Raw genomic sequence first — 115343 nt, forward strand, 5'->3', positions numbered from 1 at the left:
AAGCTCGACTGGCTCACGCCAGCCGCCTACGCCGCCCGTTGGGCAAGGAACGAAGAGCTTGAAGGACGCCCATTGGGGGCGTTTGATGAGGATCGGACTCCAGTGGCGGCTGGATGAGAAACGGGGGTCACGTCAGCGGGCAGCTTGTGTTGGCAGGACATGACTGTTTGCCCTCCGGGTCCGTCATGTTCAGCGGATCATTCCGCACGTACGCGTAGAGGTTTAGATCGTCCTCGTACCCGACGGGATCAGTTTGCAGGAACTGTCGGTCCTGACGCGATTTTTCGTAGGCGTAGGTAAAATCTCTATACGCGCCAAATCGATACGCGGCGCTCCGGCCCCTGGAGGCCCTTCGATTCCGAAAAATTTTTCTGGAAGCGGTTTTCGAGGTACGCGCACAACTTGACTCTGACTCCCAACACGCGATGTGACTGAGGAGGCGCGAACGCCGCAGCGTCGAATTTCCGATCAAGGAAAACCGCCCGTGCACTGATCAAGAACGGCGAGGAGAACACATAGCAGCAGAAGTACAGCCGCCACTGATGCCCTCTTTCCAAAGGACCACCTAGTCATCGCGGCCTCTCTTCGTCCGTCCGCCTGACCTCCGGCGTACTTGTGGCCGTCACGGTGTTTCCTTCGGTTCGAGCGGCTCCAACTCCTGGCCCGTATCCACTGACGCGGATGCCAGAGCCGGCTGCTTGGCCATTCTCAGGTCTGAACACTTCTCCACCTGCGGGGCCTACGTCCGCTTGATACGTGGTTGTCCGCCCCTCACGATCTGCGATCGTTCCCAGCGAGACGCCAACTTCGCCGACATCAACATCGACCATCGCGCCCCGCACGTCGGGCGCCTCTGAAAAATCTGTTCCTTGTGCGCCCACGCGATCAATTGATACCGCGGGGGTCGCATTGGAAAAATCACCCACGACGCTGCTCAACAGTGCGGGAATGTTGATTGAGACCTGGACAACGATATCTCCTTCCAGATTCGCACCTTCAGGAACGTTGTTTCCCAAGACGCCAGTCGCTGACGCTCCGACACTAAACGTAAGATTCAGCTCGCCGTCCTCATTGAACACCTGACGACCCGTCGGATCGCTCAAATTCAACGGATCGTTCCTGACATAAGCATAGAGGTTCAGATCATCCTCGTACCCGACGGGGTCAGTTTGCAGGGACTGTCGGTCCCGACGCACATTTTTATAGATGCAGGCATTTTCTCTATACGCGCCAGGGGCGTAAGCGCGATGGCGCCGCCCTGCCCAGCCGCGATTTGAGAAAATTTCCTTAGAAGCACTTTTCGGCCCGCGCAGGGCGCGCGCTTGAGGCGCGTTTCGGGGAGCGGCGGCAGTGCTCACGGACGCGACTATGGCGTGCGCTGCGCCGCACGCAAAGCGCGGCGCGGCAGATGGCGGCGAACAGCTACGAGGGATGGACCGAGTCGGCAGGCCGTCTCATGACGTCGCAGGCCGCGTTGGCGCCGACTACGCCAAATCCTATCAACGCGGTGACGACGATTGCATCCGAGCTTTTCTACTCGGCCTCGGAGTAAAGCGATCGCGGTTAGGCGAGTTCTAGTCTGATCTCTCGGCCAAGTGCTTCGGCCGCGCGCGCCAACGTGGAAAGCGTCACATCGTCGTTGGCGGGGTCAAGCAGCCGGTCGAGCTGGCTGCGGCTCGTGCTCATGCGCTTGGCCATCTCGGCCTTGGTAAGTCCACCCTCGCGCATGGCCTCGCTGATCTGCCAAGCGAGGACGCGCTTGATCGCTTTCGACTTCACCGCCTCGTAGTCGCCGGTCTCGTGAAGAAAATCATCAAAGCTCGACCCCACGCGGCCGCGCGCTCGCGCCGCCACCACGCGACGCACGCGCTTCGCAGGCGCTGCTGCGCGAGCCCTATTGACAACTTTCTTCGCGCTCATCGGTCCAGTTCCTTCTTGCGCTTATGCGCCAAATCCAAATCCGCCTTCGGCGTCTTCTGCGTGGTCTTGATGAACCCATGCAGCAAAACCATCCGCCCGCTGTGGATCGCGAAGATCACCCGGGCGATGCGGCCGCCCGACAGGCTGCTCCGCACCTCCCACAAACCTTCTCCAAGCGGACGGCAGGTCGGCATGCCGATCGGCCAACCAAACTCCACCGTGGAGATATCTGCGCCGATGACACGGCGGTCCTCACGGCCCATCTCCTTCAGCCACTCGCGCACCGGCTCTGCACCGCTGGATGTGGCGTAGAAATGCGCAGGGATGATTGGCGGCTTCGCCATCGACCATCGCTCCGGCTTATGTACCTTATATGGTACGTTCAGTCAAGGCCGGCGTCTTCCTCACCGCATTCGCCGGCCAACGCGGCAGCGAGATGCTCACGCTTGAGCGCCGCGCCAGGATGGGTCGCAGCTTGGACGGCTGCCAACTTGGCGATCCCGACCTGGGTATAGATTTGGGTGGTGTCGAGACTCTCGTGGCCGAGCATCGCCTGGATGAAACGGATGTCGGCGCCGTTTTCCAGCATCAGTGTCGCCGCCGTGTGGCGAAACAGATGACACGAGCCGCTTTTGTTCAGACCAGCAGCGGTGACATACGCGCTCACACGATCGGAAAGCTTCTTAGGATTGAGCGCCGCACCTTTGGCCGTGAGGAAGAGCGCCCCGTCGTCAGCGCCGCTCACCAGCTGCGGACGCGCCTGGTCGCGATAGGCCGCGAGCCAGGAGAGCGCCCGCTCCCCTGTCGGCACGATGCGATCCTTACCGCCCTTACCTTTGCGGATCACGATCAGTTTGCGCGCGTAGTCGACATCAAACACCCGCATCCTCGTAATTTCGAGCCGGCGCGCGCCGGTGGCGTAGAGAACCTCCAAGATGGCGCGATCGCGCAGGCCCTGCGGCGTGGCGATGTCCGGCAAGGCCATCACCGCCTCGACCTCCTCCGGCGCGAGGATTGTCGCTGGCAGCCGCTTTTCGCCGCGCGGCAACTCGAGATCAGCGGCAGGGTTGAAGAGGATCACGCGCTCACGCGCCAGCCATTTGAAGAAAGCGCGAAGCGGCACAAGCCGCACGATCTGGGTGCGAAACGTCAGCGGCTCGCCATCGGCCTTCCGATGATGGAAAAGATGGCGCTGATAGCGCTCCAGGATAGGCAATGTCACATCCTGTGGGCGCTCAACGCCGCGGACCGCCGCCCAGCTGATGAAGGCGCTGATCGCCCGTTCGCGCTGCTCGATGGTGAAGGGCGAATAATTGCGCGCCGCCAGATACTGGCAAAAGCGGGCCAACTCCGCCGACAGCGAGCCCGGCGCCGGTGATGGCTCCGCACTCACCGCCCACGCACCATTGGTTCGACGTACGATGTGACGAGATGCGCAGCTGCGGTGATACGCGTTTGCGCGCCATTTTGCGGCAGTGCTGCGCGCACCATTGATAGAGAAGCAGAATTCTCGGTCTCGCCAGTCCGCGTCCGGCCCGCATCCGCGCCGCCATCGGGGCGACACTGACCCGCCCGCGCTTCGCTCCCACCCGACTCTGCGGCCTCCAGCCCCGACCGCGTGCCATCATACGTCGCGACCAGCGCAGCAGGATCGATGAGCCCCATGACGAAGGCTGCGCCATCCTGACCCTCGCCATTGTAGAGCAGCTCATAGACGAAGCGGCCATCGCGGCGTCGTGCGATCAGAAACTCATGCTCCTCCAGGCGCTTCAAATGCACCTTGAGCTGGGTTAGGCCAAGCCCGTGGCCGCCCGAACGTCGCGGCGCGTGAACCGCAACTCAGCGCGCGCGGTGTGTTCCAACGCACAACGCTCGCGCACCATTGCGTCGATCTGGACGAGCAGATTTCGTGTTTGCGGCGGCAGATCGTCCAATGTGGCGCCCATGATCGCATGCGCCAGCTTGTTGGCCATGAGCACGTCGTCTGCCGTGGCCTCAATGTAGTCGAGCTCCGAACCATCCGGCAGCCTATGGCGGCGTATCTCGCGCTGGTGCTGATGCAGCAGCGCAATAACGCGGATGAGCATGAGGTACTTGCGGTGATTCCGCCGGGTCCGGGTCTTGTCGTCGAGGAACGTCAGCCGCTCCGCGAATGGATTGACCACTTTGAGGGGTTTCAGCAGCCGCTGTGCGTTCTGGTGGAGCTTGATCACGCTGGCGCGGCGTGCGCTGGCCTCAAGGGGACGTGTTGATATGCTGTTCACGGCACCGCTGATGCGCCGCCGTGGCGATGGCATGGTCACGGCTCCTCGCACACTCACACTCCAGCTCAACGACACGGTCCAACAATGGCGCTTTGTGCCGTCAGGAAACGCGGATCAAGATCAACGTGTACGATGTCGCCCAATTGCGCCCCGAGGGCTTGGTAGCGACTTGGTCGTCGACGAGGTGGCTCTGACGGCCTTGATCTCCCTCATACCCACCAGTGATGCCGATAGCCCTACATATTCCACGGATGCGACCTTCACGTTCACTAACGTCGACGGTTGGACTTGGATCGACGATCTTAGTCTCGACGAGATTGAACGAAGCGGTGGCGGCGAGTTCAGGGCTATCTCTGCGGAGCAAAACGTATCATCGCTCGAGGTAGATGGCCGATCGGTTTCTATGGGGTCTTACGACAACCTGTGGGTCTTCGGAGACCTATTAGGCGCTCATGGTGACAATGCGCAAATCGCGGTAAACGGCACCGCGTGGGCGGCGTGGAAAAATGGGGAGCGCCTGATCCCTACCCGTTGGGAGCGCGCCCCCAATTGGCAAATCCCACTGCTCACCACATTCTTCGGCACCATAGCGGCCTTACTCGCACTCGCACGCCTGCAGTCCTCATGGCTGCAAAAAGTGGGCGGAGAGGATCCAAAATCATGGCTCCGACACTGACAATCGCCCGAAACACACTAGGCGCCTGTGCGCCTCGCTTTTTGGCCCAGCGCCTCTTCTCCCCCGTAGCCGCGACACCTAGCGATCTTGCCCTACGGTGCACTCTACGAGTGTCCGCTATCTACCCGCGTAAACTAACCGCTTGCTTCTGAAATTGCCCCAGAACGGAGATCGATTAGGGCAAATCCCGCAAGCGTACGATAGACGTTCGCAACTCTATTTGCCCGCTTCCGAGCTATCTCCCCGCGGCCAACACCCTCCTCGCGCAGCTTTCGCACGCTAGAACGTCGGCCCCGAAATCGTATCTATGGAGAGTTGAGGTTTCCACGCGTGCGATGGGCTTCTTGCCGCCCAGCCTAAATGCGGTTGCTCGGATACGCGGCCTGGAAAACGACATAGTGAGCTCTCTTATCAAGCCCCTTGATCGTGGTTCTGGAGCGCATTGAAACACGCGAGCACGTCGACGGCATAAGTGTTCCTCTCGCGCGTTGGCGCCAGCGCAGTTCCGTCGACTCGCTTGCGCGTCCTTGCGCCGCGGCGCTGAAGCTACCATCGAAGCGGATCTGCGATGCCTGGCAGCGCCGCAGATTGCGCCCAGTGCGCGACAACAGAGTTCATGTCCGCACTGCCGGCGTCACCGACATACATGCCGTTCGTGCCAAGGATTTTCGCTTCGAGGCCCTGATCTACGGACCTATCAAAAATCACAGGACCGCGCACGACTTCCCAAACGCTGCTGTTTCCTGCGTGATGGATTGCGGCGTTGGCGATAAACGCCCCGTAGAACGCAGCAGCATGGTCGACGTCGGGCAAATCTTTGGATTTTACCGCGTCGCTTATGGCGCTCCGAGCTGCGCGCACCGCCTTCTGCAGCCGCGTCCCCTCGTTCAAGGTCGCCAATGTTGTCAGCGATGCTTTGCTGACGGCGTCATCGCTGTCGAGTGTCAAGAATACCGGCGCAAGGCACGCCACCGGCTCCTCATTGAGCGAGGCAACGGATTTGAGGAAAGCGTCGCGTTTGCGTGCGTCCCAGTCGGTGCGCACGGTGAATCGCGCCGCGTGCATGCCACTATCCTGCAGCGCGCGAATGAGCCGGGGACTAACCGGATCGGAACTCGCAGTGATGGCGTCGATCACGATCGCAAGCCCCGGATCGTATGCTGCGGCCGCTGCCGGCGCTTCATCCCAGCTGCCAGCGAAGTCTTCGATCAGCCGCCGCAGCATTTCGCGATAACGCTGCCATGCGGCGCGCGGAGGGCGATGCATTGCCGCTTTCATGCCCGAGTAATGCGCGGCAATCGCCCAAGCGTGCTCTTCTTGTGGCCTGTGCTCGCCCTTGACGAGATCCGCGAGCCGCGCCTGCGCTGTCAGCAGACGCAGTTCGCGCGGCTCGCGCTGCTCCTTGCTCGTCTCGATCAACCGACGCGCAGCGTTCGATTGCAGTGCCGCAAGCTCAAGCACCTGCTTGCGCTCGTCGTCGGACTCCGCTCGACGCCAAGCCTCGGCGGCCTGCTCGACGATCTTAATCGAGCGCTCGATGGGATCGCCGAAGTCCTGCACAGCGGCGCGGCGTTCGATCTCCGGTCGAAACGCGGCGATAAGACGATGATGGTCCTTTCGACGCCCTGGGTGACCGGCAGGCCTATCGTCGGGACGCTTTTCGAACGCACGGTCATTGCGCTGCAGGACAGTGCGCACTGTGCTGTTGTTCACGCCGGTTTCGAGGGCGAGAGCCTCGATCGTCCACCAGCCCCCGTCCAAGAGCGCCCGAAGCACTTTCTGAGTTTCGTTTCCTGTCATGGCGCCTTCTCACGGCGTCTATTTATACGCAGATGAGTGAAAATTCAACAGGTTTACGTAAGACTTAGATTTTATTGACAAAACTTACAGCATCCCTGTCCTTGAGGAAGGTCTCGCAGGCCTTCACTAGATCTTCCGCCCGTGTCAGATCGGTCTCATTGACGCGCGCGGTCAGATTGATGGCGAGCGCAGCCCGCTCGGAATGCGGCCGCGGCAGCGTATTGTAGAGGATCGAAAAACGGCGCCTTAGATCGTCGGCGGCGAGCGCAGTGAGACCCGCAATGGCGGCGACGCGCTCGAACATCGTGAACGCTATGCGCGCTTCGTTCTGCTGCGAGACGTAGAGCGGATTATTCGGCGCCTGACGCGGCGAGCGGGCCATGTGAGCCGCATCGGTCCCGTCAATGCACCCGGACGCTTCCTCATCCATCCAAGCCGGCGCCGTCAGTGCGCGCTGCAACAAGGCATCGCTCAGCGCTTGGGCGGCGACGCAATCCATCCAGCCCTCGCTCCAGGGACAATAGACAGGTCCCTGTGGCCTGGGCGCGCCGCTGAAATTGTGCAGCGCTTGTGCGGCGTGACAGATGATCTCGTGCGCGAACATGTATGGCGCCTTGGAGAGCTCGACATAGTCGAAGCCGAGTTCAGGCAGGAAGAACTCAATATTGTCGCTCGCCGTGGCTGCATCGGTATGCACGCAAGCCCCCGCCACCGTATAGACGCCAGCGTTGAACTTCGTGTGCAGGCGCAGTTCGAGCGCGATCTCCTGACTGAGAGCATCCTCGATCAGCGCTTCGGAGACCGTCTTGGCGAATTTCATCGCCTCGACGAGTTCAGCAAGACATGTTGGACCCGCCGCGACCGTCTCGTCATCTTTGAGACCGTCATTGCAGGTCGGATTGCCGGTCGCGCTGCGACCTACGCAATTGGCGCACTTCGGCGCGCGCAGCGCCGCTTCGCAACGGTGCGCTTCCGCCTTCGCGCCAGCGCTCAGCGCAGGCACGAAGAGGTTTGCGAAAGCGCCCAGCGCGCCTGCTTCTCCAGCGCACAGGCCGTCGAGATCGGCGGGTGCGTTGAGCGCGCTCTGCAGGTGGGTGTGGGCCTGCGCCGCAAGGCCTGAAAGCTGCTGTTTGTCTGTCGGGCTCAGCCTTGAAAGGCGCTTGCTCTCGGCCAAACGGGCGATCGGTATGCTTGCGGCAGCGGCCTTGCGGACCCGCAGGCATACCTGAACGAGTGTCATCTCTTGCGCTTACCGACGGCGTTGTCGCCTTTGCGGCCTTTGATCTTTGGCAGCCAGACTTCGTTCCACAGATCGAGCGCGACCTTCTGAACGATGGGCGACACCGCAACGATGGCGCCCACAATGATCGTCGCCGTGCCCGGCTCAATGCCGGCCGCGCCTTCCCTGATTTCAATGGGGAAGGGCGCGTCCGCTGGCAGCGCCTCGCCTTCCGGAAGGCGCGACTTGATCAGCGCCCATCCATTGGTCTGCGCAAAGACAGCTTCGAACTCGGCGTTCAGAGCGGCCGCGCCGAGCTTGTCGACGGCGTATTCCTCTTCCATGGCGCCCTCCACTGCAGCGCTCCCCTGTTTACCAGGGCGCGGAAGGCTTGCAATCGCAGATTGTCCCGGCGCGACGACCAGCGCTTTGTGGCGCGCGGAGGCGCCAAGCTCTCGGTGCTCCCCGCCCGCTCCGTTCGCGTAACGCGCAGTACGCGGCGCACCGCCCTCCCCTTCATAGCCGAAGTCCCCCGCCAAACCGGACGAGTTGAACTCGCCGATCGCGAACTCAGCGTTGCGCAGGCAATCCCATAGGCGCGCGATCACGATCGCCGACTTCATGTCGCGTCAGAGTGCAGCCGGGCTTAAATTTCTGCACGCCTTCGCGGGACTTGAAGCGGCTCGATATATCGCTTCCGTTCCGACTTGACGGCTTGCAACCAGAGGAGGAAACCTGAACCCGCATTGAGTTGGCTTAAGGGGGCTCCCATGGCCAAACACGCGAGGCGCCGGATGCCGGCCGCATGTGGCGCCTGGCCCGTTCGATCGACCGCAGCCGCGCTCGCCTCTTTTCTCGCAATCGCGCCTTGCCATGGCGAGCAATTGGGCGCCGGCGCATATGGCGAGTTGCAGCAATTGCAGATTGGCGTCGAACGCGGTGACGGCGAGGCCGCACACTGGTCCTCGCTCTCGGAGGCCGGCCTATCCATAAAGTCCGACTCGGTCCGCATCACATCTGATCAGACCCTCGAACATGCGCTGACCAGCCGAGGTCTGAGTTACGATGCGCAAACGCTCTCCCTGGTGCGGCGTCTCAATCCCCAGCTCGATGACGAAACCCTCGGCCTTGAAGGGCAAGAGCTCAGGCTCTTTTCGATCTACGGCGCGCCGGGCGGCGCGCGCTTTACGCTGACGCAGCAGGTCGATCAACGCATCAAACTCGACACTGTCGCGCTCGAGATCGACGCTCTCGGCGAGCACGCCGCAGCCGAGTTAGCCCCGGACGCGCGTGCGGCCTTCACACGCGATCTCGCCCGCCTAAACGCATACTTGGCCGAAACGCCGATCGATCCGCAGACGGTCGGCGAGGTGATGCGATATCGCCAGCAGCTGGCCCAATTCAGCGCGATCTCCAATCCAAGCGAACAGCAACAGCGTGACGTTGTCCGAAGCACTCATGACATCGTGACACTTATTCGGGCTCAGCGCGCGGGCGCCCGGGACGGTCTACTCAACGCCAGCGCGCAACCGTCCTCGTTGGTGCAGGGCACTTGCGTTTTGCGTTGGGCGCTGGCCGATTATGCGGATTATGGCGACACGCCCGACCGCGAAGTTTTCCCGCTGTCGCGTGACATTGCGGTCAACTTGGATGACCTCGTCGTCTGGCTCGAGACAGCGGACGGCCGGCGCCTCTCCGACGCGGCGCCGGTCGGCGTGCCGGAAGCGCAAGTCATCGCCCAACGCCCTGTGATCGTGCCTTTGCCGATTTCGCGCGCCTGCCGATGACGACGCTCAAGGACAGTTTGGGGCTCCAAGAAAGTCCGAGCCTCACTGACGTTCTGGGCAGCCTCGGCGCGGCCTTCGTCGCGGTGATGACGCTTTGGTTTGGATGGTCCGAGCACGTTGCGCCGCCATTTGCGACAAGCGTGGAGTTCTTCCGCGTTCTGTGCCTCAGCCTTGCGGTGATTTTCGGCGGCGCGATGATCTTCTGGCGACGGAGCCGCCGCTTCAGAAAGCGCCATCTCTATATCGCTATCGCCGCCGCGACGCTGATCGGTTCGGTGGGCTGGTTTGCCTACGAGAATGCCCGCACGAGCCGGATAATCACATTCGAAGTCGGCCAAAGCCTGCGCGTAAGAGTGCTCGCCACCAAACTTTCCGAGGCGGGTTTTACGCGGGTGACGCGTCTGGGCCTCTGCCCCGGCGAGGCGATCGACAGGACCGCGCGGCGTGTGTCGCTAGCGTGCGCCGAGACGCTCGCGCGACACGACCACGAAAGGCCGTCTACACTGCTCTTCGATGCGGAGGCGCTTCGCGCCTCTGAAAACATCGTCAGCTGGCTCTACCGCATAACAGGGCTTGGATTCATGCTGGCCATGTTCCTGGTGCTCGACGAAGTTTGGCGATCGCTGTTAAAGCAAGACCAACGCACACGGAGGCGCCAGCGCCCACCAGGGCAAGAGACACCGCAAAAATCATGAGCGGGATCAGATCAACTTCGCCGCGTCAATGACGCGGTCGACCAGCGTCAAAAACCGCGATATCGCTCGCAAAAATCCATTGAGGCGGTCAATCTCCTCAATGGCTTCTCGTAGCGCCGCGCGCCCCTCATCGACCTTCTGAAGCGCGCCGGACAACGCCGCCGTCCTTTGCTTGAAGAGCAATTGCCCAACCAAGGTGGCCCGGTGAGTCACCTCGGTGATCTCACGCGCAAGCGCGATTATGACTTCAGGGTCCTGCGCGCGTTCTTGCTCGCTCGAGAGCTTGTTGACCAACCCGATCAGTTCCCGCTGCAGGGCGGCGAGTTCAGCATTCCTCGCCATCTCAACCTCCCGCGCCTGCCGCGAGGGTTTGGCGGCGGCGTTCGAAATCGCTCACCCAAGCGTCCACCCGGTTCATCCAGAACATCATGTCCCCGCGCGAGCCCCGCGCCGCCGCCGAGTGCGCCTCTCCAAGCGCCAGCAGCGCGGCCCGGAGCTGCGCGAGCTGGGCGAGCTGGGCGTCACGCGCGTCCGCCGCGGCCAAGAAGCGCGCGATCACGGTTTGACGGGCGCTCCGGTTCGCGGCGCTTGCGTAATCGGATCGAAGCTCTGAGAGACGGTTGCTCCAATTGACCGAAACCGTGCCGCGCAGATCGCTCACATCGTCTTCGCCGATGGCGTCCGCCATCGCGGTCATGAGTTCATTGAATGCCGGATCTACGCGCCGCAACACCGCCGTGGCTTCGCGCTCGGCCCGCGCTTGCACTAAGGCCTGGGCAAGCGTCGCGAACGCGGCGCCCACGCCCGCCGGCATTTCCGCTTGGACAGGTTCGCCTCGAAGTTGATTGAGGAGTGTGGTCACCCCATCGCCGGTCATGCGCGCGCGCTCTGGATCGACGAGGGACTGCAGGGCGACGAAATAGGCGTCGAGTTCGGCGAACGCCCGATCCCACTTGGCGGCGTCGTCGATAGCAACGGCGCGCGGAAAGTCATCCTCACTGAGCGAGCGCTGACGTGTCGGCGGCTCCGCCAGATCGAGCTTACGCTCTATCGCATTCTCTCGCGCAATCTGGTTCGCGGCGCTGAAGGCGTTGGCGGCGTGCGCGCGCGCAGCGCCCGCGCCGGCGCGCAACGCGCCCGCCTGCTCCCCCACGGTGACGCTCGTCGTCGCGCACGCGCCGGCTAGCAATAGCGCGAGCGAGACGACAAGATGTTTGGCGAACGCCGCTCCGGCTCGCATGAGCCCCCCGATGCGATGGCGCGCTCATGATTACGAGCCGCGAAGGGGCGACTCAACCACAAATAGCGATACTCAGCGCTTTATGTGTAGGCATCGCTTCGCGTGACTGACGCGATCGCGCTCGACGGCGCCATCGCGCCAATCCGTCCGCATGCCTCGCGTGCGCCTCCGGGGGACGCGATGGCGCGAGCGTTCGACGCATTAGCGTTTCGTCCATTTCGTCCGTTCAATCGCCATCAAACCTGAGGCGATGCCTCACCCTGGATAGACGCGCCCACGGATGGGTCTGGCCAGCCGTTTGCGTAATGGTCGCTTTGTCTCGCCGTGACAACTTTTGGTTGACGCGGCGAGCACATGGCGCGAGTCATTGGCGCGGGAGGCAGAAGCTGATGACCCAATCGCTCGCCGCGCCGAAACTCGCCAAGCCGAAGACCAAGAAAGTCTCGCTGATCGAACTCAACGAGATGATGCGCGACGTCAGCATTCCCGATAGCGCCTTCATTCCCTATCTCACCGCCTACCGCACCCGCTCGGCGCCTATGCGCCCGGCCATTATCCCAAACAGCCGCACCGTGACGATGAGCGAAGCGGAGGAGCGGCGCGTACGCGGCGCCATGGCGATGAATTGGGCAAACGGTGTTGCCCGCTGGCGGCGCGAACAGCGCTTCAATGCGCGCCTTCAGAGCAACGATCCCATCCTCGTGTCGGAGGGTGATTCCTGGTTCCAATTCCCCTTCTTTCTTGATGACGTGATCGATCAGCTCGGATCGAGCTACAACGTGCTGTCCACCTGCGCTGCGGGGGACACTGTCAAACGCATGCTGGGTCCCGCGCCCGACTATCTTCGCTCGCTGCGGCGGCTGCGGGCGGATGGGAAGAAGGTTTGCGCTTTGTTGTTCTCCGGCGCAGGCAACGACTTCATCGATGTTCTGGCCGGAAAAGGCGCTGAACTTCCCATCGTCAACCTCTTCAGCGCGGGCAAGCCAGCGTCGTGGTATCTGCGCAACGCCGCGTTTGACGCCAAGGTCGCCTTTATCGATGCGGCGCTGCGATCGTTCCTTCAGACGGTGCGCCAGGAATTTCCAGGCCTTCCTGTCGTTCTGCACGGCTACGATTATCCGATTCCGGCCATGAAGCAGGGCGACTGGCGCAATCCTCAATGGACCAAGATCGACGCCTGGCTCGCGGGTCCAATGACCAAACGCAGGATTGTCGACCATAAGCTGCAGAGCGAAATCGTGCGCGAGTTGATCGATAGGCACAACGCGATGCTGAAGCAAATCGCGAGCGCATTCTCCAACACCCACTACATCGATCTGCGCGGGGTGGTGACGCCGCACACGATGTGGGCCGACGAAATTCATCCGACGAATAATGGATTTGCGCTGGTGGCGGGGAAATTCCTGGCCACGTTGAAGCAGATAGGCTGCGGGGGCGCGCCATGACAGAGACGCTCGAATTCAGTGCGCCAAGAACCTTCGCCGCCGCCATGAAGAGCGCGCAGGCGAAGCGGTTCGACGCCGGACGCATTCTGAATATCCGCCCGGACCCGCCCGATTTTCGCGATCGCTTCTATGAACCCGGTCTCGTTAAAATCGAGCTAGAGAAGGAACCGCCGCCCTGGACCCCGATCGCCCTGCGCGACCAGGGCGATGAAGGCACCTGCACAGGCCAGGCGCTTGCCGCCGTCATCGATATTCAAAATGCGATGCGCGGGGCCAAGTTGACGTCGAAAGCCCGCGCGAGCGCCCGCATGATCTATGAAATGGCGCGGGCGCACGATGAGTACCCCGACGACGGCCTTGAAGGTTCGTCCGCACGCGGGGCGCTCAAGGGCTTCTTCCACAATGGGGTCTGCACTGAAGCCGAAGCGCCCTATTCTCCCTACGAGCCGGGCTGGCGCCTTACCGTCGCGCACGCCAAGGCGGCGCGCAATCTCAGCCTCGGCGCCTATCTGAGACTCCGCCATGTGCTCTACGACTACCACGCGGCGATCTGCGAAGCGGGCGCGGTTGTCGTGACCTCGATGGTTCATGCGGGCTGGGAGACCGACGCGGTCGCCGCCGCCGGCGGCAGAATCGGATTCAAGGATCCACGGATCACAAAGCCTGACGGCGCGCACGCCTTCGCGATCGTCGGATACGATCGGGACGGCTTTCTCATTCTCAATTCATGGGGAGAAGGCTGGGGCGGCTATAAAGGCGCGCCGGGCCTTGCCCACTGGAGCTATGAAGACTGGCAAGCGCACGTGCTCGACGCCTGGGTGCTGCGCCTTGCGGTGCCTTCTGCAAAGACCTTCCACAAGGTCGGCGGGTTCGATCGCCGTCACGCCGCTGCATCCGCCCGCGCGCCGGCGCGCAGCGATCTGCTTGGGTATTACTGCCATGTCGAGGACGGGCGCTTTGTCTCCTCGGGCGCCTATGTCAATGACCGGCGCACTTTCGCCGAGAGCGCGAACTTGGTTCGCCAGCTCGCCGGCGAAGCGCCGGACGTGCGCTATGACCATGTCCTGCTCTACGCCCATGGCGGGCTGACCGAGCTCGATGCCGCGGCGACACACGCAGCGCTCATGCTGCCCGTGCTGAAAGCGCTACGAATCTATCCCCTCTTCTTCTTCTGGCGCACCGGTGCACTGGGCGCGATCTGCGATTTGCTGTTCGGACAGTCAAACCGGGTCGCCGAACGGGCGGGCGCGCCAGGCGGCGTGGCGGATTGGGTCTGGGAAAGTCTCGCCCGGCAATTGGTCCGGCCAATCTGGGGGGAGATGAAGAACGACGCGGCGCGCAGCGCATTCGTCGCGCCAGCGCCAGGCATCCCGCGCGTAGCGGGGCTCGTCGGCGACGCCGGCGCCGCTTCGCTCGCATTCCTCGACGCGCTGGCGCAGATTCGAGCGGACGGGCAAAGCCCGCCCGAGCTTCACATCGCCGGACACAGCGCGGGCGCCATTCTCCTTTGTTATCTGCTGCAGCGCTGGCGGGTAGACGGGCGGCTCGAGCCGACCACGCTTGCGAGCGCCAGCCTTCTTGCTCCCGCTTGCACGGTGGAGCTGTTCGACCGCGCCTTCTCGCCAGTCATCGCCGCCAGCACTTGCGATGTCGCCATCTATGCGCTCGACGACAAGCGTGAGCAGGCCGATGCAACGGGCCCATATGGAAATTCCATTCTTTATCTCGTCTCGCGCGCGCTGGAGGAAAGACGCAAGGTCCCGATCCTCGGCCTAGAGGCGCATGCGCGCGGCGCGGCCAAATCCGGACGCGTGAAAGCCTACATTACCGGCGAACACGTCACCGAGACGGACAGCGCCGACCATGGCGGCTTCGATAACGATCCGGCGACCCTCAACCATATGCTGACGCGTATTCTCGGCCGACCGATCCACGCCGACAATGGCGGCTTCAGCCGCGTGCATTTTGACTTGGCGGCGCCGAGGCACGGGAGCTGAGGCCGCACGGATACTCCAAATGCAATCGCGGGCGATGCGAGCGCTCGACAACATTTTTTAACGGCGAGGCGAGGCCGTCACCTCCACCCATGCGCTGCTCCTTGCGCGCTGGAGCGCGTTCATGATCGACCATCCAGCTGAAGCCCGCGTTGGGCCATGCGCCACATTGAGCAGCCCCAATGGTTCTCGGCGGCATCACAGTTGAGCGGGCTCAAGCCTAGTGCGGCCTGGGTGAGGCCAAGTCTAGGCCGAAGCGGCGGAAAACGAATCTCACCTCTGGGCGATCAAGCAGAACGTCACAGTATTGCGCTGACGCCTCGTTTCTCAGCCTCTCGAGAATGGCCCGCGCCCGCGCCGCATCCTCCTGACCGGCAAGAAGCGAGCCGAACGCTTCGCCATCGCCCGATGGAGTCTCGTCCTCGCTCGCACCGTCGCCCCGAATGGCGCTGTTATCGACGACCAAGACGTCGCCAAACGCTCCGCGCAATCTGCCGCGCTCGCTAGGATCGAGTTCGGCGAGCGCGCAGAAGACGAGGCCGCGGCAGTTGCGCAGGGTGCGGCGCGCGACGGCGCCCCTTGTGCGCACGCTCGCCACAAGGTCGCCGGCCGACATCCAAACCCCCGCCAAAAGACAATCCTCCAGCAGCGTCTCATCTCCCGCGGAGCTCCAATGCCAGGCGTCGGTCGCGACGGCGCTGCGCGAGATGTGCAGCTGCGAGCCCGCGAGAAACGCGAAACTGGGCGCGAACGCGACGGCCGGGCAGTCCTCGAACGTCACCGCTCGCAATCGTCCCGGCCCCGCCAGGGCGACGCTCGCGCGCTCGAAACGGCAATCGGCGAGCTGCCAGTCGCGCCCTTGCAACCGCACGACGCCGCCCCGCCAGCTCACGCCTTCGAAGACGCTCTCCTCGAGCTGTGCGGAAAAGGCGCCCTCGTTTTGGAAGAAGGAGACCCGTTCGACGAGACTTGAGCTGACGATCGTGTCCTCGACCCGCCAGGCGTGGGCCTCGATGTCGCGGAGCGTCACCCGCTCACAGCGCAGCTTCTTTAGCGCAAGTCCCGCAATGCGCGCCCGCCGCATATCGACGTCGGCGATCTCGATGGCGGACAGCGTCTCGCCATCCAGGCGTGCGCCCGAGGCGAACATGATCCGGGCCGCGAGAGCGCGCACTTCCTTCGATCCGCTGAGCGCGAGCTGCGATTGCCAGAAAAAAGGCTCATGATCGCGCGCATAGCTTCCAAGGAAGTATACGACTTCGCGGCTGTTCGGCCGCCTTGCGTAATCCACGAAGGCGCCAAGGTCCCGCAGGCAATCTATGTAGCAGGACTGCGCCACGAAGAATTCGCAGAAGGATTTGTGGGCAAATCTCAGCGATCGGTCCTCGCTCATGGACAGGAATGAGCACACTCTTATGTCGCTCATGATCCGTTCCAGCAGTTCTTCTCGGGTCTCGTCCGTTGCGGCGCGCATGACATCCAGATCTATCGTCGCGATCGCCTCACGGACCTGCGCCTGGCCAAGCTGCAGCACCCCCTCGCGCGCCATCGCCCTGGCGAGGACCCGGCATACCTGCAAACGCTCCTCGCCCGTCAGCACCTGATCGTCGCGGGACTCCCGGTCTCTCTGCACACTCAACTGGGTGTAAATCTCATAGAGTGTTGAAGGCCCCACCGAGCGATTGCCGCCGGTTATGTCGACCCGCCCGCCGGTGATCGTCGCGACGACCATCTTGAGCAGGAGCGGGCGCCTGCTGAGGTCTTCTAGGTCGTAGATCTTGGCGAGCCCCTGCTGGATTTCGGCAGGTGTCTTTCCGGTGGCGGCGTGGAGCGCCTCGCCGTGCCGCTCCAGATATTCGCGCACCTTCTGATCCGTCAGGCTGTCGATCCAAATGATGTTGCCGAGATCGGCCCGGCTCACGTTGGAATGAGAGCCAATCTTCATCGCGCGCGCTATGCGCTCGACCGGGACCGTCGCGGCGTCGATGCGCTGGTACGCGCGCGGTCCATGGCTCATTTCCCCGAACGCGTCCGCCATTTCGTCGAACGATTCGAAATAGGTCGGACGTGTCGCCAAAATGCAGGGCGAGCGGCTTTCCAGCAGCGGCGCCAGAAGCTGCAGGTACCTGGCCCGATCCGTCGCCGTCGCCGAGGCGTCGATTTCATCGAAGCCGTCGAGAAGCAGCACGAGCCGGCCCGCCCTCAGCTGCTGCTCGAACACGCCTCGGGAAGGCGCTATGTAATGGCGATCGCGAAGCGAAGCGGAGATGAACTGCCACAGATCCTGGTAGTGACGCAGCGCGCGCAGCTGGAGCATGATCGGGTAGCGCTGGCCCTCATCAGCTAGAAAGCGCCTCGTCAATTCATAGCGCACGCGTTCGAGAACGGTCGTTTTGCCGGCGCCGAAATCGCCGGCCACGACCAGCAAGCGCTGATCGGCGTCGAGCCAATCGAGCACATACTGGGCGACGTCCGGATGCGGCGCCGGCGTGCGTCCCGGCACAGCGATGTACTCGCGCGCGATCTCCGAGTTCTGGTAGTCCGCAAGCACGCGCGCCAGAGCGTCGGCCGGATTGAAAAGCTCACTCTCGAGCTGCTCCAGCGTGAGCAGTCTCACCCCGCTCTGCTCGCGCGCCGCGGCTTTGGCTTCGGCGGAAAAATCCTCGAGCGCGATCATCACCGCGCCGCTCGCGGCGGACGCGCCGATCAGGTTTCGGGCGGATGCGATGAAGGCGGCGACGTCGGCCTGTCTGACGCGCTTTGAGCTTGTATGGACGACGATGACGGTGGTGAGCAGCCCATGGCCGCTCACATGCTTGTTCGCCACCAGATCGAGCGACAGCCCATGCATGGAGACATTACGCGCGACCTGGAATCCCAACGCTTCGTAGGCGGCGATGGTGCGGCGGATGATCTGTTCACGGCTGGGCCTGCCCTCGTCCGTGCGCGCCTTGGCGCGCCTCGCCTTCTTCGACAAGGTTTCTCGAACGACCGCATCGAGCCCGAGCGTCGCCATTTCCAGGCGCTCCACGATCGCCTGCGTGCTGCTCGTCGTCTGCGCGATTTCGGAGATTTTCGAGACCACGAACACCGAGCGGAAACGCTCATCGGTTTTCACCGCATCCAAGAGATAAGCGGCGAAGGCGTCGTACCAGGACAACGCACCCTCCCCGCCGTGCGCGAACATGGTTCGGAATTGGACCGGTGTGGCTACGCCCTCGAGCGCCGCCTCGAACTCCGACAGCGCTGCCGCTTCGGTCCTGCGCTTAATTTCGTTGCGACGCTCCTGACTGTCGCCGTCTCTCGGAGCTGACAGCAGCTTTTCCATCGCCGTCGTCAGCTCGCTCATCAATCGCTGATCCGCAGCAGCGCTCTGCGCTGCGGATAGTTCGGCGCTCACCCACGCCCTGCCGCGTTCCAAGAAAATCTGAGCGCGTGGGGGCTCGTAGTCCGCCCATTCGGGATCGGCGCCGCCGGCATAGGCCGACAGGACATGGTCCAACGCCTGCAGCTGGGCGCTTCGGATCGCGCGCACCGCATCGTGATTGGCCGGCAAGCCGCTGCGCCCGGCGATCCGGCGGCCGACCTCGCGCGAGAACGCGCAGAAGACGCCGTCCGCACGATTGCCGATAATGCCCTGCGCCACAGCGGCCGATGCGCCCAACAGAACGGTGCTGAACAGGTCCGCCAAAATCGCCCGCCCCCAGGCCGCTGCGCGAGATTATTGCGCCTTCGGCAGGTTTACAACCTAGGTGCGAGTTGAGCCTTTGCAAATCCCAAGCGGCGCGAGGAGCTTCGCAAAAGTACGCTGCGACTGCGGCTGAGCTAATTCGTCGCCTAATAACCGAGCGCTATTGATCGGCGCTGAGCCAGGCGCGTTGAACTTTCGCCCAGCTGAGAGCCTTGGATTGCAAGGCCGTGCGCACGGCGGCCGCACCACGTCCGTCCCACTCCGCGACGAGCCCCTCGCCATCGTGGAGAAACTGGGTCGGCGCTCGGCTCAGCTGGCGGCCTAGCAAGACCGCGCTAGCGGCAGAGGACGCGCTCGCCCGTCGAGGCAAGCGCCTCGAGCTTTGCCAGCAAGGGCGAGGTCTCGATCTCGCGCCGGATCGCCGCGCCGAGGGCCTCAGCCGCGTGAGCGTAGGCGGGCTCGAGCAGGAGCTTCGAGAGCGCGGCGCGGATTGCTTCAGTATCGGCGTCCCGATCGAGGCGCAGTCCGGCGCCGCGCTCGGTGACGCGCACGGCGTTATCCTCCTGATCGCGCCCGTGCGGCAGGATGATCAGCGGCTTGCCCGCGGCCAGCGCCTTCATCACGGTGCCATGCCCGCCATGCGTCACTGCGATAGCAGCGTCGCTGAGCACGGCGCTGTGCGGGGCGCTCGCCAGCAGCTGAACGTTATCAGCGACGCGCAATTCCTCCGCCCCGATCGAACCGCCAAGCGTCACCACCGCCTTCATCGGCAGCGTCGCGATTGCATCGATCACCCTCTGCAATACGCCGGCATGGTTCTGAAACGTCGTGCTGAAGGAAACGAGCGCGAGGGGGCGGCGATCGCCGGCGGCGTAGGGCGAGCGCCAGACGCCGGCCCAAGCGGGTTCGCCGAGGAGCGGCCCGACATAACAGATCTTCGCCGGGAGCGTCGCCGGGGCAAAATCAAAGGCGCGGGCGGTCGCGATGAATTGGGCGTCGGCGGCGCCATGCTGATCGAGCATGCGCGCGATCGGCGCGAGGTTCAAAGCCGCGCGTGCGGCATTGAGCTCAGGAAGGCTCGCCGCGAGCATGGCCTCGTTCATCGCCGCCGCCTCGGCGTGAAGAGCGCGCTCCGCAACCGTGCGCGCCGGTTTCAACCCCGGCCCCAGCGGAATGAAGCCGGGCAGCGGAAAGAGCGGAATGTTGACGCCGAGCAGCACGTGGCGCTGGCCCAGCGCTTCGCAGCCCATATGCACGCCGAACAGCATTTCGGAGGAGACGACGAGGTCGGCCGGCTCGCGCCGCAACTCCTCGCTGAGATCCTGGGCGAACGCCAGCGCGGGGCCGACGAGCACATTTTGCATCAGGTTGGCGAAGCCTTCGGCGGGATTGGCTTGACTCCAGTCGTCCCAGGTGTCGAACTCGCGCGAACGCTGCGGCTTGCTTGGCGCGCGCGTCCAAGCAATGAAACGCGCGCCCGCGGCTTCGCTTTCCGGACGATTGCACGCATCGCTCATGACGCGCACATGGTGACCGCGCTCGGCCAGGCGCCGCGCGAGGTCGAGCACTGGCGGGACCGATCCCCCGCCTTCCCAAGTGGCGAGCAAAAAAGATCTGGGCGCGTTCATGGCGTCTCTCCGCTGCGCGCGCCGGCGAGGCCGAGCGCGCCGTTCAACAATTGGCGCATGAGGGTGCGCACGTGCTGCGGCGAGCGGCCCATGTCACGGCGCACGAGTTTCCAGGTGTAGAGGTCAGTGGCGGCGACAAGCGCGTCGACGCGCTGGCGGCGCGCGGCCGCGCTCAGCTCGCCGAGCCATGGGGCAAAGCTTTGTTCAATCCAGGCGCGGTGGAAGGCGCGGCCGCGGTCATTGACGCGCTTCAACGCCGCGATGCGCTCTTCCTGCATCAGCGCGCGCATGATGACATCGCCCACGGCTTCGTAGTCGTCGACGATGACGCGCACCGCGCCGTCGAGGTCGCCAGGCGCAACCGTGCGCCGGGCGGTGATTTCCTGGTTGAAGCGGTCCCACGCCGTCTCCAGCAGGCGCTCCTTGCCGCCAAAGCGGCGGATGATGGTCGCCACCGTAACGCCCGCTTCGAGCGCGATCTCCTCCAGCGTGATCACGTCATACCAATCGAGCGCGATGCGGCGGCGAAACGCGGCGATGATCCGCTCTGCCGTCTGTTCGGCGGCGCGGGCGCGGGCGCCGAGACGATAGGCGCGCTTAGGGGCGGCGCTGGATTTCATGACACCATCACTATCATGAAATCTGCCGCATTCAAGAATTCGTTTTAGCCGCGCTTACATTAATTCGTAGCGTGGATTACACGTGCGACAAAGATCAATTGTTCTGAGACGTGCGTTCACGGCGGCGCTCTGGCTCCTCACGCTTCCGGCGCGTCAGATGAGCGGCTGGTCGCTTCCGCCCGCGGCGTCAACGGCGCAGGCGTGTATGGGTTCGACGTCACGTCCCGACCGGGCTAATCCGAGCGGTCTGGCCCGTTCAGCGGAGGCGCGGGCCGGCCCATTTCGCGCGGGCGCCCATATGTGTCGTAGGTGTGGGTGGTCGCGGCGCCGGTTGCGTCCGTCTTGCTATGATCGGGCCCTGACGATCGACAATCAGCCAGTTTGGAGCTGACGTGTTCGCGCCTTCATACCAGATGAGAGGCTCCTTCCGTCCGGCGCTCGCTGAGCGCGACTGCAAATTGTCGTGCGAGTTGGCCAGCGTGCACTCGGGGCGCCTCTTTGCGCTTCGGTTTCGAATTTTGGCGCCGTGCGCCGGCATGCGTTGCGTTAGCTTGTCCCACACCCTCGCCCTACACTCTTGCTTTGTTTTGGCGAAGAACTTGCCGGCGCCTTGGCCTCCACGTGTTCGCGCCCATCCTGATCGACGCCGCATCGGCCGCTTCGGCGCAGCTTACGTGTGAGGCGCATCGCGGCGCTCTTCGCGCGTCAGACGCGAAACCCCTCCTCCTGACAAACGCATCGAGCTTACCGGCCCGTCCCCAAAAGCGAGTCGCATTGACCGTGGGTTTCCCCTCGCATGCACTTCGGACGGGAACTTGCTGGTGGGGGACGGATGGGGGCCGACCGGGCGCTCTTCTTTCTGAATGAGATGGTGTGGACCGCTTTGATCATAGGCGCGCCCATACTCGGCGCGACCTTGCTCGTCGGGCTCATCATCAGCGTCCTGCAGGTGGCGACTCAGATTCAAGAGATCACGCTGAGCTACGTGCCGAAGCTTGTGGCCGCGGCCGTCTTAATCATGGTGCTGGGCGGCTGGATGCTGGGAAAGATGACCCAGTTTGCGACCACGCTCTATCAAACCATACCGACGCTCGCCGAATGACGATCGCGTCCGGATTCGCCGATCAACTCATCGCCACGCTGCTGATCAGCCTGCGTATCGCGCCTGTGTTCGCGTTCGCACCGCCAATCACGCTGACAAAAACGCCCGCCGTCGTTCGCCTGCTCTTGGCTCTGGCGCTCGGATTTTGGATGGCCGTCGCACACGCTGACAGGATCGGCGTCGTCACGGACGAAGCGCTTGTCTCAGTCGCTGCAGGCGAGCTTATGTTCGGCCTGTCCACGGCGCTGGCCCTTCAGCTCGCGTTCGCGGCTCTGCTGACCGCAGGACGAGCCCTCGACATTCAGGTGGGCTTTGGACTCGCCCAAGTCGCAGACCCTACTTTTCGCACGCAAATGCCGTTGGTCGGGAGCTTATTCATCTACGCCGCCGGAGCGGTTTTCTTCGCAACAGACGGTCCCGCCGATCTCGTCGCCATCTGGTCGCAGTCGATCGAGGCGGCCCCTCCGGGCAGCTTGACCGGCCCGACCAGTCTTGGCGGATTGCTCGGCTACGTCAAATCCATTTTCGTGCTGGCGATGGGGCTCGCAGGCGCAGTGTTTTTGACGCTCTTCCTGGTCGATCTCACCATCGCGTTCATGTCGCGGACGCTGCCGCAAATGAACATGCTCGTGCTGGGCTTCCAAGTGAAGACGATCGCCCTCTTGGCGACGCTGCCGTTCGTGTTCGCGTTCTCGGGCGCGCTTTTCCTGCGCATCGTACGCCTTGCGATCGACGCCGTTCCGGAGCTGCTCTGAGGTGCAGGACGGGGCCGAGCAGAACAAGACGGAAGAAGCGACGCCGTTCAAGCTCAACCGCGCCCGCCGCAAAGGCGCCGTCGCCCGCGGCGCAGATCTTGGGTTCTTTTCCGCCATCGCGGCCTTTGCCCTTTACGTCAGCTTCTTGGGCGAGCCGCTGATCGGCGGCCTCGCCGCCGCCATGCGTCGAACCCTGCTGAACGCAGCCGCCGCGAGCCCCGCCGACGCTCTGGCCATGGCGGCGGCGATGGCCGCGCCCGTGCTACAGCCGCTCGCCATTCTCGGCGCCACTCTCGTCGTGCTGGTTGCGCTGATGGAGATCGTCCAAGTTGGCGGCATCGTCTTCACAGCCCATCCGCTCAAGCCCGATTTTGCTCGGCTCAATCCCGCCAAGGGCATAAAGCGGCTTTTTTCGCTGCGCATGCTGAAAGAGACGCTCAAGAATGTCGTCAAACTCACGCTCTATGGCGGCGCCGCGCTCTTTCTCATTGCCCAGGCCTTCGACGCGCGCGCGCTATCCGTGACAGGAGCGCCCTCGCTCGCGCAGGCGCTCGAGGAATACGGGGGACGGCTCGTCTTCGCCTTCACGCTTTTGGCTTTGGTCTTTGCCGCGCTCGACCAGGTTCTTGCGCGCGGCGAATTTCGCAAACAGATGCGCATGAGCCGCAGCGAACTGACGCGCGAACACAAGGAACGCGAAGGCGAGCCACGCCTCAAGCAGCGGCGCAAGCAACTCCACGCCGAGTTCGCCCGCCAAACCCGCGGCTTTGGCGATCTTCCGGGCGCCGATCTCGTCATCGTCAATCCCGATCACTACGCCGTCGCGCTCGCTTATGACGCCAGCAAGATGGCCGCGCCGCACATTGTCGCAAAGGGCCGCAATCATTTCGCGCAAATGCTGAAGCAGCGGGCGCGTGAGTTATCCCTGCCCGTGTTTAGGGTCCCGACGCTCGCGCGCGCTTTGTTCAAGAGCTGCGGGGCGGGCGATGAGGCCCCCGCCCATCTCTATCGCGACATTGCCGAACTCTATCTTGAGCTCGCGCGCCGCCAAGGCATGGAGGCCGGCGCGCATGGGCAAGCTTAACGCGCTTCTCATCCGCGACGGTCGTGAGTTCGCCCTGATCGGCGGGGTCGTGCTCATTTTGATCGTGCTGTTTTCTCCGATCCCGCCGCTGCTGCTCGACCTTGCGCTTCTGATCAATTTCGGTCTCAGCCTCACCATCCTGCTGCTGACGCTGCACGTGGCCAAACCGGTCGAGTTTTCGACCTTCCCGTCCTTGCTGCTAATCTCCACGCTGCTGCGGCTGGCGCTCAACATTGCCGCGACCCGTCTCATCCTGACCAATGCCGAAGCGGGCGAGGTGATTGGCTCGATCGGCAGTTACGCGGTCGGGGGCAATTTCGTCGTCGGTCTGGTCGTGTTCTTCATCCTCGTTGTGGTGCAATACGTCGTCGTCACCTCGGGCGCGCAGCGCGTCTCCGAGGTCGCGGCGCGGTTTACGCTGGATTCGATGCCCGGCCAGCAGATGTCGATCGACGCCGACCTCAATATGGGCCTCATCGATCAGAAAGAGGCCGTGCGCCGGCGCGCCGCACTTGAGAAGGAAGCCGCATTCTACGGGGCCATGGACGGCGCCAGCAAGTTCGTCAAAGGCGACGCCATTGCCGGCGTCATCATCCTGCTCATAGACATCATCGCCGGCTGGATCATCGGCATGGCCCAGATGGGAATGGCGTGGGACGAAGCGCTGGCGCACTTCACGCTGCTGACGATCGGCGACGGGATCGCTACGCAGCTGCCCGCGCTGATCATCTCCACCGCGACCGGCATCATCGTCACGCGATCGTCGGCCGACCGCCAGTTGAGCACCGAAGTGTTTCAACAGCTGTCTTCGGCGCCGCGCATTCCGATCATCGTCGCTGGACTGCTCGTCCTGCTGATGCTGCTTCCGGGCATGCCGAAATGGCCGATCCTGCTTGTGACCGCGCTTGCTTACTTGACCTGGCGGCAGGCGCGGAGGCGCAAAAAGGACGCTCCGGACGAGAACGCTGAGACCAGCTCTGGCGGGGCCGGAACGAGCGCGCCCAATGTTCTTGTGGTCGCGCTCGGTCCCAAGCTCGCGAACGAATGGTCCGGCGCGAAAGCCATGATCATGGACCGGATCAACGCGCTCCGCGAGGCGCAGGAACGGCTCCTTGGGGTCGCATTCCCAGCCCTCTCGCTCATAGATGACAGCCGGATCGGCCCATTCGAATACGAGATCCGATTGTTCGGCGCGCGCTTCGCAGGCGGAGAGACCCGCCCCTCGCAGATGCTCGCCATACGCAGCGACGCGAGCCGGCGAAAGCTGGAAGGCGCCGAGACCTTCGACCCCGCCTTCGGCTTGCCGGCGCTCTGGATCGAGCAAGCACGCTGCGAAGAAGCGCGGGAAGCGGGCTACACCCTCGTCGATCCCACCACCGTCTTCATCACCCATCTGGGCGAAGTGGTGCGCAGCGAGGCGCCGGCTCTGTTGACGCGCGCGGCGGTGGTGAGACTGATCGAGGACGTGCGCCAGCGTCAACCCGGACTGGTTGAGGAGCTCATTCCCCAGCCGCTGGCGCTCTCCGATCTCCAGCGCGTGCTGCAAAATCTGATCGGCGAATCGGTTTCGATCGGCTCGATCGATCTCATCATCGAGCACCTGGTCGATCTCGCCCGCGCCGAACGCGATCCCGGTCAGCTGACCGAACTGCTGCGCCAGCGCCTTAGCCATTCGATCTGCAACACGCTGCGCGACCGCCATCGCGATCTCGCCGTTCTCAGCCTCGATCCGCGACTGGAAAATCAGATCACCGCCGCTGTCGCGGCAAGCGCCAGGCGCGATGCGCTCGCGCTCGATCCGCGCCTCGCCGAACGCCTGCTGCGCAAGCTCGCTGGCGGGGCCAATGAAATGATGCGTCAGGGACGCGAGCCGGTGCTGCTTTGCGGCGGCGAAATTCGCCGTCAGCTGAGGGCGATGACCCGCAGAACGATCCCGAAGCTTTCGGTGCTGGGCACCGGCGAGATACCGGCCAGCATCGATCTGCGTTCACATGCCGTCATCCGGCTGGACGATGCGGAGCCGGGCCGGGAAATGCAGACGCCGGCGCCGCGCCAAACCGCCAAGGAGTATGATGATGCCGCCTTCCGATGATCCGACGGCACGGCTCGCAAGGCTCCAATCCTATCTCACAGCCGACCCCGCCAATACGGCGCTCGTGCTGGAAACGACCGAGGCGGCGCTGGCGGCGCGGGCATTCCCCGTTGCGGCCGATCTGCTGACGCGGCTGCGTCAAGCCGGACCGCTCGACGCGCGCGCACGCTCGCTCGAAGGCCTGGCGGCGATGGGAATGGGCGATTTCGCGTCGGCCGCTGAAGCGTTCGGCGAATTGGCGCGCGAGCGACCGGACGAACCGGCCATCCGGTTCAATCTCGCCTGGTCGCTGGCGATGACGAAAAGGTTCGAAGAGGCGCTGGGCCTCATCAGCCCCGATCTCGCCGCCGCGTTGCCGCAAGCGGCCATGCTCGAGGTGCAATTGCTGCATGAATTGCGCCAGTTCGACGCGGCGCTGGCGCGAGCGAAGGTCCACATCGAGACCCATCCTGGACATCCTGGGTTGATGGCCTCGGTTTCAGTCCTCGCCGTCGACGTCGAGGACTTGGAGCTCGCCGCCGCTTGCGCGGCCCAGGGCGGCGAACTCTCCGACGCCCAGACAACGCTCGGCACGATCGCGCTTGGCGAAGATCGCGCCGACCTCGCCCGCGCCCATTTCGAAAAGGCGCTTTCGGGCAATCCCAATGCGCCGCGAGCGCTCATCGGCATAGGTTTGACCGCGCTCCTCTCCGGCGCCCCGCTCGAAGCGGCGCGGCAGATCGAACGGGGCGCGACTCTGTTCGAGGATCATCTCGGCAGCTGGCTCGCCGCCGGCTGGGCGAGGCTGATCGCCGGCGAATACGCGAACGCGCGGCGCCATTTCGAACATGCGCTCTCGATCGATGACACGTTTGCGGAGAGTCACGGCTCCCTGGGCGTTGTGGCGGCGATCGAAGGCGACGTCGAAGAGGCCAAGCGGCGCACCGACATCTCGTTGAGGCTCGACCGTCATTGCTTTTCCGGCGCGCTCGCGCGCGCCCTTCTGCAGCAGGCGCGCGGCAATGCCGATGTCGCACAAGCCATCATAGAACGGGCGCTGCACACCCCTATCGACGCGAGCGGAAAGACCATCGCACAATCTCTCGCCAAGCAAGGACTCTTCGCGTGAGAAAAGAGTTCCATGCTTCACGCGCTGAGAGAAAGCCTTCGCGAGCGTTCGCCGACGCAACTAGCGTTAATGCGGGGGACGATCGATGCAGGGGCTGCTCGAACTTGGCGAGATTATGTTGTCGGCGTCGCAACGGCGTCTCGACGCCGTCTCCCGAAACGTCGCAAACGTTTCCACTCCGGGCTTCAAGAGAAGCGCGGCGTTCGATGTGCGCCTCGCCGACGCCGCTGGCGGCGCCGCAGCGTCGACTTACGCGGCGACAGACTTCGCGCAAGGGGCTCTGCGCCTCACCGGACGCCCGCTCGACCTCGCCTTGACCGGCGGCGCCTTTTTTCAAGTTCGCGTAGGCGAGCGGATTTACTTCACCCGTTCCGGCGCGTTCGAGCGCGACGCCGACGGCCGCATCGTCGACGCCCAGGGTTTGGCGCTCCAATCCGTCAGCGGGCGCGATATCGTCATCGGCGCCGGGCCGATCGAGATTCTCGCCGATGGCGTCGTGCTTGAGGCCGGCCGCCCGATCGACCGTATCGCGCTTTTCGAGCCCGGCGAGCCAACGCTGCTGCGCAGATCGAGCGGCGCCCTGTTTGAGTCGCCCGACGGCGCGATGCGGCTGAGCGACGCCGAAGAGCTGCGCCAGGGCATGCTGGAGAGCGCCAACGTCGATATGGCCAAGGAGATGCTTGACATGATGAGCGCGGTGCGAGCGGCCGAAGCGGGAGCGCGCATAGTTCAAGCCTACGACACGTTGATAGGACAATCCATTTCAACCTTTGGACGAGGGTCGCGATGAACGGCGCCTACGAGATCTCAGGCATGGCGCTCCTCGCACAGCAGCGCGCGCTCGACGCCGGAGCGAGCAACATCGCCAATATCCATACGCCGGGCTTCAAGCGCTCGGAGGTGCGCTTTTCGGAAGTTCTGTCGAGCAGCGCCCTCGCCGCCGCGCCGCGCGCCGATCTCGGCGCGTCCCCGCCTTTGTCGGGGATCGTCGCCTCGGTTTCGCTCGCGCTCGACGAACAGGGAGAGATCGAGACGACCGGCCGGCCGCTCGACATCGCGTTATCGGGCCGCGGGTTCATCGAACTCATGGGCCCACGCGGCCAATCCATGCTCTGGCGCGGCGGCGCGCTCTCAGTTCAGGAAGACGGTCTGTTGGCGACTGCAGGCGGTCTTGCGCTGCGCGCTTCGATCGAAATTCCCGAGACCGCGACAGCGCTCTCGATCAGCGCCGAGGGCGTCGTCCGGGCCATCGTCGGCGAGGACGGCGCGGAAGTCGAACTCGGGCGCATTCCGCTGGTGGACGCCCCTGCCGCGGGCCTCGAGCGTCTCGATGGCGGCGTCTATCGAATGCGCGACGACGCGCGGACAGAGGATATCGTACCGGGCGAAGGGGCAAACGCCGTGTTCATGCAAGGCGCGGTCGAACGCTCCAATGTCGATCTTAACCAGGAAATGGTGCGCCTCATGATCGTCCAGCGCGCCTATGCCGCCAACGCCCAGGTGGTGCAAGCCGCAGATCAGCTCATGGCGATCGCCAACGGTCTGCGGAAGTAGGCGAGCAATGGGCGGCGCGTCATTCCTCTTCGCTGTCGCAGCCGGCGCGTGTGCGCTGACGGCCGCTGACGAGGTCACGCTGGATGAGCGGGCGATACGCCTTCGCGACGCGGCTTCGCTCGAATGCGTCCCGGAGGAGCGCCGCGAGGAGGTTGGCGCTCTCGTGCTCGCCGCGCCGCGCGCGGGCCGGCAACGCATCGCGCTCAGCGGCGAGACGGTGGCGGCGCTCGTGCGCCGGCGCGTCCCCGCCATCGGAGTGATTGAAGGGGATATGGGCCGCACCATCGCGTTTCATGTCCCGCCGCGACGATCGGAGCTTGAGCGACATTGCCTGCGGGCAAGCCGCGCCATCGCGGCTGGCGAGCCGATCACGGCCGCCGACACTTCGTCCGCGATATGCGAAACTGTCGCGCCGGCGCCGGTCCGCTATGACCGGGTGAACGGCGTCCTCAGCGCCGATGCGCCGCTCTCGGAAGGCGCCTATCTCGGCCCGCTTCTGCCCGGGGCCGGCCCCGCCACGACCGAAGGCGCGCCGATGACGGTCATCGTGCGCGCCGGGCCCGTCACGATCGAACGCAGCGTGCGCGCGGCGCAAGCCGGGCGAGCCGGCGATCGCCTTTTTGTGCGCGCCGAAGACGGGGCCGTGTTCAGCGTCGACTATCCAGCGTCCAATCCCGCGCCATGACCAACCGGGCGCTCGCATTCATCTGCGCTCTCCTCGCCAGCGGCGCCGCCGGCGCGGAGGATCTCTACGCCGGGAGCGAGTTTGCTTCGCTCGCGGGCGACCGCAGCGCCCAGCGCGTCGGCGATATCTTGACCGTCGTCATCTATCAGGCGGCCGAGGCGCGAAACGCGGCGCAGAGCAGCTCGCGCACGCGGCGCTCGTTCGATGGGCGGATCGCGGGCGGCGATCTTGACGAGCGCGGGGCGCTCTCGCTCGACGGCGCTTACTCGGGCGAGGGCGAAGTTCGCCGCAGCGAAAGTTTCGTGACTCGCATGAGCGCGGTTGTGCGGGCGGTCGAAGAGAACGGCGATCTGCGCATTGAAGGCGAGCAGCTCGTCACCATCAATGGCGAAACCTCCACTGTGCGGGTGCGCGGCCTGGTCCGGCCCGACGACATCGGCGCCGGCAACGAAGTGCTCTCCACTCGCATCGCCGAAGCGGAAATCGCTTATGGCGGCAGGGGCTTTGTCTCGCGCAACGCCAGACCCAACCTGATCCATCGCCTGTTCAGCCTGCTGGGACTCGGCGGATGAGACGGCTCTGGCTCGCGCTTCTTTTCATCGCCGCTTGGGCCGCGCCGCCCTGCGCATTTGCTCAGGAAACCGCCCTCAAGGCGCTGGGGCGGCTCGAGGGCTGGCGTGAGAACGCGCTCGTCGGCTATGGCGTCGTCGTCGGCCTGTCCGGCTCGGGCGATTCACCGCGAAGCGCTGTGACTCGCCAGGCCTTGGCCAATGTCTACGGCCGACTGGGCGCTGTCGTCAGCGAAGAGGACATTAACAGCCGCAACGCCGCGGTCGTCGTCGTCATGGCCGCGCTCCCCGCTTCGGCCAATGTCGGCGACCGCATCTCGGTGACGGTGAGCTCCACCGGCGACGCAAGAAGTCTCGCCGGCGGCGTGCTGCTCATGACCCCGCTCTTGGGCCCGGACGGGCAGCCCTACGCCCTTGCACAGGGCAGCCTCGTGGCCGGCGGCGACAGTTTCAGCAGCCAACTCAATCTGAACCAGCGCAATTATCCGACCACGGCGCGGATCGAGGGCGGCGCCACGATAGAACGGCCGGTCAATTCACATCTTGTCGGCGCCGATGGGCGGCTCGGCTTTTTGCTGTTTGAACCCAGCTTCACGACGTCGTCGCGGATCGCCGAGGCGATCAACGCTCATTTCGGCCGCCCGCTCGCGAGCGCTGTCAACGCCGACGAAGTCCGCATCGCCTTCGATCCGACCAGCGGCGAACTCGCGCCTTTCGTGGCGACGCTGGAAAACCTGCGCATCGAACCCGATCGCCTGCAGCGCGTCGTGATCAACGAGCGCTCGGGCACGGTCGTCGCCGGCGGCGACGTCATGATCTCCAGCGTCGTCGTCTCTCAAGGCGACATTCGCGTCACCATCACCTCCGAGCAGACTGCATCGCACCCCGGCTTTCTTTACGGCTTCGCATCCGAGCTCCGCAGTCTCGTCATCACCAATACGGCGCTCGAGGTCGATCGCGGCGGCGACGACATCGTCGTCCGCTTTCCGAGTTCGAGCGTCGCGGACCTGGTGCAGGGCCTTTCCCGCGCCGGCGTCGACACGCGCCGCATCATCTCGATCCTGCAGGCGGTGCGCGCCGCCGGGGCTCTTCACGCCGACATCATCGTTCAATAGGAGCCGCTCGCCAGATGGATCCCGTCTCCGCCGCCCTCATCCAAAAGGCCCTCGAAGGCCTCAACAGGCGCTTTCAGTTCACGGCGCAGAACATCGCCAACGCCAATACCCCCGATTACGCGCCGATCCGCGTGGAGTTCGAGCAGGAACTCGCGCGTGCGGCCGGCCGCGGCGTCGATGCCATCAACGCGGTGGCGCCGCGCGCGGTCGCAGCGGCGGAACCCGAGGGCATGCGGCTCGACCTCGAGCTCGCGACCGCCTCTCAGACGGCGGCGCGCTATCGGGCGCTGATCGACATCATGGGTCGGCAAATGGCGCTGCATCGCGCCGTGGTGACCGGAGGAAGATGACCATGAACGCTGTCGAGATCAGCAAATCGGCGCTCGACGTCGAATGGCGCCGGCTGGAGATCAGCGCCCAGAATCTGGCCAATCTCAATACGACGCGGACAGCCGATGGCGGCGTCTACCTGCCGCAGCGTCTGCTCAGCGGCCCGGCGCTCAGCTTCAGCGCCATGCTTGAAGCCGGCGTCCAGCTTACCCCGCGCGGGGTCGAAGTTCTGGGCGTCGAGGCGATCGGCGAACCGGCGCGGCGGAGCTTCGAACCCGGACACCCGCACGCCGACGAGCACGGCTTCGTCAGCTATCCCGCTATCGACCACAGCGCCGAGATGACGCTGATGATCCGCGCCTCGCGCGCTTATGAGGCCAATCTCGCGGCGATCTCGATCGCGCAGGACATGTACGCCCGCGCGCTCGATATCGGACGCCAATCATGAACCCGATCGAAACCGCAAGCGCGGCCGGCGCGGGCCAGCCGGCGGGCGAAACCTCGCACGCGCTGCCCCCGATGCCAGGCCCGACGGCCGTGGACGGCGAAAGCTTCGCCGACGTGCTGCAAGCGGCGACGGCGCAGCTCGACGCGCGCGTGGCCCATGCCGACGCGATGGTGCGCGCTTTCGTCGTCGACGACACGATTCCCATTCACGAAGTGACGATCGCGCTCGAGCAAGCGCGCATCGCCGTCGAGCTGGCGCTCGAAGTGCGCACGCGCGTGATCGAGTCCTATCGTGAAATCATGAACATGCAGCTCTAGGCGATGAGTGACGACGCACCCTCTGAAAATCCGCCCAGGATTTCGCCGCGCACGATCGCGCTTGTTTTTTCGGTCCTGCTGGCGGCGCTGATCGGCTGGTACGTGCTGGCGCTGCGCCAGGACTATGCCGTGCTCTATAGCGGCTTAAGGCCAGCTCAGGCGGCCGCGATCGTCACGGCGCTGGAGGCGGAAGGGGTAAGCTATCGCCTCGCCGCGGGAGGCGCGGACATCCTGACGCCGGCGGGCGAAACGGACGCGCTGCGCCTTCGTCTCTCCGGATCGGCAGGTCCGGCAGGCGGTCCGGACGGCTTCGAGATCTTCAACCAGAGCGACATGGGTCTCACCGATTTCGCCCAGAAGATCCGCTATCAGCGCGCCATGCAGGGCGAACTCGCCCGCACCATCATGATGATGCAAGGCGTCGCCGAGGCGCGCGTTCATATTTCGATGCCCGAGCGCACGCTCTTCCGCGGCGAACGGCGCAACGCCGAAGCCGCCGTCACCCTGGTCATGCAAGCGGGCGAACCGGCGAGCGGCGAGCGAGTCGAGGGCGTGCAGCGGCTGGTGGCCGCCGCCGTGCCCGACCTCGCCGCGAGCGATGTCGTCGTGCTCAACGCGCGCGGCGAACTCATAAGCGCGCGCATCGCTCTCGTTCAGGCGCAGGGCGCAAATCCAGCGTCCGCCGGGCTTTCGCCCGATCATGTGAGCGAGCTCATCCGGATTGCGATTCCCAATCGACGTTTCGACGTCCGCATCGAGGACTTGCCGCCGGCTCTGGAAGGCGGCGTCGAGGCGGACGCCGCCGGCGCCGGATCGCGCCTGATCACGATCGCCACGGAAAGCTCACTGACCGTCGAAGAACGCGCGCGCGTGCGCGCCCGCTTTGAAGGCGCCGGTCTGATCGATGGCTCGTCGCGTCAGCTGCTGGCGTTCAGGGTCGAGCCGCTCGCGCCAGACGCCTATGCGCCGGCGCCGGCCGGGCAAACGGTCGCCGGCGCCGGGGAAAGCGTTCAAGCGCGCGCGCCCGCGCCCGCATGGCCGTCGCTCGTGGCGATGATCGCAGCGGCGCTCGCGCTCGCCGCCTGCGTCGCCGGCTTGCTGATCTGGCGGCGCATGTCGAGGCCCCGGCTCACGTTCGAAGAGCACCGCCAGATCGCTGAGCGCCTCGCCGCTTCGCTCGACACCGCCGGAGCGCTCGATGGACGCTGAAGCGCTCCGCGCCTATCTCGCCCTCGCCGCCGCCGACCGGCGCGCGATCGAGACGAGACTGCCGCAGGCCGCGCGCGCGGCGCTGAAGGTTCAGCTCAGAAGGCTGGACGAAAAGGCGCGTGAGCCCCGGCTGGCGCCCGCGCCGCGCGCCGACCTTTCGCCCTACTCGCCGTCTTTGCGCAAGCGGCTCGAATATCTCATGAGCGACCGCGGCGCCCAGTCCGCCGCGCCACGCGTGCGCGAGACCTTGCGCACGCTCATCCTGGCGGAGCGCAGGCCATGAGCGCCCTCATACGCCGCGGCGAGGGCTTGAGCGATTCAAATGTTCAGACCCCGCGATGGCGCTCGCTCACGGAGGTGGAGCATGAGACGGCCGAGCCGATCCGCTCGCTCGAGCAAGAGCGGATCGAAGCGCTCGAGCAAACGGTCGCAGATCTGCGGCGGCGTCATGGCGAGGAGATCGCCGCCGCGCGAGAGCACGCCCGGCGGGAGGCCGAAGCCGCGTACGTACGCGATCAGAGCGAGGCGCTCGCGACCCTGGAACGGGCCCTGGAGCAAGCCGCGCTTTCGCTCACCGCTGCGATCGATGGACTCGAAAGATTGGCGCCGGCGCTCTGCGAGGCCGCGCTCGCCCCGATCCTCTCGCCCACTGGGCATTATAGGCGGTTGATTGAGAGCGCCTTGGCGCGAGAACTCGCCGCCCTGCGGTCCGGCTCTGTCGTGAGAGCCGTCGTCAGCGGCGCCGACTTCGACGACGATGAAGCGCTCGCCGCCATCGCCGCGCGGCATCCTTCGGTGTCGATCGTCCGCGATAAGGTGCTGGCGTCCGGGCATTGCCGTATCGAGCTCTGCCTGGGCGAAATCGAAATCGACCTGCCGGCCTACTGGAGCGCGCTCCAGCGCCAGCTTCATGAAATGGCGCGACAGGCATGAACGGCGAACCCCACCGTTACGTGCGCGCTCTCGGTCAGCTACGCGCGGCCAAGCGCGTCGGTTTTGTCGAGGCCGTCGCTCCCGGCCATGTCGAGTCGCGCGGCCCGCTCAGCTGTGTCGGCGACACCTGCGAGATCGAAAGCGCGGACGGCCCCCTGCTCGCCGAAGTCGCAGCGATCGGTCGCGACCGCGTCGTGCTCGTACCGCTGGAGCAGGCGCGGGCGATCGCTCCCAACGCGCGCGTGCTCGCCCGTCCCATTCAGGCGAAAGCGCCAGTTGGCGAGGAGTTCGCCGGCCGCGCGGTGGACGCGATGGGAACGCCGATCGATCACGGTCCGCCCATTCTCGCCCACACTTGGGCGCCGCTGCAGGGACGCGTTCTGGCGCCGCTCGAACGGACGGCGCCGGTCCGCGCGATCGAGACCGGGGTGCGGGCGATCGACGCGCTGCTGACGCTCGGACGGGGCCAACGCGTCGGCCTCTTCGCCGCCGCCGGCGTCGGCAAGACGACATTGATGAGCGAACTGGCGTTCGGCGTCGATTGCGACCGCTGCGTGCTCTGCCTCGTCGGCGAACGCGGACGCGAAGTGGAGTCGATCTGGCGCACCGTCGCCGCGCGCACCGACAAGGCCCGCTACGCCTGCGTCGCCGCCACCTCGGACAAAAGCGCCCCGCTCCGCGCCCGCGCGGTTCATCAGGCCCTGGCGCTCGCCGAATATTGGCGCGACCGCGGTGAGCACGTCCTTCTCATCGTCGACAGCGCGACGCGCTTTGCGATGGCGCTGCGGGAAATCGGCCTGGCCGCGGGCGCCCCGCCGACATTGCGCGCCTATACGCCCAACGTGTTCGCGGCGCTGCCGCGCATCGTCGAGCGCTGCGGCGCAGCGGCCGCCGGCGGAGCGATCACCGCCGTCATGACCGTTTTGTCCGAAACCGATGACGTCGACGACCCCATAACGGAATTGATGAAATCTCTGCTCGATGGCCATATCGTGCTCTCGCGCCAGCTCGCCGAGCAAAGTCACTATCCAGCCATCGACGTGTTGCGCAGCGTATCGCGCCACTCGCACGCGCTTATGTCGCATGAGCACGGCGCGGCGGCAGGGCGGCTCCTGCACCTGCTTTCCGCCTACGAAGAAGCGCGCGTGCTGGTCGAAAGCGGCATTCATAAACCCGGCGCGAGCGCGCGCATCGATGAGGCCGTCGCCGCGCGCGACGCCATCATGCGCTTCCTCCGCCAACGCGGCGGCGAACGCAGCCCGCTTGCCGACACGATCGCTCAGCTCGTCCAAGCAAGCGCGGGGGGCCGCCATGCGTGAACGGGCGCGCCTTGCTCAGATGCGCCATCTCTTGCGGGTTCAGGAGGCCGAGCGGCGCGTGGGCGAGCGCAGCTTCGCGCAGGCGCGCGAAAGCGCCGCCGCCCGGCGCCGCGACGCGGAGGCGGCAGCACAGGCGGGGCAAACTCTGCTCGCCGATTGGCGCGCCGACATGAGGTTGGGTATCGATCCGATGCGCGTGCGCCTCTACGCGCAAGCCTTCGACCGGCGTGAGCGCGAAAGGGCCGCGGCCGAGAGCGCGCTGTCGGAGGCGGAGCTTGGCGCCGAACGCGCGCGCGATGCGCTCGCCCTCAGCGGCGCTAGGCTTAATGGCAATCAGCGGGCCGCCCGTAGGCTCAAGCGCAAGCTCGCGCGCCGCGCCGAGGAGCGCGAGCTGTCGGAACTCGAACTCCTGTTCGCCAATCGGACGCCGCGGCCATGAGGGTTGGCGATGCTTCGCTCCCGCCCTCGCATGCGCCGCGGATGGCGGATGAGCCAACGTCGCCAAACGCGGCGTTCGCGGGCCTTCCGTTTCAAGCGGCTCTTGCCGCGGCGGCGGCGGGCGCAGTTCAATTCGACGCAACGGGGCTGTTCGGCCGCGGCGAAGCCGCGCGCTGCGCAGAGGCGCCGGCGTCCCCGCTCGCGCGCCTCAGCCAACTGCCGCCGGCGCCTCCCGATCCCGCCACGTCCACGACAGCTCATTCCAATCGGATGGAAGCGAGCGCCTCCGCCTTCTCCCCGCCCATCCGCCGGGTTGCGCCGAACGTCAGCGCCCCACGCAAGATCGTCGAGCAGAGCCGGAGCCCCGCGCCCGAAGCGCCGCCGGCGCCGGCCGAGCGCCCCGCGGCCATGCGCCGTCCGCCAAGCAACGCCAGTTCTTCCGAGGTCCGGCCACGGAGCGCGGCGCGAACAGAATTCCTGCGCCAAAATCAGCAGGCGAGCGCCGTTTTCGTGGCCGTCGCGGCCGCCGAGACCGGCCTGCGCGTCAGCGTACGCGCGCCGGCCCTCGACGCGCTTGAGCGCGCGCGGCTCCGCAGCGCCGTGTCGGCTCTGATCTCCAGCCACGGCCGCAGCGGCGAACTCAGTTTGAACGGCGAAATCTTGGATGCGACGGGAGCGCAAAGACATGGCTGAGATCGACTCCATTGCCGCTGTGCGCGCGCTCGGCGATCCGCCCGATGGCGCGGGCTCAACCGCGACCAGCGCGGCCGACGCCTTCGGCATGAACTTCGAAGACTTGCTGCAGATCGTCCTCACCCAGCTCACCTATCAGGACCCTTTGAAGCCGATGGAGAATTTCGAGTTCGTCTCTCAGCTCGCGCAATTCTCGCAAATCCAGCAGACCCAGACCATGAGTGAACGGATCCTGGGTCTGCTGCAGGCGCAAGCCGCGAACCAGGCGACCGGCGTGCTCGGGCGCATTGTCGATATTCCAGCCGGATCGGCGACGATCTCGGGCCGGGTGCAGGCGATCTCATTCCTGACCGGCGATCCCAGACTGACGATCGAGACCTCAGACGGACGCACCATCTCCGGCGTCGCGCTTTCCAGCGTCACCCGCATTGCAGTGGAGGATTAAAGCATGCTCGGTTCAATCTTCATCGGCCTCAGCGGCATGAACGCGTTCTCCAGAGGCCTGCGCCAGATCAGCAACAACATCACCAACATCAATTCGACCGGCTACAAGGCGAGCGATCTCGGTTTCGTCAATCTGTTCGGCGGCGGCGGCGGCCAAGGCGTCGCCATGAGCGAAGGGCGGATCGACTTCACCCAGGGCGAACTCCGTCAGACCGATCGCGACCTCGATCTCGCCATCGACGGCGGCGGTTTCCTGGTGCTGCTGAAGGACGCCGAGCACGTTTTCACGCGCACGGGCAGTTTCGAGGTCAACGCCGATGGCGACATCGTGCTGGCGGGCACCGACTACAAGCTCACGGTGCTGGACAGCTCCGGGGCGCCGACGACGCTTTCGATCGCCGGCCACAGGACCTCGCCCCCACAAGCGACGAGCCAGATCACGTTTTCAGACAACCTGTCGTCCTCGGCCACTTCGTTCAATCTCTCGAACGTGAAGGTGTTCTCGGCGGACGGTCAGTCCGACACCTGGCAGATCAAGTTCGCCCGCAGCGAGACCTCGCCGGCCGGCGAATGGACGGTGAAGGTCGTGAACGGCGCTGGCGCCGAGGTCGGCAGCCGGACGCTTCGCTTCATCGGCAGCATCGCCGATCCCGCCGCCTCCAAGCTCACATTCGGCGAAGGCGATGAAACGATCGAACTCGACTTCTCCGCCGCGACATCGTTCTCCTCCGGCGAGGTCTCGACGCTGCGGGTTTCGGACGCGAACGGCTATGGCGGCGGCGAGATCGCGGCGATGGGCGTCAATGACGACGGAGAGTTCGAGATTGTCTATTCGAACGAGGAGAAGGTGACGCTGGGCGCGGTCACGATCGCGAGCTTCACCGATCCTCAGGCTCTGCAGGCGCAAAGCCGCGGGCTGTTCAGCTACGATGGCGCCAATGGACGCCAGTTTCTGACCAGCGCGAATGCGAGCGTCGGCAAAGTCGTCTCGGGACGGCTTGAATCGTCCAATGTCGATCTCTCACGCGAATTTGGCGAGCTCATCCTGGTCCAGCGCGGCTACCAGGCGTCATCGCAAGTCATCTCGGTTTCGAACGATATGATCCAGCAATTGTTCGGCATCCGAGGCCAGTGATGAACTCACACGCCCAAATCTGGGCGCCTGCGCAAGCGCTGTTCGACGACACGCTCGCGGCTATCGCAAGCAGCGGCGCCCGCGCCTGGGCGCAGCGTTGGTTCGGCGGCGAGCGTCCGGTGGATGTGCGCCGCTGCGAGGCGGGACGGGCGGCAGGCCCGCCGATCGGCGCGGCCGTGTGGGAGACCAAAGAGCCCGGCGTCGTGCTCGCCCTCGACCCGCGGGCGCACGCAACTCTCGCCGGCTGGATGCTCGGATTGGAAACAGGCGGACGCACGCACAGGCCCGCCGACCAGCAACTTTTCGAAAACCTGGCTCTCGCCGCGGCGCACGACTTCGCCGCTGAGGCGGCCCGGGTCTTCGCCGTTGCTCCCGATCTGCGCAAGCGAGAGGGCTATCGCCCGGACGCGGACGATCTCGGCTTCGTTCTCAGCATCGGCGCCGCAACCAACCTGCTCCAGCTTTATCTCACCCGCGCATGCGCCTTGCGCACACGGCTCCACGCCATCGGGCCCCGCGTCGCGCCGCGCTCGCCGCGGCCCCGGGCGGAAGCGCTGCTCAATCAGCCCATTCGCCTCGGCGTCATGATCGGCAGAGGCCGGATGGCCCTTTCCGAGCTCTGCTCGCTCGGCGTCGGCGACGTCGTCCTCCTCGACAAAGGGCAGGACGACGTGCTGGCGCTCACCCTCAATGGCGAGGTCAAGGACGATCCCGGATGCGAACTGCGCCAGGACGGCTCGCGTCTCGCGCTGCGCTTGGCGCCCCAACAGATGAGCATTTGAACATGACGACCGGCACGATCAATCCGGCACGCCCGGCCGAGCAGAGCGCGCGCCCGGCTTTGTCGCGCGCCAAACTCGCGGACAATGTCGATGTCGTCATCGAGACCTTCCTCGGCGGCGCCAACATGACCATCGGCGAACTCAACGCGCTCAACGCCGACGACGTCGTCACGCTCGACTGCCCGCTCAACGCCCTTGTGGAGCTTCGCGTCAACGGCGTCCCGATCGGCTGCGGCGAACTGGTCGCCGTCGGCGACAAGTTCGGCGTGCGCATCACGATGCTCGCGCCGTGACAGGTTCGACGCTCCAAGTGAATGCCTTCGCTGCCGGCGCGGCCGCGATCGCGGTGGGCGCCGGCGATTGCGCCCACGCGCTTTCGCTCGGCGGCGAGGTCGAGGTCCCCGTGATACGCCTCGTGCTCGGCTTCAGCCTTTGCGCCATGCTGGCGCTGATTGCGGCGCTTGCGCTCAGGCGCTTCATGAATGGCGGCTTCAAGCTGCCGCGACCGCTCGCGGGCGGCCTGCTCGGGAGAGCGGATCGCGAGGTGCGCGTGCACGAAACCCACCGCATCGGCGCGGCTTCCGAAGTAAGCCGGATCGGCTGGGGCGAGCGTGAATTTCTCATCGTCGTCACCCATGGCGCGGTATCGGTGCTGGACAGCAGAGCGGCGGCGGCGAACTCCGATGACGGCTAATGCGCGCATCTATGCGGCCGCGGTTTGGCCGCTCGCCGGATTGGCCGCACTTTCGCTCGCCTGCGGCGAAGCCTGGGCTGCGGGCGCGACTGGATCAGACACCTCTGTCGTGCGCACCGGCGTACTTCTGACCGCCCTTGCCTTCATTCCTGCGGTGTTCGTCTCGATGACGAGCTTTGTCCGCATCGCCGTCGTGCTCGCCATGGTGCGCCATGCGTTCGGCATGCCTGAGACGCCGCCCAATATCGTGCTGGTGAGCCTTGCGGTGCTGCTGACGAGCTTCGTCATGGCGCCGACCTTCGCTGCGGTGAACAGCGAAGCGATACGGCCGCTCATGGCGGGTGAGATCGGCGCAGAACAGGCGATCGAAGCTGGCGCCCGGCCGCTCAAGGCCTTCATGCTGGCCCAGGTTCGCGAAAATGACATCGCCTCGATCTACGCCATCGCCGGCGCGCCGCTGCCGCAAACGGCCGAGGAGGTCGATCTCATTAAGCTCGCGCCCGCCTTCATCCTCAACGAGCTGCGCGTTTCGTTCACGATCGGCTTCGTCATTCTGCTGCCGTTTCTTTTGATCGAACTGGTGGTCGCCTCGATTCTCCTGGCGCTCGGCATGATGATGGTGCCGCCGGCGACGATTTCCTTGCCGATCAAGCTTCTAATGTTCGTCCTCATCGATGGCTGGGCGCTCATCATTCAGGGCGTCGTCGGCAGCTTCCGGTGAGCGCCGTCGCGCCGGGCGCGGGGCTGGCGCTTCTGCGGCGCGAGGCGCTGGCGGAAGCCTCGCTCTGGCGCCGATTGCGGCTCGAACACGACAGGAGCTGCCGCGAACTCCTGTTCGATCGCCATCTGTCCTTCGCCCGCAAGATCGCGAACGGCGAATTCCGCCGCCGGCCCGCCTATGGCCTGGAGCGCCGCGATTTCGAACAGCTCGCCATTGGCGGACTGCTCGAATCGATCGACCGCTTCGACCCGATGCTGGGCCCGCCGTTCGAGGCTTTCGCGCGGCCGCGCATTCGCGGGGCGATCTCGGACGGGCTCGCGCGCTCGAGCGAAGCCGCCGCCCACTTCAGCTGGCGCAAGCGCACCGAGGCAGAGCGGCTTCGCTCGCTCACGCCGAGCGAGCGAAGCGGCGACGCCATGACTCAACTCGCGGAGATCGCATCGGGTCTCGCGCTGGGTCTTTTGGCCGAGAGCGCCGCCCGCTTGCTGGAGCAGCAGCCGGCGCGTGAGCTTGACGCCTATGAGAGCCTTGCTTGGCGCGAGCTTCAACTCAACATGCTGTCCGAGATGGAGCAGCTGCCGGCGGCGCAACGCACGGTGCTGCAGAAGCATTATCTGGATGGCGTCGAGTTCGCCGCGATCGCCGAACTCATGAACGTGAGCCGCGGCCGTATCTCGCAACTGCATCGCGCCGGGCTGATGGCGCTGCGCGAACGGCTGCGCTACAAGGAATAGGAGCGAACGATCATGTCTCGAACGGCCGACACCGATGTTCTGGAAGCGCTGGCGCGCGAGGTCGGCGCCGAACCGGCCGCGCAGCTGCCGCGGCTCGACGAATTGTTGCGGACCTACCCCGAGGACGCCAGGCTTCATTTCCTGCGCGGGTCGATCCTGATCGGCGAAGGCCGGCCGATCGAAGCGCATCAGTCGCTGACGCGCGCCGTCGCGCTCGCGCCCGACTTCGCGATCGCTCGTTTCCAGCTTGGCTTCTTTCAGCTCACGTCGGGCGAGGCGCAGGACGCGCTCGAAACCTGGGGCCGGCTCGATGCGCTTCCGGACGCTCACTATCTGCGCAAATTCGTCGATGGTCTGCGCTGCCTCATCCGCGACGATTTTCAGGGCGCCATCGAGGCGCTGCGCGCCGGCATCGCCCTCAATCAGGAAAACCCGCCGCTCAACCGGGACATGGAGCTCATCATCAACCAATGCGAGCCGCTGCTGAAAGCAGGCGGCGAAGACGACGGCGAGCCGGTGTCGGAGACCGCCTTCATCCTGCGCCAGTTTTCGCCGCGTGAGCTCTGAACGATGGCGCGGAAGAACGCCTCCTCATGACACGCGTCTCGAACACCGATCAGGTCTTGATCCTGTTGCGGGCGCAGCTTCAGCGCGCTGAACGCCAGCGCCGTCGCGAAGCGGGATCGGCGAGCGCAGGCCGAACCGCAGGCGCCGGACCGCTGCGGCGCCTGCAGGCCTTAGTCGGCGAAGGGGCGCTCTCCGACGAAGATCTGCCGCGCGCGCTGGTGACGGCCCTGCTCGCCGAGGATTTCGGCGCTGGCCTCGTCAACGAGAGCAAGTTCCAGGAGCTGGTCGACCAAGTCGGCGACCTGATCGAACGGGACGCCACGTGTTCGGCGCTGCTGCGCGCTTGCGTCGCGGCGATCCGCAGCGGCGCCCAACAGCAAGAGCGCCCTTAAGCATGCATCGCGAGCGCGTTCACGCATGCTACGACAGCGCGCGTTCCGTTCGCACGTCGCGCGCGCATCCATCGTTCTGATCTTCGCCAGCGAGCGCGGCCCGTTCACACCTTGCACACGAGGTGCGTGCATCTGCCCACACCGTGAATTTTGCGAAGCAGGGCAATCACTTCGCGCCCCTCGCACGCTGCGCTTTATCTTGAACTACACCCTGCTTCTTCTTTTTTGCTGCGTGCGAACCTGTGTTGCTAGCTTGCGCGTTCAGCGGAGCCGGCGCCCTCACCTGCGAGAAGCGACCTCGCGACTTCCAAGGCGATCTTGATCTCCTCCCGGTGATCACTACTCACCAGCGCCTCGTACTCAGCGACACTGAACACTTCGACATTTTGAGGAGTGGGAGACTCATCCCGACGCGATAACTCGAATCCGAGAACGGCCAGATCATCAACCAGTATACGATACACGTCCTCGAACTGCTCTGGGGTGGCGGTCAGAACGAGGAACACAGACCCTCCCTCGTAGAAAGTTCGAAGCGCGTCAAGAATGCGTCCATCCGAGGGGCGAGCGTTTGGCTGAAGGCGGCTGCCCCTGAGCTCCTCACGCAACGCTTCCGTTTCATCCAAGGTCATTTCATTAATCCAAAAACCCAGGGAACGCCGTGACCAAATTGCCGTAGCGATCCGTCAGCACGGTGAGGGTCGAAGTAGATCGGCCCGTCGACATGTCAGTGCCAATCTGCCTCCCGAGGGATACCTCACGCACATACCGTGGTCCGCGCGGGGTCTCAAGTATCCTGGATACTTGCGCCCCAACTACCTCCCTTGAAGTCAAGACATCACGGAGTTCGTCTTGCGTGATTCCGAACTGACTCTTGTTCTTATTCGGATTGAAATGTTCATTGACGAGATGGTTCCAACCACTGCGCTCAGCATGCGAACCGTTCCGTAGGTTGATCCTACTTTGCACCGGGCACGTCCAAGAAGCCGGCCCCTATTCGCCGGAAGTTCAGCCCATCGAGCGTGTCGTCGAGTCGACGCATCGCGCGTTGGAAAAGTTGGAATCCTCTCCGCGCCCCGAGAACAAGTCCGCCGACTAGAACAGCGCCGCTGGCCGCATAGAACAGACCTTGCGGGTCCTGCATGCCGGCCCGCCGCAACTGGCCTACCATCCAATCGGTCGCTCGGTTGACGCCAGTATTGATGATGTTGCCGAGCGGACTCGCCATGATGAAGCTGCTGGCCGCGAAAGCAACAGGGCCGGAAGCGATATCGAGTGCGAGCAAACCAAAGCGTGCGAGCGGATTGCTCTGTATGGCTTGGTCGATCGCGGCGCCCGTGCGTCCTACACCCTGTAAGATTTCGTAAACGTCCCTGACTAAGCCCGATGCAACGCTCCGTCCTCCAGATGCCCGCGCCTGCCGACTCGCCGTCACGATTATCGGAATCTGCTCGTCTGTCGGCATTTGTTGCAACGCCACGGCGATTTGAGCCGCCGTTTCATCGCCGGCCAGTACGCGGGTCACCCCGACAGCGGCCGCATTGGCCTCAAGAACCGTGCTCTGAGGATTCCTTTGGACGTCGCCGGCTTGCACGAACGCCGCTAGGGCCGAAGCTTCTGAGAGAGCCAATGCTTCCGGCGTCTGATCGAGTTCCAAGTCCTCCGCTATGAAGTTGGCCTGCTGGATGACTCCAGCAGCACCATACAGTTGCTCCGGCGAGAAATCCCCTGCGTGCGGGGCCGCAGACAATCGCTCAGCAATCGCCCTTCGCTCTCGCGCCTCACGCGCTTCACGCATCTCACCGGCTATTCCCCCGGCAATCGCCTCGCCAATAGTTTGCCCGATCACGTCGAGGAGCGAGTATCATCGTTCCTATTCAGCGAAGAGACGCGCCTCTCGCACCGTGAAAAATCGGCCGCCTGCCCGTTCGGAAAGATTCCCCGCGCACTCGCAGTAGACTCTCTTCCCCACATTTCGCCCGAGATTCTCATTCGAGAAAAATTCATTGAATTCTCGGAGGACGTTTTCATCCTCAAATTCAGCAACAATCACTTCGTTCATGTCGTTGACGGGAGACAGCGTATAGCCAGCGTCCATACTGAAAAACGCTAAGAACAATTGAGAACTGCTCTCGTTCATCTGCTGCGCGCTCCCTAATCCGTTGACATTAGCGCACGATGCCGTGGCGAGGCTAATAGCTGACATGGCTAGCACACTGATTGTGCGTTGCATCGCGACCCTCAATAACTGCTTGGCGGGCTATAAGTCGGCACTGGAACGTAAGGTTGCCTGGGAAGTGGCGTAGTATGGGTCCCATACCTAGCATCATGCGCCGAAAGTCGATTTAGGTAATCCTGATAATTTCGGTCAATGCGAGAGTTTGCTTCAGTCGCTGAGATCGCCGCCGCATTTACCCACGACACGACCGATCGTTCAGCCGCGAAATTTGAAGTAGCGCTCGAAAACGGCACGGTCGCGCCAGTCATTGGATTCACCGTATACGAGACCATGCCAACCGCTCTTTCGTAGGCGGCCTGCGTCCGATATGCATTCCGCTCCGTACGACGCACCTCGTCAATATTCGATGGTCCATTTTGCAGGGAATAGACTTGATTGTCGTACACGTGACGTCCTTCGTGGACGAGGAACCGGGCCAAGGACTCGATGTTCACCGAACCATCCGAGTAGAAGAGCGTGGGTGCCGACGGGTTGATCGTAATTGTACTTCTCCCGTTCTCCGTCTTCGCGCCACCTGCGGCGGTAGGCTGGTTTCGTATCGCTTCGAATCGATACTGGATACCCCCACTGCGGAGGGTGTCGATCGACGCCTGAAGGTCGGCGAGTTCTGCCGGGTTCAAGGTTGGATTGAGCGCTGCTCGCTCGATTTGAGCGATGGCGTCCGGAATTGCCGCCTCCAAACGCTCTGCTGCAGTTGGAATTTGCCTAAGAGCGTTGTAGCCCGGCGATCCCTCCAGGGCCCCATCAATGGGCGGCGGTGCCCCCAAGTCTGCTCCTGTACTCTGGGGCAAATCCACAACACCAGAGGTCACACCCTTGGGCGTGGGCTCAGCTTGTTGGGTTTTGCCTGTGTTAGGTGGGGCCGTCCTACTGGCGCCTCGGCCCGTCATACTGCCAGCTATAGCCTCGCCGATAGTCTGCCCGAGAGTTTTCGAACGAGACTCTAGACTCTCTCGCATTTGGTCGTGACGAGCTCGGAATGCGGGGGATCGTTTTGCCGAAAATCGGGAGAACTCACGTATTCTATCCTATAGAGCTGAGTCGGATCGATGCTCTCCGGGTGGCCATGATCGAACGGGCACGACGACAGCACGATGAGAAATATCGGCGCTTCCAGCCTGTCTTGAGGGCGCACTTCGTAAACGAAACGGGTCCACTGCGCCCCATAAGCGGACTCGCTGGCCCCCTCGGGAATCAACCGGAAAATGCGGCCGATAACGACCTGCGGCTCGCGGCGATCGGCAGATACGCAGGCCGAAAGCACCAGCAACGTCGCGCAGGCAAGCCATCCATGCCAGGTTCTCACTCGCATCCGGGGACGCTCCGCTAGAGGCCCAAAGGCTTCCATATGTTTCTAACAACCGAATTGAACGGTCCCCAGTCTGCCAGGGTATGGGCGACAACGCCACCGCCGGAAACGGGCGCGCGTGTAGTGGTCGCGGTCCCGGCGAGGCGGCGCCCCAGCTCCCATCCCACCCGCTGCTGACGCGCATTGGCGGTTACATCGGCTGGATTATCGTAGAAGCTGTAGTCGTCTGGCCTCGGGGTCGCGTCCGTCGGAATCCTTATTCCCCTCTCGATTCCAATGACGTTGGAATTTTCCGCCGTGGTGTGAAAATACTCATGGAATAGATTGAAGCCGTAGGCGCTTGCTCTATTGTTAACGCCCGCCCGGTAGACGTGAATGACGGATTGGGCGCCCACTCCAAGCTGCTCCATCGACGCCACCGCGCCATCTGCTGTTACCAAGTTCGTCCTCGGCATGATGATTATACGGCCGGAATTGAAAGCGGTCCTCATGTCGGACGCCGCGCCTTGCATGCGGACAGAGCCATTGGCGTTGGCATAGGACTCAAAACGCGACAGCGCGATTGCGGTCCTGGCCATCCCATCATAGAACCGCTCGCGATAGCGGAACATCTGCCGCACATCCCGCTCCGCCCTGCGCGCTATCGACCTGTCGGCAGATGAGTAATTCACTGATCTGTTGCCCGACGCCCTGGCAACTACGAGGTTGACAAGCGCCGCGTCGGGTGATGTCGCGCCATAATGGTTGAGCGCGAGCAGAGCGGCTCCCCGGGTATCGCCCAGCCCCACTACCGACTTGACGGCCCGATCTGTGGCGAGTTGGGTGAGCGCTGGATTGTTGCGATCGGCGGAATACGCATCTCTGATTGCGTCGTTGTAGTAGCCGAAATCGTAGGACACGTTCAGGTCGCCCGATTGCACCGCCGCCACGATGCCTGCGCGCGACTGCGCTATTTCGGCAGCCGTCGCGGGGTTCGCCTCAAGGTATTGCTCGAAGGACGGATCCATGACGATCCGCCCATCCGAATCCACGACATGCCCCGTCATGGCGGTGAACGAATCGAGGATCGGTTGACGCGTCGTAGGATCGCCAGCCAGCACTTCGCCGGCAGTCGGCAAGCCATATTCAAGTCCTGCGTATTGACCCTCTTCAGCCACACGCGCTTCGCGTCTGCGGTCGGCGCTGCGGTTTATTCCCCCGGCTATCGCTTCCCCAATTGTCTGTCCTATCAAGTTCGGCAGCGCCGCCAGAACGTTGTCACCGAAGTCGCTGCCTTCGATCAGCGAACGTGCGCCCGCATCGGCGACGAGCTGCGCCATGCTCGCCATGCGCAGATTGGTCTGGGTGGCTGGTACATTGATCTCGACCGGCCCTTTGACGCCATCGATCACGGCTCTGTGGGCGGCGCCGGGTAAATGTCGAGATGCAAAGTCGAACGCCACAGCACCGACGCCGGCGGCGGCGACGCCTGCCCACGAGAACTTGTCCTGAGCGCCGATTATGCGGCCGATGCCCTGCGTGACCGCGTTGTTGGCTGCGCCCGCCACGAACGTCTGCGACCAGCCGGGGAATTTGGAGGCGATCGACTCGCCGATCCCGCTCGCCCCGACGCCGCCGCCGATGGCGGCCATCGCCACAGCGTTCCAGGAGAACTGGTCCTGAATTCCCGTCGCGACGCCGACCATCTGACTTGCGATCGAGCCAGCCGCCCCTGCAGCCGCGCCTCCTGCGACAGCCGCCGCCGCCGTGCCCTTGCCAAAAATACCCGCGAAGAATTTCGCCGTTGCGCCTTTTGTCATCGCGGTCACAGCAATCGCGATGATGACCAATAGCACCTGTCCGAACACGCCGCAGTTGTTCTTCTTCGGCGGCTTGGGCCTTGTTGGCGCGGTGTCGCCCAAGACCTCGGTCGGATCGTAGGGGCTGAAGGTCGAGGCGCTGTGAGTGTTCTTCATCACGCCTTGCGGCACGATGAGCGTCTGGCCTTCGATCAGCGCCGACTGGCCGGAGAGGCCGTTCGCGTCGGCGATCTTGTACCAGAGCGATGAATCGCCCCAGAGAGTGGCGGCGATCGATTGCAGGGTGTCGCCGCCGCGCACGGTGTAAACGCCGGTCGATGAGCCTTGGTAGTATGAATTGATCGGCGACAGCGATTGGTCGAAGTCGGCGTGGGCAACGCTGGCGCTCGAGCCGTTGCGGAAAGGACCGGAGCCTGTACCGGCGGCTCGCTCTGTGGTCGAGGCGCGATAGTCGATGTCGCTGGTGCCGTTATTGCCGACATAGCCGAGCTGCTTGCCGGCGAAGCGATACCAGAATTCGTGCGGATCGCCGGTGGTGTGGGAATCGCTCTCATCGCGCCGGATCACCTGACCGTTGAGATCGCTCTTGAACGTTGCGGTGCGCGGCCCGCCCGCCATCATGCTGAACAGGCTGAAGCGGCGGCCGCCGAACAATGTGCGCCCATCGATGATCGCCGCCTGCGTCATCTGCAGCTGGCCCCCGACGGTGGCGTAGCTGTAGGTCGAAGTGTTGATCTGGTTTCCGCCATCGCCAGTGTCGGAATCGTAGGCGACAGCGCTCTGCACAGCGCCGTCGGCCCAGACATAGGTGTTGGTCGTGAGCGTCGTCTTTTCGGGGCTACCGTTCTTCCAATTGTCGGTTTCGATCGACAGAGCGGCGCCCAGCGCGTAGCTGGATCCGGTTCCGTAATCGTACGTCGACTCGGATGTGAAAACGTCGGAGCCCTGGCGCGTGCTGCCCTCGTCGCTGATCACCTGGCTTTTGGCGTTATAGGTGAGCTCGCGGCTATAGAACACCTGCGTCCCGGACATGCCGCCGTAATCGGTCTGGCTCGTCATCCGGCCCATGGCGTCATAGACGAATGCGCCGCGCACGGTTGCGCCCGACACCCCGCTCGGCCCGTAATATGTGTAATAGGGGTGGTCGATCTCGTAATAGCCTTCGCTCACCTTCACTTGGGTGAGCCGGCCGCCATTGTCGTAAATGTAGTACTCGACGTGTTCGTTGGTGAACGGCACCTGGTAGTGGTCGCCCGGGACCTCCGGGTCGTTGTACATGTATTGGTCTTCAAAAGTGCGATACATCGACACGCGCTGCCCGGCCGCGTCGTAAGTGAAGTCGGCGCCATGCTCCCCGCGCACGATAGTCGTTCCGACGAGCTCTCCCTTCTGCGTCACGACGCGGTTCATCGCGTCATAGCGGTACCAGTAATCCTGTGTCGAAGCGTTCGCAGCGAACGCGCCATGGGAATCCACAACGCGATAGGATGCGAGCGAACGGCGGATATTGCCGTTGGCGTCATACTCGTAGTTGAGGGAGGCCGCGGGCGTATAGGCGCTGCCGGCTTCGCTCCACGAGACCAGCCGCCCGAGCGCATCATAGGACGCGGTCGCGTTTTGCCATTGTTCGGCGCCCGCGGTCAGTTGCTGGACAGTGACGTTGCCGAGCTTGTCGTACCCGTAGCTCGCCGTGCGCGTGACGCCCGCTGTAGTCGAAGAAGAGCTCGCCGCGCGGCCGGTGTTGAAATAGCTGTAGCTGATGGCGTCTCCGCCCGACCGCTGGGTCAGCCGCCCTGCCTTGTCGTAGCTGAAATCGCTGCCGAGGCTCGCCATGTTGACGTGCTGCACCGTGCGGCCGAAGGCGTCGGTCTTATCGGTGACGCTCTTGCCGTTGGCGTAGGTGGTGGTCTGCGTCCAGCCGCCGAACACGCCCATGCCTGCGGTCGAGGTCGTTCCTGACCAGGCGTAGGCGTACGTGGTTTGATCGCCGCCCATCGCGACCTGCGCGACGATGCGGCCCTGATGGTCGTATTGGGTAGTCTGCGCATTTGCGAGGCCGAGGAAGTTATTCCAGTGGGCGGTCCGCTGGCCGAGTCCGTCAAAGGCATATGATTCGGTATAGTTCGTCGCGCCGCCGGTCAGCGTCCACGGCCGGACGATTTCGACAAGCCGGCCCATCGCGTCGAAATTCTGCAGCGTGACACGGTCGAGTTGATCAGTGAGTTTTCGCGCATCGCCATGAACGTCATAGCCGATGTGGCTTTCGCCCCCGTCAGGGGCGAGCGTATAGGTGACGAGCGCTTCAGCGCCGCCATAGCCAGAGCCGGCGAGCAACCTCATCTGCGTCAGGTTGCCGTTGGCGTCGCGGTGCGCGACGAGGCGGCCGCTGGCGTCATAGTAGCGATGTTCGGTCGGGCGATAATTGCTGGTGACGACGCCGGTGGCGCCCGTGATCGAAACCGTCGGGCTCTCGGTTTTGATCACCCGGCCCATGGTGTTGTAGCTGTAGTCGAACCGCGCGCCGGCGGCATTGATCTCGTACGCCACTTCGCCGAAGGCGTTGTAGGCGCGGGTGGTGACGAGGTCGTCAGACGTGGTCGCGTTGCGCTGGCGCTTGGGCTCCAGCACTTCGGTCGCCTGGTTGCGCGCATCGTACTTCGTAATGGTGGCGACGACGCCGCTCACATTCGTTGTCGCGATATCGGCGGGCGCCGACCAGAGCGCCAACACCTCGTCCAGCGTGTCGAGGCCGGCAGCGGCGAAATCGGCGCCGGCCGAGGCGAGCGCGAGCGTCTGATTGCCCGCCGCGTCGTACATGAAGTATTTCCAGACGCCGTCGCCGGCGTTGGTCCGCTGCAATCGGCCGGCCGCGTCGTATTCGAAGCTCTCGGCGTAAACGCCGTTGGTCCCGCGCGCGGACACCTCGCCGAAGGCGTTGTACTGCGTATGGGTCGTATCGATCGCCTCGCCGCCGGTGACCGCCGCATTGCGCGTCCAGCTCGTCGTACTGCCGCTCGGGCGCAGCAGCATGCCCTGCGCGACGACGCGGCCTTCAAGATCGTAGTCCGAGCCGATCGCTTCGTTGCGCACTGCGCCCGAGCTCAAGTCGAGGCGATTATATTCCTCGCGCGTTACCCGTCCGGCGACGTCGTAAAAGTAGTGACGCGTGAAATCGCCCGCGTCCTGCATGCGCAGCAGCCGGCCGCCTATGCCGTACTCATAAGTAGTGACGCGGTCGGCAAGGCTCCCGGCGCCGAGCTGACGCAGTTCGGTCAGGTTGCCGAGCGCGTCGTAAGCGTAATCGAGCGTGGGCCGCACCGCCGCGCCGAGATGATCGACGAACGCGGCGCGTTCTTCCTTCCGCAGCCTGCCGGCGTCGTCATAGGTGTAATCGGTCCGCTCGCCGCTCGCCTCGACCTTCGCCAGGACCTGGCCGAGCGCGTTGTATTCATACGTAATGACCGAATCGACCAGAACCGTGCCGAGCCCGGTTTCGGCCCATGTCGAGGGGCCGGCGGCGGAGAGCTCGAACTGCGGCCGGGTGACGAACATCCAGCTGTCCGCGCCGCTGATCGTCGCGTGCTTGCGGACGATGAGGGAAGCGCTCACCGCGCTCGCCGGCGCCTCACCCTCGACCCAGATGCGCTTGTAGCCCGAAAGCGATTGCCCGCCCGCGGCCTCGGCTTCGTTCCAGGCCTCTGGCCCAGCGCCGTGCGCCGTCGAGATGACCTGGCCCGAGGCGTCGCGCCAGGCGATGCAGATTTCGACATGGGCGCGATGGGCGCCCGTATAAGCCGAGAACGTATAGGTCTCGCCTGGCGTCACCGACACCATCTGTCCGAGATCGTAGACCGAGCCCGCCTCAGCATCCGATTGCTGGACCACGAACGTGCTCTGATCGCCGCTTGCGAGCCATTGGGCGCCGGCGATCGCGTTGGCGCCATGGATATGCGCGCCGTTTGCGTCATCGGTCCAGAAATACCAGCCAGGCACGCCGCCCGATTCATAAGCGGCGGTGCTGGAAAAAGCCTGTTTGGGATAACCGCCCGGATTCTGCAGCCGGTTGAAGGAGGCGTGAACGGCAACGTTCAAGCGCCGTTCGGTCAGCCTGCGGCCCATCCGGTCGTAGCTGAACGCGGTGATGCGGTCATCGCTCGACGGCGCGGGCGCTGCGGGCGCCGCGGACCCGAACGTCGGCGCAGCCGATTGCAGCGCGTGGCGCGTTTCCATAAGCACGTTGCCGTCGGCGTCATAGCTCCAGTCGCTGCGATAGAGCGCGGCGTCGATCTGCGTCGTCTTGCGGTTCAGCCGGTCGAACCAGGCGTAGCTCTCCCCGCCCCGGGCGTCGATCGTGCGCACGACATTGCCGCGCGCGTCGTAATCGTAGCTGGTCGTGAGGTCCTGCGCGCCAATCGCGAATCCGGCGTCCATTTCCGCGGTCTTCACATCGGGAACGGTGCGCGACACCATGCGATTGAGCGCGTCGTAAACCAAGAGTTCGCGTCTATAGGCGCCGCTCGGCTCGCCGGGCGGTTCGCCGGTGGCGTTCGCCGGCAAGACGAGCTGGTTCGCATAGACCCGGGTCTGGGTCACATTGCCGTTCTTGTCGTAGAAGCGCCGCGTCAGCGTTCCGGATGCGCTAAGCTGATGCGTCAGCCGGTTGAGCGCGTCGTACCAATAGAGCGTGCGCGCGCCGGCGGCGTCGCGCTTTTCTATGAGATTGCCGTTCTTGTCGTAGTGGAACGTCTCGGTCGGCGTCGCGCTCGTGAGCGCCGCGGTCGAGGAGGCGGCCACGCTCTGGGCGTCGTGGACGATGCGGATCAGGCGGTCGAGCTTGTCGTACTCGTAGCGCGTCGTGCGCAGCGCCGTCTGCGTCAGCGCGTCGTAACCCTCGATTTTCTTCAGGAGATTGCCGCGATCGTCGTACTCGAACGTGTTGACGATGGTCTCTGTTGCGGCGCCGGCAAGCTCGACCGTCTTCGTCTCTTTGACCACGAGGCCGCGCCCGTTATAGACATAGGCCGTCTCGCCCTGCGCCTTGTTGACGACGCTGAGGCGTTCGCCGTGGGCGTTCAGCGCATAGCTTTCGGTCTTGTTCTCGGCGTCGGTCGTCGCCGTCACACGCCCGAGCAGGTCGTAGGCGAAGGTGGTTTTGGCGTCATGCAGCGCGTCGGCGCTCGGCGGCGCGTACTCGCCTCCGGGCGCGGGCGCGGCGGCCTTGGCGCTGTAACGGACGATCTCGGCGAGTTCGCCGAAGGCGTTGTAGGCGCTCGCCGTGGCGTGGCGCTCGGCGTCAACCGTGAGCGTCACGCGGCCAAGCTTGTCGTAGACATAGTGGGTGACGGCGTCGAGATCGTGCGGCGTCAACGTGGGCTTGGCCGCTGTCGTGGGCGCGCTCGTCTCGGCGTAGTGGCGCGTGACCGAGGCCGCCTCGCCGAAGGCGTTGTAGAGCGTCGCTGTTGCGTAGTTTTTCGCGTCGACGGCCAGCGTCAGGCGGCCCAACTGATCGAAATAGGCAAAACTCTCATGGCCGCGGGCGTCGGTCGTCTTGACGGCGTGAAAGGCGTCATAGGCGATCGTCGTCACGACCGCTTCGCCGTCGACCGTTATCGAGGTGCTCTCCAGGCGTCCCAGCTTGTCGTAGCCGAAGGTTTTCACATTGCCGTTCGGATCGGTGACGGTCGCCAGATTGCCGAGCCCGTCATAGCTGTAGAGCGTCTCCGCGGCCGGACCGGCTTCGCCGATCGCCGTCACCTCATCGGTGCCTGCGGACCAGATGAGGCCCGCGCTGGCGGGCGCTTGCCCCTTCTCCAGCGTAAAGGCGCCCTCATTGTCGATCCTGATGAAGCTCGCCCCGACGTGCTCGCCCTCGGTGCCGGAGGACCAGAGCGCGACGCTGGGTTGGCCCTGGACGTCGCGATAGAGCACGAGATCGCCGTCGCTCTGCGCCGTCAGGCGATAGCTCGCGCCGGCGACCACTTCGCGCGTGTCGGTGGTCCAGATCCGTTCGCCCTTGTGATAGATTTCGAACTCGCCGAAATTCGTCACCAAAGCCGCGTATTCGCCGTTCTGGGAGGTGATGCGCTGTCCGGCGTTGAGCTGGGTCGCGGTCTCGCCCAGCGACTGCATATAGCTCGCAGCGCTGGTGTAGCGCACTTCCTTGGTCTTGCGCCCGGCGAGATCGTACTGGCTGAAGACGGTGCGGCTGTTGTCGGCCCAGCTGCCGGTGATCTCCCAGCCTAGGAGGCCGTTGGCGAGATAACCCCAGAGCTGGAAGCTTCCGGTCGGATCGATGATATAATCGACCCGGCCCATATAATCGTAATGGGTCTGCGTCAGCCGCGAGGCGCCCTTGTTGGCGTAGTGAACGTCGAGCAGCGTGGTCGCGTCGCCAGCCGTGACATGTTCTTCCCAGCGGCGCTCGCCGATGACGCGGCCTTCGCCGTCGTGATCGAACTGAGTGACATAGCCTTCGCCGTCGACGACGAAGCGCAGGTCGCCGCGGCTGTTAAAGTAGTTGCGCGTGGTGCGCGCGCCCGCGCCGTTGGCGCTGCTCCAAGCGTCAAGATGCGACTCCCATTGAGCGGCGTCCGCCGGCATGGACGTCGACTTGATGACGGCGTAGCGCGTCGTGCTGACGACGCGGCCGGCGGCGTCATAACCCAGACGCGTCACCGCACCGGCCGCGTCGATGCTGTAGCGGAGCTGCGCGCGGTCGTTATAAACGTTGTAGCCAATCCGGGTCTCGCCGCTCAGCAGCGCGACCGCGGCCTTGGCGCCGGCATAGTCCGAACTCGTCAGCGCGGACGCAAGCGGGGCGGCGTAGACGATCGTCTTGCGCACGAGCCCGGTCGCCAGTCCGGCCGTCAGCCCGTCCCAGTAGACGTATTCCGTCACGTGATTGAGTGCGTCGATGCTGTAGCGCAGCAGGCCCTGCCCGTCATAGACCCAGCGTTTGGAGACGTCCTTCTGCGCGTCAGCGAGCCCGGATTTCAGCGCTTCGAAACTGCCGGCGGCGCGCAGGCCCGCCGTAGTTTCGCCGGCATAGGCGATCTCCTGGATCTTGCGCCCGGCCCCGTCGTAGACGATTTCGCTGAGATAGCCTTCGCCGTTGAGCGCGCCGACGATACGTCCGGCGCGGTCGTAGAACGTGCGCGTCAGCGCGTCCTTGGCCGCGTCCGCGGTCGGCAGGATGAGTGTTGTCGGCGGGGCGGTCTTGAAGCCGTTGACCTGGCTCGCGGAAAGCTTGTTGACATAGCCGTAGGTCGAAACCAGACGGCCGGACTGGTCATAGGCGTAGCTCACGACCGAGCCGTCGCCCTGGATGGTCTCGATCACGCGTCCTGCGGCGTCATAGACCGAGAATTGCCAGATGTCGCCTTGAGCACTCGCGGCCGGGAGCACCGAGACGGCCCCGTTCTGCGGATTGGCCGTCACCTCCACTTCGCTGAACGGATTGTCGAGCAAAGCGAGATGGGTCCCGCTCACCAGATTGCCGCGTCGCACCGTCGCCGTGACGCGCCCGGCGGCGTCGTACCGGTACTCGACCATCTCGCCCAGATGGCCGATCTCGGCGACCTTGAAGCCGGCCTTGTCGTAGATGAAATAGCTCTTGAGCCCGGAGGCGTCGGTGACGCGGCGGAGCTGGCCGTTCTTGTCGTAGAGATAGTGCGCCGCGCCCCCTTGCACCAACGTGTTGCTGGCGTCGACGTCGGAGCGAGAGATGAGCTCGCCCGCCTTGTTGAACACAGAGACGCTGGTGTAGCTCACGCCGGTGGCGAGCGTGACGACCGCCTTGGTCGAGATCTCGGCGCTCGCCGTTCCATTGCCGTCCGTGAACGTGATCGCGGTGACCGCGCCGTTGAGATCGGTTGCGAGGGTCTGGCGCCCGAGCGCGTCATAGAGGAAAGCTTGCCCCTGCTGCGCCCCGGTCTTGCTGAGCAGCAAGCGACCGTGCTGATCGTAGACGTATTGCCGGTGCGAGAAACCTTCGGCCGCGCCGGCGCCCGCATCGCCGTCGCCGATTCCGAGCCCCGTGGATGCGCTGGCCGCGTCATAGGCGTAGGTGTGCCGGAGATTGCCGCGGGCGTCATACTCGAAGCGGGTGACCGCCGCGCTCGAGCGGTCGACCAGATTGTTCCGCCAATCGTCCATGGCCGCGAGCGTCGGCAGCTCGGATCCGATTGCGTAGACGTGCGCGGGCGCCGTGTAGACGGTGGTGCGCGCCAGCAGCCCTTCCGAGCCGAACGAAGCCTGAGTCGTGTAAGTGTGCTCGGTGACCTCGCCTTCGGCGTTGATCACATAGCGAAGGTGGCCTTCACCGTCATAGACATAGCGCGTGTGCTGCGGCGCCTGCCAGTAAGCCGTTCCAGGGCCGCCGCCGATCGTGGTCTCCCGCAGCAGCCGGTTGCTGTAAACGGCCGAGGCGCTGAGCGGCAGCGTGCGTCCCTCCCCCGCCCCCGCGAACGTCCAGTGCTCCTCGCCCCAATCGGCCATCGAGCGTCCTGTCGAGGCGATGTTCTGCTGATAATAGGCGAGCAGATCGCCATTGCTCGGATGCTGGACATAGGCGGCATAATCGGCGCCGATGTCGTAGACGCGATAAGTTGTGACCCCGGTCGGATCGGTGACGCGAATGAGATTGCCGCGCGGGTCATAGAGATAGCCGGTCACGGCGCCGGCCCCGTCGGTCACGCTTGTCACCGCATCCTTGTCGCCGGCGTCATAGGCGAAATATCGCGAGATCGAAGTTGCCCCCTCGACCCGCGGCGGCTCGATGATCTCGATAATCTGCCCGTCGGCGTTGGAGCGGATTTTCGTCACCTGCAGCCGCGCATCGGTGATCTCGGTGCGGGTAACGCCGCCGGCTTCGCTGTGATAGGCGATCGTGGTGACGCGGGACTCGGTCGCTGAAACCGTCTGTTGGAGACTGATCACGCGGCCGGAGCTGTCGTAGCCGACGAGCAGTTTGGCGCCGTCCTTCTGCTCCACTGAGGCGATGCGGCTCGAGGCGCCGTCATAGGCGTACTTGATCCAGTAGGTGTCTTGGTCGCTGACCGCGTCGTCATGCGGCGAGAAATCGACGATGACCTGCTCCAGCCGATCGGAGCTGTCATAGAGATAGCGGGTGCGGGTGGGCGTGAACGCCTCCACCGCCGTGGTCTCGAGATCGTCATAGCCGGTGACGATGGCGACGATATTCGCGCCGCTCCAGGAGTACTCGACATAGGCGCCGTCGTGCGTGGTCACACGCGTCAGTTTGGTCGCGTCGTTCGGATCGTACTGGAATGTGAGCGTGTTGCCGTCGTCGTCGCTCTGGGTCTTGATGCGCCAGACGCCGGTCTCGGCGGCGTGATAGGTTTCGCTGATCCGCCCGCCGCCCTCGCGCCAGGTCCAGACGCCGTTGGCGTAGCTCAGCCGCTCGTGCGCGCCCGCCCCGTCCTTGGCGACATAGACCGCCCCGTCCCAAAGATAGGTGACGAGGGACCCGTCTGCCGAGAGCCGCTTCACCGACACGCCGGCGACATGCTCGACGATGCGCCGGTCGCTCGATTGGCGCCACAGATCGCCATTGTCGTCATGATCGGTGTGGCCAAGGCTATTATACGTCCGCGCCACCGCAGCGTCCGGGCCGAGACCGGCCAGAAACTCGTCCTGGCGCTGCAGGACGAGATTGCCGGTCGCGGCGTTGACGAAGACGTTCTCGCCGCCGCGGCCGAGGCTCGATGAACCCAACAGCCCCTGACGCCCAAGCGCCGCCGCAGAGCCCCGCTCGAAGCCCGTTCCCAGCCCTGTGAAGAAAGCCGCCACCTGGACATCCCCGCTCGGGTGAACGAGGCGCCGCTCACCCTTCATGAGGCTCTAGTCGGCGGATCACGCAGATTGTTTAGGTCAGAACCGAAAAAAATTCTTCATTCGGTCGCTGCGAGCGTAGACTGATCGGTGCGCGCGCTCTGCGCCGAGAGGCAAGGCCTTGGCTGTGCGAACGTCGGCTGAGCCATCCCGCGGCGACAGTCGGGGCGGACGAACAAACAGCGAAGCGGCTCCGGCCTCGCCCTATTATCATGTCGCGATGATTACAGTCCCGCCGTTCGTCGACGCTCGCGTCCGACCGATCGGCAGGGCCCAAGCTTCATGCAGCGCACTGGCGGAAGCGCAATTCTCCCAAGTTAGCGCCACTTCTTCCTTCCCGCCTCGCGCATGGCCTCGTCGAACTCGCTCGGCGGGATGAATTCCTCCCTGAACCAGGGATTGACAGCGGGATCGAACACCCGCTTCAGCCAGTCGATGGTCTCGCGCACGCGCGGCAGCTGGCCGCGCTCGCGGTCGAAGACGAGCCAGAAGCGGATGCGGGCGAGCTCGCCGACATCGAGCATGACGAGGCGGGGCTCGATTCTGGCGACATAGGTCGGCATCGAGGCGACTCCGCCGCCGCACGCCGTCAGCGCGACCAGGGCGGTGCCGCAATCGGTGCGCACGGAAAAGTCCAGAATGTCCTGCAGCGCGCTCTGCTTTGGGCGCCAGCGTTCGGGCTGGGAGATATAGCCCGTATGCATCAGCATCCGGTGCTGGAACGCTTCGCCTATGTCTTTGGGGCCGCCATAGAGGTCGAGATAGGTCTGGGCGGCAAACGCGGCGTGATGGAGCCAGCCGAGCGGGATGGCGACATCCTCCATGCGCTTGGTCTCGTGAAACTGAATCGCGATATCGGCCGGCGCCTCGCTCTCCTGCTGTTTCGACCGCAACAGCAATTGAATGCTGGGAAAGACCCGGTGGAGCTGCGGCACGCTCGGGGCGATGAAATAGGAGAGCATCGCATCCGGGCAGCTGATCGAGACCTCGCCCGCGGGCTCGCGGTCGCGCATCGCCACTTCCTGGGTGATGTGCTGGACCGAACGGGCCATCGCCGCAGCCTGTGAAGCGACGAAGCGGCCTTCCTCGGTGAGTTCGATCCCGCTGTTCGACCGCAGCGCCAGCGTCGCGCCGAGGCGCCGCTCGAGTTCGGCCAGCCGCTTCGACACGGTCGGCTGCGTCGTCTGCAGCCGCTGGGCCGCCTTGTTGAGGCTGCGCTCCTCGGCGACCGCGAGGAAGAAATGAAGGTCCGCCCAATCGAGCTGCTGGCTGGCGGCAATCGGCTTCTTGTTTTCCGGAATAGCCATTCTTCCAAAACCGCCGAAGCGCGAGGCGTCCTCTTCTCCCAAGCTCGCGCCAGAGTTTTCAGCAAGGGGGGCCTCGCATGCAAGCTCAATCGGAGCGAGGGTGCGCGAGCGCTCTGCAAATACGCGCCTTTCTCGTCGGCCAGGGCTTTGGCGCCTGCGACAGCGACGGCGACATCGCCGCCTTCCGAGCGCTCGCCCAGCGGCTGCTTCCGGTCGAGGTGGCGCCGCTCGCCACGCTCAAAGCCGTGCAGGCGCGCACCGGCCACAGCCTCTTTCTTCGCGAGACCGATGACGCCGCAGGGTTCATCGCCTTCTTTGCGCTGTCGCCGCGCGGCGAGCGGGCGCTGGTCGCTCGCGCCCCGCTCGAGCCCGACTGGGCCGAGCCGTTCGGCGCGGCGAGCCGGAGCGGTTATGTCTGGGGCCTCGGCGGAGACACCAGGCGCGCGCAATTTGCGGTGCTGCGCGCGCTTGCCGGCATGCGCAAGCGCTTCTTTGCCCATGTTGGACTCTACGCGCGCGCGACGTCGAGCGGGGGCGAGCGCGCCATGAAGGGTTTTGGCTACGCCACTCCCATCGACGCCGCCACTGGCCTTTATTATGCGCCGCCACTGAAGGCGCTGGCGGCCGCGTCATGACTCATTGCGACGCCGCGCTGCCGCTTCTCTATAGCGGCCCGCCCGCAAATCATGTCGAGATCGACATTGTCCGCGATCTCGACGGGCTGGTGCGCGTCTTCGCGTTGCGCGCCCTCATCTATATGGGCGAACAGCGCTGCCCGTTCGACGAAGAGTTCGACGGCAACGATCTTGCCGCTTCGACCCATCTCATCGCCAGGATCGACGGCGAGCCGGTCGGGACGTTGCGCCTTCGCTGGTTCGCCGACTTCGTCAAGATCGAACGCGTCGCGGTCAAGTCCGAGCACCGCGGCGGCGCGGTGGTGCGCTCCCTGTTCGGCGAGGCGGTGCGACTTGCGAGCCGGCGCGGCTACAAACGCGCGATCGGGCACATCCAGGCGCGGCTCGCCCCATTCTGGCTGCGCCTTGGCTTCGCCCCCCGCCCGGGACGCGAGCGGTTTTATTTCTCTGACCACGAATATATCGAAGTTGAAGGCCGCATGGATCCCCACCCGGAGGCGCTCTCGGCCGACACGACCCCGCTCGTGCTGCTGCGTCCTGAAGGACGCTGGGATGCGCCCGGCCCGCTCGATCGATCCTCTGCACGGCCGGCGACCAATCCGTGCTGACCGCGCCGCTCCTCGTTTGCCTCGACGTGCAGCGCGCTTTCGTCGAGCCGGGGCGTTTCCACGCCGCGAGTGGGACGCGCGCGCTGATGCACGGCCGGCGCCTGCTCGCCTACGCCCGCGAACGGCGCTGGCGCATCGCCCATTGCCTGCTGCGCCCGTTCGCTGCGCCCGTGTCGATGACGGTGCAGTCGGCGCGGCCGGTGCATGGCTTCGAGCCGCTGACGCGCGAGATGGTGTTCGAGCGCGAAAGCCTTTCGGCCTACGGCCACGAGGAATTCGACCGCCTGATGGCGAGCGCCGACGCGGGCGCGATGGTGACCGGCCTCAGCACTTCGCTTTCCCTGCTCGCGACCTCGATTGACGCATTCGAGCGCGGCCATCGCCTCATCCTTCCGGGCGAGGCGCTCGCGGGACCGTCCGGAATCGAGGCGGGCGCGCCGGCGCACGAAGCGGTGGCGCGCGATATCGCGCGCTTCCTCGGCTTTTCCGTCAGCGCGGCCGAGACCGCGCCCATGCAGGCCCATCCGGCCTTGGAAGCGATTGTCGCAAGCAAGGAGACGCGAGAATGAGTACGATCCCCTTCATCCATCAAAATGACCGCAAGATCCTGACGGTCGTCAGCGAGATTCTGGCTTACGCTGCCCGCGAACTCGCCGATCTGCGCGCAAGCCAGCCTGAACTCAGCGCCGCCGTCGAGAGCGCGCACCGCATTTCAACAGCACTTGTCGGCGCGGCGGACGATGCGGACGCGGCTGCTCGGCGCGAAGCCTCGATCTGATCTCGGCGCCGACGACGATGGACACGCCCGCTGCGCCTATTCCGCCCTTCATCGCCCCGCCCGCGCGGCAGCTGCCGTTCTGGCGCGCTCTTGCAGCGATGCGCGACAATCCGATCGCCGGCTGGCCGCAGGCGATCTACGAGCAGCCGGTCTACCTCCCGCCGCGGCGCGACTTTCGTCTGCTTTACCTGTGCGAGCCGACGGCGTTGCGCACGGTTTTGGTGGACAACGCCGCCGACTTCACGAAATCCCCGGTCTGGATGGGGCTGCTGAAGCCGCTGCTCGGCGAAGGCCTGCTCACGGCGGAAGCCGAGAGCTGGCGCTGGCAGCGTCAGGCGGCGGCGCCTGCGTTCCAGCCGCGGCGCGTCGAGGCGTGCGCCGAGGCAATCGGCGCGGCGGCCGACCGCGCGGTTTCGCGATGGGAGAGCGAAGCAGCGAGCGCTGTTCGCGACATCGGCGCCGAACTCAATACCATCACCTTCGAGGTCATTCTCGACGCCATGTTCGGCGGGCGCGGCGAAGTCGATTCTGCCGGCATGAGCCAAGCCTTCAGCGCCTATCTCGAGGCCCTCGGCCGCCCCAGTCTCTTCGATCTATTCGGCGCGCCGCAATGGCTGAAGCGCTTCACCGCGCCAGCCGCGCACGAGGCGGCGGCGTACTTGCGCCGATCGGTCGGCGAGATGATCGAATGCCGACGCCGCTCGCCTCGGCGCGGCGATCTTTATGACGCCCTCGCCGAAGCTCGCGACGCCAAGACCGGGCGCGCGATGAGCGATGGCGAACTTTGCGACAACCTGCTGACGTTCCTGGCCGGCGGACACGAGACGACGGCGCTTGCGCTCACCTGGTCAATTTTCCTAGTTGCGATCTACCCGGAGGTTCAGGCGCGCATACGTGCGGAAGTCGACGCCGTCGCGGGCGAGAAGGCCATTTGCGCCAACACAGCGGGCGAGCTTCGCTTCACCCGCCAGGTCATTCAAGAGACGATGCGGCTCTATCCCCCGCTCCCGGCGCTGTCGCGCGTCGCCAAACGCGCGGGCGCGCTCGCCGGCGAGGAGGTGCGGCGCGGCGACGTCGTCATCGTCCCGATCTATGCGCTGCATCGCCACCGGCTCTACTGGGACAATCCAGACGCCTTTGATCCTTCGCGCTTCGCCGGCGGCGCCGGCGGCCGGCGCTATCACTATATGCCGTTCGGCGCGGGCCAACGGGTATGTATCGGCGCGGCGTTCGCCATGCTCGAAGCGACCATTCTATTGGCTGCGCTTGTGCGCCGCGCGCAGTTTACGGCGATTGCGCCGGACTTGGTGCGTCCGAAGCTGCGCCTCGCACTGCGCCCGGAAGGGCCGCTCGCCGTGGAGGTCAAGATCCTGCCGGGCGAGCGGAGGCGATCGGCCGCCTGATGCGCGAGCCGGCGCTTCGTGTGCGTCTTAGTCCGCGCCCTCGTCGATGACGCGCACGATTTCCAGCACTTGGCGGCGCAGCTTGGCCGTGCGCAGCCCCGCGTAACGGCGCACGAGCTCGCGCGCGCCGGGTGTCGAGAGCGCCTCGCTGAACACGGCGCCCGAAGCGCTTTTGACGGCGCCTTTGAACCCGGCAAAGAAATCGGTGATCGGCAGGTCGAGCGCGCACGAGATGTCGAACAGACGGCTCGCGGCGATGCGATTGGCGCCTTTTTCGTATTTCTGCACCTGCTGGAAAGTGACGCCGAGGAGTTCGGCCAGCCGCTCCTGGCTCATGCCGATCTCGAGCCGGCGCGCGCGCACGCGCTCGCCGATCTTCTTGTCCATGGCGTTGGCCGCCCGCTCATCAGTCAATGCAACCCCCGCAAGACATCCGCCACAATTTGCGCCAGCGCCGCCTCATCAATCAAGGCGCGACGAAGGTCGCCTGCGAGGGCCGGTCCGAAGCCGAATGCGGGGCGCAGTCGGCCGCGCGCCCAAGCGCTCGTTGCTACAACCTGGTGTTGCGCCGGGCGCTGGTCTAGTGTGCCCACGGGGCCCGCGCATGCGGTTTGACCCAAACGGGGAAAGTCATGAAGCGCATCGCCACAACGGCCGCGCGCACTCTTGTGGCCCTCGCGCTCGCGGGCTGCGCCGGCGCCGGCGCGCCGGCGCGATCGACCTCGCCGCAGGCGAACGCGATCGGCGCAGTCGAGCAGACCTCCGTCGACGTCTGGATGCTGGATATCGGCCAGGGCTCGTGCGTCGTCGTCGACTGTCCCGGGCGCCTCATCGTTTTCGATTGCGGCAGCAGTGGAGGAAGCTCCAACGAACTGACGCGCAACAACACCGAAGCCGCCACAGCTTGGGTGCGCGAGCGCGCGCGCGCCGCGGGCGCGCTCACCGTGCTCGTCTCTCACGCCGACGCGGACCATTACAATCTCATTGCCGAAGCGGCGCCCGCGGAGTTGACGGACCGGGTGCTGCTTGCCGATCCGCTGCATATGCACGGCGCGGCGTTCGTGGAATGGACATCGAACCTTCGCGGCGGCGAAGACGCCGTGCTCGAATTTACGGCGAACGCTTTCAGCCCCGCGGATTCCGATCTCCAATGCGGAAACGCGCGCGCCGACGCGCTGATCGCCAACTTGGCTGGCAGCGCTCAAACCAACCCGCACAGCGCCGTCGTCGCGCTCAGCTTTGGAGATACGAGTGTGGTTTTGCCGGGCGATGCGCACGGAGCGACGGAGCGGGCCGCCATCGCTGCGATGAGCAGCCTTCCCCACCTCTCCAGCAATCAGACGGTGCTGATCGGATCGCATCACGGCGCGGGCACAGAAGGCAGCAACAGTCAGGAATGGATCGGCGCCTGGCGTCTGCAGGGCGCCATTTTCAGCATGCGGCCGACGAGCTATCAGCATCCGACCTGCGAGGTGGTCAGGCGATTTGACGCCGCCATGAACCAGCGGCTTGCGCCGCACGAAGTGACCTGCGACGGCGAGGAGGCGCACCAAACCCGCGACCGCATTCTCACAACGCACGACAACGGCCACATGCTGGTGCGCCTGCGCGGCGATCGGCTCAGCATCTATTGCCAGCGGCGAACGCCGGGTTGCGCCGGCCGGCTGCCGGCGGCGGCGCGCCTGCCAGGCCGAACCGCTCCCACTGCCTGAGCGACACGCGAAAGTGCGCCATACGCGCGAGCGAGTTTGCGAATTGACGCCTCAAGCATCGCTCTTTGCGTGTCGGCATGAACGCGCTCAACGTCACCGCCGCGGAGAAGATCAACACGACAGCTTGAAGGGCGCATGTTCACACTGAGTTCGCGTGCGCATCGGGGGCGCACCGGCGCGGTGCTCGCAAGTCACGAATGACGCTCGGGAGTGAGAATTTTATTGTAGCGAATGAGCGCATCCGTCACTTCGCAATCCGCCGGACTTAGCGGACGTGTGTTCTCGACTTCGATGAAGCGCTCAGCGCGGCACCAAATCGCATAGCAAAGCAGCTCATCGTCATGACGGGCGTGATAGGCGATGCCGTCAGCCTCCTCGCCATGCGCCCAGAGCGCTTTCGACCAGATTCGGCTGTGTTCGTGGGGCCCGCTGACAACCGTCGCGTCCGAACCGACCTGTTGAAGCCCGCCGCCGAACAGGCGGATGAGGCGCAACGGCCTTGAACAGGCGAGCGAAGAATACGAGCGCATCCGTATCTCGCGCGGATCCACGTAGCGACGCCCGGGGTTTCTTATGAGGCCTTCGACCAGCGCCCCATTGAAATTTTCCGCGGCGTACAAAGCGCGAAAGCAATTGCACACACAATTGAACCGGCCAGCGGGGGCCGCGTTCTTCGGCGGCCCGAAGAAAATCGGATGGTGCTCGGATCGATGAACCCGAAACAGAGCGGAGACTTCTATGACGGGCAGGCTTTCTCGAGCGAGCCAGTCAGAAGGAAGGGGTGGTCCCGGGGCAGTCGCCACAGCCATCACAGGTAGTCATCGCTCCGTCCTCCTATGACTAGCTCAATCGCGGTCTTTGCCAACTCCCCTCCAGCCTTCAGCGCCTCGATGACGCTGACGCCGCCGAGCGCCGAGTCCTTGGCGACGAGCAGCTCGAGCGTAACCAGAGGATTGACGCCCCGTTGCGCTTCCAGGACTGCGTCCAAGCCCCCCACGGTGCGCCCATCGGCGAACTGAACCGCTGGATACTTCCAGTCGCCCGCCAATCGAATGGCGAGCAGCTTGTTTTGCCGACGCTGCTTATCGACCGCTTGACGCGAAATGCCGAACATCTCCGCCACTTCGCCACTCGTTAGCGTGCCGCCGGCCGATTTGATCAGGACATCCCGGTGTAATGCAAATTCCGCGGCTTCCCACGCTCTCGGCTCTGTCGCGGCAAATTGGTCGTCGGCGGCGACGACCGTCAGCAGCGAGGCGGCGCCCTGATGTTCTGCGAGCGCTTTAGCCAAGGTCGCCTCGGACGCGCGCTCGGCGATCGCGGTGAGCACGCCCGCCGCTCTAGCGAACCACGCGTATCGCACCCCGCCTAGGCGCATCGCCGACGCGTCGAGAGGATTTTCGCTCGGGACGAGGTCGGCGTTGCTGGCGGCGCGCCGCTCCACCCGCAGGTCATTTCGCACCGATCTCACGCCTGACACGGACTCGGCCAGATCCTCGGCATGACGTTTGGCTCCGCGTGTGTCGACAACACCGCTCAGAGTGACGTCGCAATTTGTCACCTTCACTTCGATTTCCGACGCGTCGATGTCGGGATCGTCGGTCAAACGCTCGTTGAGGTCTTCGCGGATGCGGTCGTCAGACCGCTTGTAATTCTTGGGCCCCCGGCCGCTGTGCCCGCGCCCCTGTCGGCCGCCGGCCATCGCGCGCGCTTGGTCCACCCAGAAGTCGTCGCCCGAAACGGCAGCGTAGCCGCCAAAGCTTTGGCTCTGACCGAAACCTTGGCTCGCGCCGCGGCGCTCACCCCCCCCCCCTTGGGACGAATAGCCGCCTCGACCATATTGGGCGCCGCCATAGCCCTGGCCTTGGCCGAATTGCGGGCCGCCATAGCTCAAGCCGCCGCCATAGCCCTGCCCATAGCCGCCGCCATATCCGCTCTGGCCTTTGCCGTAGTCCGAACCCAATGAGCGCCCCCAGTCATCGCGACTGCGATCGTCGTAAACTGCCCCGCCCTGACCATAGCTGCGGCGATAATCGTCATCATCTTCGCGCCATGACGGCCCTTGGTAGCTCCGGTCGCGTTGATTGTCGGAAGCTCCAAACCAGCCGCCGCGCCTCGCTTCGTCGTCCCGCTCGCGCGGAGACTCCGGCGGGGTCGCAGAGCCTGGCTCGGCCGATTGTCTGGTTCGAGGGCGCCGACGGGACCTTCGCCCGCCATTGTCCGGATCAGGCGACTCATCCTCGGTTGACATGGTTGCTATATATCATGACGTGGAACTAAAGCAACGTAAATGGAACCATTGGCCCAGCGCCGCCGGCTGTGCGGAGGCGGGGCGGCCGCCCGGGGCGGCGACTTCTCCTCTTCCCGATGACGCCATTTGCATCGGCTCATAATCGCGCGGCCGCGCTCACTCATGAGCGGCTCAGCGCCACGACTTAACCGGTCCTCGCAACCGAGCGCTCGCGATCGGAAGCCGCCTCGCGAGCCGCTCCCCGCGTGCTGCCCGCCCGCCCCGAGGTCAACGGGTCTTGAGCGGTCTAGCTCCGGCGCGCGGTCGGCGCGCGTATCCGGATCGAGCTCGCGTCGAGCCGAAGTCGCCGGCGATCCCGGCACATCCAAACCGCTTGCGCAATGACGCAACCTTTAGTAGCATCCTCGCGCTCTCCAGAGTTCTGCTTGTCCGCGCTGCGCGGCGGCAGACCGACACGGTCGCCGTTGACGCCCATCCCAGCCGGTGATTGTTCGAAGATCATCCAAGCGGGGATCGTCATGCTCGCAGCCCGGATACTTGGCCCGGTCCGCAGGTTGTACTGGCGCGTGGTCAAGCCTCGCACATTGGGCGTGCGCGCTGTCGTGCTCGACGATCACGGCAAAGTCGCGCTCGTGCGTCACACGTATGACAAGTTCTGGTATCTGCCAGGCGGTGGTGTCGAAAAGGGGGAGTCTTTCGAGGCAGCTCTTCGTCGCGAACTTGCAGAAGAGATAGGCGTCGTCGACTTCAGATTGGTTCGCGTGCTCGGCGTCTATCACAATAGGCGCGAGCACAAGGACGATCACATCGCCGTCTTCGTGGTCCAGGTTAGTTCAGGCGATGTGACGGCGACCGACGCCGTCGAGATCAGGGAAGCCGGTTTTTTCCCGCTCGAAGCTCTGCCCGCAGGCGTCTCTCCGGCGACCAAACGGCGGCTCGAGGAGGTCCGATCTGAGACGGCAAGCGTCAGCGTCTGGTGACAATGCGACGGCGAGCCCGCGCGCCCTCCTCTCGAGGACGCGATGCTCATTACCGCCAACGAGTCTTTCCTCGGACCGGACGCTGTGTGCGTGCGCGAGGAAGTGCGCCGCAGGCGCGCCTTCTTCGACGTGCGAGAGGTGTTTCGCGGCGGGGCGTATTGCTCGTTCGAGCACTTGCTCGGCCAGGAGCGCGCGCTTGCGCGCGGTCTTCTGGCGGTGCTCGCTCTTCTGCGACGCCATCGGCTCGAGCCGCTGCCGCTCTCGCGATACTATCTTTACCGGCCGACGGACGCCGATCACGGCGGATTTCACAGCCGCCATGCACACGGCTTCCGCTATCTCGATCTCGTCGGCTACGCCGTTGCGATTACCGACGCCGAGATCGGCGCCTCTGTCCGCGCCCTGGACGCGCTGCGCGCCTATGTGCACGATTGCATTCACAACGCGACCTATCGAACGTTTCGGCGCGGACCCGACGGGCGCATCTTTCGCGAGCAGTACGGCTTCAACTTCCGCAGGTGGAACGGGCTCTCCTATTCGCCGGCGCGGCAGACAGCGTGCGGCTCGATCAACCTCAATCTGCTCATGGACGGGATCGTCGTCCTGAAGACAGCCGAATTGCTGTCCCACCGCTCCATCGCCGCCTTCGCGCGCGCGCGCACGCCGGCGGAGCGCATGCTCGTCGCCGACGTTCGGGCCGAGCTGGAAGAGATCGGCCCTCAATGCCCCAGCTGGAGTTTCCATCAATCCGTCACGAACCCGACACTTGAGTTTCTCGAGCGCTATGACAGCCCCGCTTTGATGGAGGCGCTCTATCGCGCCATGCTCACCGGCCAAATTCGCGAGGCGGCCGAACTGATGCGCCGGCTCTCCGGCCGCGGCTGGCGCGATCTCTTCATGTCCTCGGCCTTCAGCAGCGCGCCCGGACCTCGCCCAGAAGAAGAGGCGCGCGCGGCATGAACCCGGTTCGCGCCTCGACCCTCGCCGCAGCGGATGCGCAAGCAGGCTCAAGCTCGCGGCGGCTGCGCGCCCGCGCCGAAGACATCATAGCAGACTTCGCCCAGGACCATCCCGGCCGGAGCGTCACCGTCGACCACGACGACATAGGACGGGTCGCGGTGCGCGGCGCCGTTGCGAGGCCGGCGGCGAGCGTCTTCAAGCTGGCGCTCGTGCTCGCCGTATTGCGTCAGTGCGAGCGCGGCGTCCTCGACGCTGCGGCGCGCTACAGGATCGGGTTGTTTCCTCCGACCGCCTTTCCCTCGCTTCTCACCGCCTTCGACCCCGATCACGAAATCTCGTTGCGCGAGATCTGCAGGCTGGCGCTGCAGACAAGCGATAATCCGCTCGCGGTTTTCCTGGACGCGCTCTGTCCCCGCTCGATCGTCGCCGAGACGCTAGAGCAGATCGGCATATCCCGCGATCGCTTCGAACTCTGCGCCGGCTACACGGACCCCGAACTCGGCGCAGCCAATCGGGCGAACGCGTTGAACTCGGACGACGCGCTCACGCTGCTTCAGGCGATCACCGCAAGGCAAGACTATGCCGACCTTGTGCGCGCCATGCAGAACAGCACCCGAAACACGCGAATACCCGCCTTCCTTCCGCCGGGCGCGCGAGCGGCGCACAAGACCGGCACGCTCGACGGCGTCGCCAACGATGTCGGCATGATCTCATCCGGCGAGCGGCGCTTCTGGGCGGCCTTTCTCACCGAACGCGAGGCGGACCTCGAACAGACAGCGCTCGACATCGGGCGCTGCGCAAGATCGCTGTTCGATCTCCTCTTATCGCACGACCCCATTTCGGAGGCGTCAAGATGAAGCTGCTTTGCCTGCTTCCAGTCCGCAACGGCGCCGCTGACCTCGATGCGTATTTCAACTCGGTCAGCACCTTCGCAGACGGCGTCGTCGCGCTCGACGACGGCAGCACAGACGAGACCCCGCAGCTGCTAGCGAGGCATCCGCTGGTCAAGCAGGTGCTCTCCAATCCGCGGCGTGAAAGCTACGAAGGCTGGGACGATTCGCTGAACCGCCGGCGCCTCCTCGCCGCCGCCGCGCCGTTCGCGCCGGATTGGATCTTCTGGCTGGACGCCGACGAGGTGCTGGAGGCGAGCGACGCCGCCGTGCTTCGCGAATTTCTCGAGAACGAGGCGCTCACCAACGTCGCTTACGCGGTCGAAGTTTATCGCTTGATCGGCGACATGGCCCATTTCGACAAACGAAAGCTGTGGGTCTATCGGCTCTACTCTTACGCGCCGGGCTACACCCTCTCGCCGAACAAGCTCCACTTCGATCTCGTGCCGTTGGAGTTCGGGCCGCACCAGCGCGCGCTCACGAGCCTGCGCGTGCTGCACCGGGCCGGCCTTACCGAAGATCGCAGAGAGGCGCGCTTTGCCAAGTACCGCGAGTGCGATCCCGCGCTGCAATGGCAGCCTTCCTACGAACATTTGCGCGACCCGCCGGGCAATGTGCGCACGATCGCGGCGCGGCAGGCGGGCGATCCTGTCGTGTTGTCGCAAGCCGAGGCGCTCGCATGAGGCCGCAGGACATGCGCCAGGACGCAAGCTCCACGGAACGCTGGCCGTTCGTCACGGTGAGCATGAGCGAAGCTGCGCCCGAGGCGACGAATGAGGATCGGTTCGGGGCCTGGCAGGGCCCGGCGGGCCTCTTCGCCTGGATGATCGACGCCGCCGCAACGGTCACCGAGCGCCGCTTCTTCGCCGACGACGCCACGGACGGCGCCACGGACGGCGCCTGGTACGCCGGGCGCCTGGACGCGTTGATTGCTCGACATCTCGCCGCGGAGATTGCGACGCCGCGCGAGGCGCTGAAGCGCGCGCTGCTTGACCTCGAAGCGAGCACACGCGCGACAAGGGCGTGCGCCCCGCGCTGGGCCTGGCCGCTTGCGGCGATATCTTTGGTGCGCCTGCGGCGAGGCGAGGCCGGCGCCTGGCGCCTCGACGGCGTTCATCTTGGCGACTGTCCGGTTTACGCCGTCCGTGAAAGCGTCGCTCCGGTCTGGGAGCACCGGCCCTCGGGCGAAATCAGGCTGCAGAACGTTTGCCTCGCCTCGCGCGAAGAAGCGATCGCGCGCCTGCAACGCGCGCGCGAACACCAACACGGCGCCGCCAGCCGTTCCATCGCAGGGTTCGACCCGAGCGCCGCCGACGCCGCCCGCGAAAGCGCCATGCTCATCCCGGCCGGGGGGCACGTCGTGCTCCTATCCGACGGCTTGGCGCGATGCTTCGACGAGTACGGGCTCGCCGAACGGAACGAGGCGTTACGCCGCTGCTTGTCGGACGCGGGCGCGCGCGCGGTTCTGGCCGAGATGCGCGCATACGAAAGCGCCGTCTACGCCCATCGCGAGGGGCGCATGCTGAAATCCGCCGACGACGCCTCATGCCTGGTGCTGCAATGTCCGTGATCGAGACAGCCGAATGCGCGGAAGTCGAAAACCTGCTACGTTCGCTCGCAAGCGAGCGAACACTGGGCGCGCGGGTGGAGAAAGCGAGCGCAGGCCTGCTCGGCAGGCCCTATGTGAGCGATCCGCTCGGCGGCGGACCCCAGAGCTCCGAAACGCTGAACGCTTCTGTGCGCGGCTTCGATTGCGTGACCTATTGCGAGACGGTCTACGCCCTCGCCTTCTCGTCCTCTGCTGCGGGCTTTCTCCAGGTTTTGCGGCGGTTGCGCTACGCCGCCGGCGAGGTGCGCTGGATCAGCCGCCATCACTATTTCGCGGACTGGATCGACGCGGCGGCGGGCGAGGGTTTTTTCACATGTGCGCCGTTCGCGCCGTTTCAGCGCGCGCGCGTGCGTCATCTGTCGGCGCTTGTCTCCTATCCTGTCCGCACAAAACAATTGGGCTTTGCGCCGATCGAACTCGTCACGCGGCGGCCTCCGATATTGCGATCGGGCGATCTCGTCGCCTTCGGCTCCACCCGCGAGGACCTCGACGTGTTTCATTGCGGCTTGATCGCGATCGAGGGGTCAACGCCCATACTGCATCATTGCGCAAAGAGCGTCGGCGAGAGCTTCGCCGAGCCGATCGCCGACTTCATTGCGCGCAACACCATGGCTGGACTTTTGTTGGCGCGTCCATGCGAGCCGCCGCTCGAATCGTGACCAAGCGCGCAAGAATTACAACTTCTGGTTGCGCATCAATCTGAGCTGTGCCAGCAAGAGAAGCCAGCGAAGGCTGGCTTAACAACAGGAGCAGTCACATGACTGAGAAACTCACCGACTTCAGCATCGACGATATCGTCGAGCTCTCCGAGCAAGACATCTCGCTCGTTCACGGCGCCGGCTCCTCGCTCGAATTCGCCGCCCGCCTGAGCTCCGCCATGGAGTATTCGGTCTAAGCGAGAGCACGGGACTCTGACAGAGCACGGATCGGGCGGACGCGAACGCGTTCGCCCGGTCCAACAAGGTGGGGTTGACATGAGCTCGCGTCATCGCCTGACAGAACAGCAAGCGCTTGCGTTCATTCCCGCAGCGTCGGATTTCGATCAGCTCGACGCCGACTGGCTGCTGAAATCGGTGCTGGTCGCTTTCCTGAACCCCAGCTTCACGCTCTATCGCCGGGAGCTCTATCGATACTTGGCCGCGGCGACGGCGCTGCACGCTTATCGGCACGCTCCGTTCTGGCGCGAGCGCCTTCACCCCTACCGCGACATGATCGAGGGCGGCCAACCCTTCGAACTCGATCAGCTGCCCTTGCTCAACCGGACCGATGTCGAAAAAGCGGGCGCGTCCATCTTCGTGCCCGGGCAGGGTCACTTTCCTTCCTACACCTCCGGCACCACGAGCGGAAAATCGCTCATGCTGCTGCACTCCTCGCAGGCGCGCGAAGTTCTACGCAAGGCGCTGAGCGGGTTCTACGGGCGCGCCGCGCGCGCGCGCGGGCAAGCCCAGCCCGGCTTTTTGTTGAAGCTCGCGTTCCAGGCGCTGGGCAACGAGCCGCCGGGGCGCGGCGGCGTGCTGCCGGTCATATCCAAGCTCAATGCCGGCATGGAAAAGGCGCTCGACCTGCTCGATCACTCCGCCGCCGCGTCCGCCGAAATGCGGATCCACACGATTTCGGGCAATCCGTTCGACATCGTCGACCTCAGCCTCTGCGCCATGGCGAGGTTCGGCGATCGCTTCGCCGCCCTGCGCGAGAGCGTTCGCGAACTGCATACGACCGGCACTTATGTCTCCCGACATCTGCGAGGCTGGCTTGAAGACACCTGGCGGGCCGATCTCATCGACGCGATCTCGTTCTCCGAGCTGCCGGTGTTCGCCAACAGCTGTCTGCACTGCGGCCATCACCACTTCCACCCGTTCTGCACGGTCGAGGTGGTCGATTCTGCCGGCCGGCCGCTCGCCGAAGGGCGCGGGCGGCTCGCGCTCACCGCGCTTTATCCGACCGTCTCCTCCACGCATCTCATGCGCTACGAAGTCGGCGATTATGTCGAGCGGCGCGAGGTGCGCTGCGTCAACGGCCTCGAGGGCTATCGCTTCCTTGGCCGCTATAAAGGCTCGGTCAAGTTGCGGCCCGACCAGAGCGAAGCTGATTTTCTAGGCATCTGCGAGGTCATCGACCTTCTCGACGATCTGCCCGACATCAACCGGCCGGTGCTGAAGCACAATGTCGGCTATGACGAGCCGCTGCGCGATTTCAAGCATTGGCCGCTGTTCGAACTGAAGAATGAAGGCTCTGGCCCGCTCGTCCTCAGCGTCGAGCTCAAGTATCCGCAGCACGCTTTTCCGGCCAGACGAGACGAGGTCGAGGCGCTGATCAGGCGCCGCTTTGCAGAGCGCCTGCCATGGTTCGCGGGCGCCGACGACGCGCGGCGCTTGGCTATAGAATTTCGCAACCCGCGCCGCTTTGTGATCTGAACCATGCTCCTGGCGCGCTCTTCGACCGCTCGCCCGTCGCCGCAAAGCGTGCGCCAACTGGAACGCTGCGCAAAAGCCGGAGGCGAAGTTTGAGCGAACTCTTCCGCAGCGAGCCGCTGCAGCACAGCGCGCGGCGCCTTGAGGGCGCGGTGATCATGGCGACGCCGCCCTCGACGAGGCTGCTCGCGGGCTTTTTCTTGACCGCTGTCGTCGCTGGCCTCTGCTTTGCGTGCTCGGCAAGTTACGCGCGCAAGGAAACGGTGACCGGCTGGATCACGCCTGACAGCGGTTTGCTGCGCGCGGTCGCCGTGCAGGGCGGATTGGTCGAGGCGCTCGACGTGCGGGAGGGCGATATCGTCGCAGCCGGACAGGCGCTGGCGCGCATCCAGCTCTCGCCTGAGATCGAGTCGGGCGACGCCGGCCAGGCCTTGTCCGCCAGTCTCGCGGCGGAAGCGGATGCGGCCCGCGCCGGCGCCGGCGCCGATCTCGCCCAGCTGCAAAGCGAGCACCAGCAGCTGCGGCGCAGCCGCGACAGCCTGGCCGCCGAACGCGGCCAGGTCGAGCGCCAGATCGTCCTCCAGGGCGAGCGCATCCGCCTTGCGGAAACCGATCTCGAGCGGCTGCAGTCGCTCGCCGACCGCGGCTTCTTTCCCCGCTCGCAGCTCGAGGCGCGCCATGCCGCCGCGCTGGCGCAGGAACAGGAGCTCGCCGCCTTGCGCCAGCGCGCGCTTTCGCTCGACCGCGACATCATCGCCATGCGCGCGCGGCTCGAGGCTTTGCCGATCGAGACCGCCGCGGCGGAAGCGGCGATCGCGGTCACGGCAGCTCAGTTGGCGCAGCGGCGCACCGACGCGCAGTCGCGCTCGCATTATCTCGTGCGCGCCCCGGTCGCAGGCCGTGTCGCCGCGATTGCGGCAAGACAGGGCCAAACCCTCGCCTCGGGCGCGGCGGTCGCGACCGTGGTGCCGCACGGCAGCCGCCTCGAAGCCGAGCTTTACGCCCCCTCGCGCGCCATCGGCTTTATTCGCACCGGCCAAGAGGTGCGCCTGCTCTACCAAGCGTTTCCGCATCAGCGCTTCGGCGCGGGCCGAGGCGAGGTGCTCGCGGTCTCGCCGACCGTGCTCGCGCCGAACGAAGTCGCCATACCCGGGGTCGACGTCGGCGAACCGGTGTTTCGCGTGCGCGTGCGCCTCAGCCAGGACTATGTCGAAGCTTACGGCGAACGTGCGCCGCTGCAGGCGGGGATGCTGCTCAGCGCCGACATCGTCGTCGATCGCCGCAGTCTGATGGAATGGTTGCTCGATCCCATCTACGCCGCCGGGCGCCGCTAGTGTCCGCCAGCTTCGTCCAACGCGAGGGTGCCCCCGGCCTCTTAAGCGAGCTCAACCTGTCACGCCGGCGGCGCTTGCCGGTCGTGCTGGGCGCCGAAGCCGCCGAATGCGGCCTTTGCTGCATGACGATGATCGCCCGCTATTGGGGCCACGATGTCGACCTCAACGGCATGCGCCAGCGCTTCTCGTTTTCGATTTCCGGCGCGACGCTTCGCTCGCTGATGGACATCGCCGCGGCTCTCGATCTGTCCGCGCGGGCGCTGCGGGTCGAGATGAGCGCACTCACCAAGCTGCGCATGCCGGCGATTCTACACTGGGATTTCAGCCATTTCGTCGTGCTGAAATCGGTGTCGAAGACAACGATCCTCATCCACGATCCCGCGTTCGGCGAACGCCGGCTGACGCCGGCGGAGGTGTCGAGGCACTTCACCGGCGTCGCGCTCGAGCTTGCTCCGGGCGAGGGCTTCGCCAAGAAGACGGCGGCCGAGCCGACGAAGCTAAGATCGCTGTTCTCGAGCGCCCGCGGCCTCTGGAGCGCCGGCGCGCAGATCCTGCTCCTCTCGGCGATGCTTCAGCTTGCCGTCTTCGCCGCGCCCTTCCAGCTCCAGCTCGTCGTCGACGAGGCGATATTTCGCGCCGACGCAGCCCTGCTGAACGTGCTGGCGCTGGGCTTTGGCGCCCTTGTCGTCATGCAGGCCGCCCTCGAGGCGCTGCGCGGCTGGACGCTGCGTTATGTGGGCGCGCTGCTGTCGTTTCAACTCGTGGGCAATCTGTTTCGGCATTTGTTGCGTCTGCCCGCCGACTTTTTTCACAAGCGCCATGTCGGCGACATCATGTCCCGCATCAATTCGGCGACGCCGATACAAGAGGCCGTCACCAAGGGCGTCGCCGCCGCCCTGATCGACGGGGTGATGGCGCTGATCGCCGGCGCCATCATCGTCGCCTACTCGCCCCTGCTCGCCGCGGTCGTCGTCGCCGGCGTTCTCGTCAATCTGGCTGTCGCCTGGGTGGTTTACCCGATCATGCGTGGGCGGATGCAAGAGGAAATCCAGGCGTCCGCCAAGGAACGCAGTCATGTGATGGAGACGATCCGCGCCTCGACCACGATCAAGCTCATGGGACGCGAGGCCGATCGCGAGGCGGCTTGGCGCAATCTCTATGCCGAGGTCGTCAACAACTCGTTCTCCGTCGGCAAGTACCAGATCGCGCTCGCTGCAACGCAAGTGCTGGCGAGCGGACTGCAGACCGTGCTCGTCGTCTTTCTCGCCGCCCGCCTGATCCTCGCTGGAGAGGGCTTCTCCGTCGGCATGCTGTTCGCATTCCTCTCTTTCCGCCAGACCTTCACCGACCGTTCGCTCGCCCTCATCAATCAGACACTGCAGTTTCGTCTGCTCGGGCTTCATCTTGAGCGGCTCGGCGACATCATCAACGCCGAGCCCGAGGGGTGGCGCACCGAAGGCGCTGCGCTCGCGGTCCGCGGCGAGATCTCTTTGCGCAACGCTTCGTTTCGCTACGGCGTTGCCGATCCGCTCGTTCTGAACGGCGTCGATCTCACCATAGCGGCGGGCGAGTACGTCGCGATCGTCGGACCTTCGGGCGGGGGCAAGTCGACCTTGCTGAAATTGTTGCTGGGACTCTATCCGCCGACATCGGGAACGCTCGAGATCGAGGGGCGGCCCGCCAGCCCCGAACTCATGCGGCTATGGCGCGCCCGCGCCGGCGTCGTCAGCCAGGAAGATCGTCTGCTTTCGGGCACGCTCGCCGAGAACATCGCCTTCTTCGATCCAGATCTCGACATGACCCGCGTCGTCGCGGCGGCCACCGCAGCGCATGTGCATCGAGAGATCGCGGCCATGCCGATGCAATACCGGACGCTCGTCGGCGACATGGGCTCGTCGCTTTCGGGCGGGCAGAAGCAGCGGATTCTGCTGGCGCGCGCGCTTTATCGCCAGCCGCAGATTCTGTTCCTCGACGAGGGCACCGCCAATCTCGACGAAGCCAACGAAGCTGTCGTCGCCGATCTCATCGCCGCCATGACGATCACGCGGATCGTGGTCGCCCACCGCCCGGCTCTGATCGAGCGGGCCGATCGCGTGCTCGCCCTCGACCGAGGCAAACTTCGCCCGCGCGAGCTTTCGCTTCCGGCGCTGGGGCGCGAGATCAGGACATAAAGCCCCCACCGTCAGCACCGCTGCACGTTCGCTGCGCCAGCCTCTTTGAGCCCGCGGGGGGCGGTCTCCAGATCGAGCGGCCTCGCTCGCGCCTCTGCGCAAGCGCGAGCATCGGATTTTGCGCCCCGCAGACGCATTTCGCACGATGCTGCAGGCCGCCGCACAAGCAACGGTCGCCGCGCATACGCCGACTCCGCATCGGATGCAGCCCAAGGTCAGCGCCGAGTCGGTTCAGCCGCGGACGACGTGAAGCCCTCAGCCATGGCGGGGCGCAACTGCTTTACGAACCCTCAATCGCAGAAGCGTCTCTGAAGGCGCTTTCGGGCCGGCGGGCATGCTCTGCGCGCGAGCGGTCTCCAGCGCGATGATTGGCTACGCACCGCGCCCCGCGTCTCCAAAAATTTGTGAGCGCCAGGGACAAGCGTGGTGCTATGATGCCGTTCTGGAGGAAAGGTAGCGTGAGCTACATCCTGACGGCCTGGAACGAGGCGGCGGAGATGACAATCCGCACGGACGACGCTGGCATCGTCGCTGAAAAGGCCGAACAGCTGGTGGCTGAAGGCTGGAGAGTGAGCGTAGTGGAGACGAGCACGGGCGAAAGTCTGACCGTTGCCGAACTTCAGCAAGGCGGCGCCCATGCGCCTGAGATCGCCAAGACCAAGACGTAGTATCCGTCGCCGCGCGAGGGTGAGCGGGCGGCGGCCAATTCCTTTCGAATGAAGGACGCCTCGGCAGTCCGATCGCACGCGCGGTTTTACCGCAAGCGCGTGGCGAGGCGCGGCCAAGGGAAGAGCCAAGGTTCGAAATAGGCGCCCAGCCTGAAGGTCGGGTTGCGGCTCTCGGAGACGATGCCGCTAGCAACGTCCGCCGCCGCCTCGTAGCTTTTCATGAACACAGGCATGTGGCGCGCCTCAACACAAGGTCGCCGCAAAGCCGCTGCCGTCTTCGCCGACGCCCGATCTGAACGCGCGTCGACGGGTTATCATCGTCTGATGTTTTTCGCGCATGTGTATCGCTCTCGATCGACCCTTAGGGCACGCAGGAAACGCGTTCCGGCATCTGATTGGCGTCAGAGGGTCTCGCGCGGCGCATCAGCGCCTTCGACGTGCCACCGGAACTTTTTTCGAGGCGGCACGTTCTCGCTCTCAGCCCTTAGTGGGCTACGCGGGTCGGAGTAGGTCCGGTCAGTGTCGCGCGCGCTTGAGGGCGCGAGTGGCGGCCCGGGGGTTTGCATGTCCGAGCAAAAGGATTGGCGGCGTGGCGCGCCTGCAAGGGGAAAGCGGCCGTCGCGCGTCGCCGCCGCAAGCGGCGCCGCGCTGCTTGGCACCGATGCCGCTTTTCGCGCGGCCGCCGACAGCTCGCCCGCCCTCATCTGGATGATGGATTCGACTAAGACCGTCGTATTTACGAACCGTCGCTACAACTTGTTCTTCGGCGCAGCGTCATCGGCTAATGCGGCCGAACGCTGGCTCGAGCTCATTCACCCGGACGATGCCGAGGAATTCACGCGGGCGTTCAACGAAGCATTTGCCGCCGCCCGCTCCTTCACCCGCAACGTTCGGATCAAACATCCGGTCATGGGCGAGCGTTTGCTGAACTGCGCCGCCAATCCCCATCACGGCGGCGATGGCGCGTTTCTCGGCTTTGTCGGCGTCAATGTCGATTTGACGGAGGCGCTCCAGGCCCAGGAGGTTCTTCGCGAGCAGACGCGGACGCTCGAGACGATCAACAGCATCGCCGCTGCACTTGCAGGCGAACTCGATCTCGAACGGCTTGTCCAGAACGTGACGGACGCGAGCGTTGAGCTCACAGGTGCGAAGTTCGGCGCTTTCTTCTACAACGTGACCGATGAAGCGGGCGAGAGCTTCATGCTCTACACGCTCTCAGGCGTTGAGCGATCAGCATTCGCCGACTTTCCGATGCCGCGGAACACCGAAGTGTTCGGACCGACCTTTCGCGGCGAGCGCATTGTCCGCTCGGGCGACATATCGAAAGACGAGCGGTACGGCCGCAGCGCCCCCTATCATGGCATGCCCGAGGGACACCTCCCTGTCAGAAGCTATCTCGCGGTGCCCGTCACATCCCGATCGGGTCAGGTGCTAGGCGGTCTTTTCTTTGGCCATCCTGAGACCGATCGCTTCTCTGCCCGGCACGAGCGACTGATCGCCGGGATCGCCGCGCAAGCCGCTATTGCGATCGACAACGCTCAACTTTTTCAAGCAGCCCAACACGAGATCGAGCAGCGAAGGCGGGCTGAGGCCCAGATTCGCGACAGCGAGGCCCGGCTGCGGCTGGCGGTTCAAGCCTCGCCATTTCCAACCATGCTCCACGCTGAGGATGGCGAGGTGTTGGAGCTGAGCCGAAAGTGGAGTGAGCTCAGCGGATACGCGCGAAGCGAGATCAGGACGCATTTCGACTGGTTCCGCTTGGCCTATCCCGATCGCTTTGAGGAAGTCGCCGCGCTGATGGAAAGAGAATTCGCCCAAGAGGGCGAACTGGCCATTGGCGAGGTCGAGATCAGGGCGAAGGACGGCACGCGCCGCATTTGGGATTTTCACAATGTGCGGGTGGGACGCCTGCCGGACGGCCGACGACTTCAGATCAGCGCGGCGAGCGATGTGACCGACAGGCGCCGCTGGGAGGACCGCCTGCGTGAGAGCGAGGCGCGTTTTCGGACCCTTGCCGAGAACCTCCCCGCCCTTTGCTGGATTGCTGAAGCGGACGGCGCGATCGTTTGGTACAACAATCGTTGGTACGAATATACAGGCACGACGCCAGAGGCGATGAAGGGCTGGGGCTGGCAGATCGCGCATCACCCGGAAGTGCTTCCGATTGTGCTGGAGCGCTGGAACGTTTCCATCCGGACGGGCCAGCCGTTCGAGATGACATTCCCGTTGATGGGAGCGGACGGGCAATATCGGCCGTTTCTCACCCGTGTCGCGCCCGTTCGCGACGAGGCCGGCGCCATCGTTCGCTGGATCGGCACCAACTTCGATATCGCCGAACAACAGCGCCATCAGCGTCACTTGCAGCTGATGGTCAATGAGCTCAATCACCGGGTGAAGAATACGCTGGCCGTCGTTCAGGCCATCGCCCAACAAACGTTCGGCCGCGATACGGCTGATCCGGCGGCCCGCGACGCGTTCGAAGGGCGGCTGGCCGCGCTTGCCTCAGCGCACAATCTGCTGACGCAAGAGAGCTGGGAGCCGACCTCGCTCTTGAGAGTGGTCAAAGAGGCCGTGCACGCGCATAACGGAAATGCGAAGCGATTTACAATCGAAGGTCCGGACATTGCGATCGAGCCGAAGGCAGGCGTCACGCTCGCGATCGCGCTTCACGAATTGTGCGCCAATGCGACGAAGTACGGCGCGCTTTCTGTCAGCGGCGGCCGCGTGACGATCCGCTGGATTATCGGCGGTGAGCATGAGCCCCGTCTGAAGCTGGTCTGGCGCGAGACTAACGGACCTCCCGTGACGGCGCCCTCACGCCGCGGATTCGGCTCGCGTATGATCGAGCGCGCGCTCGCAGCCGAACTTCACGGAACAGCCAAACTGGAGTTTCCGAGAGAGGGGCTCGTTGCCGAGATCGACGCGCCGTTGCCACGGATAGCCGTGGCGAGCGAGAACGAGCCGTGGCGGGGCTGAGCGACAAGCGCATCCTTCTTTTGGAGGATGAACCGCTCGTCGCCCTTTTGGCTGAAGACATGCTGCTTGATTTGGGCGCCGTGGTCATCGGACCGGTTGCAACGATCGAGAGTGCGCTCGCTGCGATCGAAGCTAACGCGCTCGACGCCGCATTTCTGGACATCAATATCGGGGGCGCTTTGAGCTTCGGCGTCGCGGAGCGGCTCTGCGCGCGCGGCGTACCGGTCGTGTTCGCCAGCGGCTACACCGCCGCAATTGCCGTTCCGGGCGCCTCGGAGTTGATCCAGAAGCCCTATCAGCAAAGAGACGTCGAGCGGGCGCTTCTGCGCGCACTGGGGGAGGCCCAGGACACAGCTTGAGCATGTAGCTTCACCGGCGCGACATGTTGGGGCGAGCGCCGACACAAGTCCCGAACTCACGGGGCCGCCCTCGCCGGGACACTCCCCTCCCGCCTCATTCGGCAGGAGCGCCTACCGCCGACTGGAATGCATACGTCTGCGCTCTGCGCCGGAGGGGCTTCGTGACCGAGCCTCTGCGGCTCTCGTGTTCGCTCAGCAATCTGCAATTCGATCGCCGGGGGCCTCGAGGTTTCGCCTGCGGCAGTGAAGCAGACGACCAGGCGAGCGCCTTGCCAAAGCTCCTTGACGAGGGGTGAGCGAGGCCGCGAGCCCACACCGCCGCCGCCTCGCACAAAAACCGCTCTTCAAGCGCACGCGAAATGCAGTCGCCCTGTCGAAAAGATTGAGGCGAGAGCGCATTGGCGAACACTTCGACGCCGTCTTCTGGCGATCCCCACCATTCTTCTTCCCATGCTGAACAGACCTTTCATCCCGGCCGAGCTGAGCGGAACGGGCGCCGGGCGCGCATGAACTGAGCACGAGAAGCCATCCGCGAACATTCGGTTAAACTGCGCTTGGGCCTGACGATGCGCTGGCCCCGTTCAAAGCGGCGGCCGCGAGCAGGATCTGATCGCTCGCGTCTTGGCTGCTTCGCGTCTGGACGATCCTATGCGCCAGTCGGCGAAGAAGAGCCCAGCACACCCCGCGAACATTGAACGCCCAAGGAGGGTTCGCCGAGCCTTGCCTGCCGCGAGGTTCCGGCACATGCTGAAGCCAGGCGAAGGACATGGCGAGCGAACTCCAAAGGGCGCTGGACTTCATCGAGGCGGCAGAGCGCGCCGCGGACAAGGCCGAGCTGCAAAAGAGCCTATCCGCCAGCCTGAGCCAGTTCGGGGTGCCCCATTACACTGTCGGCGCCATGCTGCGCGAAAGCGAAGAGGCTTCGCCTGCGTTCGCCACCTTGCTGCGCGGCGTCACGGCAGGCTGGTCACAGCACTATTGGGAGGAAAAGTACTTCAACGTGGATGCTGCTGTGCATTTGGCGCTGCAGCAAATCTCCGGCTTCTCATGGGCGGAATTGGAGAGCCGGCGTCTGCCTAAGACCAGCGCTCGCTTGTTTGACGAAATCCGCGACGCGATGGAGATCAAGGGCGGGTACGTCGTGCCGGTGCACGACGAAACCGGATTTTCCGGCATCGTTGCGCTCCATCACGAGGACCGGCGCCTCACAGCCAAGGCCGTGCAGGCGATCAAGCTCATCAGCATCTATGCGATCGAGCGCGCCAAGGAGCTCCACATGGCCGCGTGCGAGCCGCTCGCCAGTCCGAGCCCCTGCCCACTCTCGCTGCGCCAGCGCGAGATTCTCGCCTATGCGGCGATGGGCAAATCAGAAGCAGACACCGGCGACATCCTCAGTATCGCCGCCGCGACCGTGCGCGAGCACATGAGCAAGATCCGCGAGGCGCTTGGCGTGCGGACCAAGACGCAGGCCGTCGCCCATGCCGTGCGCAAGGGCTGGATCGTCCCCTAGTCAACCCTATAGCTATCGGGTCGCGGCAGGCCGCGCGCCCGTGCACGCATGGCGTCCTAACGAGGCGCTCCATGCTTATCCACATCGTCACCGCGGCCAATCGCCAGCTCTATGGGTCTCAGCTCGAGCAGATGCATCGCCTGCGCTGGCGCATCTATATCGAAGAGCGCGGCTGGCGCGCGCTGCGCGAAAAGCAGCCCGAGGCCGGCTATGAGCGGGACGAGTATGACGACGAGCGGGCGCACTATCTTCTGGCGATAGACGACGCCGGCGCCGTGCTGGGCGCCATGCGCATGCGCCCCGCCGACGACCGGTCATTGCTCGCCGATCACTTCGCTCACCTATTGGAGAGCAAAACCCCGCCCCTCTTCGGACCCGATGTTTGGGAGCTGACGCGGCTTCTTCGCGCCCCGCTCAACCGCTCGCGCGACGGCGCGGTCCGCTATGCGATGAATTGCGCGCTGATCGAGTTTTGTCTCTCTCGGGGCGTGTCGCGCCTCATCGCCACGGGCGACACTTTCCTGCTGCCGATGACGCGCAAGGCCTGGGGTTCGAAAGTCCGGCCGTTGGGCCTGCCCCAACCTTATGACGAGGGCGAGGTGATCGCCCTCGAGCTCTTTCCGGATGCGGACGCGCTGGCGGCGATGCGCGCCGCCGGCGCGGTGTTGGGCGAGCAGCTCTACGACCATCCCTCGCCTTTGCGGGCGCGCGACCCTGATCCCATCGTCGCTGCAAGGCTCGCTGCGGCTGCGCGCGGCGACTTGCGCGAGGCGCGGGAGCGTTCCGGACTTGGTCTCCCATCGAGCGCGGAGGCGGCGTGATGTTCGACAGCGAACGCGCCGCGCTGCCGCGCGTGAGGCGTGCGGACGGCGTTGAAGCGGCGATTGCGATGCTTCGCCGCTACGGCGCCCTCATCGTCGAGGACGCCGCTGAAAGCGACCTCATGGAGGCGGTCAAAAGCGAGCTCTCGCCCTGGTTCGAGCGCGCCTTCACCGGAACAGGCGATTTCTTCGGCAAGCAGACCAAGCGCTTCAGCGGCGTCTTTGCGAAGGCGCCGGTCACGGCGCATCTGGCCGGCGACGGCTTCATACTGGAAATTGTCGAGCGCGTGCTCATCGGCCCACAAGAAGAGCCGCCGCGCTGCGACAAGATCCAGCTCAACCTGACCCAAGCGATCGGCATCCTGCCAGGCCAAGGCGCGCAGGTGCTTCACCGCGACGAGGTGATGTTTCCGTTCGCGCATGACTTCGAGGTCATGGCCAATGTGATGTGGACGCTGGATCCCTGGACGGCCGAGAATGGCGCGACGCGCATTGTCCCCGGCAGCGGTTCATGGCCGCGGACGCGGCTTGCGCAAAAGGGCGAGGTCATTGCGGCGCTCGCGCCCGCGAACGCCGCCATCATCTGGCTCGGTTCGACCATTCATGGCGGCGGCATGAACGCGAGCGGCGCGATCCGGCGAGGGCTCGCCTTCAGCTACAGCCTGGGCTGGCTCGCCCAAGCCGAGAAGTTGTTGCTCTCCACCCCGCCAGATGTCGCGCGCCGGCTGCCCGAGCCGGTGCAGCGGCTGATCGGCTATCAACTGCATAAACCCAATCTCGGCTGGATCGAGGAGCAGGACCCGATCCGCTGGCTCAATGGCGAGGTGCGCGATCTTGCGCCGGCGGACGACAATCTGACCGAAGCGCAGCAGGCGCTCATTCGCTGGCGTCTCGCGGCGCAGGAGGCGGCGGCATGAATGACAATCCTCGCCCCGGCGCAGCCTCGCTCGACGCCTTGGTCGACGCGCTCGTCGCGGCCGCGGAAGCTTCTGACATCGAGCGCATGGACGAGCTGCTCGACCTGCTGCGCTTGCGGGCCGATTACGAGGCGCTCGTGGAAGATCTCATGTCGTCCGTCGACGCCAGCGACCACGGCCGCACCGACGATCTGCTCGAAAGACTAAGAGCGCTGCCGACGATCGAGCAGTTCGCGACGATGCGGCTGATCACGAACTGACGCCCAATATGGGTTAGGCGTCGTCGTCATCGACCGCCTTGATGAGGTCGAGCACCCGGCGACGCAGCTTTGGGCTTCTAATCGCGGCGTAGGTGCGAACAAGATCGTGCGCGCCGGGCGTGATCAGCGCTGAAGCGAAGTCATCGCGCGCGGACGCTCTGTCGGCCTTGCCGTTCAGCCCCTCGAAAAACATGGCCACGGGCAGCTCGAGAGCTCGCGCGATGGCAAAAAGTCGGCTCGCGGCGATACGGTTTACGCCTCGCTCGTATTTCTGCACCTGCTGGAAGGTGATGCCGAGCAGATCGGCGAGGCGTTCCTGGCTCATGCCGATCTCGAGCCGGCGCGCCTTGACCCGTTCGCCAATCCTCTTGTCGATCGCGTTGGCTGACCGTTCGTCGCTCACGCCCATCTCCCGCCCCAGCGTCAGAGTCCGCAATCGTGAGGCCGGGCCCCCTCCTCTGCAAGCAGAGGTCTCATGTCGGGCGACGGCTGGCCCCTGGCCGAGCGTTTAGCGCTAGCTGCCAGCGGCAGGCGCTCTGGCCGCAAATCCGGGCGACGGTTCGATCAGCGCCGTCTGGGCTCCAGGGCCTGCGAATTTGCTGGGGCGCGGCTGGCGTTCCCCAACCAGAGCGTGTAGCCTCAAAAGGCCGGTGGGTAAAATGCCGATCGGCCATGCGGGGGAGCCGCAGATGGCGCTGGAGCCAAGGTCACGCCGGCTCGAGCGAGAGGCGGGGCGGTGGCTTGCGCGTCTCGCCAGCGAAGAGGTCACGGGCGCCGACCACGCCGAGTGCGACGCTTGGCTGGCGCTCAGTCCCGATCACAGACGCGCCTTTGAGCAGAGCCTTGAGCGTTTGCGCCGGGTCGAGGCGCTTGGCGCGCGTTTGCCCGTCCATATCGAAGCGCGCCGTCGCAATCGGCGCGCGCTCACGGCGGGCGCGCTCGCGGCGGGACTTCTCGCGGCGGTTCTTGTCGCGCCCGGCTGGCTTGAGCGCAGACCGCACGAGACCGCGATCGGTGAGGCGCGCGAGGTCGCCCTCGCCGACGGCAGCGGGGCCCATCTCAACACCAACACCCGCCTTGCGCCCCGCTACAGCGCCACCGAACGGCTGGTGCGGCTCGAGCGCGGCGAAGCCTATTTCGACGTTCTCCGCGATCTCGATCGTCCGTTCGTGGTGGAGACCGGCCGATATCGCGTACGGACGGTGGGCGCCCGTTTCCTCGTCCGCAGCGACGAGAGCGGCGTCTTTGTCACCGTGCTCGACGGCGTTGTGACATTCGCAGCAGCAGAGCGGATCGGCGCCAACGCCAGCGGCGGCGATATTGCGACGGTCGGCGAAGGCGAGCGGCTCTCGCTCAAGCCCGCCGCTTTCACGCGCACGGCCCTAACCGCTGCGCAGCTCGATCGCGCCACATCCTGGCGTGAGGGCGAACTCATCTTCGAGCGCGAGCCCCTGGCCGACGTCGCCGCTGAACTCTCACGCTATACCGGGCTCCGCTTTGTCATGGACGCGGACGCAGGCGCGCTCCCAGTGGTGGGCATGATCCGCACCGATGACCCAGATGGCGCGGTGCAGGCGCTGCGCACGACACTCTCCGAGGGCTTCGAGGAGGTCACGGTCGAGCAGCGCGGCGAGGTCGTGCACATCCGCCGGAGCGATAACGCTCCTAGATGAGCGAGATGCGCCCGCATTCTTGAAAATACTCACTCATGCGAAGCTGGTGGCCCATCGAATCGACGAAGAAAGGCGGTCCTTTTGCTCGCCCTTGCTGCTCGTCGCGGCGAGGCGCACCGGGACCAGGCGTCGCGCTCCATGGACCCGAGAAACGATTTCAGTTCGGCGTCATGGCATTCTCCCGCAGCAGCCGCCACCTTGCATATTGCGCGGCTTTCGCCGGATCTGGATCCTCAAAGGATCGCAGCCAGAAGTTCATCCAATCGAGATTCCGCGAATAAATCGCCAGTCTGTGCGCGGGCTGCCACTTGATATGATATTCGTCTGGTAGGACATGCATTTCGACGGGCCGACCAGCCTGTCTGAGCGCGTCGAACGGATGCAGCGCGCTTATCAATTCACGGTCCGGGACATTCAGCAACAATGGCGCGCGAACCCGACTTGCGTTTTCCGTGATCGAGATCGCTCGCCAACGTTCATCTGAACGCCAATCAAGCTCCCAATCGACGAAGTGGTCGCGCCAAGACGGACCATACAGAAAGGCACTCGCGGGCCCCATCTCCGTACCGCTCGCAATTGCCGCGGCGATATTTGGTGCGTTGAACAGCGCGAACATCACGGCCTCCGCGCCATAGCTGAGTCCAGTGATGCCAACTCGATGTGGATCGATGAGGCCCATGGAGTCGAGCTGAGAGACCGCAGCACTGATCGTCTCTTGTACAGAACGCTTCCCGGCGTCGCCGGGACCACGATCTCCTGACGGCAGGTCGAGGCAGAGTACCGCAAAACCTTGGGCTGCAAATGGATAAATGGGGTACTCGTCCCCCACTCCACCGCGGAGATATCCGTAACAACGGTAGGTCACGATGATGAGCGGCAACCGGGCCTGAGAACGCCGGTCCGGTGGCATCACGAGATAGCCGTAAGCCGAGGAGGACGCGGTTCGAAACTCAAGGCGCCGGGGAGGAGGGCCAAGGTCGAATTCTTGAAAGCTGGGATTGGGATCGAAGAGCGTCCTCGACGCGCCCGTTTCGATGTCCACTGAAACAACGCGCCTAGGATCAGTGACAGACTCGATGAGACAGATGAGCTGCGAAGGCCCAGTGTCGCAATCCCAGTAGTATGGTCGACTTCCTTGATTTGGTAGCTCTACGATAAGCCGCGGCTCCGTCCCCTGACGAGGTCGCCACGAGTACAATTGCAGGTCCGGACGCCTCCAACGCGCAAAGATGACTTCGTCGCCATCAGTCCACCAGACATCGGTCGCCGAAGCGCAAGCCGCTGCTTGGCATTGAATGACGGCAGGTTCGTTGTGAAACTGAACCGTAAGCGTGGCTGATTGCGAGGGCACAGCCGGAGGCGTCACGCGCGCGACAGCGCCGGAAGCGCCGGTTGCATGGCGGGGACTGGCCTGCTCTGAGAGCCTTTGAAACTCGGCGCGCTCCTCGGTTGTCGCCTCTCGTTCCTCTCCGTTCTCCAAGAAATGGACCCAAGTTTGTCTTCGTTCTGCGGCGCGCAGAACGGGGCGAACCGGCCTCTGACTGTAAGTGGGCCAAAACCTTTCGTCGAACAGGAAGCCCCGCCGGCCTTCGTGCGCCAACGCCGCTTCGCGTTCCGCGAGACTCGGTTCAACCTCAAACAATATCGACCTACCATCAGCAGCCAGCATGAGATTTCTGACGTCGCCAATCACGTTGCTCAGCTGCTCCGATCGGCGCCCGTCGCGCCGGCTACGCCAAATCTGGGTCTGTCCCGAATTTCTTCGAAGGTAGAAGAGCCATTCGCTGTCGTACGACCATATGGGTGGCGTGGTGATAATCGTTCCGTTCCGCCGACCCTCGACGCCGATTTCCATGAATCGAACGTCGCCGCCATCTGCGATTCTGTGCGCCCCGCCGCCCGCGGTGGAAACAACGTACCAGGCTTGATCGTAAGCGTTCGCGACGGGATCTGCTTGCCGCACCATGAACGTTGCCCATCGACCATCGGGAGAAACCGCCAAGCCATCGAGATCGCGGAGCGTCACCAAATCTAGTAGCGAAAGCGGACGCGCTTGCGCCATGGAGGAAAAGGCAAGCCACAGACTTGTCAGAGTCAGCGTCAGAGCATGTGTGAGAATCCTTGCCATGCAGCGTCACCAAGTCTTGGCAATGCTGAGGACGACCAGTCGCCCTAGCGGATTAGCGTTTGCTGGGTCGAAGCCAGGAGATAATCCGAGCGTGGCCGCGGGCTGCACGAAAGGGGGATCTTCATCAAATAAATTCTGAATCGTCAGATTCAATCTGAGACTTCTATCAGATGAACCCCAAAGGTAGTTGGTCGTCCAGTCGACGGTGGTCCAGGCGTCCACGGTGTGCGGACCGCCTGCAGCCAGCGTTGCCAACGGATTGGAGTACTCGTCAACATAGCGAACGAAAAAGGTTGTATCGAACCGTTCGGTCTCCAAGCCGAAGTACACGTGGCCTCTCAAATCCGCCGGCCGTTGCACGGTGTCCACGACGGAAACAACCGGCGAATTTGCTGACGCCTGCTCGTCAAAAGCAAAAATTCTTGTTGCACCCGCGCCGACCGCGAGGTCGCCGAACGGTGTTTGAAAGCGGTCGCTGATAGTGAAATCCATCCCGTCTTGCTCGGACGATGCGAGGTTACGTGTTCGTGTCTCGAGCACCCAGAGATTTGGCATACGCGCAAACAATTGCGCTGCGGCGTCGGGAGCCAGAAGATTAATGCCCGTATTATTAAAGCCGATGTGCGCGGAATCGAGTAGAGCTTGGACGTCCTCCACCGCGCCTGGCTGGCTAATCACCTCGGGCCAGGCGCTAGGGTTTGCCCGCGCCGGCACAGTGCTTACAGTGCCGATCCTGTCGACGTAGTCGATGTTGTAGTAAGTCGCGCTCGCGCGAAACGTAGGTCGCCACCGGGGACGATAATCAAAGCCAAACGTGTAGGTCTGCGCCGTTTCGGCGTTGAGGTCGTCTGACGGTCCTGCCAACTGAATGACCGTTGAACTCGCGCCGCCAATCAACTGGTTCGCAAGAAGGCCGATCTGAACTGAACTCGGATCGAGCTGCGTCAGCGCAGGCGCGCGAAACGACTCGCCATAGGTGGCCCGGAGGTTGATGGACGGCGTTGGCATCCACGACAAACCCAGCTTTGGACTGACCCTCGATCCAAAGTCCTGATCCAACCTGGGTTCGCTCGTATCATCATAGGTCGTGTAGCGTGCAGCGAGGCTAATTTCGACTCGGTGTGCGAAGGGCAGCCCATCTTCCGGCGCGACAGGCATCGCCAACAATTCCGCGAATGCCGCAAATGTATCTCGTCCAAGCTCGCGTCCGCTCAATGTGCTTCCAAAAGCGTCCCGAGAAGACTCATAGCTCTCTTGCAGATACTCGACCCCAGCAGCGAACCGCAGGTCCTCGATCGGAAGATCGCCACTCGCCATCAACGTCGTTTGCAAGGCCGCGTAGTTTGTGTCGAATACTTGCCCCGGCAGAGATTGGGTCGCGCCGAAGAACGTATCGACGTCGACGCCGGAATACGTTGTCAGCAGCGCGACATCGATGTCCGCAGAGACTTCATAGGTCAATGCAGCATTGGCGAAGTATTGATTAGTGTCGCTCCAGTTGGCGTTTGCCGCCCCCGTTGTAACGCTCGTCACGCTCCTCAACTTTACGTCTTTGATTGAATATCCGAGGTCTCCCGAAACGCGCCAACGGTCATTCAGATTCTGCGATGCCGTGATGAACGCCCTGTGAGCTGTGTGGTCGGGCGTCAAATTGCCCTGCCCGTTGACCAGTGTCTCGAACGTGTAGGAGCGGTCTTCAGCGGCGAGCGCTGACGCGGAGGCAAAGCTATAGGACGCTAAGGCATGACCATCGCTCCAGGTGCGCCCGAGAGCCTGGGAAAACTCGCCCTGACGCAGACCGCCTTCCGTCACGGCGCCATAACTGAAGCGGGTTTCGCCGCCGTCGAAATCATCTCTGAGCACAAAATTGACCACGCCCCCGATCGCGTCAGAACCATAGATGGCCGACGCGCCATCGCTTAGAACCTCCACGCGAGAAATCGCCACCAATGGAATGGCGCTGACGTCAGCTGCCTGACCACCACTTGAAAGAGCCATCCGCCGCCCATTTACGAGAGTGAGCGTGGTGCCGACTCCGAGACCCCGCAATGTAGGTGTTGTCACCGCTTCTCGGTTGAAGTTCGACGACGATCCAGACGTCGGCGCATACTCAGTTCGCGTGCCTAAGTTCTGAGGCAGCCTTTCCATGAACTGTTCGGTCGTGGTGGCGCCGGTGCGACGAACATCCTCCACCGTAAACACATCCACGGGTGCAAAACTCGGCTGCACGCCGCGAATATTTGTACCGACAACGATGATCGGGTCTTCTTCCTCCACGACCTCGTTCCCCGGCGAGACTCGCCGGACATCGGTGAGCTGTGTGGGCGATGAAGCGTCAGCCCGCGGATCGGTCGCCGCGATCACCATGAGCGAGCCGCGCGGCGTGCGCCTCGCGACTAGTCCTGAACCGGCCAACAGCCGTTCCAGCGCAGCTTCCGAGGTATAATCCCCGTGCAATGCCGGCGCGTGCAGGTCCGCTACGATCTCTTCGGAGAAGACGATCTGTTCGCCGGTCGCCTGAGCGTACGCTCGCAAGGCCGCAGACAGCGGCTGCGCCGGAATATTGAGCGTGTACTGGCGCTCCTGGGCGTGCGCGTGGTCGATTGCGATCGGCGCGGCCAACAGAATGCCGGCGAGCGCAGTGTGCTTCAGCCAGCCGAGGCTTCTTGTCTTCCCCATTGCACCTCTCCCCGGAGAGCCGGCTTTGCTTCCACTCCAGCTCTTCCCGGGAGAGCATGACGCGCCAGGTTCAGAAATCCTCCATATGCCAGGGCGCATTCTTCAGATTGCGCGCTCGCGAAGCTCTATGTCGCCGTTCTCTCGAGTCACGGCTTCGACAGGCAAATAGGACGTCACCAGATCGACGAAGTCGGCGACATCGCCCGTGTTTACCACTCCGCTCAGTCGCATCTCGCCTACGTCCTCATCGGCAATGACGATGCGCCGGTCGCTATAGCGTGCAACGCGTTCGGCGACGCTTGCGAGGCTTTCGTCAGCGAAGTCGATCTGTCCTCGCTCCCACGCCACGGCGCGAGTGACATTGGCGGGCGCGACCACCGGCGCTGCCGCGTTCTTCGCCACCAATTGCTGGCCCGCCTCGAGCGTGTATTCTCGCGAGAGGGATCTCCGCGCATTGACGCCGCTCCTGGGCGCGTGCTCCACGACGCGCACTCTTCCCTCGATCAACGTGACGCGCAGGTCCTCCCCCAACAAGTCCACGTTAAAGGCTGTGCCCACGGCGATGACGGTCTGAGCGCCGGCCCTCACCGAGAACGGCCGCATCGGATCATGCGCCACATCAAAGCGCGCCTGGCCGCGGCGCAGTTCGAGCTGGCGCGCGCTGTCCGTGTAGCGCACGCGCAGGTCGGTGCCGCTGTCGAGCGAAATCCGGGATCCATCGGTCAGCACCACCGAACGCCGCTCGCCAAGTTCTGTGGCAAAGCGCTGCGGCTGCGTCTCGTACCAGAACATGCCGCCAAGGCCGCCGGCGCCGAGGGCCAAAAGCAGGATCGCCGCGGCGGCCAGTCGCCGCCACGTGGGCTGCCTTAGCTGCCAGCGCCTCGACGCTTTCTCTGCACGAGCCAACGCCGCGCGGCGGCGCGCAACCAGTGCGGGCGAGTTGGCCTGCTCTCCGAGCAGCGTCCAGGGAGCCTCCACCTGGCGCCAAGCGTCGAGGTGGCTCTCATCGGCGGCAAGCCAGCCCTCAAACTCGGGCGAGCTCTCAACGCCCGCATCGGCGAGCCGAATGCGCCAAGCAGCCGCTTCGGCGAGCGGTCGTTGCGCTTCGGGCGTGGGGCCTGCCCGTTCGCTCATTTGTCAGAGCACCGTTTGGCGAGGTGAAGCATGGCGCGCATCAGATGCTTTTCCACCGTTGAAACTGCAATTCCGAACAATTGGGCGATGTCGCGCTGCTTCATGTGCTCCATCCGTGCGAGGATGAAAATGTCGCGTGTGCGCTCGCCGAGTTCATCGAGCGCGGATAACGCCCTGGCCAGCTCCTCTCGCCCGAGTAAGACGCGCTCGGGCGCGCGTTCCTCCACCAGATCGGCGATCTGTTCAGCCGCGGCCTCGTCTTCGGAGATAGAAAGGCGCTTTCCGCGAACGGCCCCGCGCCGGGCCCGGTCGGTCAACAGGTTGGCCGCGACCTTGAATACGAAGGCCTCTGCGTTCTCAAGGCGGCCGGCCTCCGACGACGCAAGCAACCGCACGAAGGTTTCCTGGGTGAGATCCTCGGCATCCTCGCGACTGCCTGTGCGGCGCAAGAAAAAGCTCATGAGTGGGCCGCGATAGCGCGCGTCGAGGATGGCGAGCAGACCCTCGCGCCCCTTCGCCGCTTCTTGGCCCATCGTCTTCCTACCTCCATCCAAGAGGATAGAGAGAACAGCGCCCTCAAGCCATTGAATTGAGGCTCGGAAGCAGCAATGCACGATTTCGCTCACGACCGTTACGGATTCCGCGGCGCAATGCGTCTTACTCACTCTTAAGGCGCAAACGGCGGCAAGAGCGAGGATTTGATGTGCCGCGAAGTCGTGCATGTCCGCCGCCGCGGCAGCGGACGCTGAAGCGTACGACAAGCCTCGGCGCTTATTTCTTGTAAAATATTCACCCAAGCGAAGGTGGCGCGCCGTCGAAATGACGAAGAGCGGCCTGACCTAGCGCTCCAATCCTGCCTTTGCCGCGGCAGGAGGCGCACAGCGATGATACCTGTTCTCGAATGCGCGCCCAACGCTACGCGTGGCCGCCCGCTTGCGCTGTCGCCACTCTCCGCTGCCCCAGCGACGCCAGACGCAGGCGCCGACGCAACTCCCGGCGAAGTCAAACGCGGCACGGCGAGGGCTGGGCGCGCATCAGAGATAACGCCTGCGATTCAGCTCACCTTCCCAGGCGTATGGGACCCCTGCGTTGCCTCCCAGCGGCCCGGCCTTACCACTTACAAAGCACGCCGCCTTGACAATGCGAGTGTTACATGACCGAGCGGCTCTATCTTGCCGAAGATGTTTATGTGTGCGTGACCGAGGGCCACGGTGTCTTTCTCGACTTGAAGCAGGACAAGTACAGCGCCGTGATGTTTGTCGGCGCTCCTGCCGCCTCTGGGGGCGACGACGCCGCAGACTACGACAGCGCATCCGCTCTCGCCGAGAAGCTCGCGCAACAAAGCAAAGCGTTGCTCGCGGCGGGGCTGCTCACCACCGACAAGGCCAAAGGTAAATCAATCGAAGCAACTCCGATTGAGCGCCCCCACGGGCACATTTTCGGGCTTGATGATCAGCGGGCCTTTGGCCTCACTGGACCTGCGGCCGCAGAACTCGAGATCACTTTGCGTGACCTCTGGGACTTCTTTGCGGCATCATGGAAGGCGTCTCGCGAACTCAAGACCAAGCACATCTCGCAAGTTGTGGAACGGGCTCGTCGGCGCAAACGAGCTGCCCGCGATCCGGACACAGACATCGAACAGCTGCGCAGGCGCACTGCAATCTACCGGCGCCTTAGGCCTTGGTATCCGCGCAAATACCTCTGCCTCTATGACTCGTTAGCGCTCGTGGAGTTTCTGGCGAGACGCAAAGTCTATCCAGTATGGGTGTTCGCGGTGCAGGCCCAGCCCTTTGGCGCGCACTGTTGGGTGCAGCATGAAGGGCTGCTGCTGAACGAAGGCACTGAATACGCGGGGCAGTTCACACCCATAATGTCCATTTGAACGAGAGAGACACGATGGACCGTTTTGTCGCGATGATATGGAATCCGGAGGATCAGTCGCGGCATCTGCAGGTTGCCGCATGGAGCCAGGCGCTGCAGTATCAGTCGCCACGTTGGAATCGTGTGCTAGACTTGCCTGGACTCCGCGTTTTCTCCTTTGAGCATCGCGACAACGGTCCAGTAGTGACGCGCTGGTCCAATGGCGAGGGTGTAGTCCTCGGCGTGCTGTTTCGACGAGGCCGCGAAACAGAAGGACGCGTCAGAACCCTCGAACACGCCGATAGCGAACGCGTGAGCGCCACCAACGGCGATCTGCTGGCAAAGGCATACTGGGGGAACTACGTGGCCATCTGGCACAACCCCAGTACGGAATCCGTAATGGTATTGCGTGATCCGTGTGGCGCGACGCCGTGCTATACCCGCCACATCGACGGCATCACCCTTGCCTTCGCGGATATAGAGGATGTCACCGTCTTCCGAGGCTTACGCTTCAGCGTCGACTGGAACTACCTGCAAGCGTTCATCCTGTTCAACTACTTCGTCACCAGGCACACTGGCCTGGCAGAAGCGAAGGAACTGCTAGGCGGACAGCGTTTGGAGCTGCGACGAAGCGGCGAGCCCCTGCTTTCATGGGCGTGGAACGGCGCAGCGATCGCCGCAGCGGCCGAGCCGCGAAGCTTTGAGGATGCCAGTGCGGAACTGCGGGCAACTGCAGAATCGTGCTTCTCCGCCTGGGGCAGCGAGTATCGGAGCATAATTGTATCGCTCTCCGGGGGCCTTGACTCGTCAATTCTGGTCAATCTGCTTCAGCGAGAAGGCAGCGCCGACATTTGCGCACAACACTGGCTCTTCGGCGGGTACGAGCAATACGAATCCGTGATGGCGCGTTCGGCCGCGGCGTATGCCGGCGTCACACTTTTTGAAAGCCCTATGGATCCCGCAAAGGATGACGCCCGACGCATCCTGAGCATGCGACGCCGCGCGCGCCCGAAACTGCAGACCCGCGCAGTGCTCATCGATGATGTTTCAAGAGAACTCGCCGACAGCATAGGCGCCGATTGCTTCATGACCGGTCAGGGCGGAGACAGTGTCTTCCTTCAATATGGCGGCGCGCAACGCATCCTTGCAGACTATGTTCGCCTGCGAGGATTGGGGCCAGACGTCACGCGCATCGCCTATACCACCGCGATGTTGCAACGCTCTTCTGTCTGGCATGTGTTACGAGACGTGCTCGTGCAGCCGAGATGGCGACCACTGGAGTATGTCTATGATCCCGACCGCAACCGGCACACTCCCCTAACCTCGACCGCCATAGACGCAATCTCCGACGATTACAAATACCACCCATGGTATGAAGAAGCCAAGCGCTTGCCACCATGTAAAGCGGACCAGCTCACCAGCATAGTAGCGCTATACAACTACCATTCGGACTACGGTCGCGGCATCGATCGCGATGTGATCCTTCCTTACTTCTCGCAGCCGATCGTTGAACTCGTTCTACGTACGCCAACGTTTCTGTTGGCCCATAACGGCATCGACCGCGCGCTCGAGAGACATGCGTTCTCCGATCTCATACCTCAGGCGATCGCGAGGCGGACGGGAAAAGGAGGCATCAGCCATTACGTGCGCGATGTCTGGCGACGCAACCAAAACTTCTATCGCGAACTCATCCTTGATGGCGAGTTGATGAAGCAAGGTTGGCTGCAACGACAGAAGATCGAACGCATGCTAAGCGCTGAGTACGCCGCCGACGGCCGTGGGGGCACCTTCGTTGGACTCCTCGCCGTCGCTGAAGCCTGGCTCAAGTCGTGGCGCTCAATGACGCCGCCGCCCACAACAGAGGCTGCTCAAAATATATTCACTTAACATCTGGGGCGGCGAGAGTGGCGATGTTGTAAAGGCTTGATGTCGCGATTTTGCGACGTGCAACTAGAGAGCAAAGCCATGATCGACCTCGGCACGATCTCCGAAGAAACCCTGGGCGTCCCCGCCGGCCAAATCGACGAAGCGCCGGAAGATCCGCGTCTCTTCGCGTAACAAGACGCGTGCCGACCTCGTCGGCGAGCGTCTTGCGGGATATGCGGAACCCGGGCCGCATATCCCCTCTGCTCGTTCTAGCCCTCATCGCGCGCCATGGCCTTGATCGGTCGCGACTTGATGCACGTGGCGACGCGCTTCAGCTGAACTCAGAGGCCGTATCAATGCGCGCAACCCTCGCCATCGTTCGTACTGAAGCGTTTTTGCAGGGTCATCGTCTTCAACGTCTCTGAGCCAAAAGTTCAACCAGTCGATATTCCGTTCGTAGATGGCCAATCGGTGGCGCGGCTGCCATTTCACGTGATACTCGTTAGGGAAAACATACATCTCGACCGCACGTGACGCGTCCTCCAGAGCAGTCACCGGGGCAACTGCAGAGACCATCTCGTGGTCGGAGATATGTAGTAGAAGGGGTGCCGTAACTCGGTCCGCATTCGGCGTCACCGCCAGAGCTCGCCACCGGTCCGGAGTTGCGTCTGGCGCTCCCAAACCGCGTGCGCGAAAAGATCTTCGGGCGGCGGGACCGTACAAGTAATAGTCCGTCGGTTCATATCCAACACCGCTTGCGATCGCGACGCTAAGGCGCGGCATATTAAACAAAGCAAACTGAACAATTTCCGCACCAAAGCTTAGTCCCGTCACCGCTACCCGATCTGGGTCTATTCGGCCGGTCGCGGCAAGCACGTCCACGGCGGCGTCAAGACATTCCTGAACCCAGCGTTTTTCCGGTTCGCCAGGTCCGCGAGCCCACCTGACATAGCTCTGAGCATCCTGTCGAGCTTGCCGCTCTTCATCGCCGAGCGGCGCATTAAAGCACAACACCGCAAAGCCCTGTGCCGCTAGCGCATAGATCGGGTACTCGTCCCCCGTGCCCCCCCTCAAGAACCCTTCGCAGCGATAAGTCACGACTACCAAGGGTAACCGCTCATCTTGATCGCTTTCCGGTGGGTAGACGACATACCCGTCCGCTCCCACGCCAGCGCGTGTCGTGAACTCGATACGCTGAGGACGTGCGCCGAGGTCGAACTCGCGCCACTCAGGATTAGCGTCAAACAATGTGGCTATTTCGCCTGTGTCCAAATCCACTGCAACGAGTCGACGGGGCACATCTGACTCTTCAAAAAGGCAGATCAATCTATCGTCCGCTACAGAACAACGCCACTCGACCGTGGCGGAGGGGACAAGCTTTCCGTCCGTCCGCATGATGAAACGCGGAGCGCGGTCGCCGGGGCGCCACGAATAGAGAGCGGTGCTGGAATAGTACTCGCCCTCTCGGCGAGCAAATACCAACTCACGGTCGTCGCGCCACCACAGGCCAGGCAAGCTTCGCCCTGTGCACGCAGCATGCTCACACACAACAACGTCGCCGCCGCCCAGCTGCGCGACCAGCGTCAGCGGCGGCATGAAGCCTTGTTGCTCCGGGTCGCGCGCCTCGGTCCAGGCGAGTGAACCTCCCGCAGACGTCGCAGCTTCGCCGCGCACCGTTGGGCGATTGAGCGGCCGCGCGCCAGCTTGGCCGCGCATAAACGCATCCGCCTCTCGGCTTGTGGCGGATCGCTCTCGCCTCGTCACCAAGTCATAGACGCGAATTCGCCCAGCGCTAACCTGACTTGGCGAACGCTCTGGCGCTCCCCCGCCCAGCCTCACATCATGAGGGAAAACTGGATGCGGACTTCGTGCAGGGAAAAACCTCGCATCATAAAGCAGCCCACTCAAACCTTCTTCAAGCAAGGCGGCCCGTCGGTGCGCCGCACTGGGCTCCGTCTCAAAAATCAAGCGATTGCCGTCGGCACTGTACGCGAGCGCGCGCACACTCGCATCACCACGAGTCAATTGCTCAGTGCGACCATCTCTGGCGCTCCGCCAAATTTGCACAACGCCGTCGTGATCTCGCAGGTACGCAATCCACTCGCTATTTGGCGACCAGACAGGCGGCGTCGGATAGATAGCCCCGTTCACCCGACCCTGAAAGTGTCCCAATATTGGGGGCCCAGCGTCGGCGAGTCGCTGCGTCGCAGATCCGCCCGCCGTACTAACGATGTGCCATTCTGCGTTGTAACGATTGGCGTTCGGCTGCGCCTGCCGCAACTGGAAAGCCGCCCACTCTCCGTTTGGAGACACGCTGAGAGCCTCAATGTCGCGCAGGGTCGCAATATCAAGCGCGGCCACCCGCCGCCCCTCCTGCGCCGCAGCGACGCGTGGGACAAACAACGCGATGAACAACAGGCAAATCCACCATCGCGCGCGGCGGCGATGCGCGCTTACCATGTTTGTGCCACGCCAAACACCACGAACCTTCCGAGGGGATCAGCGTTCGCGGGATCAAAGCCCGCGGTATTGTTCAAACCGACGGCGGCATTGTTGCCCACGAAAGGTGGGTCTTCATCAAAAAGATTCTGCACGCTTAGCGAGAACCTCGTCCCCTCTCGGACGCGATATGACAATGTCCAGTCAACAGTTGTCCAACTCTCCACCTCATCCGCGCCCGTCGGCCGAGGATTCACGTAGTCGTCGACATAGTTGAGATTGAGCGTGCTGTCCCAGCGCTCGCGCGTAAGCGTGCCGAAAAGCCGTGCCCGAAGGCTCACCGGACGACCAGGTGTATCAACGACCGAGTTGACGGGAGAGCCGGCGGCGTCCTGCTGATCGTACGCAAGGATCTGCGTCAGCTGTCCGCCGAGCGCGATCGTACCTATATCGAAGTCAAAACTGTCGCTGAATGCGACATCAATTCCCTCTAGCCTTGAGACCGCCAAGTTTCTGTAGCGCGCATCTGATATCCAGAGATTGGGAAGGGCAAAGAGCGCCAACGATGCGGCGTGAGGGTCAGAAAGGTCGATCCCAGTGTTATTGAACGCGTTTGTCGTAGTTCGAAGAAACTCCTCGAGTTGCGCCGCCGATAACGGTCGATACACCGCCTCAGGTGCGGCGGCCGGGTCCACCTGCCCAGCGGCGACATTGGCTTGGCCGATACGATCGTGATAGTCGATATTGAAGTAGGTTGCGGTCGCCCGAAAATCCCCGCGATGCGAACGATAATCAGCGCCGATTGTGTAAGTTTCGGCGGTTTCTGGCTCGAGATCTGGCGCTGGGCTGGCGAGTAACTGAATGACGGGTGACACCACGCCGCCTATCGAAAACACGCCTTGGACGATGTTCGTCCGCGCTGTTCCGGGATCCAGTTGTGATAACGACGGCGCGCGGAACGACTCACCGTAGGTTGCCCGGAGGGCGACTGAGTCCGTCAGTCTCCAATGCACACCGACTTTGGGGCTAATGCTGTCGCCGAAATCGCGGCCCAATGTGGGTGAACTTGTATCCTCGTAGTTCGTGTATCGAGCCGCTAGACTGAGTTCGAGAGATTCGACGAGGCTAAGGCCACGCCCTTCCCCGACAATAGGGACGTACAACTCGCCGAAGGCGTAGGTCGTCCGCCTCCCCAGCTCTCGGTCGCTGAGCGCAGTGGCGCTGTCAAAAACTGTAGTTGATAGATATGACTCGTCTTGAAAGCCGCCGCCCGCAGAGAAACGTACGTCACCGCCGGGCAACGCCAGCAGCGTTCCGTCGAGCATCAGCGTAGCTTCGAGAGATTGGTGGTTTTTGTCCAGAATCCTGATCGTTGGCGCCGGCGCGAGAAACCCCCTCGTTGACTGAAGCGTGTCCGTGTCAACGTTCGCATAGGATACGATGAATGATCCGGTTATCGAATCGTCAAACTGGTATTCGGCCTCCACATTTGCAAACGCCTGCTCGGTTTCGTTGTCGATTAGGAAAGTGAACCTGCTTGCGGGCGACGCAGCCGTCTGATTGGTGCCGAAGAGTTTTGACTCCCTCACGGAGAACGCCAGGTCTGCGCTGATGCGCGTCCGCTCGCCAAGTTCCTGCGAGAGTGTCGCCAGCCCGCTATAGCGTTGATCTACAGGCGTCAAATATGCCGGCCCTGCCGGGGCAGCATAATCACGATCCTCACTTTCGAGTGGAGACGCCGATGATGCGTCTACGGAAATGAGACCATTCCCGGAGTTCCACTGCCGGCCAACGGTCTGCGAAAAATTGCCCTGGCGCATCCCGCCATTCGTCGCCCCGCCATAGGTTAGGCGCGTCTCCGCTCCGTCAAAATCGTCGCGCAGTACAAAGTTGACTACGCCGCCGACTGCATCGGACCCATATATGGCCGATGCCCCATCAGTCAGAACCTCGACGCGAGCTACTGCGCTCACGGGGATTAGCGAGACATCGGAGGTTTGGCCGTTTGAACTCATCCCAAGACGGCGGCCGTTCAGTAGAGTGAGTGTGGTCCCCACGCCCAAGCCACGAAGATCGACGGCGTTCACGGCCTCTCGGTTCTGCGAGGTGGCAAGCGGAGTATTCTGCGATCGTCCCCCAAAGTTCTGGGGCAGTTTACGGATGAACTGCTCGGTCGTGGTAGCGCCTGTCCGCGCAATTTCCTCGGCTGTATAAATGTCGACCGGAGATGAAGACGGATAGATGCCACGAATGTTGGTGCCCAGTACGACAATTGGTTCGTCTTCATCCTGCCCCCCGTCACTTTGCCGGTCCGCTTCCGCCGGACTGGCGAGCCGAAAGACCTCGTCCCCCGCGCTTCGGCGTTGATCGACGTCACGAGCCGACGAGGTTCGGCGCAAGCGCACGGCGCCGTTCTCGAAACGCCCGTTATATCCTGTGCCTTGCAGCAGTTGCGAAAGAGCCTGCTCAGGTCGCATTGGGCCATGGACGGGATTTGACCTCGCTGAACTTGAAGGCTCCTCAGTCATGACGAGCTGAACGCCGGCCTGACGCGCGTACGCCACGAGCGCGGACCCCACCGGCTGCGCCGGAATGTCGAACTCGACGGTTTCGCGTTGCGCTTGCGCGCTCGCCGGCGTTGATATCGCGATTGGAGAAACGCCGGCGAGCAACGCCACAAGCGTCGCCGCGGCGCGCCGTGATGCGACGCCCCGTTTCTTTACCGAACCCGGTCCTTTGCCCATCGAAACGCCCTCCCCTGTGCGCGGGCGATCGGACAATCGCACGTGACAATACGGTGACGCTCGACAGGACGGGTTGGGTAGGTGTGCCTGCGTTCGAATCGAAGGTCGACGCTTCTCAAGGCGTCTTGGAATCGGCCGGCCTAGATCGAGACGCTGCTTGGAAGCCCTTCGACGATCCCCTCAGGCAGCTCAACCGTTGCACGCTTGAGAGCTCTGGAGACGGCGCGGGATTCAAACAGCCAGTCCGGCGGACTTCGCGCTCGCAATCCGAGACATACAGATGCGGCTTGCCGAACCTATTCTTCGGAAGGCATTGGCTTCAGACTGGCTGGCGTTGAAGGGCGGCTATCCGCTCGGCCCCAATTCCTGTTCGCCACTTTAGGGCGGGGTCCTGCTCGGGATCAGGCACGGTGAGGTTTAAGCAATATCCAAATCTCGACACTTAAGGCGTTGGCAAACCGTTCGATATTGTCGATCGAAACGTTGCGCGCGCAGCGCTCGATGTCGCCGACATATGTGCGATGAAGGCCACACTCATCGGCCAAAACCTCCTGCGTCCACCCCCGCTCCTTCCGGAGACGAATGATGTTAAGCGCCAAGGTTTGGCGGGCACTCTGCGGCCTCTTCGACACCGAACCAAAGTCTTTGACTGATGACTATCAGTCGACCGACTATGAGTGACAATAATCGACTAGTCACCCAGCAGTTCGGCGCATGACACTCCAAGCGCGATTGCCAGCTTATCCAGCGTCTTGAGTGTTATGTTTCTCTTTCTTCCCTCGATGTCAGTCACATAACTGCGACTCATACCCGCTTGGTGCGCCAACTCTTCCTGCGTCCAGCCAGTTCTTCGCCTTAGGCGCACGACCTGGCGCGAGAGGAGCGCAATTGATGAGGTTCGACCGCGGGCCACGCCGATAAGACGCCGCAATGATGACTTTGCGTCGACCGACTATAAGTGACATTATGCACGCATAGGTTCTGGGCCTCGAGTGAACTCGACCATGTTGGTTGCTCCAATCAAATGTCGGATCGCAAGACCTGCTGCAGCAAAGGAGGCCGCGGACTCCGCCAGCGCTCGTAGTGGTGGCATCATCACGCGATTGAGGGCAGCGCGCAGAATCCTTTTGGGCGCGCTCCTATGTGCTGCTTCCCAGGCAGCGGCAGTAGAATTCTCGAGAACACCACAATTCGAAATTGCTGCCGGTCCGTTATCGATTGCTCTGATCGAGTTCGCCCAACAAGGTCGCCTTCAGTTCGTCGCACCGTCACGCGCGCTCGCGCGCTTGCGTTCAAGCGAGCTGCGGGGCGCCTACAAGCCTGCGGATGCGCTCGAGATCCTCCTGCGGTGCACCGGGCTTGAAGGACGCATCGAGGGCGATGTCATCTGGCTGCGACCCCAGCCCGAAAGCTCGCGCGATGACTGCAGGATCGAAGATGGACACGGCGCGATGGTTGCGAGCACGCTTTCGCCACCCGGCCACCAGCTTTGGTTGGGTAGCGCGCGCCAGGGTTGCGAAATGTCGCGTTTCCCTCGTTGCACGATGCGCGGCAGCGTAAGCGACGCTGACGCTCCGTCGCTTGCCATTACGCCGAACAGGGCGTTTGCTGAGCGGGGAATTCTCGCCGCTGCTTCGGGCTTGGGGTGAAGTGACGACCGATTATGTATACCCGCAGGCGAAGGCGCAGAGCGCCGGCGAGAGTGCGACGTCCGAGGAGGTGCGCGAAGAAAGCAGTTTTTCGCGCTTCTTCCGCACCGAGACGCCCCGCCTCGTCAATTATCTGCGCCGCTTCGTAGCGCCCGACACGGCCGAAGAACTCGCTCAAGAGGCGTTCGCGCGCGTCTTCTCCTCACAAGGCGAAGTCCGTTCGCCGAGCGGGCTGCTCTACCAAACTGCGCGCAATCTCCTGATCGATCGAAAGCGGCGTGAACGCACCGCCGGAATAGTGTTGGAGGACGGCGCCCCAACAGAGTCGGTGCCGGACGAAACCCCCTCGCCCGAGGACCAAGTTCTATTTCGCCAGCGGCTCGAGCGCGCCGCCAAGATGATCGAACGCATGCCGCCCAAGTGCCGGCAAGTCTTCCTGATGCAAGTGATTGATGGGGCAAGCTACGCCGAGATCGCCGCGCAGATGGGAATCTCCGTCGCCACCGTGAAAATGCACTTGGTGCGCGCTTTCGAGATCTGCGCCGCTCATGCCGATTCCGAAGGGATGCAGCACGGCCGTCACGGCAAACGTGATGCGAGCAAGAAGCCATGAGCGGACCCATCTCTCCCACCGTGATCCGCGCCGCCAACGAATGGCTCGTCCGGCTGCGCGACGAGAACGTGACTGGCGACGATCACGCGGCGTTCGACGCCTGGCTCAACACAGACCCCTGTCACGGGGCAGCCTTTGCGCGCGTAACGGAGCAGGTGTCCGACATCGGCGCGCTGGGACCTGCCTTGCACGCCTATCTCTCAGAGCGGCCCGCCCGCCCGCATTCGCGCAATCGCCGCACGATCGCTAGCGTTTCCCTCGCCGCGGCCGCGCTGATCGCGATCGGCTGGTTCAGCGTCCGCACACTCTCACCGCCCGTATACGCCACAGCGATCGGCGAGCAGCGCGCCATCGAGCTTGCCGACGGTAGCACCATCGAGCTCAACACCAACTCCCGCATCGTCGTACGCTTCGAAGAAGACGTCCGCTATCTCGAGCTCACCCGGGGTGAGGCGGTGTTCGATGTCGCTCACGATCCAACGCGTCCCTTCATTGTTGAGGCCGGCGACAACCGCGTGCGCGCGGTCGGCACTCAGTTTGCGGTCCGTTTGGCCGGCGAGGAGATGAGCGTCCTCGTCACGGAGGGCGTCGTTTCGGTGGCTGGAGAAATTGAAAGCGCCGCTGTCGCGTCCGCGCGCGAGAATGCGGCGACCCGTCTCGTGGCGGGACAGCGCCTTGATGTGGCCGACGGCGCGGCGGCGGTCGCGGTGCTGCCCGTGGCGGAGATCGAACGCAATTTGACCTGGCGTTCCGGCATGCTCCAGTTCGATGGCCAGAGCCTCGCCGATGCGGTCGAGGAAGTGTCTCGCTACACCGGCGCGCGTTTCACACTGACCGATTCCGACGTGCGCGAGCTTCGTGTCTGGGCTTACTTCCGCGCGTCCGATCTCGACGGCTTTCTCACCAATCTCGAATTGAACAATCCCTCGCTCGAGATCCGCCGCGAAGCCGGGACGGTGCACATCTCGAGACGACCTGCCTGACGTCAGCCGCTGCAATGGCGCCGCCAAGCGTTCGCTCCGCCGCGCCACGTTTGGAGTGGACAACCGAGGCGCAACACAACCTCGCCTTGCAGGCGTTCTCGTTCGCCGGCGTGGCTGGGCGGAGCTCGCGCCTTGAGGACCTATAAATTAGCGCAGTTCAGCAAGACGCCGTTCACCACGATCAAGGCAGCCGCGATAAGGCTCCGTAAGCCTTGTTCTGTTACCGCTCGCGAGAGCGCCCGGCTCTGTTCAGAGACTTTCGCGTCATGGTCCGCGTCATCGCCTGCGTTTTCGAGCAGCACAATCTCTGGCTTGTCGCTCTTGCGGCGCTCATCTGCGTGTCTGCATGCGCGGGCGTGTTCTTCGTGCTCGACGGTCTGACCGGCGGTGGCAGGACACGCCGGCGCTGGCTCTTCCTTGCCGGCTTGTTGTGCGGCGGCGGCACTTGGGCGACGCACTTTGTCGCCATGCTCGGCTACGAGCCTGGCCTGCCGATCGGCTATCATCTTGGCTGGACGGTCGCTTCTGCGCTGATCGGGGTTATGGGGGCCTGGGCGGCGCTCGAGATCTTCGACCGTTTTGAGCATGGCGTCGGTCAGATTGCGGCTGGCCTCGTGCTCGGCGGCTCCATCGTCGCTCTTCACTATGTCGGCATGGCGGGCGTTCAGGCGGCCGCCTCGCAACAATGGGCGCTTGATCTTGTCATCCCATCCTTCCTGCTGTGCGCGGGCTTTGCGGTGGGTGCGCTCCACGCCTATCGCCTCGCGCCCAGGCGCTATCGGATTTTCGCAGGCGCTGGCCTTCTGCTGCTCTCGATCGTCTCGCTTCACTTTACCGCGATGGGTGCGCTCACTTTGGCGCCCGACCCGCGTCTGGCGATGCCGAGCCAAGCGCTCGACCGCAACATGTTGGGCATCACCGTCGCTTCCGGGGCGGCCGCGGCGCTCTTCATGGGCGTGCTTATGGCGCTCGCCGACAGGCGCATCACGGCGACGGAGCTCGCCTCCGCACAGCGCGCGGCGGCGATGGCGCTGCACGATGCGCTGACCGGTTTGCCGAACCGGCGCAACTTGCGCGAGACGCTCGAACGTTTCCTCGCCAATTCCCGTCCGTGCTTTGCGGTTGTGGCCGTTGACCTCGACCGCTTCAAACCCGTGAACGACCTCTATGGGCACGCCGTGGGCGACGAAGTCCTGGTCAAGGCGGCGCGCCATCTCGCTGAGGCGGCCGCGCCCGACGGCTTTGCAGCGCGCCTCGGCGGTGACGAATTCGTGCTGGTGCTGCCGTTCGAAAGCGAAGACGGCCTCATCCACCAACTCTCGAGCCTGATCGCCCAATTCGCGCATCCGCTTCGATTGGGGAAGAATGAAGTTCGCGTTGGGGCGACGTTCGGCGTCGCCATCGCGCCTGCGGACGGCGATGACGCGGACACGCTGCTGCGTCGCGCCGACGTTGCGCTCTACCGGGCCAAAGGCGAGGGCCGCGGCCGGTTTTCGTTCTTCGAGCATGGCATGGACGCGCGGGTGATGGAGCGCGCAGCGCTGGAACGCGATCTGCGCGTCGCCATCGCCGAGGACGAGATCATCCCCTACTACCAGCCGCTGGTTCAACTCGCCTCGGGCTCTATCGGCGGCTATGAGGTGCTCGTGCGCTGGCCGCACACAGAACGGGGCCTCATTCAGCCAGACTGTTTCATTCCCATCGCGGTAGAAACCGGGCTCATCAACGAGATGACGTTCAATGTTTTGCGCCGGGCCTGCCGGGAGACGCTGAACTGGCCGGGCGCGCCGCGCATTTCGCTCAACATCGCCCCGGTCCAATTGCATGATCGGGCCCTGCCGCAGAAATTGCTCCAGGTTTTGTCGGAGTGCGGATTTCCGCCCGCTCGTCTCGAGATCGAACTTACCGAAGATGCGCTCGTGGCTGATCTTGACGCCGCGCGCACCCTGCTCGCCTCGCTCAAGAACATGGACGTTCGCATCTCGCTCGACGATTTCGGCACCGGCTATTCGAGCTTACGTCACCTTCGCGAACTGCCGTTCGACAGCCTGAAGATCGACCGCTCGTTCATTCGCAATATGTCCGATGACGAAGAGGCCCTCGCCATCGTGAAAACCATCGTTCAGATGGCCAAGTCGTTGGGACTGGGCGTCACCGCCGAGGGCATCGAGACCGAGCGCCAGGCCGCGGAATTGGAAGCGCTGGGCTGCGAGCGCGGCCAAGGCTACCATCTGGGACGTCCAGCGGCGAGTTTCGCGGCCGAGCTTGAACCTCGCGCCCGGGACGAACGCCTCCGCGCCGGCGCTCACCCTCGCAGTTGAAGCGCTCGCCGGCGAGGGCCGCACAAGCGCCCAGGCCGGGAGCCAACCGCCCCGTCGGCGACGATATGACAAGCGCGCGATGTGGGGCCCGAGAAGCGGACTAAAAGCAGCAGGCTGGGATTTCACGCATGCGAAGGGCCTCAGGTTCTCTGCGGCCGCGGTCGACACCGAAGCCATATCAAGCAGCGGGTCCGTTGACCCCCGGCGAACGCGGCCGACAGCGACAAAACCAAGCGCGCGACGTCGCGTCCGAACCAGCGGCGAACGCGGCGTTCTTGCCTTGTGCCCGCGGTAAGCTTTTCAAGCTCGTCGAAACGACGAAGCGCGCGAGGCGAATATCCACAAGAAGCTGAAGCGCGCGCAAAGCGCGCGCCAATGCGGCGACCGCCGATCGAGGACTGCGTCAGGACAGGCCAATGGACCGTTTTGTCGCTATGATCTGGGATCCGGTCGTCCAGACGCGAACGCACCAGGCCGAGCGCTGGAGCGAACGGCTGCGGCGCGCGTCCTCGCGCTGGCGCTGCGTGCTCGAGCGGCCGGGTTTGCGGGTGCTCGCGCTCGCCCATCGAGGACCGGCCCCGATCGCCGCAAACATCGGAGCTGGCGGCGCCTCTGCTCGGCCAGAGGCGGCGGGCGTCGTCATCGGCCCCATGTTCGAACGCGGAAACGAGGCGGGCGGGCGGGTGCGCGCGCTTTCAGACGCTGCGAGCGCGGCGATCCTCGAAAGCGGCGGCGATGCGCTGGTGCGCCGATATTGGGGCAATTACGTCGCCATCTGGTCAGAGCCCGAAGGTGGCCGCGTCGCTGTGGTGCGAGACCCGTGCGGCGCGGTCCCCTGCTTCGCCGCGCACGCGCAGGGCGTTGAACTCGTCTTTTCCCATCCCGACGATGTCGCCCGCCTGCCCGGAATTTGCTGGTCGATCGACTGGACCTATGTGCAGGCCTTTCTGCTGTTCAATTACTTCGTGACGTCCGCGACCGGGCTTGAGGGCGTGACAGAGGTGCTGCCTGGCGAGCGGCTCACTTTTGAGCGGCGCGGCGGCGCGGCGCGCGCTTTTGTCTGGAACGGCGCTGCGATCGCCGCCGCGCCCAAGCGGCAAAGCGCGGCGGCGGCAAGCGAAGAGGCGCGCGCGCTCGGCGAAACCTGCTTCCGCGCCTGGGGGCGCGAATACGCTTCGATCGTCGCCTCGCTCTCGGGCGGGCTTGATTCCTCTATTCTCATCAACCTCATGTCGCGCGTATCGAGCGCGCGCTTGACCGCGCTTCACTTCGTCGGCGCGGGCTATGAAAGCTACGAGCTGAAGCTTGCCCGCCTTGCCGCAGAACGCGCGGGCGTTGAGTTCATCGCCGTCGAACAGCACCCAGAACGCGACGACGTCGCGCGCGTGCTCAAGGCGCCGCTGCTGGCCCGCCCCAAGGCGCAGTCGCTCGCGGTTCTGATCGACGATCTCTCGGTCGAACTTGCCGAGCGCGTCGGCGCCGATGCGTTCATGATTGGACATGGCGGCGACAATCTCTTCCTGCAGCGGGGAGCGGCGCTGCATACGCTCAGCGATTATCTTCGCCTCGAGGGCCTCGGGTCGCGCGTTTGGCAGATCGCCTACGAAAGCGCAGTGCTAAAGCAGCAATCGGTCTGGGGCGTTCTTGGCGACGCCGCCGTCGGCGCCTGGCCGACGCGGCGCTGGGCGCCCTACGCGATGCTCGAACGCGGCGACTGGGCGGCGCACCGTCCGCTGACCAGTGAAGCGGCGGCGGCGCTGCCGCAGAGTTACAAGCTGCATCCTTGGTTCGCCGAGGCCGCCCGCTTGCCCCCTGGCAAAGGCGAGCACTTGAGCGCCATCGTCGCGCTCTACAATTATCACTTGCATCATGGCCGCGGCATCGAGCGCGACGTCGTCTATCCCTTCTTATCCCAGCCGCTGGTCGAGTTTGCGCTGAAGACGCCGACCTATGTGCTGGCGCACGGGGGTCTCGACCGCGCGATCGAACGCGCCGCGTTCGGCGACCTCATCCCGGCGGAGATCGTGCAACGCACCGGCAAGGGCGGCGCAGATCATTATCTGTTGCAGGTGCTCGAGCATCACTTTGGCTTCTTCCGCGAACTCATCCTCGATGGCGAACTCGCGCGCCAGAGCTGGATTGCGCGCGACAAGCTCGAGGCCATGCTGCAGCCGGGCTTCGCCGTCCAAGGCGCCGGCGCGCTTTTCATCTACCTGATGGCGGCGGCGGAAGCCTGGCTCTCAACCTGGCGGCGGGGCGGCGTCCGCGTGGCCGCCTGAGCGCGCCCACTGCCCGTCCGGCCAGACGCCCCCGTGAATATAATGTCACGATAGTTTCCTACCCTATTGCAACCTCTTGGTGTATGCCCGATAGGCGGGTCAGGTTCGACTTGCGGCGCGCGCATGAAGGCGCGCGTGACGCCGCGCACTGAAGCAGCCTCTCGCGGCGCGCTCGGACGATCTTGCTCCGCCATACGTCAAAGGCTCCGTTTGGATGGAGGAAAACCATGGTGGTTGAGCTCGGCGCGGTATCGGCGAAGACCAAAGGCACGATCTTCTTCATCTTCCTCGAGAACGGGCTCTTCCCGCTTCTCACCTTCCCGACCTAACCCGCCTCCTGAAGAGACTTGCGCGAACGCAAGCGGCGCAAACGCTCGCCTTCGCACTTCTTTGCTCGCCGCTCGCTCGGGCGGAGAGTGCTCGCGGCTGTCCGTAATCTATCAAATTTGAGGTGTATTATGCTGCTTTCGCTTGGCGCAGTGTCGAAGAAAACGCGCGGCACGATCTTCTACATCTTCCTGGAAAACGGCCTCTTTCCGCATCTGACTTATCCGACTTAAGGCCCGCTCGATCGCTCGCGTTCGGCGCCCCAAGCGGTTCGAGCGCGAGCCTTGGGCGTTTGTCTTCCCGCCTTAAGCGCGCATGCGCTCACCAGCGCCGCACCAGTTCGAGCGAGACGAACCGTCCAAGCGGGTCGAAGTTGGCGGGATCAAATCCGTTGCGCGCGCGCAGCCCCTCGCCCTGGGGACCGCTCGTGGCGGCGAACGGGACGTCTTCGTCGAACAGGTTGCGCACATTGAGCGAGAGCGTCGCCGGCGCCAGCGCCTCGCCCGTGTGTGCGCCCAGATCGATCGAGAAACGGGCGTCCCAGCTCATCCAGCTGTCGATCCGCGCCTCGCCGCCAAGCGCATAGGGATTGGCGTAGTCGTCGACATAGTTGAAGCCCAGCACGGTCTCAGTGCGGCCTCGCTCGAAACTCACGAAGGCGTGCGCGCGCAGATCCACCGGCCGGAGCGCAGTGTCCAGCACATCGTAAGTCGGCCCGCCCGGCGTGCGCTGTTCGTCGTAAGCGGTGAGGTAAGTCAGCCGCGCGCCGGCGCTCAGCTCTCCCCAGCGCAGCTCGGCGTCATAGGCGAATTCGAGATCGAGCCCTTCGACATGCGCGCGCCCCAAATTGCGCGCGCGGTTGTCGAGCACGCGGAAGTTTGCAAGTCCCGCGAGCGCCGCGGCCGCGGTGGCGGGATCGCTAAGATCGACCGGCGAAGCGTTGAAGATGTTGGGCCCGGTGCGCAGCAGCGCCTCGATCTCGCCAGCGCTCTGGGGCGCATATAGGATGTCGGGATAGCTCTGCGGATCGGCCAGCACCGCCAAGAGGTCGGGCGAACTCACCCTGTCGTCGTAGTCGATGCTGAAATAGGTGGCGCTGAGCGACAAGCCCGGCGTCTGCGAAGGCGCGAAGTCCACACCGAACGTCGTCGTGGCGGAGGTCTCGGGGCCGACATCGCCTGGACCGAACACGGTGAGCACCATGGCTGGAGCGCCCGAGACCGAAAGCGGGAGGATCTGGGTGAAGCGCCCGGCCGGATCGAGTTCGGTCCATGAAAATGACGGCGCGCGAAATGACTCGCTGTAGGACGCGCGCAGTCCGATCCAAGGCGCAGGCGCCCAAGCCAGTCCAGCTTTGGGGCTGAAGCGGTCGCCGAAATCGTGGCCCGCCGAGGCGTCCTCATGCTGATAGGCGCTGTAGCGCCCAGCCAAGGTGAGTTCGAGCTGCTGGTCCCCGGCCAAGAGCGGCAAGGCCGCCTCGCCGAACATGTAATCGACGGCGCGGCCCATTTCAGATTGGGTGAGCGCGCTTGCGTAATCTTCCTCCATGCGTCCGGCGCCGAGGCTGACGCGCGCGCGCCCGCCCGGCAATTCTCCCCACACGCCTTCAACCTGAAAACTCGCATCGAGCGCCGCGTATTCTGTGTCCGGGCGAAGTGTCTGCACCGATGTCCCCGCTGGCAGCTCGATCGCGACGATCTGGCGATTGTCGCTTTCGTTGGCGCCATAGCTCAGCGAGCCCGAAATGCGCCAAGCGGGCGCCATCCGATAATCGGCTTCGAAGGCGAGGAGATGATTGTCCGCTTCAGTGCGGTTGAACTGGCGCGCATTGAGATCGATGAGCTCGTATTCTGAATTGATGCGCCTTTGCCCTAGCGCTGCAAGGCCCGACAGCGTGAGGTCATCGCCTAGATCCTGAGAGAAACGCCCGATCAGGCTGATGCGCTGATCCTCCGGCGACACATCGCCCTCGCCGCCCGCCTGGGCGAAGCCGCGATCGCTGCGCTCGAGCGCCGACGCCGAGCGGGCCGAAAGCGACAGCAAGCCGTCGCCGCCGCGCCATTGCCGCCCCAGCGCCAAAAGCGCGCCCCCCTCGCGCAAGCCCCCTTGCGTGACCGCGCCAAAATCGGCGCGCGCTTCGGCGCCGTCGAGGTTTCGGCGGAGCACGATGTTGACGACGCCGCCGACCGCGTCCGAGCCGTAGATCGCCGAGGCGCCGTCGGTCAGCACCTCGATGCGTTCGATCGCGCTCAAGGGCAGGAACGAAAGGTCGGCCATGCGCCCCTCCGCCGCGAGCGGCAGGCGCCGGCCGTCGAGCAGCACAAGGCTTGTGCCGACGCCGAGCCCTCTTAAGTCGATGCCGTTGACGCCCTCCTGGTTGACGGCGTGGGCCGAACCTGGCCCGTACTGGGAGCGCGTGGCGAGGTTTTGCGTGAGCGTCGCGACAAAGCTCTCGGTCGTGAGCGCGCCAGTGCGTTCAATCGCCTCGCTGTCGTAGAGCGTGATCGGATAGCCCAGCGGATAATAGCCATGGAGTCTGGTGCCGACGACGACGATGTCCTCGCCCGCTGCCGGCGCGCTCATCCAGCGCCGGCGCATCTGTGCGACCGAGGCCCCGCGCGCGTTGGAGGCGGCGGGCGCGATCGGCTCCAGTCTGAGCGCCCCGCCTTCGATGCGGCCGCTAAAGCCGGTGCCCTCGAGCATTTGCGCGAGCGCCCGCGACGGCGCGAGCGCGCCTTCAACCGGGCGCGAGGCGAGGCCCTCCAGCGGCGCCGATGGCGCAACGAGCTGCACGCCGGCTTGGCGGGCAAACTCGATCAAGGCGCCTGCAAGCGGCTGCGCCGGAATGGCAAACGCGCGCTCCTCCTCCTGAGCTGAAGCCTCGGCGGGCGCGAGCGCAAATCCGATCGGCCCCGCGCAGGCGGCAAACGCGCTCAGAAGCGCAAAAGCGCGCGCGCGCCGGCTCATGGGCTCTCCCGGCGCGAGATCACGATGCGCTCGCGCGCGCGTTCGACCCGCAGGTTGGGCGCAAGCTGGGCGAGAAAGCCGTCAAGATCGTTTGCGCGGAAATACGCCACGAACGGCTCGCGGGCGATGTCTGGGTCAGCGAACGCGAACACCGCGCCGGTATGGCGCGTCACCTCCGCCGTCACCACCGCCAGCGGCTGGCCGTTGAATTGAAGCATGCCCGAACGCCAGGCGAGCCTTCGCTCGATCTCGGCGCCGTCGAGGCTTGCGCGCTCGGCGCTGCGCTGGGTCAGGCGCAAGAGCTCGCCCGCATTGACGATCTCGCTCGCGTCTTCGCCGGCATGGGTCGGCGCCATGGCGACGAGTCCTTCGCTGACCAGAACGGCGACGGCGCCGTCTTCGGCGAGGCTCACCGCAAAACGGGTGCCGAGCACCCGCACGCGCGCATCGCCTGCTTCGACCTCGAACGGACGTTGCGCGTCGTGGACGACCTCGAAGAACGCCTCTCCGCGATCGAGCCTCACTGAGCGGGACGAGCCCAAAACCATGTCGGCGCGGCGATAGACGATGGCGCTGTCGGTATTGAGCTCGACATGGCTGCCGTCCCAGAGTTCGAGCGTGCGCTGCTCGCCCACAGCGCTCGACACCGAGGTCGGCGCAAAGCCCCACCAGCCGAGCCCGGCGGCGAGCACTGCGCAGGCCGCGAGCGCGGCGGCGAACGTCGGCGCCGGCGCAGCCCAGGCGCGGCCGGCGCGCCCGCCGTTCTCATCGGCCGCTCGGCGCAAGCCCGCAAGCGCCGGCGCGGCCTGGCGTACGGCCTCGACTGCGCTCGCGACGCGCTCGAACTCGGCGCGATGGCGCGGATCGGCTTCGACCCAGGCTCTGAAGGCCGCCCGGTCAGCCTCGCTGACCGCATCGCCCTGCAGCCTCACCAGCCACATCGCGGCGCTGCGGCGCACGGAATTGGCCATTGCTGCTTCCTCCCCGCCGATCGCGCGCTGTCAAGGCGAGCGGGCGCGCCGCAAGCCGGTGCGCGTTTGGCCTTCGCGCTCGGCCCACTGCGCGCACGTCTCGAACGCCCGCAGCAATTGTTTCTCCACCGCCGTATGCGTCATGCCGCAGCGATCGGCGATCTCGGCGTATGAGCATCCTTCGCTCACCCGCAGCAGGAACACGCGCCTGCATTTTGGGCTCATGCGCGCAAGCATGTGCGCGGTCCGCTCGAGCTTGAGGCGCCAGTGCACTTCATCCTCCGGCGATGGACGCGGGTCTTCAAGCCCGTCGACATTTGTATCGCTGGCGCGCCAGCGGCTCTCGGCGCGCTTGCGGTCGACGGCGAGGTTGCGCGCCGTTCGATAAAGCGCGCCCGCCGGCGAGCGCACCCGCGCGCGGGCCTCGTAGATGCGCGCAAACGCCTCCTGGGCGAGGTCCTCGGCCTCGGCGGCGGCGCCGAGGCGATGCAGATAGGCTCTGAGATTGGGCCATTCACGTTCGAAGAAGCGGACAAAACCGTTGCCGAGGTCCGCCTCCGCTTGCGCCTGCGCGGCCGCTCCGCGCCCGCTACGCGCCGCCTGTGCGGCGGCTGCGTTCTGCGGCCTTGCTGGGTCGAGGCGGATGATGTTCGGCTGTTGCATCGGCCTTCACCAACTGCGCGGACGGCCCGAGCGGCCGCGAGAGAACAATTGCCCGGTTTCCAGCATGCGCCAGACCGCCTCCTCCTGGCTTCGCGCGCCGAGCCGCAGGCATGCGCTTTGGCGCATGCTGCGCACCGTGGTGATCCGCACGCCCAAGGCTGCCGCCACTTCGCGCGGACGCAAGCCCTCCAGCGTTGCAAGCGACAGACAATCATGCTCGCGCTGGGTCAAAAGATCGGTCTGAGCGAGCTTGGGCCGCTGCAGAGCGATGATGTGATGAAAGGCGTAGGCCGCCATTCGCATGGCGCGCGCGATCGCAATGGGCGCCTCGCGCGCGGGCGCAAGCGAGCAGGACGCCGGCACGATCGCCCCGCGCACGCGCTGGGTGACGCCGCTCATGAGCCCCGCCCTCTCGATCTCCTCGAGCCAGCTGCGCCCGCGTGCGTCGAGCGCGCCGCGGAAGGCGGGGTCGGACCAGGCGAACGCCTCCGCGATCGCCTCCGCGCCTTGAAAGATCGGATTGAAGGCCCCCTCGCGCTGCGGCGCCAGAAGCTCGGCGCGCGCCTCGCCCCAATTGTGCGCAAAAACGCTCAAGCTGGCCCATTGCTTGGGCGCGCCGTGCGTCACCAGCGCCACGTGCTCGAACCCGAGGCGGCGCATGGCCTGAACGAAGAGACGCCCGGTTGCGGCAGGCGTGCGCGCGCGGTCGCATTCATCGGCGAAACTGTCGAACAGCGAGGGCGGCGCAAAGCCCGCATCGGGCGAGGCGGCCTCGGCGCTCGCTTGATCGGCCGCCTGCTCGGCGCATGCGCCGGCCTGGCCTGCGTCTCCATCAGCCAAGGACAGCTTCGAGAGGACGCCGCCGCGCATCAGGTGAGCTCCGCTACTACCCGCATCTAACGATCACTCTACCCACGATGCAACATTAAATTGTCTCCGGCTCATTGCTCCTCTCCTGATTGCGCCGCCACATCCGGGCGTAGGCGCCTTCGGCGGCCAAGAGCGGCGCATGCGCGCCCTCTTCGACCACCTGCCCTGCGTCGAGCACGATGATCTTGTCGGCGTGCGCCGCCAGCGAAAGCCGGTGGGTGACGATGAGCGCAGTCCGCCCGCTCGCCGCTTCGAGCATGTCGGCCCAGACTTCGTTCTCGGTGATGGCATCGAGCGCCGAGGTGGCTTCGTCGAGCACGAGGATGGGGGCGCGCTTCAGCGCCGCGCGCGCGATCGCGACGCGCTGGCGCTCGCCGCCCGAGAGCTTGAGGCCGCGCTCGCCCACGAGCGTGTCGAGCCCTTCCGGCAGGCGCGCCAACGTCGCGCCAAGGCGCGCGCGGCGAACCGCCTCTTCGATCTCCTCGGCGCTTGCGTCGGGCCGGGCGAAGGCGATGTTGCGCCGGAGCGTTGCATTGAAGAGCACGGTGTCTTGCGACACGAGCGCAATCATTGCGCGCACGCGCTTGATCGGCGCGCTCTCGACGTCGAGCCCGCCGATCAGGATGCGTCCCGCTTCGGGCGCATAATAGCGCAGCAGGAGCCGCACCAGGGACGACTTGCCGGCGCCCGACGGACCGACGACCGCGGCGACGGTTCCGGCCGCAACGGTGAAGCTCACGTCCGACAGGATCTGGCGCTTCTCGCCATAGCGGAAGCGAACCGCCTCAAAGCGGATCTCCGGCGCGAGCTTGTCTTCCCTGTGCTCCGGCGCCGAAAGCGATCGCGCGCTTGGCGCGTCTTTCCCTGGCGCCGGGCGGGCGCGGGATGGAGCGGTCTGCGATTCAACTTCCGTCTCCGGCGCAAGGCGCAAGAACTCCGCCCACCGCTCAAGATAGACCGCCCCCTGCGCCATGTCGCGCAAGGCAAACCCCATCATCTCGATCGGGCGCACCAATTGCAGCATGTAAGCGTTGAGCAGCGCAAAGTCGCCGATCGTGATCTCGCCAAGCAAAAACGCCCGCGCGCCGAGCGCCAGCACCAGAGCGAAGGAGATCGCGAACACAATGGCGGCGAGGAGACCGTTCTCACATCGGCGCGCATGAAACACCCGCCAGCGCCGCTCGGCTTCGCCTAAGAGATCGTGATAGCGCTGGCCGATAAA

At 64.5% G+C, this 115343-nt stretch carries 104 protein-coding genes (1 of these 104 running past the window's edge); 64 read left to right on the forward strand and 40 right to left on the reverse strand.

Going from position 1 to position 115343, the window contains the following annotated elements; all coding sequences use genetic code 11:
* Nucleotides 1-127: 127 nt before the first annotated feature.
* From VEA80_RS20360 to VEA80_RS00655, 7 genes are all read right to left on the reverse strand, one after another.
* Nucleotides 128-490: an RHS repeat-associated core domain-containing protein gene (locus VEA80_RS20360; RefSeq protein WP_349257187.1), complete on the reverse strand. Its 363-nt coding sequence runs from the start codon at nt 488-490 to the stop codon at nt 128-130.
* A gap of 79 nt (nt 491-569) precedes the next feature.
* Nucleotides 570-1358 (reverse strand): hypothetical protein, encoded by a 789-nt coding sequence (locus VEA80_RS00630; RefSeq protein ID WP_325058743.1) that lies wholly within the window; start codon nt 1356-1358, stop codon nt 570-572.
* 205 nt (nt 1359-1563) lie between these two features.
* The gene (locus tag VEA80_RS00635; RefSeq protein WP_325058744.1) at nt 1564-1920 is read right to left on the reverse strand and encodes a helix-turn-helix transcriptional regulator; all 357 of its coding nucleotides are present in this window, start codon (nt 1918-1920) and stop codon (nt 1564-1566) included.
* Complete coding sequence (locus VEA80_RS00640; protein ID WP_325058745.1) at nt 1917-2264, reverse strand: type II toxin-antitoxin system RelE/ParE family toxin; 348 nt, start codon at nt 2262-2264, stop codon at nt 1917-1919. The genes VEA80_RS00635 and VEA80_RS00640 overlap by 4 nt, the downstream gene beginning before the upstream one ends.
* Before the next feature lie 38 nt (nt 2265-2302).
* Nucleotides 2303-3313: a site-specific tyrosine recombinase XerC gene (gene xerC, locus VEA80_RS00645; RefSeq protein WP_325058746.1), complete on the reverse strand. Its 1011-nt coding sequence runs from the start codon at nt 3311-3313 to the stop codon at nt 2303-2305.
* Entirely contained in the window at nt 3310-3699 is a 390-nt protein-coding gene (locus VEA80_RS00650) for a hypothetical protein (RefSeq protein WP_325058747.1), read from the reverse strand. Before VEA80_RS00650 ends, xerC begins: the two co-directional genes overlap by 4 nt.
* A gap of 11 nt (nt 3700-3710) precedes the next feature.
* Nucleotides 3711-4133 (reverse strand): hypothetical protein, encoded by a 423-nt coding sequence (locus tag VEA80_RS00655; protein WP_325058748.1) that lies wholly within the window; start codon nt 4131-4133, stop codon nt 3711-3713.
* A gap of 40 nt (nt 4134-4173) precedes the next feature.
* On the opposite strand from VEA80_RS00655, the gene VEA80_RS00660 reads away from it, so the two are divergent.
* Nucleotides 4174-4860: a hypothetical protein gene (locus VEA80_RS00660; protein WP_325058749.1), complete on the forward strand. Its 687-nt coding sequence runs from the start codon at nt 4174-4176 to the stop codon at nt 4858-4860.
* A 546-nt stretch (nt 4861-5406) separates the two neighbouring features.
* Here the strand turns inward: VEA80_RS00660 and VEA80_RS00665 are convergent.
* The 3 genes from VEA80_RS00665 to VEA80_RS00675 form a co-directional block, all read right to left on the reverse strand.
* On the reverse strand, nt 5407-6420 hold the full coding sequence (locus tag VEA80_RS00665) for a hypothetical protein (protein WP_325058750.1): 1014 nt from the start codon (nt 6418-6420) through the stop codon (nt 5407-5409).
* 304 nt (nt 6421-6724) lie between these two features.
* Nucleotides 6725-7900: a hypothetical protein gene (locus VEA80_RS00670; RefSeq protein ID WP_325058751.1), complete on the reverse strand. Its 1176-nt coding sequence runs from the start codon at nt 7898-7900 to the stop codon at nt 6725-6727.
* The gene (locus tag VEA80_RS00675; RefSeq protein WP_325058752.1) at nt 7897-8502 is read right to left on the reverse strand and encodes a hypothetical protein; all 606 of its coding nucleotides are present in this window, start codon (nt 8500-8502) and stop codon (nt 7897-7899) included. Before VEA80_RS00675 ends, VEA80_RS00670 begins: the two co-directional genes overlap by 4 nt.
* 147 nt (nt 8503-8649) lie before the next feature.
* Here VEA80_RS00675 and VEA80_RS00680 point away from each other — a divergent pair, with 147 nt between their 5' ends.
* Both VEA80_RS00680 and VEA80_RS00685 read left to right on the forward strand, forming a co-directional pair.
* Nucleotides 8650-9666: a hypothetical protein gene (locus tag VEA80_RS00680; RefSeq protein ID WP_325058753.1), complete on the forward strand. Its 1017-nt coding sequence runs from the start codon at nt 8650-8652 to the stop codon at nt 9664-9666.
* Complete coding sequence (locus VEA80_RS00685) at nt 9663-10361, forward strand: hypothetical protein (protein ID WP_325058754.1); 699 nt, start codon at nt 9663-9665, stop codon at nt 10359-10361. Before VEA80_RS00680 ends, VEA80_RS00685 begins: the two co-directional genes overlap by 4 nt.
* Before the next feature lie 6 nt (nt 10362-10367).
* Here VEA80_RS00685 and VEA80_RS00690 read toward each other — a convergent pair whose 3' ends face one another.
* Nucleotides 10368-10703, reverse strand: coding sequence for a hypothetical protein (locus VEA80_RS00690; protein ID WP_325058755.1), 336 nt, complete (start codon nt 10701-10703; stop codon nt 10368-10370).
* Between the two features lies 1 nt (nt 10704).
* A complete protein-coding gene (locus VEA80_RS00695) occupies nt 10705-11601 on the reverse strand; it encodes a hypothetical protein (RefSeq protein WP_325058756.1) in 897 nt (298 codons plus the stop codon).
* A gap of 467 nt (nt 11602-12068) precedes the next feature.
* Here VEA80_RS00695 and VEA80_RS00700 point away from each other — a divergent pair, with 467 nt between their 5' ends.
* A complete protein-coding gene (locus tag VEA80_RS00700) occupies nt 12069-13046 on the forward strand; it encodes an SGNH/GDSL hydrolase family protein (RefSeq protein ID WP_325058757.1) in 978 nt (325 codons plus the stop codon).
* The gene (locus VEA80_RS00705; RefSeq protein WP_325058758.1) at nt 13043-15043 is read left to right on the forward strand and encodes a C1 family peptidase; all 2001 of its coding nucleotides are present in this window, start codon (nt 13043-13045) and stop codon (nt 15041-15043) included. The genes VEA80_RS00700 and VEA80_RS00705 overlap by 4 nt, the downstream gene beginning before the upstream one ends.
* Nucleotides 15044-15260: 217 nt before the next feature.
* On the opposite strand, the gene VEA80_RS00710 is transcribed toward VEA80_RS00705, so the two are convergent.
* The 3 genes from VEA80_RS00710 to VEA80_RS00720 all read right to left on the reverse strand — a co-directional run bounded on the left by VEA80_RS00710 (nt 15261) and on the right by VEA80_RS00720 (nt 20979).
* On the reverse strand, nt 15261-18731 hold the full coding sequence (locus tag VEA80_RS00710) for an NACHT domain-containing protein (RefSeq protein WP_325058759.1): 3471 nt from the start codon (nt 18729-18731) through the stop codon (nt 15261-15263).
* Nucleotides 18732-19066: 335 nt separating this feature from the next.
* Complete coding sequence (locus VEA80_RS00715; protein WP_325058760.1) at nt 19067-20359, reverse strand: glycosyltransferase; 1293 nt, start codon at nt 20357-20359, stop codon at nt 19067-19069.
* A complete protein-coding gene (locus VEA80_RS00720) occupies nt 20356-20979 on the reverse strand; it encodes a helix-turn-helix domain-containing protein (protein ID WP_325058761.1) in 624 nt (207 codons plus the stop codon). The genes VEA80_RS00715 and VEA80_RS00720 overlap by 4 nt, the downstream gene beginning before the upstream one ends.
* Before the next feature lie 832 nt (nt 20980-21811).
* On the opposite strand from VEA80_RS00720, the gene fliQ reads away from it, so the two are divergent.
* From fliQ to VEA80_RS00860, 28 genes are all read left to right on the forward strand, one after another.
* Nucleotides 21812-22081 (forward strand): flagellar biosynthesis protein FliQ, encoded by a 270-nt coding sequence (gene fliQ / locus VEA80_RS00725; RefSeq protein ID WP_325058762.1) that lies wholly within the window; start codon nt 21812-21814, stop codon nt 22079-22081.
* Entirely contained in the window at nt 22078-22836 is a 759-nt protein-coding gene (locus tag VEA80_RS00730) for a flagellar biosynthetic protein FliR (RefSeq protein WP_325058763.1), read from the forward strand. Before fliQ ends, VEA80_RS00730 begins: the two co-directional genes overlap by 4 nt.
* A gap of 1 nt (nt 22837) precedes the next feature.
* Nucleotides 22838-23920 (forward strand): EscU/YscU/HrcU family type III secretion system export apparatus switch protein, encoded by a 1083-nt coding sequence (locus VEA80_RS00735; protein WP_325058764.1) that lies wholly within the window; start codon nt 22838-22840, stop codon nt 23918-23920.
* A complete protein-coding gene (locus tag VEA80_RS00740; protein ID WP_325058765.1) occupies nt 23907-26012 on the forward strand; it encodes a flagellar biosynthesis protein FlhA in 2106 nt (701 codons plus the stop codon). The genes VEA80_RS00735 and VEA80_RS00740 overlap by 14 nt, the downstream gene beginning before the upstream one ends.
* Nucleotides 25996-27120, forward strand: a complete 1125-nt coding sequence (locus VEA80_RS00745; RefSeq protein WP_325058766.1) for a tetratricopeptide repeat protein — start codon at nt 25996-25998, stop codon at nt 27118-27120. Before VEA80_RS00740 ends, VEA80_RS00745 begins: the two co-directional genes overlap by 17 nt.
* A gap of 85 nt (nt 27121-27205) precedes the next feature.
* Nucleotides 27206-27910 (forward strand): flagellar hook basal-body protein, encoded by a 705-nt coding sequence (locus tag VEA80_RS00750; protein ID WP_325058767.1) that lies wholly within the window; start codon nt 27206-27208, stop codon nt 27908-27910.
* Nucleotides 27907-28674, forward strand: coding sequence for a flagellar hook basal-body protein (locus VEA80_RS00755; protein WP_325058768.1), 768 nt, complete (start codon nt 27907-27909; stop codon nt 28672-28674). The genes VEA80_RS00750 and VEA80_RS00755 overlap by 4 nt, the downstream gene beginning before the upstream one ends.
* A gap of 7 nt (nt 28675-28681) precedes the next feature.
* Entirely contained in the window at nt 28682-29359 is a 678-nt protein-coding gene (locus VEA80_RS00760) for a hypothetical protein (RefSeq protein WP_325058769.1), read from the forward strand.
* Nucleotides 29356-29931: a flagellar basal body L-ring protein FlgH gene (locus VEA80_RS00765; RefSeq protein ID WP_325058770.1), complete on the forward strand. Its 576-nt coding sequence runs from the start codon at nt 29356-29358 to the stop codon at nt 29929-29931. Before VEA80_RS00760 ends, VEA80_RS00765 begins: the two co-directional genes overlap by 4 nt.
* Nucleotides 29928-31043 carry a flagellar basal body P-ring protein FlgI gene (locus VEA80_RS00770; RefSeq protein WP_325058771.1) on the forward strand — a complete coding sequence of 372 codons (1116 nt, stop codon included), beginning with the start codon at nt 29928-29930 and terminating at the stop codon, nt 31041-31043. Before VEA80_RS00765 ends, VEA80_RS00770 begins: the two co-directional genes overlap by 4 nt.
* Nucleotides 31044-31057: 14 nt before the next feature.
* Complete coding sequence (locus VEA80_RS00775) at nt 31058-31393, forward strand: hypothetical protein (RefSeq protein WP_325058772.1); 336 nt, start codon at nt 31058-31060, stop codon at nt 31391-31393.
* 2 nt (nt 31394-31395) lie between these two features.
* Entirely contained in the window at nt 31396-31821 is a 426-nt protein-coding gene (gene flgC, locus VEA80_RS00780) for a flagellar basal body rod protein FlgC (protein WP_325058773.1), read from the forward strand.
* Entirely contained in the window at nt 31818-32138 is a 321-nt protein-coding gene (gene fliE / locus VEA80_RS00785) for a flagellar hook-basal body complex protein FliE (RefSeq protein WP_325058774.1), read from the forward strand. The genes flgC and fliE overlap by 4 nt, the downstream gene beginning before the upstream one ends.
* Nucleotides 32139-32141: 3 nt before the next feature.
* On the forward strand, nt 32142-33347 hold the full coding sequence (gene fliF, locus VEA80_RS00790) for a flagellar basal-body MS-ring/collar protein FliF (RefSeq protein ID WP_325058775.1): 1206 nt from the start codon (nt 32142-32144) through the stop codon (nt 33345-33347).
* Complete coding sequence (locus tag VEA80_RS00795; RefSeq protein WP_325058776.1) at nt 33337-33630, forward strand: hypothetical protein; 294 nt, start codon at nt 33337-33339, stop codon at nt 33628-33630. The genes fliF and VEA80_RS00795 overlap by 11 nt, the downstream gene beginning before the upstream one ends.
* Nucleotides 33627-34280, forward strand: a complete 654-nt coding sequence (locus tag VEA80_RS00800; RefSeq protein WP_325058777.1) for a hypothetical protein — start codon at nt 33627-33629, stop codon at nt 34278-34280. The genes VEA80_RS00795 and VEA80_RS00800 overlap by 4 nt, the downstream gene beginning before the upstream one ends.
* Nucleotides 34277-35599: a FliI/YscN family ATPase gene (locus VEA80_RS00805; protein ID WP_325058778.1), complete on the forward strand. Its 1323-nt coding sequence runs from the start codon at nt 34277-34279 to the stop codon at nt 35597-35599. Before VEA80_RS00800 ends, VEA80_RS00805 begins: the two co-directional genes overlap by 4 nt.
* Nucleotides 35592-36038, forward strand: coding sequence for a hypothetical protein (locus VEA80_RS00810; protein ID WP_325058779.1), 447 nt, complete (start codon nt 35592-35594; stop codon nt 36036-36038). The genes VEA80_RS00805 and VEA80_RS00810 overlap by 8 nt, the downstream gene beginning before the upstream one ends.
* A gap of 41 nt (nt 36039-36079) precedes the next feature.
* Nucleotides 36080-36730, forward strand: coding sequence for a hypothetical protein (locus VEA80_RS00815; RefSeq protein ID WP_325058780.1), 651 nt, complete (start codon nt 36080-36082; stop codon nt 36728-36730).
* Entirely contained in the window at nt 36723-37175 is a 453-nt protein-coding gene (locus VEA80_RS00820) for a flagellar hook capping FlgD N-terminal domain-containing protein (protein ID WP_325058781.1), read from the forward strand. Before VEA80_RS00815 ends, VEA80_RS00820 begins: the two co-directional genes overlap by 8 nt.
* Nucleotides 37176-37178: 3 nt before the next feature.
* Nucleotides 37179-38309, forward strand: a complete 1131-nt coding sequence (locus VEA80_RS00825; protein WP_325058782.1) for a flagellar hook-basal body complex protein — start codon at nt 37179-37181, stop codon at nt 38307-38309.
* Complete coding sequence (locus VEA80_RS00830) at nt 38309-39091, forward strand: FliM/FliN family flagellar motor switch protein (RefSeq protein WP_325058783.1); 783 nt, start codon at nt 38309-38311, stop codon at nt 39089-39091. The genes VEA80_RS00825 and VEA80_RS00830 overlap by 1 nt, the downstream gene beginning before the upstream one ends.
* A 2-nt stretch (nt 39092-39093) precedes the next feature.
* Entirely contained in the window at nt 39094-39384 is a 291-nt protein-coding gene (locus VEA80_RS00835) for a FliM/FliN family flagellar motor switch protein (RefSeq protein WP_325058784.1), read from the forward strand.
* Entirely contained in the window at nt 39381-39785 is a 405-nt protein-coding gene (locus VEA80_RS00840; protein WP_325058785.1) for a hypothetical protein, read from the forward strand. The genes VEA80_RS00835 and VEA80_RS00840 overlap by 4 nt, the downstream gene beginning before the upstream one ends.
* A complete protein-coding gene (gene fliP / locus VEA80_RS00845; RefSeq protein WP_325058786.1) occupies nt 39775-40506 on the forward strand; it encodes a flagellar type III secretion system pore protein FliP in 732 nt (243 codons plus the stop codon). Before VEA80_RS00840 ends, fliP begins: the two co-directional genes overlap by 11 nt.
* Nucleotides 40503-41240 carry a sigma-70 family RNA polymerase sigma factor gene (locus VEA80_RS00850; protein ID WP_325058787.1) on the forward strand — a complete coding sequence of 246 codons (738 nt, stop codon included), beginning with the start codon at nt 40503-40505 and terminating at the stop codon, nt 41238-41240. The genes fliP and VEA80_RS00850 overlap by 4 nt, the downstream gene beginning before the upstream one ends.
* 12 nt (nt 41241-41252) lie before the next feature.
* Nucleotides 41253-41807, forward strand: a complete 555-nt coding sequence (locus tag VEA80_RS00855) for a hypothetical protein (protein ID WP_325058788.1) — start codon at nt 41253-41255, stop codon at nt 41805-41807.
* A gap of 26 nt (nt 41808-41833) precedes the next feature.
* Complete coding sequence (locus tag VEA80_RS00860) at nt 41834-42199, forward strand: hypothetical protein (RefSeq protein WP_325058789.1); 366 nt, start codon at nt 41834-41836, stop codon at nt 42197-42199.
* Between the two features lie 248 nt (nt 42200-42447).
* Here the strand turns inward: VEA80_RS00860 and VEA80_RS00865 are convergent, their stop codons facing one another.
* From VEA80_RS00865 to VEA80_RS00895, 7 genes are all read right to left on the reverse strand, one after another.
* Entirely contained in the window at nt 42448-42828 is a 381-nt protein-coding gene (locus VEA80_RS00865; RefSeq protein ID WP_325058790.1) for a hypothetical protein, read from the reverse strand.
* 326 nt (nt 42829-43154) lie between these two features.
* Entirely contained in the window at nt 43155-44045 is an 891-nt protein-coding gene (locus VEA80_RS00870; RefSeq protein ID WP_325058791.1) for a hypothetical protein, read from the reverse strand.
* A 24-nt stretch (nt 44046-44069) separates the two neighbouring features.
* On the reverse strand, nt 44070-44429 hold the full coding sequence (locus VEA80_RS00875) for a hypothetical protein (protein WP_325058792.1): 360 nt from the start codon (nt 44427-44429) through the stop codon (nt 44070-44072).
* A gap of 8 nt (nt 44430-44437) precedes the next feature.
* Complete coding sequence (locus VEA80_RS00880) at nt 44438-45202, reverse strand: hypothetical protein (protein ID WP_325058793.1); 765 nt, start codon at nt 45200-45202, stop codon at nt 44438-44440.
* Nucleotides 45203-45378: 176 nt separating this feature from the next.
* Nucleotides 45379-45705: a hypothetical protein gene (locus tag VEA80_RS00885; RefSeq protein ID WP_325058794.1), complete on the reverse strand. Its 327-nt coding sequence runs from the start codon at nt 45703-45705 to the stop codon at nt 45379-45381.
* A gap of 56 nt (nt 45706-45761) precedes the next feature.
* Entirely contained in the window at nt 45762-57353 is an 11592-nt protein-coding gene (locus tag VEA80_RS00890) for a LysM peptidoglycan-binding domain-containing protein (protein ID WP_325058795.1), read from the reverse strand.
* 359 nt (nt 57354-57712) lie between these two features.
* On the reverse strand, nt 57713-58702 hold the full coding sequence (locus VEA80_RS00895; RefSeq protein WP_325058796.1) for a LysR family transcriptional regulator: 990 nt from the start codon (nt 58700-58702) through the stop codon (nt 57713-57715).
* 77 nt (nt 58703-58779) lie between these two features.
* Here VEA80_RS00895 and VEA80_RS00900 point away from each other — a divergent pair, with 77 nt between their 5' ends.
* From VEA80_RS00900 to VEA80_RS00920, 5 genes are read left to right on the forward strand one after another with little or no spacing between them, the layout of a single operon-like run.
* Nucleotides 58780-59337, forward strand: a complete 558-nt coding sequence (locus VEA80_RS00900) for a hypothetical protein (RefSeq protein ID WP_325058797.1) — start codon at nt 58780-58782, stop codon at nt 59335-59337.
* Nucleotides 59334-59945: a GNAT family N-acetyltransferase gene (locus VEA80_RS00905; RefSeq protein ID WP_325058798.1), complete on the forward strand. Its 612-nt coding sequence runs from the start codon at nt 59334-59336 to the stop codon at nt 59943-59945. Before VEA80_RS00900 ends, VEA80_RS00905 begins: the two co-directional genes overlap by 4 nt.
* Nucleotides 59939-60514 (forward strand): isochorismatase family protein, encoded by a 576-nt coding sequence (locus tag VEA80_RS00910; RefSeq protein WP_325058799.1) that lies wholly within the window; start codon nt 59939-59941, stop codon nt 60512-60514. The genes VEA80_RS00905 and VEA80_RS00910 overlap by 7 nt, the downstream gene beginning before the upstream one ends.
* Nucleotides 60511-60723 (forward strand): hypothetical protein, encoded by a 213-nt coding sequence (locus VEA80_RS00915; RefSeq protein ID WP_325058800.1) that lies wholly within the window; start codon nt 60511-60513, stop codon nt 60721-60723. The genes VEA80_RS00910 and VEA80_RS00915 overlap by 4 nt, the downstream gene beginning before the upstream one ends.
* A 17-nt stretch (nt 60724-60740) precedes the next feature.
* Complete coding sequence (locus tag VEA80_RS00920) at nt 60741-62126, forward strand: cytochrome P450 (RefSeq protein ID WP_325058801.1); 1386 nt, start codon at nt 60741-60743, stop codon at nt 62124-62126.
* A 27-nt stretch (nt 62127-62153) separates the two neighbouring features.
* Here VEA80_RS00920 and VEA80_RS00925 read toward each other — a convergent pair whose 3' ends face one another.
* Nucleotides 62154-62513, reverse strand: coding sequence for a helix-turn-helix transcriptional regulator (locus VEA80_RS00925; RefSeq protein ID WP_325058802.1), 360 nt, complete (start codon nt 62511-62513; stop codon nt 62154-62156).
* Between the two features lie 245 nt (nt 62514-62758).
* On the opposite strand from VEA80_RS00925, the gene VEA80_RS00930 reads away from it, so the two are divergent.
* Nucleotides 62759-63838, forward strand: coding sequence for a ComEC/Rec2 family competence protein (locus VEA80_RS00930; RefSeq protein WP_325058803.1), 1080 nt, complete (start codon nt 62759-62761; stop codon nt 63836-63838).
* Between the two features lie 191 nt (nt 63839-64029).
* On the opposite strand, the gene VEA80_RS00935 is transcribed toward VEA80_RS00930, so the two are convergent.
* Together VEA80_RS00935 and VEA80_RS00940 are read right to left on the reverse strand one after the other, a co-directional pair.
* Nucleotides 64030-64647, reverse strand: a complete 618-nt coding sequence (locus tag VEA80_RS00935) for an RES family NAD+ phosphorylase (protein WP_325058847.1) — start codon at nt 64645-64647, stop codon at nt 64030-64032.
* Nucleotides 64647-65540, reverse strand: coding sequence for a BON domain-containing protein (locus VEA80_RS00940; protein WP_325058804.1), 894 nt, complete (start codon nt 65538-65540; stop codon nt 64647-64649). Before VEA80_RS00940 ends, VEA80_RS00935 begins: the two co-directional genes overlap by 1 nt.
* A gap of 1115 nt (nt 65541-66655) precedes the next feature.
* On the opposite strand from VEA80_RS00940, the gene VEA80_RS00945 reads away from it, so the two are divergent.
* The 11 genes from VEA80_RS00945 (at nt 66656) to VEA80_RS00995 (ending at nt 77112) form a co-directional block, all read left to right on the forward strand.
* Nucleotides 66656-67069, forward strand: a complete 414-nt coding sequence (locus tag VEA80_RS00945) for an NUDIX domain-containing protein (protein ID WP_325058805.1) — start codon at nt 66656-66658, stop codon at nt 67067-67069.
* Between the two features lie 42 nt (nt 67070-67111).
* A complete protein-coding gene (locus tag VEA80_RS00950; protein WP_325058806.1) occupies nt 67112-68029 on the forward strand; it encodes a hypothetical protein in 918 nt (305 codons plus the stop codon).
* On the forward strand, nt 68026-68886 hold the full coding sequence (locus tag VEA80_RS00955) for a serine hydrolase (RefSeq protein ID WP_325058807.1): 861 nt from the start codon (nt 68026-68028) through the stop codon (nt 68884-68886). The genes VEA80_RS00950 and VEA80_RS00955 overlap by 4 nt, the downstream gene beginning before the upstream one ends.
* On the forward strand, nt 68883-69602 hold the full coding sequence (locus VEA80_RS00960) for a glycosyltransferase family 2 protein (protein WP_325058808.1): 720 nt from the start codon (nt 68883-68885) through the stop codon (nt 69600-69602). Before VEA80_RS00955 ends, VEA80_RS00960 begins: the two co-directional genes overlap by 4 nt.
* Entirely contained in the window at nt 69599-70489 is an 891-nt protein-coding gene (locus VEA80_RS00965) for a hypothetical protein (RefSeq protein ID WP_325058809.1), read from the forward strand. Before VEA80_RS00960 ends, VEA80_RS00965 begins: the two co-directional genes overlap by 4 nt.
* Nucleotides 70480-71187: an N-acetylmuramoyl-L-alanine amidase-like domain-containing protein gene (locus VEA80_RS00970; RefSeq protein WP_325058810.1), complete on the forward strand. Its 708-nt coding sequence runs from the start codon at nt 70480-70482 to the stop codon at nt 71185-71187. Before VEA80_RS00965 ends, VEA80_RS00970 begins: the two co-directional genes overlap by 10 nt.
* Nucleotides 71188-71285: 98 nt before the next feature.
* Nucleotides 71286-71423, forward strand: a complete 138-nt coding sequence (locus VEA80_RS00975) for a hypothetical protein (protein ID WP_325058811.1) — start codon at nt 71286-71288, stop codon at nt 71421-71423.
* Nucleotides 71424-71502: 79 nt separating this feature from the next.
* Entirely contained in the window at nt 71503-72942 is a 1440-nt protein-coding gene (locus tag VEA80_RS00980; protein WP_325058812.1) for a hypothetical protein, read from the forward strand.
* A gap of 89 nt (nt 72943-73031) precedes the next feature.
* A complete protein-coding gene (locus tag VEA80_RS00985) occupies nt 73032-74273 on the forward strand; it encodes an HlyD family secretion protein (RefSeq protein ID WP_325058813.1) in 1242 nt (413 codons plus the stop codon).
* Between the two features lie 83 nt (nt 74274-74356).
* Complete coding sequence (locus VEA80_RS00990; protein WP_325058848.1) at nt 74357-76444, forward strand: peptidase domain-containing ABC transporter; 2088 nt, start codon at nt 74357-74359, stop codon at nt 76442-76444.
* Between the two features lie 458 nt (nt 76445-76902).
* Entirely contained in the window at nt 76903-77112 is a 210-nt protein-coding gene (locus VEA80_RS00995; RefSeq protein ID WP_325058814.1) for a hypothetical protein, read from the forward strand.
* Nucleotides 77113-77198: 86 nt separating this feature from the next.
* On the opposite strand, the gene VEA80_RS01000 is transcribed toward VEA80_RS00995, so the two are convergent.
* On the reverse strand, nt 77199-77345 hold the full coding sequence (locus VEA80_RS01000; protein ID WP_325058815.1) for a hypothetical protein: 147 nt from the start codon (nt 77343-77345) through the stop codon (nt 77199-77201).
* Between the two features lie 331 nt (nt 77346-77676).
* Between VEA80_RS01000 and VEA80_RS01005 the strand changes: the two genes are divergently transcribed.
* From VEA80_RS01005 to VEA80_RS01030, 6 genes are all read left to right on the forward strand, one after another.
* Nucleotides 77677-80088: a PAS domain S-box protein gene (locus VEA80_RS01005; RefSeq protein ID WP_349257189.1), complete on the forward strand. Its 2412-nt coding sequence runs from the start codon at nt 77677-77679 to the stop codon at nt 80086-80088.
* A complete protein-coding gene (locus VEA80_RS01010; RefSeq protein ID WP_325058816.1) occupies nt 80076-80447 on the forward strand; it encodes a response regulator in 372 nt (123 codons plus the stop codon). Before VEA80_RS01005 ends, VEA80_RS01010 begins: the two co-directional genes overlap by 13 nt.
* A 766-nt stretch (nt 80448-81213) precedes the next feature.
* Nucleotides 81214-81957 carry a LuxR family transcriptional regulator gene (locus VEA80_RS01015; protein WP_325058817.1) on the forward strand — a complete coding sequence of 248 codons (744 nt, stop codon included), beginning with the start codon at nt 81214-81216 and terminating at the stop codon, nt 81955-81957.
* 71 nt (nt 81958-82028) lie between these two features.
* The gene (locus VEA80_RS01020; protein ID WP_325058818.1) at nt 82029-82778 is read left to right on the forward strand and encodes an acyl-homoserine-lactone synthase; all 750 of its coding nucleotides are present in this window, start codon (nt 82029-82031) and stop codon (nt 82776-82778) included.
* Entirely contained in the window at nt 82778-83695 is a 918-nt protein-coding gene (locus VEA80_RS01025) for a phytanoyl-CoA dioxygenase family protein (protein ID WP_325058819.1), read from the forward strand. The genes VEA80_RS01020 and VEA80_RS01025 overlap by 1 nt, the downstream gene beginning before the upstream one ends.
* Nucleotides 83692-83955 (forward strand): hypothetical protein, encoded by a 264-nt coding sequence (locus tag VEA80_RS01030; protein WP_325058820.1) that lies wholly within the window; start codon nt 83692-83694, stop codon nt 83953-83955. The genes VEA80_RS01025 and VEA80_RS01030 overlap by 4 nt, the downstream gene beginning before the upstream one ends.
* 13 nt (nt 83956-83968) lie before the next feature.
* Here the strand turns inward: VEA80_RS01030 and VEA80_RS01035 are convergent, their stop codons facing one another.
* Nucleotides 83969-84358: a helix-turn-helix transcriptional regulator gene (locus tag VEA80_RS01035; RefSeq protein ID WP_325058821.1), complete on the reverse strand. Its 390-nt coding sequence runs from the start codon at nt 84356-84358 to the stop codon at nt 83969-83971.
* Nucleotides 84359-84644: 286 nt separating this feature from the next.
* On the opposite strand from VEA80_RS01035, the gene VEA80_RS01040 reads away from it, so the two are divergent.
* Nucleotides 84645-85628, forward strand: coding sequence for a FecR family protein (locus VEA80_RS01040; RefSeq protein ID WP_325058822.1), 984 nt, complete (start codon nt 84645-84647; stop codon nt 85626-85628).
* 157 nt (nt 85629-85785) lie between these two features.
* Here the strand turns inward: VEA80_RS01040 and VEA80_RS01045 are convergent, their stop codons facing one another.
* The 4 genes from VEA80_RS01045 to VEA80_RS01060 all read right to left on the reverse strand — a co-directional run bounded on the left by VEA80_RS01045 (nt 85786) and on the right by VEA80_RS01060 (nt 92102).
* Nucleotides 85786-87756 carry an Atxe2 family lasso peptide isopeptidase gene (locus VEA80_RS01045; RefSeq protein WP_325058823.1) on the reverse strand — a complete coding sequence of 657 codons (1971 nt, stop codon included), beginning with the start codon at nt 87754-87756 and terminating at the stop codon, nt 85786-85788.
* A gap of 6 nt (nt 87757-87762) precedes the next feature.
* Nucleotides 87763-90435: a TonB-dependent receptor gene (locus VEA80_RS01050; RefSeq protein WP_325058824.1), complete on the reverse strand. Its 2673-nt coding sequence runs from the start codon at nt 90433-90435 to the stop codon at nt 87763-87765.
* A gap of 102 nt (nt 90436-90537) precedes the next feature.
* On the reverse strand, nt 90538-91569 hold the full coding sequence (locus VEA80_RS01055) for a FecR family protein (protein ID WP_325058825.1): 1032 nt from the start codon (nt 91567-91569) through the stop codon (nt 90538-90540).
* Nucleotides 91566-92102 carry an RNA polymerase sigma factor gene (locus VEA80_RS01060; protein ID WP_325058826.1) on the reverse strand — a complete coding sequence of 179 codons (537 nt, stop codon included), beginning with the start codon at nt 92100-92102 and terminating at the stop codon, nt 91566-91568. Before VEA80_RS01060 ends, VEA80_RS01055 begins: the two co-directional genes overlap by 4 nt.
* Nucleotides 92103-92722: 620 nt before the next feature.
* On the opposite strand from VEA80_RS01060, the gene VEA80_RS01065 reads away from it, so the two are divergent.
* The 3 genes from VEA80_RS01065 to VEA80_RS20590 all read left to right on the forward strand — a co-directional run bounded on the left by VEA80_RS01065 (nt 92723) and on the right by VEA80_RS20590 (nt 95487).
* The gene (locus VEA80_RS01065; protein WP_325058827.1) at nt 92723-93451 is read left to right on the forward strand and encodes a lasso peptide biosynthesis B2 protein; all 729 of its coding nucleotides are present in this window, start codon (nt 92723-92725) and stop codon (nt 93449-93451) included.
* A 14-nt stretch (nt 93452-93465) separates the two neighbouring features.
* A complete protein-coding gene (locus tag VEA80_RS01070) occupies nt 93466-95316 on the forward strand; it encodes an asparagine synthase-related protein (RefSeq protein WP_325058828.1) in 1851 nt (616 codons plus the stop codon).
* Nucleotides 95317-95394: 78 nt separating this feature from the next.
* Nucleotides 95395-95487 carry a hypothetical protein gene (locus tag VEA80_RS20590; RefSeq protein WP_422665202.1) on the forward strand — a complete coding sequence of 31 codons (93 nt, stop codon included), beginning with the start codon at nt 95395-95397 and terminating at the stop codon, nt 95485-95487.
* A gap of 84 nt (nt 95488-95571) precedes the next feature.
* On the opposite strand, the gene VEA80_RS01075 is transcribed toward VEA80_RS20590, so the two are convergent.
* The 4 genes from VEA80_RS01075 to VEA80_RS20365 all read right to left on the reverse strand — a co-directional run bounded on the left by VEA80_RS01075 (nt 95572) and on the right by VEA80_RS20365 (nt 101391).
* Entirely contained in the window at nt 95572-97755 is a 2184-nt protein-coding gene (locus VEA80_RS01075; protein WP_325058829.1) for an Atxe2 family lasso peptide isopeptidase, read from the reverse strand.
* Entirely contained in the window at nt 97749-100478 is a 2730-nt protein-coding gene (locus VEA80_RS01080) for a TonB-dependent receptor (RefSeq protein ID WP_325058830.1), read from the reverse strand. Before VEA80_RS01080 ends, VEA80_RS01075 begins: the two co-directional genes overlap by 7 nt.
* A gap of 401 nt (nt 100479-100879) precedes the next feature.
* Complete coding sequence (locus VEA80_RS01085) at nt 100880-101110, reverse strand: helix-turn-helix domain-containing protein (protein ID WP_414731486.1); 231 nt, start codon at nt 101108-101110, stop codon at nt 100880-100882.
* A gap of 59 nt (nt 101111-101169) precedes the next feature.
* The gene (locus VEA80_RS20365; RefSeq protein ID WP_349257190.1) at nt 101170-101391 is read right to left on the reverse strand and encodes a helix-turn-helix transcriptional regulator; all 222 of its coding nucleotides are present in this window, start codon (nt 101389-101391) and stop codon (nt 101170-101172) included.
* Between the two features lie 692 nt (nt 101392-102083).
* Between VEA80_RS20365 and VEA80_RS01090 the strand changes: the two genes are divergently transcribed.
* From VEA80_RS01090 to VEA80_RS01105, 4 genes are all read left to right on the forward strand, one after another.
* Nucleotides 102084-102740: an RNA polymerase sigma factor gene (locus VEA80_RS01090; RefSeq protein WP_325058831.1), complete on the forward strand. Its 657-nt coding sequence runs from the start codon at nt 102084-102086 to the stop codon at nt 102738-102740.
* Nucleotides 102737-103723, forward strand: coding sequence for a FecR family protein (locus VEA80_RS01095; protein ID WP_325058832.1), 987 nt, complete (start codon nt 102737-102739; stop codon nt 103721-103723). Before VEA80_RS01090 ends, VEA80_RS01095 begins: the two co-directional genes overlap by 4 nt.
* A gap of 266 nt (nt 103724-103989) precedes the next feature.
* The gene (locus VEA80_RS01100; protein WP_325058833.1) at nt 103990-106044 is read left to right on the forward strand and encodes a putative bifunctional diguanylate cyclase/phosphodiesterase; all 2055 of its coding nucleotides are present in this window, start codon (nt 103990-103992) and stop codon (nt 106042-106044) included.
* 416 nt (nt 106045-106460) lie between these two features.
* Entirely contained in the window at nt 106461-108323 is a 1863-nt protein-coding gene (locus tag VEA80_RS01105) for an asparagine synthase-related protein (protein ID WP_325058834.1), read from the forward strand.
* A 648-nt stretch (nt 108324-108971) separates the two neighbouring features.
* Here VEA80_RS01105 and VEA80_RS01110 read toward each other — a convergent pair.
* The 5 genes in view from VEA80_RS01110 to VEA80_RS01130 are tightly spaced (at most 55 nt apart) and all read right to left on the reverse strand, a layout consistent with a single transcriptional unit that may run on beyond the window.
* Nucleotides 108972-111617, reverse strand: coding sequence for a TonB-dependent receptor (locus VEA80_RS01110; protein ID WP_325058835.1), 2646 nt, complete (start codon nt 111615-111617; stop codon nt 108972-108974).
* Entirely contained in the window at nt 111614-112588 is a 975-nt protein-coding gene (locus VEA80_RS01115; RefSeq protein WP_325058836.1) for a FecR family protein, read from the reverse strand. Before VEA80_RS01115 ends, VEA80_RS01110 begins: the two co-directional genes overlap by 4 nt.
* 30 nt (nt 112589-112618) lie before the next feature.
* Nucleotides 112619-113251, reverse strand: coding sequence for an RNA polymerase sigma factor (locus VEA80_RS01120; RefSeq protein ID WP_325058837.1), 633 nt, complete (start codon nt 113249-113251; stop codon nt 112619-112621).
* Between the two features lie 6 nt (nt 113252-113257).
* Nucleotides 113258-114121 carry a helix-turn-helix transcriptional regulator gene (locus tag VEA80_RS01125; RefSeq protein WP_325058838.1) on the reverse strand — a complete coding sequence of 288 codons (864 nt, stop codon included), beginning with the start codon at nt 114119-114121 and terminating at the stop codon, nt 113258-113260.
* 55 nt (nt 114122-114176) lie between these two features.
* Nucleotides 114177-115343 carry the 3' portion of an ABC transporter ATP-binding protein gene (locus VEA80_RS01130; protein ID WP_325058839.1) on the reverse strand. 714 nt of this gene lie beyond the right edge of the window, so only the last 1167 of its 1881 coding nucleotides appear in the window; the start codon falls outside the window, past its right edge — the gene reads right to left on this strand; the stop codon is at nt 114177-114179.

Source organism: Vitreimonas sp., assembly GCF_035627415.1.
GTDB lineage: Bacteria > Pseudomonadota > Alphaproteobacteria > Caulobacterales > Aquidulcibacteraceae > Vitreimonas.

What these genes read in the sequence shown, in the direction of transcription:
- VEA80_RS00635 (WP_325058744.1), bottom strand. Translation starts at nt 1,920, where the DNA reads ATGAGCGCGAAGAAAGTTGTCAATAGGGCTCGCGCAGCAGCGCCTGCG.
- VEA80_RS00640 (WP_325058745.1), bottom strand. Translation starts at nt 2,264, where the DNA reads ATGGCGAAGCCGCCAATCATCCCTGCGCATTTCTACGCCACATCCAGC.
- VEA80_RS00660 (WP_325058749.1), top strand. Translation starts at nt 4,174, where the DNA reads ATGCTGTTCACGGCACCGCTGATGCGCCGCCGTGGCGATGGCATGGTC.
- VEA80_RS00670 (WP_325058751.1), bottom strand. Translation starts at nt 7,900, where the DNA reads ATGACACTCGTTCAGGTATGCCTGCGGGTCCGCAAGGCCGCTGCCGCA.
- VEA80_RS00675 (WP_325058752.1), bottom strand. Translation starts at nt 8,502, where the DNA reads ATGAAGTCGGCGATCGTGATCGCGCGCCTATGGGATTGCCTGCGCAAC.
- VEA80_RS00680 (WP_325058753.1), top strand. Translation starts at nt 8,650, where the DNA reads ATGGCCAAACACGCGAGGCGCCGGATGCCGGCCGCATGTGGCGCCTGG.
- VEA80_RS00685 (WP_325058754.1), top strand. Translation starts at nt 9,663, where the DNA reads ATGACGACGCTCAAGGACAGTTTGGGGCTCCAAGAAAGTCCGAGCCTC.
- VEA80_RS00690 (WP_325058755.1), bottom strand. Translation starts at nt 10,703, where the DNA reads ATGGCGAGGAATGCTGAACTCGCCGCCCTGCAGCGGGAACTGATCGGG.
- VEA80_RS00695 (WP_325058756.1), bottom strand. Translation starts at nt 11,601, where the DNA reads ATGCGAGCCGGAGCGGCGTTCGCCAAACATCTTGTCGTCTCGCTCGCG.
- VEA80_RS00700 (WP_325058757.1), top strand. Translation starts at nt 12,069, where the DNA reads ATGCGCGACGTCAGCATTCCCGATAGCGCCTTCATTCCCTATCTCACC.
- VEA80_RS00705 (WP_325058758.1), top strand. Translation starts at nt 13,043, where the DNA reads ATGACAGAGACGCTCGAATTCAGTGCGCCAAGAACCTTCGCCGCCGCC.
- VEA80_RS00715 (WP_325058760.1), bottom strand. Translation starts at nt 20,359, where the DNA reads ATGAACGCGCCCAGATCTTTTTTGCTCGCCACTTGGGAAGGCGGGGGA.
- VEA80_RS00720 (WP_325058761.1), bottom strand. Translation starts at nt 20,979, where the DNA reads ATGAAATCCAGCGCCGCCCCTAAGCGCGCCTATCGTCTCGGCGCCCGC.
- fliQ (WP_325058762.1), top strand. Translation starts at nt 21,812, where the DNA reads ATGGGGGCCGACCGGGCGCTCTTCTTTCTGAATGAGATGGTGTGGACC.
- VEA80_RS00730 (WP_325058763.1), top strand. Translation starts at nt 22,078, where the DNA reads ATGACGATCGCGTCCGGATTCGCCGATCAACTCATCGCCACGCTGCTG.
- VEA80_RS00740 (WP_325058765.1), top strand. Translation starts at nt 23,907, where the DNA reads ATGGGCAAGCTTAACGCGCTTCTCATCCGCGACGGTCGTGAGTTCGCC.
- VEA80_RS00745 (WP_325058766.1), top strand. Translation starts at nt 25,996, where the DNA reads ATGCCGCCTTCCGATGATCCGACGGCACGGCTCGCAAGGCTCCAATCC.
- VEA80_RS00750 (WP_325058767.1), top strand. Translation starts at nt 27,206, where the DNA reads ATGCAGGGGCTGCTCGAACTTGGCGAGATTATGTTGTCGGCGTCGCAA.
- VEA80_RS00755 (WP_325058768.1), top strand. Translation starts at nt 27,907, where the DNA reads ATGAACGGCGCCTACGAGATCTCAGGCATGGCGCTCCTCGCACAGCAG.
- VEA80_RS00760 (WP_325058769.1), top strand. Translation starts at nt 28,682, where the DNA reads ATGGGCGGCGCGTCATTCCTCTTCGCTGTCGCAGCCGGCGCGTGTGCG.
- VEA80_RS00765 (WP_325058770.1), top strand. Translation starts at nt 29,356, where the DNA reads ATGACCAACCGGGCGCTCGCATTCATCTGCGCTCTCCTCGCCAGCGGC.
- VEA80_RS00770 (WP_325058771.1), top strand. Translation starts at nt 29,928, where the DNA reads ATGAGACGGCTCTGGCTCGCGCTTCTTTTCATCGCCGCTTGGGCCGCG.
- VEA80_RS00775 (WP_325058772.1), top strand. Translation starts at nt 31,058, where the DNA reads ATGGATCCCGTCTCCGCCGCCCTCATCCAAAAGGCCCTCGAAGGCCTC.
- flgC (WP_325058773.1), top strand. Translation starts at nt 31,396, where the DNA reads ATGAACGCTGTCGAGATCAGCAAATCGGCGCTCGACGTCGAATGGCGC.
- fliE (WP_325058774.1), top strand. Translation starts at nt 31,818, where the DNA reads ATGAACCCGATCGAAACCGCAAGCGCGGCCGGCGCGGGCCAGCCGGCG.
- fliF (WP_325058775.1), top strand. Translation starts at nt 32,142, where the DNA reads ATGAGTGACGACGCACCCTCTGAAAATCCGCCCAGGATTTCGCCGCGC.
- VEA80_RS00795 (WP_325058776.1), top strand. Translation starts at nt 33,337, where the DNA reads ATGGACGCTGAAGCGCTCCGCGCCTATCTCGCCCTCGCCGCCGCCGAC.
- VEA80_RS00800 (WP_325058777.1), top strand. Translation starts at nt 33,627, where the DNA reads ATGAGCGCCCTCATACGCCGCGGCGAGGGCTTGAGCGATTCAAATGTT.
- VEA80_RS00805 (WP_325058778.1), top strand. Translation starts at nt 34,277, where the DNA reads ATGAACGGCGAACCCCACCGTTACGTGCGCGCTCTCGGTCAGCTACGC.
- VEA80_RS00810 (WP_325058779.1), top strand. Translation starts at nt 35,592, where the DNA reads ATGCGTGAACGGGCGCGCCTTGCTCAGATGCGCCATCTCTTGCGGGTT.
- VEA80_RS00815 (WP_325058780.1), top strand. Translation starts at nt 36,080, where the DNA reads ATGGCGGATGAGCCAACGTCGCCAAACGCGGCGTTCGCGGGCCTTCCG.
- VEA80_RS00820 (WP_325058781.1), top strand. Translation starts at nt 36,723, where the DNA reads ATGGCTGAGATCGACTCCATTGCCGCTGTGCGCGCGCTCGGCGATCCG.
- VEA80_RS00825 (WP_325058782.1), top strand. Translation starts at nt 37,179, where the DNA reads ATGCTCGGTTCAATCTTCATCGGCCTCAGCGGCATGAACGCGTTCTCC.
- VEA80_RS00830 (WP_325058783.1), top strand. Translation starts at nt 38,309, where the DNA reads ATGAACTCACACGCCCAAATCTGGGCGCCTGCGCAAGCGCTGTTCGAC.
- VEA80_RS00835 (WP_325058784.1), top strand. Translation starts at nt 39,094, where the DNA reads ATGACGACCGGCACGATCAATCCGGCACGCCCGGCCGAGCAGAGCGCG.
- fliP (WP_325058786.1), top strand. Translation starts at nt 39,775, where the DNA reads ATGACGGCTAATGCGCGCATCTATGCGGCCGCGGTTTGGCCGCTCGCC.
- VEA80_RS00855 (WP_325058788.1), top strand. Translation starts at nt 41,253, where the DNA reads ATGTCTCGAACGGCCGACACCGATGTTCTGGAAGCGCTGGCGCGCGAG.
- VEA80_RS00860 (WP_325058789.1), top strand. Translation starts at nt 41,834, where the DNA reads ATGACACGCGTCTCGAACACCGATCAGGTCTTGATCCTGTTGCGGGCG.
- VEA80_RS00865 (WP_325058790.1), bottom strand. Translation starts at nt 42,828, where the DNA reads ATGACCTTGGATGAAACGGAAGCGTTGCGTGAGGAGCTCAGGGGCAGC.
- VEA80_RS00875 (WP_325058792.1), bottom strand. Translation starts at nt 44,429, where the DNA reads ATGCAACGCACAATCAGTGTGCTAGCCATGTCAGCTATTAGCCTCGCC.
- VEA80_RS00895 (WP_325058796.1), bottom strand. Translation starts at nt 58,702, where the DNA reads ATGGCTATTCCGGAAAACAAGAAGCCGATTGCCGCCAGCCAGCAGCTC.
- VEA80_RS00900 (WP_325058797.1), top strand. Translation starts at nt 58,780, where the DNA reads ATGCAAGCTCAATCGGAGCGAGGGTGCGCGAGCGCTCTGCAAATACGC.
- VEA80_RS00905 (WP_325058798.1), top strand. Translation starts at nt 59,334, where the DNA reads ATGACTCATTGCGACGCCGCGCTGCCGCTTCTCTATAGCGGCCCGCCC.
- VEA80_RS00915 (WP_325058800.1), top strand. Translation starts at nt 60,511, where the DNA reads ATGAGTACGATCCCCTTCATCCATCAAAATGACCGCAAGATCCTGACG.
- VEA80_RS00920 (WP_325058801.1), top strand. Translation starts at nt 60,741, where the DNA reads ATGGACACGCCCGCTGCGCCTATTCCGCCCTTCATCGCCCCGCCCGCG.
- VEA80_RS00925 (WP_325058802.1), bottom strand. Translation starts at nt 62,513, where the DNA reads ATGGACAAGAAGATCGGCGAGCGCGTGCGCGCGCGCCGGCTCGAGATC.
- VEA80_RS00930 (WP_325058803.1), top strand. Translation starts at nt 62,759, where the DNA reads ATGAAGCGCATCGCCACAACGGCCGCGCGCACTCTTGTGGCCCTCGCG.
- VEA80_RS00935 (WP_325058847.1), bottom strand. Translation starts at nt 64,647, where the DNA reads ATGGCTGTGGCGACTGCCCCGGGACCACCCCTTCCTTCTGACTGGCTC.
- VEA80_RS00940 (WP_325058804.1), bottom strand. Translation starts at nt 65,540, where the DNA reads ATGGCCGGCGGCCGACAGGGGCGCGGGCACAGCGGCCGGGGGCCCAAG.
- VEA80_RS00950 (WP_325058806.1), top strand. Translation starts at nt 67,112, where the DNA reads ATGCTCATTACCGCCAACGAGTCTTTCCTCGGACCGGACGCTGTGTGC.
- VEA80_RS00955 (WP_325058807.1), top strand. Translation starts at nt 68,026, where the DNA reads ATGAACCCGGTTCGCGCCTCGACCCTCGCCGCAGCGGATGCGCAAGCA.
- VEA80_RS00960 (WP_325058808.1), top strand. Translation starts at nt 68,883, where the DNA reads ATGAAGCTGCTTTGCCTGCTTCCAGTCCGCAACGGCGCCGCTGACCTC.
- VEA80_RS00965 (WP_325058809.1), top strand. Translation starts at nt 69,599, where the DNA reads ATGAGGCCGCAGGACATGCGCCAGGACGCAAGCTCCACGGAACGCTGG.
- VEA80_RS00970 (WP_325058810.1), top strand. Translation starts at nt 70,480, where the DNA reads ATGTCCGTGATCGAGACAGCCGAATGCGCGGAAGTCGAAAACCTGCTA.
- VEA80_RS00975 (WP_325058811.1), top strand. Translation starts at nt 71,286, where the DNA reads ATGACTGAGAAACTCACCGACTTCAGCATCGACGATATCGTCGAGCTC.
- VEA80_RS00980 (WP_325058812.1), top strand. Translation starts at nt 71,503, where the DNA reads ATGAGCTCGCGTCATCGCCTGACAGAACAGCAAGCGCTTGCGTTCATT.
- VEA80_RS01000 (WP_325058815.1), bottom strand. Translation starts at nt 77,345, where the DNA reads ATGCCTGTGTTCATGAAAAGCTACGAGGCGGCGGCGGACGTTGCTAGC.
- VEA80_RS01005 (WP_349257189.1), top strand. Translation starts at nt 77,677, where the DNA reads ATGTCCGAGCAAAAGGATTGGCGGCGTGGCGCGCCTGCAAGGGGAAAG.
- VEA80_RS01015 (WP_325058817.1), top strand. Translation starts at nt 81,214, where the DNA reads ATGGCGAGCGAACTCCAAAGGGCGCTGGACTTCATCGAGGCGGCAGAG.
- VEA80_RS01020 (WP_325058818.1), top strand. Translation starts at nt 82,029, where the DNA reads ATGCTTATCCACATCGTCACCGCGGCCAATCGCCAGCTCTATGGGTCT.
- VEA80_RS01025 (WP_325058819.1), top strand. Translation starts at nt 82,778, where the DNA reads ATGTTCGACAGCGAACGCGCCGCGCTGCCGCGCGTGAGGCGTGCGGAC.
- VEA80_RS01030 (WP_325058820.1), top strand. Translation starts at nt 83,692, where the DNA reads ATGAATGACAATCCTCGCCCCGGCGCAGCCTCGCTCGACGCCTTGGTC.
- VEA80_RS01040 (WP_325058822.1), top strand. Translation starts at nt 84,645, where the DNA reads ATGGCGCTGGAGCCAAGGTCACGCCGGCTCGAGCGAGAGGCGGGGCGG.
- VEA80_RS01045 (WP_325058823.1), bottom strand. Translation starts at nt 87,756, where the DNA reads ATGGCAAGGATTCTCACACATGCTCTGACGCTGACTCTGACAAGTCTG.
- VEA80_RS01050 (WP_325058824.1), bottom strand. Translation starts at nt 90,435, where the DNA reads ATGGGGAAGACAAGAAGCCTCGGCTGGCTGAAGCACACTGCGCTCGCC.
- VEA80_RS01055 (WP_325058825.1), bottom strand. Translation starts at nt 91,569, where the DNA reads ATGAGCGAACGGGCAGGCCCCACGCCCGAAGCGCAACGACCGCTCGCC.
- VEA80_RS01060 (WP_325058826.1), bottom strand. Translation starts at nt 92,102, where the DNA reads ATGGGCCAAGAAGCGGCGAAGGGGCGCGAGGGTCTGCTCGCCATCCTC.
- VEA80_RS01065 (WP_325058827.1), top strand. Translation starts at nt 92,723, where the DNA reads ATGACCGAGCGGCTCTATCTTGCCGAAGATGTTTATGTGTGCGTGACC.
- VEA80_RS01070 (WP_325058828.1), top strand. Translation starts at nt 93,466, where the DNA reads ATGGACCGTTTTGTCGCGATGATATGGAATCCGGAGGATCAGTCGCGG.
- VEA80_RS20590 (WP_422665202.1), top strand. Translation starts at nt 95,395, where the DNA reads ATGATCGACCTCGGCACGATCTCCGAAGAAACCCTGGGCGTCCCCGCC.
- VEA80_RS01075 (WP_325058829.1), bottom strand. Translation starts at nt 97,755, where the DNA reads ATGGTAAGCGCGCATCGCCGCCGCGCGCGATGGTGGATTTGCCTGTTG.
- VEA80_RS01080 (WP_325058830.1), bottom strand. Translation starts at nt 100,478, where the DNA reads ATGGGCAAAGGACCGGGTTCGGTAAAGAAACGGGGCGTCGCATCACGG.
- VEA80_RS01095 (WP_325058832.1), top strand. Translation starts at nt 102,737, where the DNA reads ATGAGCGGACCCATCTCTCCCACCGTGATCCGCGCCGCCAACGAATGG.
- VEA80_RS01100 (WP_325058833.1), top strand. Translation starts at nt 103,990, where the DNA reads ATGGTCCGCGTCATCGCCTGCGTTTTCGAGCAGCACAATCTCTGGCTT.
- VEA80_RS01105 (WP_325058834.1), top strand. Translation starts at nt 106,461, where the DNA reads ATGGACCGTTTTGTCGCTATGATCTGGGATCCGGTCGTCCAGACGCGA.
- VEA80_RS01110 (WP_325058835.1), bottom strand. Translation starts at nt 111,617, where the DNA reads ATGAGCCGGCGCGCGCGCGCTTTTGCGCTTCTGAGCGCGTTTGCCGCC.
- VEA80_RS01115 (WP_325058836.1), bottom strand. Translation starts at nt 112,588, where the DNA reads ATGGCCAATTCCGTGCGCCGCAGCGCCGCGATGTGGCTGGTGAGGCTG.
- VEA80_RS01120 (WP_325058837.1), bottom strand. Translation starts at nt 113,251, where the DNA reads ATGCAACAGCCGAACATCATCCGCCTCGACCCAGCAAGGCCGCAGAAC.
- VEA80_RS01125 (WP_325058838.1), bottom strand. Translation starts at nt 114,121, where the DNA reads ATGCGCGGCGGCGTCCTCTCGAAGCTGTCCTTGGCTGATGGAGACGCA.